At 31.1% G+C, this 115,343-nt stretch carries 99 protein-coding genes and 2 pseudogenes (1 of these 101 only partly in view); 71 read left to right on the forward strand and 30 right to left on the reverse strand.

Going from position 1 to position 115,343, the window contains the following annotated elements:
- Both OCU55_RS04590 and OCU55_RS04595 read right to left on the reverse strand, forming a co-directional pair.
- Positions 1–258, reverse strand: partial view of a class I SAM-dependent methyltransferase gene (locus OCU55_RS04590; RefSeq protein WP_261851124.1) — the beginning only. The gene continues 420 nt to the left of window position 1, outside the view; the window shows 258 of its 678 coding nt (coding positions 1–258); its start codon is at positions 256–258; its stop codon lies off the left edge, out of view.
- Between the two features lie 249 nt (positions 259–507).
- A complete protein-coding gene (locus OCU55_RS04595) occupies positions 508–951 on the reverse strand; it encodes a MarR family winged helix-turn-helix transcriptional regulator (RefSeq protein WP_261851125.1) in 444 nt (147 codons plus the stop codon).
- Positions 952–1,440: 489 nt separating this feature from the next.
- On the opposite strand from OCU55_RS04595, the gene OCU55_RS04600 reads away from it, so the two are divergent.
- The 9 genes from OCU55_RS04600 (at position 1,441) to OCU55_RS04640 (ending at position 6,669) form a co-directional block, all read left to right on the forward strand.
- Positions 1,441–1,761, forward strand: coding sequence for a rhodanese-like domain-containing protein (locus OCU55_RS04600; RefSeq protein ID WP_261851126.1), 321 nt, complete (start codon positions 1,441–1,443; stop codon positions 1,759–1,761).
- Positions 1,762–1,893: 132 nt separating this feature from the next.
- Entirely contained in the window at positions 1,894–2,256 is a 363-nt protein-coding gene (locus OCU55_RS04605; RefSeq protein ID WP_261851127.1) for a C-GCAxxG-C-C family (seleno)protein, read from the forward strand.
- Between the two features lie 138 nt (positions 2,257–2,394).
- Positions 2,395–3,570, forward strand: coding sequence for an ROK family protein (locus OCU55_RS04610; protein ID WP_261851128.1), 1,176 nt, complete (start codon positions 2,395–2,397; stop codon positions 3,568–3,570).
- A gap of 4 nt (positions 3,571–3,574) precedes the next feature.
- On the forward strand, positions 3,575–3,718 hold the full coding sequence (locus OCU55_RS04615; RefSeq protein ID WP_261851129.1) for a hypothetical protein: 144 nt from the start codon (positions 3,575–3,577) through the stop codon (positions 3,716–3,718).
- On the forward strand, positions 3,709–4,542 hold the full coding sequence (locus tag OCU55_RS04620) for a sulfite exporter TauE/SafE family protein (RefSeq protein WP_261851130.1): 834 nt from the start codon (positions 3,709–3,711) through the stop codon (positions 4,540–4,542). Before OCU55_RS04615 ends, OCU55_RS04620 begins: the two co-directional genes overlap by 10 nt.
- A 26-nt stretch (positions 4,543–4,568) precedes the next feature.
- Positions 4,569–4,931: a DUF1634 domain-containing protein gene (locus OCU55_RS04625; RefSeq protein WP_261851131.1), complete on the forward strand. Its 363-nt coding sequence runs from the start codon at positions 4,569–4,571 to the stop codon at positions 4,929–4,931.
- A gap of 269 nt (positions 4,932–5,200) precedes the next feature.
- Positions 5,201–5,665, forward strand: a complete 465-nt coding sequence (locus OCU55_RS04630; protein WP_261851132.1) for a DUF3189 family protein — start codon at positions 5,201–5,203, stop codon at positions 5,663–5,665.
- A 94-nt stretch (positions 5,666–5,759) separates the two neighbouring features.
- Positions 5,760–6,356, forward strand: coding sequence for a sulfurtransferase-like selenium metabolism protein YedF (gene yedF, locus OCU55_RS04635; protein ID WP_261851133.1), 597 nt, complete (start codon positions 5,760–5,762; stop codon positions 6,354–6,356).
- A 100-nt stretch (positions 6,357–6,456) separates the two neighbouring features.
- Positions 6,457–6,669 (forward strand): PF20097 family protein, encoded by a 213-nt coding sequence (locus tag OCU55_RS04640; protein ID WP_261851134.1) that lies wholly within the window; start codon positions 6,457–6,459, stop codon positions 6,667–6,669.
- A 121-nt stretch (positions 6,670–6,790) separates the two neighbouring features.
- On the opposite strand, the gene selD is transcribed toward OCU55_RS04640, so the two are convergent.
- A complete protein-coding gene (gene selD / locus OCU55_RS04645; RefSeq protein WP_261851135.1) occupies positions 6,791–7,828 on the reverse strand; it encodes a selenide, water dikinase SelD in 1,038 nt (345 codons plus the stop codon).
- Positions 7,829–8,465: 637 nt separating this feature from the next.
- Between selD and mnmH the strand changes: the two genes are divergently transcribed.
- Positions 8,466–9,572, forward strand: a complete 1,107-nt coding sequence (gene mnmH, locus OCU55_RS04650; RefSeq protein WP_261851136.1) for a tRNA 2-selenouridine(34) synthase MnmH — start codon at positions 8,466–8,468, stop codon at positions 9,570–9,572.
- A gap of 13 nt (positions 9,573–9,585) precedes the next feature.
- Here mnmH and OCU55_RS04655 read toward each other — a convergent pair whose 3' ends face one another.
- Together OCU55_RS04655 and OCU55_RS04660 are read right to left on the reverse strand one after the other, a co-directional pair.
- A complete protein-coding gene (locus tag OCU55_RS04655) occupies positions 9,586–10,155 on the reverse strand; it encodes a hypothetical protein (protein WP_261851137.1) in 570 nt (189 codons plus the stop codon).
- Between the two features lie 160 nt (positions 10,156–10,315).
- Positions 10,316–10,633, reverse strand: coding sequence for a hypothetical protein (locus OCU55_RS04660; RefSeq protein WP_261851138.1), 318 nt, complete (start codon positions 10,631–10,633; stop codon positions 10,316–10,318).
- A 241-nt stretch (positions 10,634–10,874) separates the two neighbouring features.
- On the opposite strand from OCU55_RS04660, the gene OCU55_RS04665 reads away from it, so the two are divergent.
- Positions 10,875–11,087, forward strand: coding sequence for a hypothetical protein (locus OCU55_RS04665; RefSeq protein ID WP_261851139.1), 213 nt, complete (start codon positions 10,875–10,877; stop codon positions 11,085–11,087).
- A gap of 272 nt (positions 11,088–11,359) precedes the next feature.
- The gene (locus OCU55_RS04670; protein WP_261851140.1) at positions 11,360–12,310 is read left to right on the forward strand and encodes a metallophosphoesterase family protein; all 951 of its coding nucleotides are present in this window, start codon (positions 11,360–11,362) and stop codon (positions 12,308–12,310) included.
- Between the two features lie 91 nt (positions 12,311–12,401).
- Here the strand turns inward: OCU55_RS04670 and OCU55_RS04675 are convergent, their stop codons facing one another.
- Complete coding sequence (locus OCU55_RS04675; protein ID WP_261851141.1) at positions 12,402–13,118, reverse strand: GNAT family N-acetyltransferase; 717 nt, start codon at positions 13,116–13,118, stop codon at positions 12,402–12,404.
- 258 nt (positions 13,119–13,376) lie between these two features.
- Here OCU55_RS04675 and OCU55_RS04680 point away from each other — a divergent pair, with 258 nt between their 5' ends.
- The 4 genes from OCU55_RS04680 (at position 13,377) to OCU55_RS04695 (ending at position 16,849) form a co-directional block, all read left to right on the forward strand.
- Positions 13,377–13,598: a YdbC family protein gene (locus OCU55_RS04680; protein ID WP_261851142.1), complete on the forward strand. Its 222-nt coding sequence runs from the start codon at positions 13,377–13,379 to the stop codon at positions 13,596–13,598.
- A gap of 94 nt (positions 13,599–13,692) precedes the next feature.
- Entirely contained in the window at positions 13,693–14,691 is a 999-nt protein-coding gene (locus OCU55_RS04685; RefSeq protein ID WP_261851143.1) for a tetratricopeptide repeat protein, read from the forward strand.
- A gap of 492 nt (positions 14,692–15,183) precedes the next feature.
- Positions 15,184–15,891 (forward strand): TMEM165/GDT1 family protein, encoded by a 708-nt coding sequence (locus tag OCU55_RS04690; RefSeq protein ID WP_261851144.1) that lies wholly within the window; start codon positions 15,184–15,186, stop codon positions 15,889–15,891.
- A gap of 88 nt (positions 15,892–15,979) precedes the next feature.
- Positions 15,980–16,849 (forward strand): cation diffusion facilitator family transporter, encoded by an 870-nt coding sequence (locus tag OCU55_RS04695; RefSeq protein WP_261851145.1) that lies wholly within the window; start codon positions 15,980–15,982, stop codon positions 16,847–16,849.
- A 518-nt stretch (positions 16,850–17,367) separates the two neighbouring features.
- Here OCU55_RS04695 and OCU55_RS04700 read toward each other — a convergent pair.
- Positions 17,368–18,621, reverse strand: a complete 1,254-nt coding sequence (locus tag OCU55_RS04700) for a PucR family transcriptional regulator (protein WP_261851146.1) — start codon at positions 18,619–18,621, stop codon at positions 17,368–17,370.
- A 472-nt stretch (positions 18,622–19,093) separates the two neighbouring features.
- Between OCU55_RS04700 and OCU55_RS04705 the strand changes: the two genes are divergently transcribed.
- Positions 19,094–20,047, forward strand: coding sequence for a flavodoxin family protein (locus tag OCU55_RS04705; RefSeq protein WP_261851147.1), 954 nt, complete (start codon positions 19,094–19,096; stop codon positions 20,045–20,047).
- Between the two features lie 192 nt (positions 20,048–20,239).
- Here OCU55_RS04705 and OCU55_RS04710 read toward each other — a convergent pair whose 3' ends face one another.
- Both OCU55_RS04710 and OCU55_RS04715 read right to left on the reverse strand, forming a co-directional pair.
- Positions 20,240–21,064: an Ntn hydrolase family protein gene (locus OCU55_RS04710; RefSeq protein WP_261851148.1), complete on the reverse strand. Its 825-nt coding sequence runs from the start codon at positions 21,062–21,064 to the stop codon at positions 20,240–20,242.
- Positions 21,065–21,576: 512 nt separating this feature from the next.
- Complete coding sequence (locus OCU55_RS04715; RefSeq protein WP_261851149.1) at positions 21,577–22,122, reverse strand: ribonuclease FAU-1 family protein; 546 nt, start codon at positions 22,120–22,122, stop codon at positions 21,577–21,579.
- Positions 22,123–23,242: 1,120 nt separating this feature from the next.
- Between OCU55_RS04715 and OCU55_RS04720 the strand changes: the two genes are divergently transcribed.
- From OCU55_RS04720 to OCU55_RS04740, 5 genes and pseudogenes are all read left to right on the forward strand, one after another.
- Entirely contained in the window at positions 23,243–24,922 is a 1,680-nt protein-coding gene (locus tag OCU55_RS04720) for a ribonuclease J (protein ID WP_261851150.1), read from the forward strand.
- Positions 24,923–25,194: 272 nt separating this feature from the next.
- Positions 25,195–25,728, forward strand: coding sequence for a Chromate resistance protein ChrB (locus tag OCU55_RS04725; RefSeq protein WP_261851151.1), 534 nt, complete (start codon positions 25,195–25,197; stop codon positions 25,726–25,728).
- A gap of 240 nt (positions 25,729–25,968) precedes the next feature.
- Positions 25,969–26,131, forward strand: a pseudogene (locus OCU55_RS24030) (YkvA family protein); the annotation flags it as partial.
- A gap of 205 nt (positions 26,132–26,336) precedes the next feature.
- Positions 26,337–27,068, forward strand: a complete 732-nt coding sequence (locus tag OCU55_RS04735; protein ID WP_261851153.1) for a sulfite exporter TauE/SafE family protein — start codon at positions 26,337–26,339, stop codon at positions 27,066–27,068.
- Between the two features lie 152 nt (positions 27,069–27,220).
- Positions 27,221–28,426 carry an MFS transporter gene (locus tag OCU55_RS04740; RefSeq protein WP_261851154.1) on the forward strand — a complete coding sequence of 402 codons (1,206 nt, stop codon included), beginning with the start codon at positions 27,221–27,223 and terminating at the stop codon, positions 28,424–28,426.
- A 208-nt stretch (positions 28,427–28,634) separates the two neighbouring features.
- On the opposite strand, the gene OCU55_RS04745 is transcribed toward OCU55_RS04740, so the two are convergent.
- Positions 28,635–29,687, reverse strand: a complete 1,053-nt coding sequence (locus tag OCU55_RS04745) for an AraC family transcriptional regulator (RefSeq protein ID WP_261851155.1) — start codon at positions 29,685–29,687, stop codon at positions 28,635–28,637.
- A gap of 1,003 nt (positions 29,688–30,690) precedes the next feature.
- Here OCU55_RS04745 and OCU55_RS04750 point away from each other — a divergent pair.
- From OCU55_RS04750 to OCU55_RS04790, 9 genes are all read left to right on the forward strand, one after another.
- On the forward strand, positions 30,691–32,079 hold the full coding sequence (locus OCU55_RS04750) for an MFS transporter (protein WP_261851156.1): 1,389 nt from the start codon (positions 30,691–30,693) through the stop codon (positions 32,077–32,079).
- An 833-nt stretch (positions 32,080–32,912) separates the two neighbouring features.
- Positions 32,913–35,804 (forward strand): glycoside hydrolase family 78 protein, encoded by a 2,892-nt coding sequence (locus OCU55_RS04755; RefSeq protein WP_261851157.1) that lies wholly within the window; start codon positions 32,913–32,915, stop codon positions 35,802–35,804.
- Positions 35,805–35,983: 179 nt separating this feature from the next.
- Positions 35,984–37,672 (forward strand): glycoside hydrolase family 3 protein, encoded by a 1,689-nt coding sequence (locus OCU55_RS04760; protein WP_261851158.1) that lies wholly within the window; start codon positions 35,984–35,986, stop codon positions 37,670–37,672.
- 293 nt (positions 37,673–37,965) lie between these two features.
- Positions 37,966–38,604, forward strand: coding sequence for a beta-phosphoglucomutase (pgmB, locus tag OCU55_RS04765; protein ID WP_261851159.1), 639 nt, complete (start codon positions 37,966–37,968; stop codon positions 38,602–38,604).
- Between the two features lie 250 nt (positions 38,605–38,854).
- Positions 38,855–39,082: a single-stranded DNA-binding protein gene (locus OCU55_RS04770; RefSeq protein WP_261851160.1), complete on the forward strand. Its 228-nt coding sequence runs from the start codon at positions 38,855–38,857 to the stop codon at positions 39,080–39,082.
- 532 nt (positions 39,083–39,614) lie between these two features.
- Positions 39,615–41,228: a beta-N-acetylhexosaminidase gene (locus OCU55_RS04775; protein WP_261851161.1), complete on the forward strand. Its 1,614-nt coding sequence runs from the start codon at positions 39,615–39,617 to the stop codon at positions 41,226–41,228.
- A gap of 407 nt (positions 41,229–41,635) precedes the next feature.
- The gene (locus OCU55_RS04780) at positions 41,636–44,215 is read left to right on the forward strand and encodes a UvrD-helicase domain-containing protein (protein WP_261851162.1); all 2,580 of its coding nucleotides are present in this window, start codon (positions 41,636–41,638) and stop codon (positions 44,213–44,215) included.
- A 193-nt stretch (positions 44,216–44,408) separates the two neighbouring features.
- The gene (locus OCU55_RS04785) at positions 44,409–44,837 is read left to right on the forward strand and encodes an SRPBCC family protein (RefSeq protein WP_261851163.1); all 429 of its coding nucleotides are present in this window, start codon (positions 44,409–44,411) and stop codon (positions 44,835–44,837) included.
- Positions 44,838–45,094: 257 nt separating this feature from the next.
- A complete protein-coding gene (locus OCU55_RS04790; RefSeq protein ID WP_261851164.1) occupies positions 45,095–45,874 on the forward strand; it encodes a PD-(D/E)XK nuclease family protein in 780 nt (259 codons plus the stop codon).
- A 655-nt stretch (positions 45,875–46,529) separates the two neighbouring features.
- On the opposite strand, the gene OCU55_RS04795 is transcribed toward OCU55_RS04790, so the two are convergent.
- Positions 46,530–47,129 (reverse strand): methyltransferase family protein, encoded by a 600-nt coding sequence (locus OCU55_RS04795; protein ID WP_261851165.1) that lies wholly within the window; start codon positions 47,127–47,129, stop codon positions 46,530–46,532.
- Positions 47,130–47,658: 529 nt separating this feature from the next.
- On the opposite strand from OCU55_RS04795, the gene OCU55_RS04800 reads away from it, so the two are divergent.
- From OCU55_RS04800 to OCU55_RS04820, 5 genes are all read left to right on the forward strand, one after another.
- Positions 47,659–48,276 carry a DeoR/GlpR family DNA-binding transcription regulator gene (locus OCU55_RS04800; RefSeq protein WP_261851166.1) on the forward strand — a complete coding sequence of 206 codons (618 nt, stop codon included), beginning with the start codon at positions 47,659–47,661 and terminating at the stop codon, positions 48,274–48,276.
- A 70-nt stretch (positions 48,277–48,346) separates the two neighbouring features.
- Positions 48,347–49,099, forward strand: a complete 753-nt coding sequence (locus OCU55_RS04805; protein ID WP_261851167.1) for a DeoR/GlpR family DNA-binding transcription regulator — start codon at positions 48,347–48,349, stop codon at positions 49,097–49,099.
- Positions 49,100–49,316: 217 nt separating this feature from the next.
- Complete coding sequence (locus OCU55_RS04810; protein ID WP_261851168.1) at positions 49,317–50,138, forward strand: Cof-type HAD-IIB family hydrolase; 822 nt, start codon at positions 49,317–49,319, stop codon at positions 50,136–50,138.
- Positions 50,139–50,479: 341 nt separating this feature from the next.
- Positions 50,480–51,013 carry a sigma-70 family RNA polymerase sigma factor gene (locus OCU55_RS04815; RefSeq protein WP_261851169.1) on the forward strand — a complete coding sequence of 178 codons (534 nt, stop codon included), beginning with the start codon at positions 50,480–50,482 and terminating at the stop codon, positions 51,011–51,013.
- A gap of 9 nt (positions 51,014–51,022) precedes the next feature.
- A complete protein-coding gene (locus OCU55_RS04820; protein WP_261851170.1) occupies positions 51,023–52,411 on the forward strand; it encodes a DUF4179 domain-containing protein in 1,389 nt (462 codons plus the stop codon).
- Between the two features lie 220 nt (positions 52,412–52,631).
- Here OCU55_RS04820 and OCU55_RS04825 read toward each other — a convergent pair whose 3' ends face one another.
- Positions 52,632–52,946 (reverse strand): demethoxyubiquinone hydroxylase family protein, encoded by a 315-nt coding sequence (locus tag OCU55_RS04825; RefSeq protein ID WP_261851171.1) that lies wholly within the window; start codon positions 52,944–52,946, stop codon positions 52,632–52,634.
- Positions 52,947–53,303: 357 nt separating this feature from the next.
- The gene (locus tag OCU55_RS04830; RefSeq protein ID WP_261851172.1) at positions 53,304–53,684 is read right to left on the reverse strand and encodes a nuclear transport factor 2 family protein; all 381 of its coding nucleotides are present in this window, start codon (positions 53,682–53,684) and stop codon (positions 53,304–53,306) included.
- A 564-nt stretch (positions 53,685–54,248) separates the two neighbouring features.
- Between OCU55_RS04830 and OCU55_RS04835 the strand changes: the two genes are divergently transcribed.
- The 6 genes and pseudogenes from OCU55_RS04835 to OCU55_RS04860 all read left to right on the forward strand — a co-directional run bounded on the left by OCU55_RS04835 (position 54,249) and on the right by OCU55_RS04860 (position 58,121).
- Positions 54,249–54,752: a DUF6323 family protein gene (locus OCU55_RS04835; RefSeq protein ID WP_261851173.1), complete on the forward strand. Its 504-nt coding sequence runs from the start codon at positions 54,249–54,251 to the stop codon at positions 54,750–54,752.
- Entirely contained in the window at positions 54,752–56,110 is a 1,359-nt protein-coding gene (locus OCU55_RS04840; RefSeq protein ID WP_261851174.1) for a DUF6179 domain-containing protein, read from the forward strand. Before OCU55_RS04835 ends, OCU55_RS04840 begins: the two co-directional genes overlap by 1 nt.
- A 51-nt stretch (positions 56,111–56,161) precedes the next feature.
- Positions 56,162–56,272, forward strand: a pseudogene (locus tag OCU55_RS04845) (Rpn family recombination-promoting nuclease/putative transposase); the annotation flags it as partial.
- A 214-nt stretch (positions 56,273–56,486) separates the two neighbouring features.
- Positions 56,487–56,804 (forward strand): PadR family transcriptional regulator, encoded by a 318-nt coding sequence (locus tag OCU55_RS04850; RefSeq protein WP_261851176.1) that lies wholly within the window; start codon positions 56,487–56,489, stop codon positions 56,802–56,804.
- Complete coding sequence (locus tag OCU55_RS04855; protein WP_261851177.1) at positions 56,801–57,523, forward strand: DUF1700 domain-containing protein; 723 nt, start codon at positions 56,801–56,803, stop codon at positions 57,521–57,523. Before OCU55_RS04850 ends, OCU55_RS04855 begins: the two co-directional genes overlap by 4 nt.
- Positions 57,524–57,809: 286 nt before the next feature.
- Positions 57,810–58,121 (forward strand): nucleoside triphosphate pyrophosphohydrolase, encoded by a 312-nt coding sequence (locus tag OCU55_RS04860; protein ID WP_261851178.1) that lies wholly within the window; start codon positions 57,810–57,812, stop codon positions 58,119–58,121.
- 165 nt (positions 58,122–58,286) lie between these two features.
- Here OCU55_RS04860 and OCU55_RS04865 read toward each other — a convergent pair whose 3' ends face one another.
- From OCU55_RS04865 to OCU55_RS04880, 4 genes are all read right to left on the reverse strand, one after another.
- Complete coding sequence (locus OCU55_RS04865; protein ID WP_261851179.1) at positions 58,287–59,081, reverse strand: ABC transporter permease; 795 nt, start codon at positions 59,079–59,081, stop codon at positions 58,287–58,289.
- A 39-nt stretch (positions 59,082–59,120) separates the two neighbouring features.
- On the reverse strand, positions 59,121–59,921 hold the full coding sequence (locus OCU55_RS04870) for an ABC transporter permease (protein WP_261851180.1): 801 nt from the start codon (positions 59,919–59,921) through the stop codon (positions 59,121–59,123).
- Between the two features lie 4 nt (positions 59,922–59,925).
- Positions 59,926–60,807 carry an ABC transporter ATP-binding protein gene (locus tag OCU55_RS04875; RefSeq protein WP_261851181.1) on the reverse strand — a complete coding sequence of 294 codons (882 nt, stop codon included), beginning with the start codon at positions 60,805–60,807 and terminating at the stop codon, positions 59,926–59,928.
- 118 nt (positions 60,808–60,925) lie between these two features.
- Complete coding sequence (locus tag OCU55_RS04880) at positions 60,926–61,540, reverse strand: TetR/AcrR family transcriptional regulator (protein ID WP_261851182.1); 615 nt, start codon at positions 61,538–61,540, stop codon at positions 60,926–60,928.
- A gap of 620 nt (positions 61,541–62,160) precedes the next feature.
- On the opposite strand from OCU55_RS04880, the gene OCU55_RS04885 reads away from it, so the two are divergent.
- A complete protein-coding gene (locus OCU55_RS04885) occupies positions 62,161–63,927 on the forward strand; it encodes a M3 family metallopeptidase (RefSeq protein ID WP_261851183.1) in 1,767 nt (588 codons plus the stop codon).
- Positions 63,928–64,309: 382 nt separating this feature from the next.
- On the opposite strand, the gene OCU55_RS04890 is transcribed toward OCU55_RS04885, so the two are convergent.
- On the reverse strand, positions 64,310–64,876 hold the full coding sequence (locus OCU55_RS04890; RefSeq protein ID WP_261851184.1) for a TetR/AcrR family transcriptional regulator: 567 nt from the start codon (positions 64,874–64,876) through the stop codon (positions 64,310–64,312).
- Positions 64,877–65,533: 657 nt separating this feature from the next.
- Here OCU55_RS04890 and OCU55_RS04895 point away from each other — a divergent pair.
- The 3 genes from OCU55_RS04895 to OCU55_RS04905 all read left to right on the forward strand — a co-directional run bounded on the left by OCU55_RS04895 (position 65,534) and on the right by OCU55_RS04905 (position 68,714).
- Positions 65,534–66,811, forward strand: coding sequence for a helix-turn-helix transcriptional regulator (locus OCU55_RS04895; RefSeq protein WP_261851185.1), 1,278 nt, complete (start codon positions 65,534–65,536; stop codon positions 66,809–66,811).
- Positions 66,812–66,902: 91 nt separating this feature from the next.
- Positions 66,903–67,043: a hypothetical protein gene (locus tag OCU55_RS04900; RefSeq protein WP_261851186.1), complete on the forward strand. Its 141-nt coding sequence runs from the start codon at positions 66,903–66,905 to the stop codon at positions 67,041–67,043.
- Positions 67,044–67,328: 285 nt separating this feature from the next.
- Positions 67,329–68,714, forward strand: coding sequence for a tetratricopeptide repeat protein (locus OCU55_RS04905; RefSeq protein WP_261851187.1), 1,386 nt, complete (start codon positions 67,329–67,331; stop codon positions 68,712–68,714).
- Positions 68,715–68,991: 277 nt separating this feature from the next.
- On the opposite strand, the gene OCU55_RS04910 is transcribed toward OCU55_RS04905, so the two are convergent.
- Positions 68,992–69,303, reverse strand: a complete 312-nt coding sequence (locus OCU55_RS04910; RefSeq protein WP_261851188.1) for a DUF3784 domain-containing protein — start codon at positions 69,301–69,303, stop codon at positions 68,992–68,994.
- 317 nt (positions 69,304–69,620) lie between these two features.
- On the opposite strand from OCU55_RS04910, the gene OCU55_RS04915 reads away from it, so the two are divergent.
- The 5 genes from OCU55_RS04915 (at position 69,621) to OCU55_RS04935 (ending at position 74,720) form a co-directional block, all read left to right on the forward strand.
- Positions 69,621–70,109 (forward strand): hypothetical protein, encoded by a 489-nt coding sequence (locus tag OCU55_RS04915; RefSeq protein ID WP_261851189.1) that lies wholly within the window; start codon positions 69,621–69,623, stop codon positions 70,107–70,109.
- 750 nt (positions 70,110–70,859) lie between these two features.
- Positions 70,860–72,338: an Lsa family ABC-F type ribosomal protection protein gene (locus OCU55_RS04920; protein ID WP_261851190.1), complete on the forward strand. Its 1,479-nt coding sequence runs from the start codon at positions 70,860–70,862 to the stop codon at positions 72,336–72,338.
- Positions 72,339–72,454: 116 nt separating this feature from the next.
- On the forward strand, positions 72,455–72,844 hold the full coding sequence (locus tag OCU55_RS04925) for a DUF1398 domain-containing protein (RefSeq protein WP_261851191.1): 390 nt from the start codon (positions 72,455–72,457) through the stop codon (positions 72,842–72,844).
- A gap of 825 nt (positions 72,845–73,669) precedes the next feature.
- Positions 73,670–74,164, forward strand: coding sequence for a DUF5643 domain-containing protein (locus OCU55_RS04930; protein ID WP_261851192.1), 495 nt, complete (start codon positions 73,670–73,672; stop codon positions 74,162–74,164).
- Positions 74,151–74,720, forward strand: a complete 570-nt coding sequence (locus OCU55_RS04935) for a hypothetical protein (RefSeq protein WP_261851193.1) — start codon at positions 74,151–74,153, stop codon at positions 74,718–74,720. The genes OCU55_RS04930 and OCU55_RS04935 overlap by 14 nt, the downstream gene beginning before the upstream one ends.
- 165 nt (positions 74,721–74,885) lie before the next feature.
- Here OCU55_RS04935 and OCU55_RS04940 read toward each other — a convergent pair whose 3' ends face one another.
- From OCU55_RS04940 to OCU55_RS04960, 5 genes are all read right to left on the reverse strand, one after another.
- A complete protein-coding gene (locus tag OCU55_RS04940; RefSeq protein WP_261851194.1) occupies positions 74,886–75,329 on the reverse strand; it encodes a hypothetical protein in 444 nt (147 codons plus the stop codon).
- A gap of 382 nt (positions 75,330–75,711) precedes the next feature.
- The gene (nrdJ, locus tag OCU55_RS04945; protein WP_261851195.1) at positions 75,712–77,763 is read right to left on the reverse strand and encodes a ribonucleoside-triphosphate reductase, adenosylcobalamin-dependent; all 2,052 of its coding nucleotides are present in this window, start codon (positions 77,761–77,763) and stop codon (positions 75,712–75,714) included.
- A gap of 1,008 nt (positions 77,764–78,771) precedes the next feature.
- The gene (gene gdhA, locus OCU55_RS04950) at positions 78,772–80,103 is read right to left on the reverse strand and encodes an NADP-specific glutamate dehydrogenase (protein ID WP_261851196.1); all 1,332 of its coding nucleotides are present in this window, start codon (positions 80,101–80,103) and stop codon (positions 78,772–78,774) included.
- A gap of 571 nt (positions 80,104–80,674) precedes the next feature.
- Positions 80,675–82,408, reverse strand: a complete 1,734-nt coding sequence (locus tag OCU55_RS04955; RefSeq protein ID WP_261851197.1) for an ABC transporter ATP-binding protein — start codon at positions 82,406–82,408, stop codon at positions 80,675–80,677.
- Positions 82,409–82,481: 73 nt separating this feature from the next.
- On the reverse strand, positions 82,482–83,213 hold the full coding sequence (locus tag OCU55_RS04960) for a MerR family transcriptional regulator (protein WP_261851198.1): 732 nt from the start codon (positions 83,211–83,213) through the stop codon (positions 82,482–82,484).
- 184 nt (positions 83,214–83,397) lie between these two features.
- On the opposite strand from OCU55_RS04960, the gene OCU55_RS04965 reads away from it, so the two are divergent.
- The 5 genes from OCU55_RS04965 (at position 83,398) to OCU55_RS04985 (ending at position 92,273) form a co-directional block, all read left to right on the forward strand.
- Positions 83,398–85,707 (forward strand): VWA domain-containing protein, encoded by a 2,310-nt coding sequence (locus tag OCU55_RS04965; RefSeq protein ID WP_261851199.1) that lies wholly within the window; start codon positions 83,398–83,400, stop codon positions 85,705–85,707.
- Positions 85,708–85,750: 43 nt separating this feature from the next.
- Positions 85,751–88,531: a tubulin-like doman-containing protein gene (locus OCU55_RS04970; protein ID WP_261851200.1), complete on the forward strand. Its 2,781-nt coding sequence runs from the start codon at positions 85,751–85,753 to the stop codon at positions 88,529–88,531.
- Between the two features lie 14 nt (positions 88,532–88,545).
- Positions 88,546–90,684, forward strand: a complete 2,139-nt coding sequence (locus tag OCU55_RS04975) for a zinc metalloprotease (RefSeq protein WP_261851201.1) — start codon at positions 88,546–88,548, stop codon at positions 90,682–90,684.
- Positions 90,681–91,748 carry a hypothetical protein gene (locus OCU55_RS04980; protein WP_261851202.1) on the forward strand — a complete coding sequence of 356 codons (1,068 nt, stop codon included), beginning with the start codon at positions 90,681–90,683 and terminating at the stop codon, positions 91,746–91,748. The genes OCU55_RS04975 and OCU55_RS04980 overlap by 4 nt, the downstream gene beginning before the upstream one ends.
- A gap of 372 nt (positions 91,749–92,120) precedes the next feature.
- A complete protein-coding gene (locus OCU55_RS04985) occupies positions 92,121–92,273 on the forward strand; it encodes a hypothetical protein (protein ID WP_261851203.1) in 153 nt (50 codons plus the stop codon).
- A 103-nt stretch (positions 92,274–92,376) separates the two neighbouring features.
- On the opposite strand, the gene OCU55_RS04990 is transcribed toward OCU55_RS04985, so the two are convergent.
- Together OCU55_RS04990 and OCU55_RS04995 are read right to left on the reverse strand one after the other, a co-directional pair.
- A complete protein-coding gene (locus tag OCU55_RS04990) occupies positions 92,377–92,808 on the reverse strand; it encodes a hypothetical protein (RefSeq protein WP_261851204.1) in 432 nt (143 codons plus the stop codon).
- Between the two features lie 5 nt (positions 92,809–92,813).
- A complete protein-coding gene (locus OCU55_RS04995; protein ID WP_200271406.1) occupies positions 92,814–93,011 on the reverse strand; it encodes a helix-turn-helix transcriptional regulator in 198 nt (65 codons plus the stop codon).
- A 214-nt stretch (positions 93,012–93,225) separates the two neighbouring features.
- Here OCU55_RS04995 and OCU55_RS05000 point away from each other — a divergent pair, with 214 nt between their 5' ends.
- The 3 genes from OCU55_RS05000 to OCU55_RS05010 all read left to right on the forward strand — a co-directional run bounded on the left by OCU55_RS05000 (position 93,226) and on the right by OCU55_RS05010 (position 95,109).
- Positions 93,226–93,504, forward strand: coding sequence for a DUF3892 domain-containing protein (locus tag OCU55_RS05000; RefSeq protein WP_261851205.1), 279 nt, complete (start codon positions 93,226–93,228; stop codon positions 93,502–93,504).
- A gap of 261 nt (positions 93,505–93,765) precedes the next feature.
- On the forward strand, positions 93,766–94,182 hold the full coding sequence (locus OCU55_RS05005) for an RrF2 family transcriptional regulator (RefSeq protein WP_261851206.1): 417 nt from the start codon (positions 93,766–93,768) through the stop codon (positions 94,180–94,182).
- 303 nt (positions 94,183–94,485) lie between these two features.
- Entirely contained in the window at positions 94,486–95,109 is a 624-nt protein-coding gene (locus tag OCU55_RS05010) for a class I SAM-dependent methyltransferase (RefSeq protein ID WP_261851207.1), read from the forward strand.
- Between the two features lie 431 nt (positions 95,110–95,540).
- Here the strand turns inward: OCU55_RS05010 and OCU55_RS05015 are convergent, their stop codons facing one another.
- Complete coding sequence (locus OCU55_RS05015; protein ID WP_261851208.1) at positions 95,541–96,947, reverse strand: MATE family efflux transporter; 1,407 nt, start codon at positions 96,945–96,947, stop codon at positions 95,541–95,543.
- 411 nt (positions 96,948–97,358) lie between these two features.
- Between OCU55_RS05015 and OCU55_RS05020 the strand changes: the two genes are divergently transcribed.
- From OCU55_RS05020 to OCU55_RS05035, 4 genes are all read left to right on the forward strand, one after another.
- Positions 97,359–98,717, forward strand: a complete 1,359-nt coding sequence (locus OCU55_RS05020; protein ID WP_261851209.1) for a hypothetical protein — start codon at positions 97,359–97,361, stop codon at positions 98,715–98,717.
- A gap of 238 nt (positions 98,718–98,955) precedes the next feature.
- Entirely contained in the window at positions 98,956–100,308 is a 1,353-nt protein-coding gene (locus OCU55_RS05025; protein ID WP_261851210.1) for a hypothetical protein, read from the forward strand.
- A 195-nt stretch (positions 100,309–100,503) separates the two neighbouring features.
- Positions 100,504–100,869 carry an ArsR/SmtB family transcription factor gene (locus OCU55_RS05030; protein ID WP_261851211.1) on the forward strand — a complete coding sequence of 122 codons (366 nt, stop codon included), beginning with the start codon at positions 100,504–100,506 and terminating at the stop codon, positions 100,867–100,869.
- A 63-nt stretch (positions 100,870–100,932) separates the two neighbouring features.
- Positions 100,933–101,802 carry an aldo/keto reductase gene (locus tag OCU55_RS05035; RefSeq protein WP_261851212.1) on the forward strand — a complete coding sequence of 290 codons (870 nt, stop codon included), beginning with the start codon at positions 100,933–100,935 and terminating at the stop codon, positions 101,800–101,802.
- A gap of 296 nt (positions 101,803–102,098) precedes the next feature.
- On the opposite strand, the gene OCU55_RS05040 is transcribed toward OCU55_RS05035, so the two are convergent.
- Together OCU55_RS05040 and OCU55_RS05045 are read right to left on the reverse strand one after the other, a co-directional pair.
- Positions 102,099–102,953, reverse strand: a complete 855-nt coding sequence (locus tag OCU55_RS05040; protein WP_261851213.1) for a patatin-like phospholipase family protein — start codon at positions 102,951–102,953, stop codon at positions 102,099–102,101.
- Positions 102,954–102,969: 16 nt separating this feature from the next.
- Complete coding sequence (locus OCU55_RS05045; protein WP_261851214.1) at positions 102,970–103,431, reverse strand: MarR family winged helix-turn-helix transcriptional regulator; 462 nt, start codon at positions 103,429–103,431, stop codon at positions 102,970–102,972.
- 182 nt (positions 103,432–103,613) lie between these two features.
- On the opposite strand from OCU55_RS05045, the gene OCU55_RS05050 reads away from it, so the two are divergent.
- The 3 genes from OCU55_RS05050 to OCU55_RS05060 all read left to right on the forward strand — a co-directional run bounded on the left by OCU55_RS05050 (position 103,614) and on the right by OCU55_RS05060 (position 106,160).
- Entirely contained in the window at positions 103,614–104,072 is a 459-nt protein-coding gene (locus OCU55_RS05050; protein WP_261851215.1) for an MFS transporter, read from the forward strand.
- Positions 104,073–104,406: 334 nt separating this feature from the next.
- Positions 104,407–104,811 carry a hypothetical protein gene (locus tag OCU55_RS05055; RefSeq protein WP_261851216.1) on the forward strand — a complete coding sequence of 135 codons (405 nt, stop codon included), beginning with the start codon at positions 104,407–104,409 and terminating at the stop codon, positions 104,809–104,811.
- Positions 104,812–105,125: 314 nt separating this feature from the next.
- Positions 105,126–106,160 (forward strand): helix-turn-helix domain-containing protein, encoded by a 1,035-nt coding sequence (locus OCU55_RS05060; RefSeq protein WP_261851217.1) that lies wholly within the window; start codon positions 105,126–105,128, stop codon positions 106,158–106,160.
- 347 nt (positions 106,161–106,507) lie between these two features.
- Here OCU55_RS05060 and OCU55_RS05065 read toward each other — a convergent pair whose 3' ends face one another.
- Positions 106,508–106,753 (reverse strand): hypothetical protein, encoded by a 246-nt coding sequence (locus OCU55_RS05065; protein ID WP_261851218.1) that lies wholly within the window; start codon positions 106,751–106,753, stop codon positions 106,508–106,510.
- A 438-nt stretch (positions 106,754–107,191) separates the two neighbouring features.
- On the opposite strand from OCU55_RS05065, the gene OCU55_RS05070 reads away from it, so the two are divergent.
- The 5 genes from OCU55_RS05070 to OCU55_RS05090 all read left to right on the forward strand — a co-directional run bounded on the left by OCU55_RS05070 (position 107,192) and on the right by OCU55_RS05090 (position 115,083).
- Positions 107,192–107,734, forward strand: a complete 543-nt coding sequence (locus tag OCU55_RS05070; protein WP_261851219.1) for a hypothetical protein — start codon at positions 107,192–107,194, stop codon at positions 107,732–107,734.
- Positions 107,735–107,795: 61 nt separating this feature from the next.
- Positions 107,796–110,741: a beta-glucosidase gene (locus OCU55_RS05075; protein WP_261851220.1), complete on the forward strand. Its 2,946-nt coding sequence runs from the start codon at positions 107,796–107,798 to the stop codon at positions 110,739–110,741.
- 134 nt (positions 110,742–110,875) lie between these two features.
- Entirely contained in the window at positions 110,876–111,688 is an 813-nt protein-coding gene (locus OCU55_RS05080) for a hypothetical protein (protein ID WP_261851221.1), read from the forward strand.
- A gap of 297 nt (positions 111,689–111,985) precedes the next feature.
- Positions 111,986–114,451 carry a beta-glucosidase gene (locus OCU55_RS05085; RefSeq protein WP_261851222.1) on the forward strand — a complete coding sequence of 822 codons (2,466 nt, stop codon included), beginning with the start codon at positions 111,986–111,988 and terminating at the stop codon, positions 114,449–114,451.
- Between the two features lie 2 nt (positions 114,452–114,453).
- Positions 114,454–115,083, forward strand: coding sequence for a hypothetical protein (locus OCU55_RS05090; protein WP_261851223.1), 630 nt, complete (start codon positions 114,454–114,456; stop codon positions 115,081–115,083).
- Positions 115,084–115,343 lie beyond the last annotated feature (260 nt).

Raw genomic sequence — 115,343 nt, forward strand, 5'->3', positions numbered from 1 at the left:
ATCTATAATCTTTGCATTTTCAAATGGTGCAAGCGTAATGGCAAGCTGTCCACGCATATCCGCGTTTGGTTCAACGGCAAACACAGAGTAGCCGCGCTCCGCCAGTTTCGCAGTGAATTTTCCAGTCCCGGCGCCGATGTCTGCGAAGACTGTTCTTGATGGCGCAAGCCCGACTATTGTTTCTATTGCCGCATCGGGGTATCCTGGGCGTCCTTTGGCATAGGCTTCTGCCTTACCGGTAAAATTTTCAGTGTTCATTTTATTTCCTCCAATGCAAATTTTCTACTTTACAATTATTAACTATCTCGACTTAATTACTTGTAATTATACAATATATAGCCAAATTATTCCATGAGTTATATAGTTACTTGGATCTTCTAATATTCTTCTCTAAACTGCATTATTTAATTTTCAAAGAACATTGTTCGTACTCTAAATTTCACAAGTTATGTCGCATTTTTTTCACATTACGTCTTATTTGAAAACGAATATACTACTGTTATTCAATTATAAAAGCTTGGAAAGCTCCTTGTGAATTCGAATTAGTGTGTCTATATCTTCCTTTGGTATTTTTTCTAGTGCAGAAACCATTGCAATATATGAAGAAGGATTTTGAATTGATTTTTTTGATATGTCCTTACCTTTATCAGTTAGGATTAAGTTAATTTGACGTCTATCTTCTTCGGATGATTTGCGTTCAACCAAACCCAAATTAACAAGTTCTTCAACGCTAACACTTGCTGTACTTTTAGGAATGAATAATTTCTCTGTTATTTCTTTAAGAGTTATTAACGGAGAAGAATAAATGGTATTTAAAACCCCTAATTGTTGCAAAGTCAAACCTAAACTATCCGCATTCCTTTGTGTGTATTTTGCTAGAGTTTTGCTAATTAACATAAATGATTGAACTACCTCTACAGCCTGTTTTGTTTTGGAATCATTGTAATCCATAAAAATACCTCCTTGAAATATAGTTCTCTATTGAACAGTTCATACATGAACTATATTAAATTATTCAATTCTAAATGTCAATACGGTTACTTAATTAATTATATTTCACCACTCTAGTTTAACTATTCGTAATCATATAATGAGAAACAAATAATCCAATCATACAAAATAGTTAGCTAAAATTTGTACTATTATTTTTATCACTGCATTATTCAATTTTCAAAGAACATTATTCGTACTTTTAATTTCATAAGTTATGTCGTCTTTTTTTCATAATACAACTTAGTTTTTAGAATATACACTATTTTGTTAAGGCTGTTTAAAAATAGCTTTCTTAAATTATGTGTAGGTATCCACAGCTTTTTAAAACAGAGCCTTGTTTTATTATATTAAATAAATATTGACATGTTATAAAAATAGAGATAATATAAGTATATAAGAATATTCTAATATATAAATATAGTTATTAAATTTCTTGGAGGTATGAAAATGTTTGGGTTTTTGTTTAAAAACAGTATTAAGTCTGTAAAGGCAAATGAAATAGGTGAACTTTTAGGAAAGATAAATCTTATTGATGTTAGGGAACCGTATGAATATAAAAATGGGCATCTGCCTTCAGCTAAAAATATACCGGTAAATAAAATTATTGCAGATGCAGATAAACTTCTCGATAAGTCGAAAGAATATCATATCATCTGCCAGTCTGGAGCTAGAAGCTCAAGAGTTTGCAGTGCTTTAAATAAAAATGGCTTTAAAGTTATAAATGTATCAGGTGGTACAAGTGGATATACAGGTAGTTTAAAAAGATAAGTTGATGAACTGTGCCAAAGGTGATAATCTATAAAAAGTGTAAGAAAGTTTACAGAGCAGTAGGGCTTACAATTAAAAATTATTATATAAAATATTAAGTATGAAGTAGTACATCTATAGGAGGAATTTAAAATGAATAAAGCATCAGAATATCATAAACAAGGATTTACATGTGGAGAAGCTGTTATTAAGGCATACAATGAGAAAAATAATACTAATATTCCTGTAGGACTTGGAAGTGGCATGGGAACAGGGTTTACAATAGGAAGCGTTTGCGGTGCTGTTGGAGCTGCAGCTGTTATTATAGGATCTTTAAAAGGTAGAGAAAGTAATACAGAGCAAAATGAAGCAAGAGCTCTTACTAATCAGTTAATGAAAAATGTGCGTGAAAAATACGGAGCAGAGACTTGTAAGGAATTAAAGAAGAATGGTGTTAGCTGTGCTGAAATAATTGAGCATACATTTGAAAGCTTAAATGAAATAGTGAATAAATAGGCTCTTAAGTTCCCTGATTTATGGCATAATATTAGTGCTATAAATCAGGGAATTTGTTTTATTCTTTAAGAATTTTTTTAAAGAAACTTATTTCCAAAGTGAAAAAAAGTATTATAATATAGTAAAGGGGGCAAGAAGATGATGAATGATTATAATGCCTTGCATAATCTGGATATTAGAAGTGTTGAATTACTGAAAATTATACAAAAAAATGGTCCGATAACTAAAAGTAAGTTGGAGAATATGACCAAGTTGAAAAAAAGTACTTTGAATCGTGAATTAGAATTCTTATGTGAGAGTATGATTGTAAGTGAGATTTTGTCTGAAGAATCAACTGGTGGTAGAAAGCCTTCATTGTTTGAGGTTAATGATACTAAGTATTATCTTATAGGAGTAGATATTTCAAGAACTTACATACAAATAATGATTACCAATTTGAAAATGGTTATATTAGAGGAAACAACAATCTTTGGAGATTTTTCTGCTAAGGAACAAGAGAATATAATAATAGAAAATATTAAAGAATTACTTTTAAAAGCCAGTATTTCTGTTTCTAAAGTTATTGGGATAGGAATGGGAGTAGTAGTTCAAATCCACGAAAAAGAAGAATTTAATAAAAATAATCAGTTAAAAAAAGCAATAGAGAAGAGTCTAGGATTACCTGTTTTCGTAGATAATGGAGCAAACACTGCTTTAATTGGGGAATATAACTTTGGTATAGGCAAGGGAAAACACAGTTTATTATATGTTCACTGTGGTGTGGGTTTAAGATCTGCAGTAATCTCAAATGGTAATATTGTAAGAACCATAAACAATAGTGAGGATGCCTTTGGTCATATGACAGTGGAAATTGGTGGCGAACTCTGTGCTTGTGGAAATTATGGTTGTGTTGAGAGTTATACTTCTATATCAAAAATTACATCGAAATTTATAAATGAAGTTAAAAAAGGTAAGATGACAAAGCAAGAAAAGGCTCTTGAAGAAGTTGATTATGTTGATATCTGCAATCTCGCAGACAGTGGAGATGACACAGCAAAGAGTATTATAGCTGATGCAGCTATGTATTTTGGTACAGGACTTGCGAATTTTATTAAGATATTGGCTCCTCAGATGATAATACTTAGTGGTCCTCTAATAGAGCATTCAAAACTTTTTTATGATAGTAGTAAAAGTGTGGCATCGAAAAAATGTTATTCAACTAATAGTGACTCTATTGAATTTTGCAGAGGCGGATTTTTTGAAAACAAATCTATAGCTTTAGGAGCTGCTTATATAGCATTTAATGAAACATTAAAAAATAGTTTGAGGAAGTGATAGTATGGATTCTGAAGCATTTCAGCTTTTTCATATTAGTGGCAGTGGAGTATTATTAATAATAGCTGTATTGAGTGGATTTATTTATTATAGTAGAAGTAAAACTTTATTAAAGGATTTTAATATGGAGGTGCTGGTATGTTGTTAATGGTAATTAAGATACTTCTAATCTCTATATTGGCAGGAATATTTGGGTCAATCTTAGGTCTTGGTGGAGGAATTATTATAACGCCAGTACTAACATTGATGTTTGGGATAGACATAAAATATGCAATTGGAGCAAGTATCGTTTCTGTGATAGCAACTTCAAGTGGGGCAGCTGTTGCATATGTAAGAGATAAAATTACAAATATAAGGATAGGAATGTTTTTAGAGATAGCTACAACAATAGGAGCAATAACTGGTGCGTTTATTAGCGGATTTGTTAACCCTAAGTATCTATATGTAGTTTTTGGAGTACTGTTGCTTTATTCTACTTTAGCTATGCTGAAAAAGAAAGGGCAAGAGTTGCCGAGTGATATAATTCCTCATCCAATGGCAGTAAAATTAAGGCTTAACGGTGATTATCATGATAAGGCCCTAAATAAGGACATAAGCTATAATGTAGCAGGGGTGTATGGTGGTTTTGGTATGATGTATGTAGCTGGTGTGATTTCAGGACTGCTTGGAATTGGTAGCGGCATATTTAAAGTAATGGCTATGGATTTGTTCATGAAATTACCCTTGAAGGTGTCAAGTGCAACAAGTAATTTTATGATTGGAGTAACTGCAGCTGCAAGTGCTGGTGTATATTTAATTAGAGGTGATATTGATCCTAAAATAGCTGCTCCAGTGGCTTTAGGGGTGTTGATTGGCGCTACAATTGGTACAAAAATAATGCAGAATCTAAAAAGTAAGACAATAAGGATGATATTTATACCTGTCCTTGCGTATGTTTCTATACAAATGATAGTTAAAGGTTTTGGAATGTAGTAGACAAGGAGGGAAATGCTTATATTATGGAAAAGAATTCGAAAATAGATGAGATGGAAATTATAATCAGTGGATTTTTAAGATTTGGGGTATCACTAAGTGCAATTGTAATATTTGCGGGATTAATGATGTTTTTAATTACGGGTGTAAGCGGATATGTAGATGGATATTTTCCTACTACTTTATCTGAAATATTTAGTGGATTAATTACACTGAAACCATATGCAGTTATTATGGCAGGGATGATAATACTGATTTTAACCCCAGTATTTCGTGTTGCTGTGTCTATTATTGTCTTTATAAAAGAAAAGGACTATCTATACGCAAAGATTACTCTTGTAGTATTCATTATACTTATAGTGAGTTTCATCTTGGGTAAAGTTGAATAAGGGATAGACGTAAAAAGGTGAATGATTATTATGGAATTATTGAAATAAAGGTTTATAAAAATTAAAGATTAATTTTAATATAGAACACGTCAAACCCGCATTCTAGGCATAAATTTTTAAAAAGTTAAAAAGTTAAAAAGCTAAAAATTTATATAGGCAAGATTCTACATACAAACCTCATCTTTAGGAATAATAAAAATGTACCAATTATGAAAGACATTATTATTTTTGTGATTTCTATAAGTTTTGGATGTATGGAGGTGAAATTCTTGATTGTAATATATCATGATGTTGGTGGATGCCATTCCTCTGCTGTGGCAGCAAATATACATATTAACAAACTTCCTATGGATAGATTACCACTAAGGGAAGAGCTGATGTCTCTTACTACTTTTGATAAAATAACAAAAAATGATTTAGGAAAGCTAATATATATTGGCAGAGATGAATTTGATTCAAAGGTTTATACTTTATGTCGCAGACATTGGGGGAAATTAGTCATACCTGCTATTTCAGACTTATATAAAGAGCTTAATGGAGGTATGGATGGACTAGTTTTGGCAAACACTTCTCCTTCTGTGAATAATATTATGAGAATTGGTGGTTTTAGTTCCAGAGTGCTTGGGTTGGTATCATTTGGACGTCCCATTGTGGCTGATGGTACTTTGAAGGCTTATTATGATATTGCTGATATAGTAAAAAAAACTAAAGAGTATATGCGTAATAATATATAGTAATTTTGCTTAAAGGACACCCTTATGAGTTTAATTTATCTGAGATTATAGTGTATAATTAATGTAAAATTAATTTTCTTGAAAGGTGATTAACATGAGTAAAAACATAGATGCAAGAGGTAAGAATTGTCCTATGCCTGTAATGATGGCAAAGAAGGAAATTGAACAAGGTGGAAAGTTCTTTACAGTTCAAGTTGACAACAAGATAGCAGTAGAAAATCTAAGAAAATTTGCTAATAGCCAAGGGTTTGAGGTTAGTGTTGAAGAGGCTAATGGTGACTTTAATGTAAAGTTTTCTAATGGCTGTGAAGAATGTGAAGAGATAATTGCAAAAGTGGAAAATAGAAAACCTCTTGGAGACTGGTGTGTTTTTGTAAATAAAAGCACAATTGGGATTGGAAATGAAGAACTTGGACAATCCTTGATGAAGATGTTCTTCTACACAGTATCAGAGTCAGAGGATTATCCAAAGGCAGTTTTATTTATGAATGATGGGGTAAAGGTTCCAACATTAAATGACCAGGCAGCAGAGCATTTAAAGAAACTAGAAGAAGCAGGAGTTGAACTTTTAATCTGCGGGGCTTGTCTTGATTTCTATGAACTTAAAGAAAAGGTTTCTGTAGGACAGGTGAGCAATATGTATGCGATTCTTGAAGCTATGAAGTCAGCTGGAAAGGTAATTACATTATAATTTTTCAAATTGAATAAGGCTTTCTTAGTGAGTAGTGGTACAGCAATATAAGTTTTCACTGCTCATATTTTTAACCTAAAATAGGGAATGGGGTAATGAGATGGAATGTCCGTATTGTCATAAAGAGGCTGAAAAGGGGTTCATATATACAAGAGAAGGTTCTTTAAAATGGATTGAGGAATCGAAGGATAAAGGGGTGTTTTTTAATGCCTTTGCTAGCGGTGTAGTAATGAGAAATTATGAAGATTTAAATAAGATAGAAGCTTATTATTGTAAGGATTGCAAAAAGATGATTATAGATGTAGTAGAGTAAAAAACGAAGGTATGCAAAGATTAGCATACCTTTTATTTATCTTATGAAATGTGTAATTATTCAATCCAGTTCTCTAAAATTGAGACTCTCTTTACCTTTAAAGTTGAGTTTGAACACAGCCTTATTTCACAACGATAGAATAGTCTTTTTTATCAGTTACCTGACCTATAATTCTTGCCCATGGAGTGTAGCATTCCATTCTAGACAAGTATTCCTTAGCATCTTTCTCTGGCATAGACAGTAGAAGGCCTCCAGAAGTTTGAGGGTCAAGCAATACATCGTTCATTTCTTGAGAAACGTTTGTTGCAGTTCTAAATATATCTTTTAAATAATCTTGGTTATTGTACATTCCTTCAGGAATAATTCCCATACTTGCATATTCTAAAGCCTTTGGAAGTATAGCAACTTTATCACTAAAGATCTCAATAGTTTTATCGCTTCCACTAGCCATCTCATAGCCATGACCAATTAGGCTAAAGCCTGTAATGTCAGTGCATGAATTCACTTTTAAATTTGCAAAGGCTTCCTTAGCGTACTTATTTAATTCAATCATTATTTTAGTGACTTCTTTTATCTCGGCAGAAGTTAGAAGCTCAGCTTTTGCTGCAGTATTTAAAATACCAATACCAAGTGGCTTAGTTAAAACCAGTACATCACCAGTTTTGGCGTTGCTATTTGTAAGTATTTCACTCGGATGAGCAAAGCCAGTAACACATAGCCCGTACTTAGGAGTAGGGTCTGCAATGGTATGTCCTCCTGCAATAATTGCACCAGCTTCTTGAACCTTACTATATCCTCCAGCTAAGATATCATGCATTATTGATGGATCTAGGCATGATGGGAAGCATAATAAATTCATTGCTATAGCTGGACTTCCTCCCATAGCGTATACATCACTTAAAGCATTTGTAGCTGCTATTTGTCCAAAAGTATAAGGATCATCTACCATAGGTGGGAAGAAATCAACAGTTTGTATTACAACTTTATCATCAGATACCTTATATACAAGAGCATCATCTTTTTTATCAAAGCCTACCAATAGGTTTGAATCCTCAAATTTAGGTAAGTTTTTAAGAACAGAATCTAAAACACTAGGTCCTATTTTAGCAGCACAACCTGAAGTTTTAGTAAGTGAAGTCAGTTTTATGTTATTGTCCATTATATTAACCTCCAGTAATTTATATCAATTCAATAGCCTTTAATTATTATAAAATTTCAAGGAATTGTCTATAATCAAAATAGATATCTACATATTAATCATTATAAATGAAAATTAATAATTTCAGTAGTTTAAATGTGAAAATTTGAATTATAAACATTCCTAACTTGAATTAGTGGGAGGGTTTAAAATTCTTATGGCTTTATCTATAACTTGAAGATGCGAGTTTTGCCATAAAATATGTGAATTTGTATAATTTTCTGCAGTAATATATAATTTATAATTGTTATATAGATAAACCAGTTCTAAATAGAATTTATAAATCAAGTTATATACCATTAATAGTTAAATTGGCATCTAATATATTTTTAATTTATAGAACTGGGATATCTATTCCGCTCAAACAGATAAACTACTTCAATCCTTAAACTCCAAATAAAGATTTCGGTGATTCTACGAATCTTTATTTGGATAAGTTCTAATATGAAGTAGTTTATCTATAGATGTACCACTTCGTAATAGAACTTATTATTTTTTAATTCTCTCACCTGAACCCGTGAGAGTTTTAAAAATAGATTTCGGATCGAAGTGTACATCTTTAGAAAAACATTAGAAAGATGAAATAGAAGGAACGAGAATGAAGAAATTAAGTGTAACAAATGATTTTGAAAGTATAGTATTGAATGATACAAAGTTAATAGATGTAAGAGCTCCAATTGAATATGAAAAAGGAGCAATGTTAAATTCGATAAATTTACCTATATTGTCTAATGAAGAAAGGCATATCATAGGTATTTGCTATAAGGAAAAAGGTAATGATGAAGCAACTAAATTAGGTTATAAGCTTGTATCTGGAAGCATAAAGGAAGATAGAGTAACCTCATGGGTAAAAGAATTTAAGGAAAATCCAAATACCATGATTTATTGCTTTAGAGGGGGATCTCGTTCAAGCATAGCTCAGAATTGGGTATATGAAGCAACAGGTCAAGATATAGTAAAGCTTGACGGTGGATATAAGGCGTTTCGTAATTATCTAATAGACTCCTTAGAATCTGAAAACATTGAAGCAAAACCTCTAGTTTTGACTGGTTATACAGGTTCAGGTAAAACAATATTATTAAATAAGATTAAGAATTCTATTGATTTAGAGGGAATCGCACATCACAGAGGTTCTACCTTTGGCCATTTTGTGACACCACAACCAACACAAATAAACTTTGAAAATAACTTAGCTTATAGCGTCATAAAGCATGAAGCTAAGAATTTTAAATATATGATTTTTGAAGATGAAAGTAAAAATATCGGAAAGAGTTTCATACCAAAAGATTTTTATAATTATTTTCAAAGTGGAGCTGTAATATTCTTAGATGCAACTGTAGAAGAAAGAGTTTATAACATATTAGAAGAGTATGTTATAAACGGTCAAAGAGATCATATTGAAGCAATGAAAGATAGAGATTTAGGCTTAGAAGCATGGTTAGATGATATGGTAGTTAGTATGGAGAGAGTTAAGAGTAGACTTGGTGGAGACAGGATGAAGTCAATAATCGAAGAGCTTAAACTTGCCTTTAAAATTCAAATCGATACCAATGATATAGATAAGCACAGAAATTGGATAGAATTATTTTTAACTAACTATTATGACCCAATGTATAAGCATTCTTTAGATAAAGCTAATAGAAATATAATATTTAGAGGTAATAGTAGAGAAGTAAAAGAGTTTGTTGAAGGATTGGAACATTGATTATGAAGATAAATTAAGTCAATTTTCTTACCTTGTATATAAATCTTAGTTTTTCAGTATAACAAACTTCAATGTTATCACCAATTGATAATAAAGCAATACTTGATTTTAAAAGAGTTGTTTTGTTATTCTCTAATTCCACAGCTACGGATCTTTGGAATATTGGTATAGTTCTTCTGTTATATGGGGATTTTAGATCAAAAGACTCCGTATCTATTTGTGTAACAATTCCTTTAGAAGAAACTAAATTTTGAGTATCCTTATAAATTAAGAAACAATAAGTACAAAGATAAATGATTAATGGAATTAAGATAATATATATAAATAAGGATTGTGAATCTGAATCTGATTTTATTTTAAATATGAATGCAGATATTAGAATTAGAATTAAAACTATCCTTGAGAATATATAAAATTGGATATGTTTTTGGAAAGTGATTTCCTTATCCATGGAATAATTTTTTTTAATTTGTAAAATTGAATCGCTAAGTTTTCCTATAAATAAGGCATAGATTAGCACTGTAATTAAAAAAAGAATAGGTATTAGTAAAACCAGTAAATATCGAGAATTATAAGGCGCCATTATATTTTCCTCCTAAAGTTTATATTAAAGATGTACCACTTCTAACCGAAATTTATTTTAGGCTCTGTTTTAAAGCAATGTTGATAAATTAACAAAATTAAAGTGGATACTTAATTTGTCCACTTTTAGTTCGTCTAAAATAAATATTCCGTATTATAGTTTAGCCTCCACCAGTGCCTACCCAATTAATATACCAATACTTTACCTTACCAAAGTAACTATACTTATAGTCTATGTCATAATGGTCTGGACCGATAGCAGGATTATTACAAATATATAGTGTACCATATTGTATGTCAGTAATTGGTCGTTCAGAAATATCTGTCTTAAATGCTTCTATAAAATAGCCTTTTAAAAGTAGGTCTGTTCTTATAAGTCTTTCAATAGTTGAATGAGTATAAATATCAAATCCAATATAAAATGATAATAAAATAGTACACGATAAGATGATTTTAACTACTTTACTTCTCAATTTCATTCCCCCAATAGATTAATTCAATATATCTTACTACTGTTTAATAGTTTATATTTACATTATACATAGTTTATGAATTACAATTCCAGTTAAAAACATAAAATGAATCGAATTTAATCAAACATTTTCTATACTAAACTAAAAATCAATTTATTAAATTTTATCACAACAATATCATAAACGGAATAAATAGTGCTAATTTTGAATATAAAAGGAAAATATAAACTAGAAATAAGTGGAACATGTGCAAAAGGTTGAAAATTTGTATATTTATCAAACTAAAACATTATATTTATATCACTACGATAGAAATAATGAGAAGAGGCAGTACATTGTTTGTGATAAACTTCATTCAAATGACTTTTCAAACATAAAAGTGGCAGTTAGTAAAATAAATGCTGATGGTTCTTTAGTTTTTGATGTAATATTAAATTATGATCCTCTTAAAACACATTAAGAAAAACACTATAAAGGCTAAGCCAATATAAATGAGTTCAGTTAATTTTTGTAGCTGGACTCTTTATTTATATTTAGGAAATTGCATGAATTTTATATTGCCTAAAGCTAATAATTTTAATCACTTCCATAGAATTTTTATATATAATATATTTAACTTAATAAAGAAATCAATTATAATTTATTACAATAATGTGAAAGATAATAAGTAACACTACATTTATGTTAATTATTGTTTCATAAAATACTATGCATTTAAGAGAGGTGATTAAAATGAAAAAGAGTCAAATAATTATTGTTTCAATTATATTAATTATCACTGGTGTAATCGTTTATATATTCATAAACGAAAATAAAAATACTGATAAAGCTGCCGTAGCACCAACTTCAAATTCAGATCTTGCTTTTGCAGTGCTTGGAGATGTCCATGATGATATTGAACATTTTCAAGGGGCAATTGATGATTTGAATACAGTAAATTCTAACATGGATGCATTAGTATTGAACGGAGACACGGTGGGTCAAGGAATAGAGACTCAGTATGCTTCAATGAAAAAAACATTAATCGAAGATAAGAATTTGATACCAAAAACAATAATTATCAATATAGGTAATCATGAGTTTTTTGATTACAATATAAAAGTTAATTCACCGGAGCAAGTTCAAACCTTTATAAATAGATATCTTGAGTTTTCAGGAGAAAAAAAGGTATATCATGATACCTGGGTGAAAAACTATCATTTTATATCTCTAGGCTCTGAGGATGGGAATTCTAAAACTATAGACTCAGTTTCAGCTTATATATCCGATGAACAATTAAACTGGTTTAAAGAAAAAATAGGTGAAAGTTATCAAAAGGGAAAACCTATATTTGTATTCTTACATCAGCCTTTAGATAGTGGAAATAAAAACTGGACTTCTGTTAATAAAAGCAAACAAATCAGAGAAATACTTTCGAAATATCCTGAAGCAATATTGTTCACTTCACACACCCATAGAGATTTAATTGAAAGCAGTGTTGTGGTGGATCAACCCTTTACTATGATACATACTGGAGCTGTTTATTATACTGTTATTCCGGATGCCAATAGTAAAGGAGGTAGAAAAAACTTACCTTATATTAAGGGATTATATATTGAAGTTAACGGAAATAAGGTTGTTGTTAAAGGAAGAGATATGAAAGAAAAGAAGTGGATATTTACAAAAGAAATTAATAAATACTAGATTAATAAAACCTACTGTTAGAGAAGAAATCTATAACAGTAGGTTTTATTAGTTGGTCTTAATTAGTACTATTTTTCAGTTCATTCATTTTCTAAGTTTCTGAAATATCTTGTGCAACATAGCTAACCCAAATAGGGAAAAAGCCTGTGTTAAGTGCAACTGTTGTTGAAGCAATATTAGGACTCCAAGTAGTATAAAAGGGCATCATACCACACTTTTCGATTTCATCAGCTAGTGTTTTAACAAGGTATGCAGCAAGACCTTTATTACGATGTTCGGGGATGGTGTCTATACCGATTTGCCATAGCTTACCCATAGTATCATCAGCACCAGCTAAAGCAACAAGCTTATTTTCTTTATATGCGCCAAATGCTATAACATCATTCCTGAAGTTTAATGCGTTGCTAAAATCTTTGTTTGCATACAAGTCTTTTATATTATCTTTATCAAATAGTTTGTATTCATAATCACAAGGTTTGTGTATAGATTTATTATTATCTAAATATAAGTATCTAACTTGTTCTCCGCCAAGCATTTTTCCAAACTCTCGTAATTTAGCTTCAATGGCAAATAAATTCTCTCTGTCTATAATAAAACGTGCAGGTGTTTTTGAAAAGTTTTTAATGCACCATTCATAAATAAGTGGATCTGCTTTTATAACAGCATTTTTGCCAAAGGTAATTATATTGAAAAATGTGTCATCAGACTCAATGAATACATTTTCGTTTTGATTAAATAAATGTGAAGAGCAGTTCCATAAGATCCCTAGTTGATCTTGTGCAAAATTTACTTTGCTTACTTTGTTCATTTAGGACACCACCTTGTTTTTTTATAGGGTAAAGCATTTCTTTATCAAACATCAATAGCTTTTTCTGGTTATTAATATGAATATATTTTCATATTATACCATTAATATCCTCAATATTCACTGTTGTATAGCAGAAGAATAAAGATGAAATAAGTTGACGTATTGGGGCAATAATCTTAATATTAAAGTTAAATATAGAAAAAAGTATTAAGTGTTTACTACAAAAACTATTAAGATAAGTTATAGGAGGATAGCATTATGGCAGATATTAAATTTGAGATAAAAGAAAGTTTAGGAACTCTTTCAGAATCATCTAAGGGGTGGAAGAAAGAAGTAAACCTTATTAGCTGGAACGATAAAGAAGCTAAGTATGACATTAGAGAGTGGGACGGGGAACATAAGAAAATGGGCAAAGGGGTCACCTTCTCTAAAGAGGAGATGAAGGAACTAAAAGATATTTTAAATAACATGGATTTATAATGAAAGCAATAAGGATTATGGAAAATTCTAATTATAAATAAACATAAGATTACCCTTGTTTGAGAGGTATAAAACAAGAAGATGGGAGTAAAGGATGTATATCTTAATTATATTATTACTGTTAGGTGTTTTTGTTATAGTGGCAGTAAGCTTCAAAAACACTTCCTATTCTAAAGAAGATCAGTATAATGCATTTATTAAGCAGGGAAATGAATTTTTGAGTAGTGGAGAATATGATAAGGCTCTAGCTGAATTTGATAAAGCAGTTGAAGTAGAACCTACTGATATTGGTACTTATTACTTAAAGAGTAGTATACATCTTAAATTAAATGATTTTAATAAGGTTATTTTGAATACAACTAAGATAATAGAAATAGATAATTTTAGCCCTTTAGCATATTATCTAAGAGCTTACTCGTATTTGCAAAATAAAGACTTTGACAAAGCAATTAATGATTTTTCTGAATGCATAAATATGAATCTTTCAGCAGAGTACTTACCCTCGGCATATGGTGGCAGAGGAGAAGCGTACCTTGGAATTAAGAATTTCATGAAAGCTTTAGATGATTACAAAAAAGCAATTAGTATGAATGATAAAGAGTATTTGTATTTTAAAAATACTGGATTTATATATCTAAAAGTCAGGGGATATGGTGAAGCTATAGAATATTTTTCGAAGGCAATTTCTTTGAGACCTGATTCTAGTGAATGCTTCAATGATAGAGCCTTTGCTTATATTTTAATGAAAGATTACGAAAATGCGTTGGCTGATGTATTGAAAGCTATAGAGCTAAATGAAAGTTTTGCTGCTGCATACAAAAATTATGCCTATATACAGATAAAGCTAGGAGACATTAAGGTTGCTGAAGAAAGTATTAAGAAAGCAATTGCACTTGATTCAAATAACGGCGATTTTTATATTATACTAGCAGCAATTAATCTGATAAATGATGACAATGAAGCTTTCTATAATAATTTAGAATTGGCTGAAAATATAGGAATAAACTTCATAGATTATTTTCAAGACGCTTTGTTTGACAAAGTGAGAGAAAGTGATAGGTTTTTAAATTTTTATAGAAAATTGTTCTTTTAAACAACTAAAATTTAGGTAGCAGTTCCATCAATAACTGTAGTTTGATCATATAAAAAAAAGCACATCAGCAGATGGTTTGTAATAATATTAATTTGTTATCAGTTGATAAATAAAATTAAGTAAAAGTCTATTAATAAGTTTTATAATGAGTGCATTCATATAGGAACTACTTCTAAATAAAATTAAACTAATTAATTTATCAATAATAAATTAATTATATATCCTAAATTGGAATATCAATTGACAAATGAGAATACAATATAATATAATTTTTTTATAAAGTAAAGATGTATAGTTAAAAGGGAGTAACTGCCTTGAAAAAGGTGATACAGTCAACATACTGACCATTGGTCTGGTTGTATCGTAACTAATTTTAGTTAAGTGAGACTTTTAACACAATGAATTCATTGTGTTAGAGGTCTTTTTTTATTGTTCAGGAAAGTATAAAATTTTTTTGTAAATAAACCTATAAATATCAAGGGGAGATAAAATATGGCATCATTTATCAAAGCTTTACTTCTAGTAGTAGTTGCTGAAATGGGAGATAAGACTCAGCTTTTGGCAATGGCTATGGCAAGCAAGTATAAAGCAAAACAAGTACTTTTGGGAGTTTTAATAGCTACTGTTCTTAATCATGCTTTAGCCGTTGCGGTTGGAAGCTATTTGAGTACCATGATACCAATGAATGTGGTTAAAATGGTTGCTGCAGTTTCTTTTTTAGTTTTTGGTCTTTGGACTATACGTGGAGATAAATTAGATGATGAAGAAAATAAGAAAGTAAAATTTGGACCAATTGCTACAGTTGCAATAGCATTTTTTTTAGCTGAAATGGGGGACAAAACACAACTTATGACTATAACTATCGCTGCTGAAAATACGCAACCTTTGTTCATCTTAATGGGAACAACAGTAGGAATGCTTATAGCTGATGGAATAGGTATTTTAGGTGGTGCATGGATGTGCAGACATATACCTGAAGTATATATAAAGTGGGTGGCAGGAATTGTATTCATGTTTTTTGGAACATTAACTTTGTATAATTCTGTATCAAGTTCATTATTAACACCTTTATATATTTCTTTATTTTTAGGAATACTAGGAGTACTTATATATTTATTTGGAGTAAAATTTGCATATTTTGGACAGGTGTGTGAGAGAAAAGTTGTAAAGATAGAGGAGTCTGAAGTTGTGAATGAATAAAAGTTAGTAAAGATGTACCACTTCAATCCGAAAACATAAAGTCAATAATAAAGTGGTACATCTATACATTAATCAAGGAGTGAAGTTAATGGATGAAAGGTTTAACAATCTAAAACTGGCTGAGCGAGGAGCTAGAGTAAGTATTCTTGCATATATAGCACTATCTCTAATTAAAGTTGGAATTGGTTATATTTCAGGTTCCGAAGCACTATCTGCAGATGGAATTAATAATACAACTGATATAATAGCTTCAGTTGCTGTATTAATCGGCCTTAAAATATCAAGAAAACCAGCAGATGAAGATCACCCTTATGGACATTTCAGGGCTGAGACAATAGCTTCGCTTGTTGCTTCCTTTATTATGATAGCAGTTGGGCTAAATGTATTGTATAATGCAGTTCAGTCGATTATTCATTTTAAAGCTAAGGCACCGGATTTGGTAGCAGCAGTCGTGGGTGTTTTATGTGCAGGAATTATATATGTTGTGTATAGATATAATAAAAAAATTGCAGTTAAAATAAATAGTGCTGGTCTTATGGCGGCAGCTAAGGATAATCTTTCCGATGCTTGGGTTAGTATTGGAACAGCAATTGGAATCATAGCATCTCAGTTTGGATTGCCATGGATTGACCCACTTGCTGCAGTTATTGTTGGTATGCTAATTATTAAAACAGGTTGGGATATATTTAGAGAATCTTCTCATAATCTTACTGATGGCTTTAGTAAAGAAGAACTAGATAACATAACTGAGAATATAAAATTAGTATCAGGAGTTGAAACCGTTAAAGTAATACGAGCACGTGCTCTTGGTAATAACATTCTTATAGATGCTACTGTAGGTGTTAGTTCTGATTTAAATGTAGTTCAAGCGCATATCATTACTGAAGAGATAGAAAGAAATTTAAAAAATGATTTTAATATTGCAGAGGCAATGATTCATGTAGAGCCAAACGAATAATTTAATAGATAGGTGCAGTTAAAGCACCGTGTTGAAATTAAGTGGTTATCCATCCCATGCTTTAATGAGCTTACGCAAAGAATTAATATGATTTCTTCATATTCCATGGCTAAAACTGTAAACTCACTACGTTCGAACAGTACAGTTTTTTAACCCCATTCCATCTGAAAAAATCATTTAATTCTAATAGCTCGCTCATATAGCATCTCCTTTATAACCACTTAATTTCAACAATACTCTTAAACAAGCAAATAGATAATATTAGGAACTCCCTTATAAGTTGCAGATTAATTTGCATTTTATAAGGGAGTTTTTTAGAAAATTATAATTTAAATAAATTTATGGACAACTAAGTATTAATATGAATCCTTTAGAGAGTATCTGTTATAATACACTTGAACTATGTATTAAATAAATGTTGGTGATACTATATGGACAAACTACTTCGTATCCCAATTTATCCAAATAAAGCTTTATAGTTTATTAGATGTATTTTAAATCTAAGGAGTGGTACATACTTAAAGCATAAATCTAATATAATTTGCAATTTTAAAAGATAATTCTAATTTAAATAAGTTGTTATTGGTATCTAGTGAAATATCAAGTAAGTTTTGTATCTTATTGAAGCGATAGAAGAAGGTACTTCTATGGATGTTTAATCTGTTTGAAGCTTCATTAGCATTTCTATTACTTTCTAAATAAATCTTTAGAGTCTTAAGTAACTCAGTGTTATTTTGAACATCAAATTTAGTAAGTTTTTTAATCCAAGGATGAATTAAAGTTTGTAAATTTATGTTTTGTAAATCATTAGCTTTTTTTGAAGAAATAAAAAACAAGTAATATTCAACGTATTCTTCAAAATAATTAATATGGTTGTCTACTTTCATATCTAACGATAGCTCTAGGGCATATGTAGATTGAATGTAAAAGTCTTTTATAAACAATAAGTCATCAAAAACAATGCTTATGCCACAGCTTAAACCATTTAATTTTAAAAATTCTAAGAGAGTTGCTTTTGTATTATCAGAAATAACTTCTTCTAAATCACTACTTATAAGGAAAATGATCTTATCTTTATAGTATGTAGAAATACAATTTCCAAGTATGTTTTTAAAACCATTAATTAACTGCCTTAATCCGAAGTTATGTCTATAATCTTCATACTTTTGTTTAAAGGGAACTGTAATTATTAGTAGATTTTTATTTAAATTAAAACTACTATGTTGTAGACGTTCTTCAACATGTTCAATATTATCTATTTTATTTGTCAATAAATCAATTAGGTAATATTCTTCATCCAATCCTGAATCACTTATGAATAGATGTTCTTTTTGAATTTGTATAGAAAGTACATTGGATAAAATATTTGTAAGATCTAAATCTTCCTCTTGAAAATTCCGGTTGCTTTGCAAAATGCTTATATATGCAATTGATATGTCATTAACTCTAATGGAGCAAAATATTAAGTTTTCATCATCACTATGAAAAAAAGAAGTGTTTGTTTTATAGATTGTATCTATGCATTTGTTCTTTTTCATTAAATCAATAGTACCTGACAAAAGATAATTTTCCCCATTTCTAGTTTCGATACTTGAGTTTTCATCTTTTGCAAGATTTGAGCGTGTAATAATGCGATAACTAGTATCTAAGATGAAAATAGGGTTGCCTAAAAAGTTTTCAGCTTTACTAAGTATTGCATCTACACTGCTTTCAGCAAAAAGGCTATGATAGAGTTCGTATTTTTTCTTATATGAATTAAGTTCTTTTTTCATAAGTTTCTCCTTGTTTTAAGCACACTAATCTAATATTGAACTATTTTCAAAACTCTTACCAGTTAAGTGGGGAATTTAAGATATAAATTCTTTGCGTAAGATCATTAAAGCGTCGGATGATTAACCAATCAATTTCAATACGGTGCTTAAATAATTTCATAAATTAAAAAAGTGTCTAAATATTATAGCGTTAATAGGCTTAATTTAGGACGTATTTTCGATGAATCACAACTTTCAACATGTTAATATTATAACAAATCATTTAAATGTGTAAGACAAAATTATTTGTTTTGTCTTAATTATTAATCTTTTACCTAAATCATAAACATATTTTTAAAGCTCCTCTGTTTATTTAGAGGAGGCTTTGAAAATATGAATTTTTTAATGAAGAGTTACATTAAGATAGTGAAAAACTGATGATTAAAAATCAGTTCTAAATCAATATAAGGTTAATTTAAGAGGAGAGTATACTATGGCTTTTACAGTGTTAGGGATTACAGCAGGAAGAAAGGATTCAAACTCAGAAATCCTATTAAAGGAAGCACTACTTGCATGTCAAGAGCAAGGTGCAGATGTTAAAATGATTAATTTGAGAAATTATAATATTATTGAATGTTCAGGATGTACAGCTTGTACACATGGCATGAGCAGTGGTAAAAATGTTGGTTGTACCTTAAGCAAAAAGGATGATAAAGAAGAAATCATGAAGGTTATGCTAAATGTAGATGCAATTATTGTGTCAGCACCAACCTATGATTTAATGCCAACGGCTACATTTTCAAAGTTTATGCATAGGAATTTGGCATATGAATCAGCATTTTTAGAATCAATTGGAGCTATTGAACATAGGGATAGGGTTGCTGGACTTATTGCAGTTGGTGGATCTACACGTTCGTGGCAGTCAATGGCACTAGAAAGTATGCAAGCAACATGTTTTACAAATGATTTTAAAGTAATAGACATGTACTTAGCTACAAGAGTACCGGCACCAAAGCAATGTTTATTACATGATGATATGATTGAAAGAGCTCATGAGATGGGACAAAATATCATGAAGTCATTAAATACACCAGTAGAAGAAAGAGGATGGCTTGGTGAAGAAGATATGGGATGGTGTCCACATTGTCATTCTAATGCATTAGTCTTAGGAGAATTACAGTGGGACGGACTACATTTTCCTGTTGAATGTCAGGTTTGCGGAGCTGGAGGAAATTTAGAAAAAACAGAAGAAGGAAAATGGAAATTTGTTATTCAAGAAGATGGGTTAAGCCGTGATCGTACATCTGTAGAAGGAAGAGAACATCATTTAAAGGAAATCATGCACACACAAGGCGGCTTCTATACAGAAGAGAACTTAGCCACTGTAAAAGAAAAGTTTGTTAAGTATAAAGAATTGAAGTTTCCAACTATAGAGATTGACAAATAAAATAAGTATAGACGAGAATATTAGGCAACCATAGCGGTTGCTTTTTTATTATTATTTATAATATTCTTGAATTACGATGTAAAAACACTGCAAAATTCAATTAAGAATAATGCAGTGTTTTAATTAATTATTCGTTTTTATTTATGTGACGTTAAATAAGAAGAATATGAATTAATAATTTGGTATGATTCTTTATTCGTAAAATTTATAAAGCTGTTTAGCACTTACTCCTTCAGTGGTAAAAATAATTGAATTGTTATTATTAAATCCGTTCAAAGAGTGAATTGTTTTTTCTTTTATGGACACTTTCCACTTTTTATCAAAATCAATTTTAAAACAAATATATGCTTCCAATTTTAATGGTTCAAATACTATCGAACAAATAGTTGTATCCTGGCATGTTCTTCTTAAGACGTCAAAAGCATCATTTATTCCAAAGTTATTAATTTTATCATTTATATTCTTATATGCTTTTATATATCTATCAGCACCACATCCGTAAACTTCGTCAAATTTTTGATTTTTAAAATTGCCATTTGGGAAATTTGTCATAACAATAAACTTGCCATCTATTTTACTTATAACATTAGTATTTATTCCCTCTTCGAGGATTACAGCATCACCGTATTTATCTGCAATTATAGTATGTAAGCCCATATTGGGAAAAAAAGGGTTTGAGGAAAAGAAAGCATTTCTATTATTTAGAATATCTAAAAAATCTGATACTTTGTCCCCTACCCTTAATGATTCTTCAATAACATCAAAAGCAAATACATTATTTCCATTACTACATGGTTGAAAATTTGGGCTATATTCTAGCGCTTGGGTACATATAAATAAGCCATTACTATTAATACCAGCAATATCTCTATAAATATTATCCATTAATCCTGAAAAGTAAAAAACATCACTATCAGCATAATTATAAATATTTAGCTTTAAATCAATGTCATCTGAATCAAAATTCATGCCGTAAATTGGATTGTTTTGACTATATACTGCAAAGCTTGTGCACATTTTAGAAAACTCCTTCTAAACTAATTAATCAAATAAATTTACATAATTAAAAGATTACGCTATGTTCAAGAATAATGTTGAAAATATAAGATTTTTAAAAGGACCGATTACTAGGTTCTTTTAGTTCGTTATTTAAGAAAATTATGAATCAAGAGAAAAGTTTTCAATTATTCTACCTATCTGATTATTAAATTCAAAGTAGAAATTTTCATTCGTTTTAGACCTTTTCACGCACCACCCTATCCTGGTAAAGGCAGTCAAAAACTTATAAAAAGGAAGAGTATTATCTAAATCAGGCAGCTTTCTTATGGATTTATAACCCTCTGAGAAACTTTCCCTAGTCCCAGCGTAAACATTGAATACTTCACATTCTAATGTCAAGATATAAACATCGGAACTATTTGACTCTGTAACAGTATCTAATTTTTTTACATTTAACTCGAAAATAGCGTAATATTTTTTAAGTTTATCTTACATTTGCATATTTCATTGCATCGCTTTCTCGAAAAGTTTTACCGTTTAACTAACTCAAGAAGATGATTAAGGTCGGTTTCGTATCTCTTAAAAAGAGGAATTCTATCATTTGAAATATCATTCATTAATTTATTAGCAACATTACAGGCTAAATTATACTGCTCATCATTAATTTCTTTAGTATCCCTCGCTTCATCCAATTCATCTTTATCCAACAAATGAATATCTGAAGGTGGTAAGATAACAATATCCAGATACAAATCATCATAAAAAGGTATTCCATCATCACCGATACCATTTCTATAGGTAATATCAAAATACCATTGCACTAACTTATTGTTTTTATCACAAAATGCTGTTAGGGTATAATTCTCATTTAAAGGCACGTATTGCATCATCTTATAACCGTTATCAATAACACAAATATTTTTCTCCCCATATTTAATAATACAATCTTGCGTTACCTTATTCATCTTAAAAAGTGTGATATATCCTTTAAAATCATAATCGTCAACACATATTGAAATAAAATCTCTATCAATAACTCTCTTTAAATATGTTCTATCTGTAGACTTTCTCTTCATTATTAATCTCCCAAACAAAATAGAAATAATTTTTATAATACTTCCATTAACAACTTTTGCATATTCGCTATATCCTACCATGCTGTCTTAATTATCATTAATTATACCATATTACACCAATTAACTCTAAGAAAACTGTAGACATTAGAGTATTTTCAAATTACAAATTAGTTTTCAGATTATAAGGTATTTTTCTGAAAATCACACAAAAATCGCTTCTCTAGTCTTGAAAGCTTTAATAAGGACTTTTGTTTTAGCAGTACTAGCTTGAACCATAAGGGTTTTACCTTTAACTATACCTTGAAATTAGAATTTTCTATAAATTTATAGGAATATAATTAATAAAATTTGACTGAATGATGATACTCGTGATAATATCACATTGAGAACGATTTTAGGAAAACCAGATATTTTTAATAAAAAAAGGGAAATATAATAAATAGATGCTTGTAAAAGAAGATGAATGAATATAAGTTAATTAAAATTTATTCTAGATTTATATTTATTCAAGTTTTTTTATAAATGCAAAAAATATTTATACAAGAAACTTTAACGTGCGGATAATTTGAGTTTATTTTCAATCTTTGCGAAATTATTAAAGTTGCACCACTTCCATAGGAAAAATATTTTTTAAATTCTACTTTTTTTAAGCAGAAATTTTAAATTTATTAAGCAATATGAAGTGATACATAGATATAAATTCCTTAGACAAAATAACTTTAGAGATGAAAAACTTTAATAGGTAATATTGATGATCGGAATCAAAAAATTATAGCGATAATAAAAAATTAGTAGTAACTAGGTTCTATTTTTTATTCTTTTGAAAATTACAATTTATAGAGGTTCTAATTAGTTTTACTCATAAAAGTATTGAAATAGAAATGCTTTAATACATTATTTTATGAAGAAAACTAAATAGAATTTGTATGGATAAATATTAGAAAGATTATATTTTATTATAAGAAAAAGATAATCTTTGCTAGGCAAAAGGATAAAAAAGAGGATTTGTTTTTTCAAAACTTCCTTAGATTAGTTTGGAAAGGATAGATGCGCAAAAGGATTATTAATTAAAAGCGCACTAGCAATTCTCGATACCTTTAGTTACAAGTTAGGAGAAAATATGACAAATAAAATTAAAAACAGAAGTAGAATAAAGGTTATACCTTTAGGCGGTTTAGGAGAGATAGGTAAAAATCTAACTGTTTTCGAATATGAAGACGAGATAGTAATAATAGACTGTGGATTAGCGTTCCCTGATGAAGAACTTCTTGGAATTGATCTTATAATCCCAGACATAGCTTATTTGCAGAAAAATAAGGATAAAGTAAAAGGATTTTTTATAACTCATGGACATGAAGATCATATAGGAGCTTTACCTTATGTTTTAAAACAATTAAATGTTCCTGTATATGGAACAAAATTAACTTTAGGTTTAATCGAAAGCAAGTTAGAAGAACATAAGATTCTCAATGACTGTACCTTAAATATGATGAAACCAGGTGATATAGTAGAGATTGGTAACAATTTCAAGGTTGAATTCATAAGAACAAATCACAGTATAGCAGACAGTGTATCTATTGCTTTACACACACCTGTAGGTATTATTGTTCATACTGGTGATTTTAAAATTGACTTTACACCAATTGATGGAGAAACTATAGATTTAAATAGATATGCGCAGTTAGGTAAAAAGGGTGTACTGCTTCTAATGGCTGATAGCACTAATGCTACTCGTAAGGGATATACAATGTCAGAAAGAACTGTTGGTGAGGCTTTAGAGAATCTCTTTCTTAAGGCTGATGGCAGAATAATAGTAGCAACCTTTGCATCAAATATCCATAGAGTGCAGCAAATTGCTAATGCTTCTGTAAAGCATAATAGGAAGATTGCCTTAAGTGGAAGAAGTATGGAGAAAATATGTAAAGTTGCTATGGAACTAGGATATTTATCTATACCTGAAGGCGTATTTATAGAATTAAATGATATTAAAAAATATGCAAATGATAGAATTACAATAATCACCACTGGTAGCCAAGGTGAACCAATGTCCGCATTAACAAGAATAGCACTTGGAACTCATAAGAGCATTCAAATAGAAAAGGGAGATATGGTTATTATCTCAGCAACACCTATACCAGGAAACCAAAAGGCTGTTTCTAATGTTATAAATGATTTAACAAAGAAGGGTGCTAATGTAGTCTATAAGTCAATAGAAGATATACATGTATCAGGGCATGCCTGTGAAGAGGAAATTAAGCTTGTTCATACATTGTTAAAGCCAAAGTTCTTTATGCCTGTACATGGCGAATATAGACATTTAAAAAGACATGGTGAAATCGCAGAAAGCATTGGAATGGATAAATCAAACATATTCTTATTAGAGATAGGAGATGTTTTAGAAGTATCTAGAAAGAAGGCTCAAAAAGCTGGTAAAGTAATTGCGGGAAGAATCCTTATAGATGGATCTGGAGTCGGAGATGTTGGTAATGTTGTACTTCGTGACAGAAAAAATCTAGGTGAAGATGGTATTATAACCGTAGTTGTTGTTATAGATAAAGAAAGTAAAACAATAATTTCTGGACCAGATATAGTTACAAGAGGCTTTGTATATGTTAGAGATTCAGAGAAATTAATTAAAGAAATAAGGCAAATAGCAACTGACAGTATAGAAAAATGCCTTGGTAACAATGTAATGCAATGGTCAGAAATAAAGAACTCTATTAGACGAGAAATAGATGGTTTTATATATAGAAAAATGAAGAGAAAACCTACAATTTTACCTGTTATAACTGAGATATAGAGTCTTGTAATAATTTAGGCTAAACATTGAAAAGATGATTTTAAAAGACATGAATTATATATGAAGAGTGTGAATAGTATAAAGAGTTCAGCTAAGATTAAATGGCTGAACTCTTTGTTTTTGTGTGAGAAAAAAAATTACATTAAGTTTTGCAGTCTTTTGTTTTGTATTTTAATAATTGTAAATTATAGGATGAATATATTGTAATACATATTACATTTTGCTACAATAAAATTGTAATAGGTATTACAACTTAAGGAGTTGGTTTTGTGATGGAAGAATGGTTAGCTATTAATTTTACACTGCCTAGAGAGCCATCAAGGATCAGGGTTAGTATATGGAGAAAGTTAAAACGTACAGGTTCAATTAATATTGGACAGTCAATATGGGTACTCCCTTTAAACGATGAGCATATCAAAATATTTAATGAGATTGCAGCGGAGGTTAAAGAAAATTATGGACAGTCATTTGTTATGAAGACTGATTTCTTATTGGACCAATCAGATCAACCAATTGTAGATTACTTTAATAATGCAAGAGATGAGGAGTACAAGGAATTTTTAGAGAAATGTAAAGATTTTAAGCAAGAGATTCAAAAAGAAACTGAAAAAAATAATTTTTCTTTTGCTGAAATTGAGGAAAACGAACATGAATTAAGAAAGTTGAATATTTGGCTTGAAGCAATAATTAAAAGGGACTTTTTTAATTCATCTATGAAAGAAGAATCAGAAACTACACTTATAAACTGTAAAGATATATTGGAAAATTACTGCAATGAAGTATATGTAAGAAATGGTGCGTTGTAATTAAAGATGTTCAACTTCGATCCTTAAACCATTTTTAAAACTCTCACTGATTCTGGTGAGAGAATTTAAAATATGAATTTTATTACGAATTGGTACATCTATATTAAGGTACGGAGAGAAATTATGAAAAATATTTTATCACAAATAATTATGAAGTTAAAAACGAATTTTGAGAAGTTGAAGTTAAAGGCGAAAAAAATAAAAAAGGAATTGCGAGTATTATATATAGCCTGTCAAAGACCTGATATTCCATGGTACACAAAACTTATAGCTATTCTTGTAGTAGGGTATGCATTAAGCCCTGTTGATTTAATACCAGACTTTGTACCTGTTTTAGGATATTTAGACGATATTATAATAGTTCCAGCAGGAATATCTCTTGTTATAAAGTTAATACCCCAAAACATTTTAGCAGAGTGTAGAGAAAAGGAAAATGAAGCTTTTAAAGATGGAAAGCCTAAAAACTGGATAGCGGGTACTTTAATAATAGGTCTATGGATAATATTGATAGCATTAGTTATAGAAAAAATACTTAAAATATTGCACTTTAAGTGGTACATCAATAGATAGATTAGTTCCAATTATTTTCATATTTGGAGAGGATTATTATGAATTTACATTTTTCTTATGCTTATATATTACTTTTTATTGGAAGTTTTATAGCGGCAGCAATATCAGGTGCAGCAGGCTTTGGAGGCGCCTTACTACTACTTCCTCTACTTACTAAGACTATCGGAACAACTTATGCTGTACCTATTTTAACTATAGCGCAACTTATAGGAAATGCTTCAAGAGCATTCATGAGTTTTAAACAAATAAAGTGGAAGCCAGTTGGGTACTTCACGGTTGGAGCAATTCCTATGGCGTTTCTAGGAGCATTTTCATTTGTCAAAGTCTCAGAAAATATTATTAATAGAGGAATCGGAATTACAGTAATTTTATTTGTAATTCTAAAATATTTTAAAATACTAAAGTTTAAGCCAAGCAACATAACTCTATTAATCGGAGGAGGAGTAACAGGGCTATTATCAGGTTTGGTTGGTAGCGCAGGTCCTATAGGTGCAGCACTATTTTTGTCTTTAAATCTTCCTGCTACGTCCTATGTTTCTAGTGAAGCTGTTACCGCTGTTGCAATGCATATAACTAAAACAATAGTATATCAAAAATATTTAGGGATAGGATTGCAAGCTTTAGGAACAGGATTATTTATGGGTTTGGCAATGATCTTTGGAACATGGACTGGGAAAAAAACTATAGAAAAAATGCCAAAAGAACTATTTATAAAGCTAGTAGGTATTTTATTAATTATTATGGGATTGCAGATGGTGATATCACCATAATTCATTGATAAGAGGATAAGTAGAAATAGAGAAACTCAAGGTTGACATCAATATCAATAAGCCTATTAAAGGTTTAAATGAAAATGTCACTATACCATAAAAAACAAAGTTTGGAATAAGTTCTTAATATCAAGCAAGGGCAGGTGTAATGCATGAGTTCGGAAGTGCTTAATAAAGAAGCTTCTACTAAAGTAAATTCAAATATTAAGTGGCTTAGCATAGCAACATTTCTAGCTGATATAGGTGGAGGCTTAGTAAATGTTGTCTTACCACTATTTTTATCTTCATTAGGATTAGATAAGGTTTTTATTGGAACAGTAGAAGGTATTGCAGATTTTACAGCAGGCATTGTGCGTATTTTTTCAGGTTGGTTTTCAGACAAGCTTAGAAAGCGAAAGATATTCGTAATCATTGGATATTTATTAGCAGGGATAGCAAGGCCACTTTTAGCCTTTGTTAATAGCGGTTTTATGATTATGTTCTTGAGGTTCACGGACAGGCTTGGTGCAGGGGTCCGATTGGCACCTGCTGATGCACTTATCGCTGACGAGTCTCATAAAAAATCCAGGGGAAAGGCATTTGGTATTAATAGAGCCATGGATGCCTTTGGTGCAGTAGTTGGGCCTGTTTTGGCTTATGAGATTTTAAAGTCTCATCCAGGAAACTATAAGCTTGTATTTACAGCCACAGCTATTCCGATGTTATTAACTTTAATTGTTGTAACATTTCTTATTAAAGAGAAGAAGAATAAAGTTGAGACTCGCATAGCAGTACCTTCATTCAAGGGCTTGACTAAGGAGTTTAAAAGGTTTCTTTTAATTGTAGTATTGTTTTCTCTTGGTAATTCCAGTGATGCCTTCTTAATTTTAAGGGCGCAAAACCTTGGAATTTCATCTGCGATTATTCCAATTTGGTGGGCTGTCTTTAGTATTGTTGCTACAATTTTATCTATACCATCAGGAATTATTTCAGATAAAATCGGCAGGAAACCATTAATAATAATTGGATATGTGATTTTTGCTGTTGTTTATTTAGGATTTGGATTATCACATAAGGCTGGTATACTATGGATATTGATTGCTTTATATGGGATATATAAAGGTCTTGCTGATGGAGCTCAGAGAGCTCTGGTTTCAGAACTTGTTCCTTCTAATCAAAGAGGTTCAGCTTTCGGTGTATTCCATACCTCAGTTAGTATGGCGACATTGCCTTCTAGCATAATTGCTGGTTTACTATGGGATAGACTTGGAGCATCAGCACCATTTTTATTTGGTGGATCTCTTGCTTTAATCTCTAGTTTCCTTATGATGATAATAATGTTCACACATAAAAATATTGATAACTCTCAGTTTAGTTAGTTCGTAATCTTCTTATATTATTTATTAATAATTATAAATTAGATTAAAAAAAGCGTGTTAAATTTAATTAACATGCTTTTTCTGTTGCAAAAATCATTGTGAAAATCCATGCGATTTTATTTTATGCACCCCTAAGGTAAACCCGTTAGAATAAAAGTGGGTTCTTTGAATTTTAATATCTTATCCTTAGAAGCTAAATCAACATATATTATTTCATTATATTTTTTCTATATTGATTAGGTGAAACCCCGTAAACCTTCTTAAAGGTTCTTATAAAGTGGTTGTCATCTTCATAGCCGATAAGATCGCTTATATCACGAATCTTTAAGTCGGAAGAAGCAAGAAGTTCAATTGCTTTATTGAGTTTTATAGTCTGAATCATTTCTTTAAAGGTATGTCCAGTATTAGCTTTTATTAATTTACTCAAATAAGGCACAGAAAAATGGAATTCCTTTGATAAATCTTCTAGGGTCACAGATTTATAGTTTCCTTGAATATAAGTAAGTATTGAAGTTAGCTGTTTATTGCTTTTCTGTAGCTCTTTAGGTAATTCTACCGTATGCTTTTTATCTCTTAGTAAATGGGCAAATAAAATCATTAGAAAATTATCAAGTATCTTATTGCTATACTGCTCATTTTCTATACTCTCCATGATTATGTGTGACATAAAGCTTCTGATTGAATCACTGTTATTTGTTCTGAAGATAATATAGTTATTATAATTCTTTGTATATAAGATTTTTGTGAAGAAGGAAGAGAGAATGTTTTCTTCACTTAATACTTCTAAAAAGGTATCGTTGAAGGTTGTGCTTCTTATTATTACATTTATTACAACAGAGTCATCGAATACTGATATTGAATGCTCTACATCAGGAGGAACAATGCATATGTCACCCTCCTTTAATAGAATATTATCGCCCATTATATTTTGCTCACACTTTCCAGAGTACACGTATATCATCTCAAAGAATGAATGTTTATGTGTAAATTCAGGTGTGTATCTGAAATGTTTTGAAGCTAGAATGTGATAATCCTTTTTGTGTTCAAATACATATTCCTCAATAAGTAAATAGGGTTCCATTATATCTACATCGTCTATATCTGGAACAATAAGGCTTTTTTCCTTAATTAGTTTCATATCTGCCTTATCAATAAATTCTTTAAGTTTTGCAGGGTCTTGCTTGGCTAAATAGTATTCTTTGTAGAAAAGCTCATCTACTGTGTAAGTCTTTAGGTATTTATCTAATTCGTTTATAGTCATTTTATCACCTTATTAAAATATTGGTTTTGTTTAAGAATATTGCTGAAATTAATTGGTTATACAGGAGACGCTATATGAGCGAGCTATTAGAATTAAATGATTTTTTCAGATGGAATGGCTCTAAAAAATCGCTAATCGTTCTTTATTGGTGATTTTTTTACGCATCTGCCTTTTCTGAACGTATGTGAAGAAATTCTGGCAGGCGATATATTTTTACTTTTTACTTTTTAATCAAATAACCTTTTTATTTTCTTAAATTTAAGATATGAAAGATTTATAAAAAGTATGGATTATTAAAAAGTAAAACTGTACTGTTCGAACGTAGTGAGTTTGCATTTTTAGCCATGGAATATGAAGAAATCATATTAATTCTTTGCGTAAGCTCATTAAAGCGTCGGATGATTAACCAATTAATTTCAACACGGTGCTTTAACAGCGCCAAAATATTAAATTATGCATATACAAAATATTTCAAATTATAGTTTTTCAAATGTATAAATTAATATCTAAGTTAAACACTCTATAATAATTCGATTTTGTAACTTTAATAAAAAATGCTGGTTTTTATATGCAAAATTTAATGTAATTTATTATATTTTTAATATTAACGGTTTTGAAATCCGCTGTAAATAAGAATTTATATAACTATTAAGAAAAATTGAATTGTACCAATAAAAAAACGGTTATATTAAAAAATGCATATTCATTGCAATAAATTATGCAGTTTGTTTAGTTGCGTATATGAATTATAATAGCAATATAAACGATATCATCGATGATTGTTCATATGAAAATAAAAAGGTTCTTTTATTTAAGTGTTAAAAAATGCATATAAATTCAAAGCATTATACTAAGTGTTATTAAGGATACTTTAAATCTAAAACTATTTTTAGAACTATGCTAGAATCTGAATAAAAGTTTTAAAAATGTAAATTCAAGTATAAAGTTATCCATTATGAAAGAAGAAACTGAAATTTGAACTATTTCTTAGAGGGGGATAAAAATGAGTACAAACGTTAATACATCAGTAAGTGCTTCTACAGGCAAAATCGGATTTTTTGAAAAGATATCTTATGCATGTGGTGATTTTGCAAATAATATAATATTTTCTTCAATGGGTGCATTCCTAGTATTTTATTATACAGACGTTGCAAAAGTAGGTGCAGCTGCTATTGGTTCTATAATGCTTATTTCACGTTTACTTGACGGAATAATTGATATTATAATGGGGTTTGTTGTTGATAGGACTAAATCAAAGTATGGAAAAGCTCGTCCTTGGATTTTAAGAATGAGTATACCTTTCGCAGTAGCAACAGTACTGTTATTCTCAGTACCTAACTTAGGTGAAACAGGTAAACTTATTTATATATTCTTGACTTATAATATTGTTAATATCATATATACTTCTATAAATGTACCTTATGGAACTTTAAGTTCCTTAATGACACAGGATCAATATGATCGTTCAGTATTGAACATTGTTAGAATGATATTTTCTCTAGTTTCAAGTCTTGGAATCACAATGCTTACTTTACCTGTAGTTAATGCTTTAGGTGGAGGACAAAAAGGCTGGACAATGGCATATCTAATATTTGGTATTATAGCTTGTGTATTATTCTTTATAACTTTCTTCTTTACAAAAGAAAGAGTTGGAAATACTGCAGAAGTTGAAAACGTTAAGAAGGAAAATGTTCCAGTACTAGAAGGACTAAAAGGATTGTTTAATAATAAATATTGGGTTATTCTAACTGCCAACGGTCTTGCAAACGGTGTTAATATGGCTATTTCCATGGGAGTTAATATTTATTATGCAACATATATACTAGGTAATCCTAATCTTGTTGGTACTCTTTCACTAGCTATGTTATTACCGATGATTGGTGGACTATTTATACTAGCACCTTTCGTTAAAAAGTTTGGAAAAAGAAATATGAATATAGCGGGAAATATAATTACAATAGTAGGATATGTAATAACTTTAATTAATCCAACTAATGCAGGCATGGTAATAATTGGTGCAGTAATAAGAGGTATAGGAACAGCACCAGGAACAGGTGTAGGTTTTGCTATGATTGCTGACTCAGTTGAGTATGGAGAATGGAAGACTGGTAACAGAACTGAAGGCTTAGTATTCAGTGCACAAAGTTATGGTGGAAAAGCTGGATCAGGACTTGGTGGAGCGCTAATAGGTTGGGTTTTAGCAGCTGGCGGATATGTAGGAGGAGCAGCAGTTCAATCAGCAGCCGCAATTTCTTCAATAAAAGCGTTGTTTATATTTATACCTATAGTAGTGCTAGTTGTTCAAATATTACTTTTAGTTCCTTATAAATTAGATAAGGAGTATCCAACTATACTAAAAGAACTTCAAGAAAGAAATGCGAGCAAAGCATAATAGTTGAGCTAGGAACTCTATGTTTTGAGGCATATTGAGTAAATAAAGAATATAGAGTTTTAATAAGAACATGCATATGAGGGAGAGAAGCTCCAGCTATGCATGTTCTTCAATTTTTCTGGAGAATTAAAATGCTTTTTTCATATTGAGGAGTTTAATCATCCGGAGTTTTAATAGTTTTCACAAATCCTTATTTTATATAAGAACCTGCACTTTGAGTATTGCTTGATGATTTCAATTCTATGGCGGGAGTAATGAAGAGAAGCTTGGATGGTTATGAATATTTCAAAACCTAAGCGGAGATTAAAAAATGCATATTATTTTAGGCAAATAACTTCATTTGTTTTTGAAGTTAGATATTTTACAATTAAGGTGTAATGGAGATTATAGGGTTTATCCATTGATGCATTATTAAAATGTCTCGTATATTTAATTAAAAAATGTATATAAAAACATGGCGCTGTTAAAGCACCGTGCTGAAATTGATTGGCTAATCATCCGACGCTTTAATGAGCTTACGCAAAGAATTAATATGATTTTTTCATATTCCATGGCTAAAACTGTAAACTCACTACGTTCGAACAGTACAGTTTATTAACGCCATTCCATCTGAAAAAATCATTTAATTCAAGTTGCTCACTCATATAGCGTCTCCTGTATAACCAATCAATTTCAACAATATTCTTAAACATAGCCAAAAATATATGACTTTGATTTATAAACTATTTTTGAAGTTCTTTTTGGTTTTGAAAGTAGATGGGGAAAATATAAACTTTATAAATAAAAGCCATAACAATATGTATTTAGAAAAATAAGAATAGAGGTTGTTAAAAATGAGAGTTATGAATTTGAGAACCAATCACATTACTAATCCATTGGGCTTTGAGATTGGGAAGATTAGTATGTCCTGGATTACGGAGGATACAGTTTCTAAGTATCAATCTTCGGCTAGAGTAGAAATCTCTTTGGATGAGGCCTTTGAAAACATAGTTTTTGATAGTGGTAAAAGAGAGGATATAGATAGTTTAGCTTTTTACCCAGATAATAAGCTAAGCTCTAGGACTCGTTATTTTTGGAGAGTTACTGTGTGGGGAGATAGTGGCGATTTTGCAACTAGTGAAATAGCATGGTTTGAAACAGCAAAGATGGAAGAACCATGGACAGCTAAATGGATTACGCCAAAACTCGATAAAGAGCTTCATCCAATTATAAGAAAAGAATTTAAACTTCCATCAGAAGTTATTTCAGCAAGGGTATATATGTGTGGACTTGGACTATACGAGTTTGAAGTCAATGGAAAGAAAGCTAGTGAAGAGTATTTTGCCCCTGGCTTTAATGCTTATGATTTTTGGCTTCAATATCAAACTTATGACATCACAGAACTTCTTCAAGCAGGAGATAATTGTTTAAGCGTAATGCTAGGCAATGGAACTTATAAAGGCAGATATGGTTTTGATGGTGGATACAATGAGCTTTATGGAGATAAGTTCGCTTTAATTTGTGAGATAGTAGTTACCTTAAAGAATGGTATGACAGCAGTTATTGGAACTGATGAAAGCTGGAAAGCTATAGAGTCACCAGTAAAATTCAGTGGAGTATATGATGGAGAAATTTATGATGCTAATGCTGAAATAGAGGGATGGTCAAAGCCAGGTCTTGATGAAAGTAGTTGGAGTGGTGTAGAGCTAATAGATATTGGGTATGAGAAGTTAACACCAAGACTAAGCCTTCCAGTTAAGATAAAAGAAGAGATTAAGCCTATTGAAATAATACACACTAAAAAAGGTGAAACAGTCTTGGATATGGGCCAAAATATGACAGGCTGGATAAGATTTAAGGCTTCTGCTGAAAAGGGACAAGAACTTCTTTTAGAATTTGGAGAGATACTTCAAGATGAATGCTTCTATAGAGATAATCTTCGTACGGCAAAAGCAGAGTTTAGATATATAAGTGATGGAACTAGTAAAATGGTTCAGCCTCATTTCACATATTACGGATTTAGATATGTAAGACTTACTGGATTTAAAGAAGTAAGGTTAGAAGACTTTACAGGCTGTGTAATATACTCAGACTTAGAGTTAACAGGAGCCATTGAAACTTCTAACCCACTAGTAAATAAGTTATTTAAGAACGCTCAGTGGGGACAAAAAGGAAACTTCTTAGATGTACCAACTGACTGTCCACAACGTGATGAAAAAATGGGATGGACAGGAGATGCTCAGGTATTTGCATCCACAGCTTGCTTTAATATGTATTCACCAGCTTTCTATGCTAAGTATATGTTTGATTTACGTGAGGAACAAAAGAGATTAGGTGGTTCAGTACCATTTGTTGTGCCTTCAATAAAGCCTAAAAATCCAGTGGGAATAGTTAATGGAAATGGCTCAACTGCTTGGGGAGATGCAGCAACAATTATTCCTTGGACCTTGTACCTTCATTATGGAGACAAGGAGCTTTTAGCAGATCAGTTCGATACCATGAAAGATTGGGTAGATTATATCAAAGGTATAGACGAAAATACGGGAGGAAGAAGACTTTGGACTGTAGGTTTCCACTTTGCTGATTGGTTAGCTTTAGATGCGAAGAATCCTGCAGAATTAACTGGTGGAACAGACAAGTACTATATAGCTTCAGCTTATTACTGCTATTCAGCAAAATTAGTTGCTAAGGCTGCCAAAGTATTAGGCAAGATAGAGATATCAGAAGAATACTCAAACCTAGCTGAAGAAATAAAACAAGCCATATTAAAAGAATATTTTACACCTAATGGAAGAAGCGCAATAAATACTCAAACTGCAATGATTGTGGCTCTTTATATGAATTTAATACCAGAAGATCATAGAGAAAGAACTATAAAGGACTTAAGAGAAAAATTAGATGGAGACAATATGCATCTAACTACTGGTTTTGTAGGTACTCCTTATTTCTGTAGAGTATTATCAGAAAATGGTGCAAATGAAGACGCTTATAGACTTTTATTAAATGATGATTATCCAAGCTGGTTATATGCTGTAAAGCTTGGAGCAACAACTATTTGGGAACGTTGGAACTCTGTACTTCCAGATGGCTCTATTGGCGATACAGGAATGAACTCTCTAAACCACTATGCTTATGGTTCTATTGCAGAATGGATGTATAGAAATATGTGTGGAATAAATCCAGTTGAAGATGTGCCTGGATTTAGAAAGATAAGACTTACACCAACACCACATGGAAGCTTAAAGTATGCGAAGGCAAGCTTCAATTCTCCAAATGGACGTATTGAGAGTGGCTGGAAAATAAGTGATACAGGAGAATTGTCCTTCGAATTTGAGATTCCATTCAACACTACAGCAGAGCTAATACTTCCAGATGCATTGCTTAGAAATGTTAAGTTGTGTGGTAAACCATTGATGGAAAGTGGCATAGATGCGGTTCAAGAAGGTAGTAATGTAGTTTGCAACCTTACAGCTGGAAGATATAGATTTGAATATATGCCTTTAAAGGAATACAGATATATATATAATCTTGATAATAAACTTTGCGAATTAATGAATAATGTTGAGGTTAGAGAAATATTAGATGAGGTTATTCCAAGCTTAGTAAACAATCAAGTATTAGGTTTCTTATTCCAAAATACATTAAAGCAAATAAGCTCTGGAGGAATGGACTTAGGAATTGATTGGAATTATGCACTTAATAAAATTGATAGTGAGCTAAAGAGTAAAGCAATTAGTATTTTGTAATACGTTAATAGTTAAGGAATCATACAAAGTAAATAAAGTAACTGATGTAATGGGAGCATTTCACCAGTTACTTTTAAGATAAGTTTTATTAGAGAATTTAAAAATAATAAGTTTTATTACGAAGTGGTACATCCATAAACAAAATTTTAATTTAGCATTATACAGATAGGAGTAATAAGATGATTGATTTAAAGAAGAAGCCATTTTACTTATCAGATGAAGACATAAAATGGGTAGAAGATACAATAAATGCTATGACTATAGAAGAAAAGATAGGGCAGTTATTTTGTCCTATAGGAATGTCTCCAGATGAAAATTACTTAAAGTATGAAATTTTAAGTAAGCATATTGGAGGAATATTATTTAGACCTGGTGATAGTAAAGAGATGCAGAAAACTCATAACTTCCTTCAAAGAAGTTCTAAGGTTCCTCTGCTTATAGCTGCAAACTTAGAAGCAGGTGGAGATGGTATAGCATCAGATGGGACAGCCTTTGCTAAGCAGATGCAGGTTGCAGCAGCTAATGATCCTGAATATGCATACAAGCTAGGAAGAATAGCTTGCGGAGAAGGTGCGGCAGTTGGATGTAACTGGGCATTTGCTCCTGTAGTAGATATAGATATGAACTTTAGAAACCCAATAACTAATGTAAGGACTTATGGAGATGATCCAGAGAAGGTTTTAGCTAATGGTTTAGAGTATTTAAGAGCCGCTAAAGAGTGTAATGTAGCAGTTTCTATAAAGCATTTCCCGGGAGATGGAGTTGATGAAAGAGATCAACATCTTCTAACTTCTGTGAACTCATTATCTTGCGAAGAGTGGGACGAGACATTTGGTAAAGTGTATAAGGGACTTATAGAAGCAGGTGCTTTGACTGCAATGATCGGACATATTGCCATGCCTGCATATCAAAAGAAACTTAATTCTGATTTTTCTGGAAAAGTAGTTCCTGCAACTCTTTCTCCAGAACTACTTAATGGACTTTTAAGAGAAAAGTTAGGCTTCAATGGAATGATAGTTACTGATGCTACCCCAATGGCTGGTTTTACTGCTGCAATGAGTAGGGAATTATCAGTACCAACAGCAATTGCTAGTGGCTGTGATATGTTCTTATTCAACAAGGACTTAGCTGAAGACTATGATTTCATGATGAAGGGATACAAAAATGGAATTATAACAGAAAAAAGACTAGAGGAAGCCTTAACAAGAATATTAGCTACTAAAGTAGCTTTAAAACTTCATGAAAAGCAAAAAGACGGAAGTCTATATCCAGGAGAAGAAGAGTTAAATGTTATAGGTTGTGAAGAACATAAAACATGGGCATATAACTGTGCTGATAAAGCAATAACACTAGTTAAAGATACTCAAACTTTGCTTCCTATAAGTGTTGAAAAGCATAAAAGGGTATTACTTCAGATACTAGGAGACTTCCCATCCATTAAACGTGTAAATGAGAAGATTAAAGCTTTATTAACCTCTGAGGGCTTTGAAATCACAGAATATGTTAAAGAAGATTTCGGCATGCCTCTTGATAATGTGACTGATATTAAGAGTAAATATGATCTTGTTTTATATATTGGAAATATAGAAAACGCAAGTAATAAGACCGTATCACGTATAAACTGGCATACTTTCTTTGGGCTTGGAAACAATCTTCCTTGGTTTGTAGAAGAGGTTCCAACAATGTTTGTAAGTGTAGGAAATCCATATCACTTATTAGATGCGCCAATGGTAAAAACCTTTATTAATTGCTACTCAAATAATGATTTTGTATTAGAAAAGGTAGTTGAAAAGATACTTGGAAGAAGTGAGTTTAAAGGGGTTAGCCCTATAGATCCATTCTGCGGAAGAGAAGATACAAGATACTAATTTCATATGCTAAATAATACGAAGTTTAAGTGTTACTACTTCCTATACTTTAATGAGCTTCGCAAAGAATTAATATGATTTGCTGCTATAAAAAAGCTAAAACTGTATAACTCACTACGTTCGGACAATACAGTTTCTTAACGCTATTTTATATCCTCAAATCATTTAATTCTAATTGCTTGCTCATATAGTATCTACCGTAGTAATACTTAAATTTTAGATATGCCTTTAACATGTACTGTTGGACTTGTGAGAGATTACCATAAACAAAGAAGATATACTTGGAGGAGAAAATGAAATACGAAGCAATAATTTTTGATTTAGACGGAGTAATTTGCCATACTGATAAATACCATTATGAAGCTTGGAAGGCTATAGCTGATAAACTTAATATAGAATTTAATGAAACCATAAACAATAGACTACGTGGAGTAAGCAGGATGGAAAGTTTCAACATTATCCTTGAAAAATATGATGGAGTAATGTCTGAAAAGAAAAAACTTAAGTATGCTGAAGAGAAGAATGATATATACAAAGAATTGCTTAAGAATATGTCAGAAAAAGATCTAAGTAAAGAGGTAAGAGAAACTCTAACTGAACTTAGAAATAAAGGAGCAAAGCTTGCAATTGGTTCATCTAGTAAAAATGCAAAGTTTATATTGAATCAAATAGGACTTGGAGATTTCTTTGATGCTATTTCTGATGGAAATAACATAACAAAGTCAAAGCCAGATCCAGAGGTGTTTTTAAAAGCTGCAGAATATTTAAACCTCCCAGCAGAAAAATGCTTGGTTGTAGAGGATGCTGTAGCAGGACTTGAAGCTGCTATTGATGGGAAAATGGATAGTTCAGCAATTGGAGATGCGGTGTCTAGTGGTAAAGCTACTTATAATTTAGATTCTTTTAAGGATTTGCTAAGTATATTGAATTAAATTTTAGTAGCCTGTAAGAAAGGATAATAAGAAAAGTCAGATTTAATGAAAATTGAATCGGGCTTTTTTTCTTAAATAGAAAGAAAAGAATAAAGTTCTATAAAGCTTCATATAGTTACATATATTAACAAAGTAAAAAAATGCAGCAAACTAAAAATTTTTAACAGTAATAATATTTCTGTATATGTATATATTGTAATAAGCAGAAATGTTTACATTTACACTTAAAATCGTATTAGGGAGTGACTTTATGAATCCATTATTAAACACAGCTATTACAGAAGTATCTAATCTCAAATCAGGAGAAGAATTCTTAGTGAAAGACTTATTTAAAGGATATGTGTGGAAAAGACTAGATAAATCTACCCGTCTTAATGTTGGTATTTTATTTCTTAATGAGGTACGAAATAACTCTTCTTTAAAGGTAACCATTCTAGATAAAACCTCTTCAAATCAGCAAGTGTATTTAAAAGAATAGCTATTACTCAGTGTTATATCTAATAAGAATATTAGTAAGCAAAGGATAATTTCTTTAATGATAAAGATATTTAAATTAGGTTATGTTTAAGGGCTTATTGGAAGTATTAAACATAACCTAATAGTAAAAAGTTTAATATGATATGAAGGCATTGGAGTAAGAAAATACTAATGTAAATAAAGAGTTATCATAACTTAATAAATATTTTGTTATCAGATTTAATCAATTAAAATCTGATTTTTTTATTCTTTAGAAATTTATAATTCAACTAGATCTGTGAATAAAGCTATGTCGCCTGCCAGATTTCCCAAATAATGTACAGTATTTATTTTTCAATTATGTTATAAGCTAATAATGAAGTTTTTAGAGAAATTACCATTAAATAAAGTTATCTTTAGAATTATGGTTAATTTCAATAAGTATTTTTTAAAATTAGGTTCTGTTAAAGCACTGTGTTGAAATTAAATGGTTATCCATCCAATGCTTTAATGAGCTTACGCAAAGAATTAAAATAAATAAGGATGGTGAACAAATGAAAAATACATATGATAAACAAGGTAAGTCTAAGGCTATTAGACTACTATTGTTAATTATAGTAATGATTTTTTCAACGATGACTTATGTGAGAAAAGATGTGGTAAAAGCTAAGGATTTACCACAGAGCAGTAACAATATTATTCCAAAACCTTTAAGCTATCAAAAAGGTAGCGGTAAATTTGTTCTTACAAACAATACTTCAATCTATGTAAAAGGAAATAATGAAAATGAGACAGCTGAAATCAGTAGAGTAGCAGAATTTTTAAGAGAAAAGTTAAGAGCTTCAACAGGCTTTGAATTAAAGATTATTAAAGCAGATAATGTTCCAGCACAAGGCATTTATTTGACTACAGTTGGAGCAGAAGCGGATAAGGGAAATGAAGGTTATAGGATAGCAACTACCGCTGAAGAAGTGAAGATAACAGCATACAAGCCAGAAGGAATCTCGAGAGCAGTTCAAACCCTAAGGCAATTATTGCCTCCAGCTATTGAGAAAAATGCCTTGGTTTCAGGAGTTGAATGGAGCATTCCGGTTTCAACTATAGATGATAAACCAGAATACAGCTATAGAGGGTTAATGATTGATGTTGCTAGGCATTTTTTTACTGTAGATGAAATAAAACGTCAAATAGGTCATGCAGCTCAATATAAAATAAATAAAGTTCATTTGCATCTAAGTGATGACCAAGGCTGGCGTTTAGAAATAAAGAAATGGCCAGACTTAACTACCATAGGTGGAAGTACAAAAGTTGGTGGCGGACCAGGTGGATATTATACACAAGAGCAATTTAAAGATATAGTTAAATATGCAGCTGACAGATATGTAGAGATAGTCCCAGAATTCGATATGCCAGGGCACAGTAATGCTGCTTTAGCTTCCTATGGGTTCTTAAATCCAGACGGTAAGAAGAAACCGTTGTATACAGGAACGAAGGTTGGCTTTAGTTCATTTATGACTCGTGATGAGAAAACCTATGGATTTATTGAAGATGTAATTAGAGAAGTTTCTGAAATATCTCCTTCAAAATATATTCATATAGGTGGAGATGAAGCCTTAAGTACCAAGAAGGCAGACTATGATTATTTTGTAGGAAGAGTAGCTAGTATTGTTAAGAAATACGGCAAGACTCCAATAGGCTGGGATCCAATTGATACCTCTCCTTCAATAGATTCAAGTGTTGTGCTTCAAAACTGGAAAGATTCAAATACTGCAGCTAGACAAAAGAATATGAACATTATTACATCCGTTGCAAAAAAGGCTTATCTTGATATGAAATATGATGAAACTACACCATATGGTTTGAACTGGGCAGGATATATTCCAGTAGAAACCGCATATACATGGGATCCTACTGATTTTGCTCCAAAGAACTTAGTTTTAGGTATAGAAGCTCCACTATGGACAGAAACAATTCCTAATGAAAAAGCAATGGATTATATGATATATCCAAGACTTCCAGGATATGCAGAAATAGGATGGACGCCTAAAGTAGATAGAAATTGGGCAGAGTACAAAAATAGGTTAAAGGCTCAGGAAGAAAGAATGAGAAATGAAGGAATAAACTTCTACAAAGATAATAGCGTCTGGACATTTAATCTTGCGAAATAATTTTTTTAATATATAAGTTGTAAAAAGTATTATTCAGAAAAACATTGAAGCAGCAATATAATTAATTTTCATTTATATGGTTCCTATCTTAAATGTTAAGTTATAGGGTTCATTAATTATAAGAAACTATGATTATTGAACCACTGGACTTACAGTTAGTATAGGAGCCTTTTATTATAGGGTTCCAACTTCAACTATTAAGTTATGCATGCCTAAAATTTATAGGTGCATGATTTTCGAACATGCATAACTTAAGTTTTCGTAATGGAATCTATAAACTTAAATATGAAGTGGTTCATCTATAGCTAAAAATATTCGTAAAGAGACTTCAGAAATCGCTATGTAGAAATCTGATGTCAGATAAGATATTATATGGTAAAATAAGACACAAACATAGGGATGAGAGGGTGAGTGTTATTAGTATAGAAGATTTATTTATAAAAAGTGGATTTAACCCTAATAAAGCTCAAGAAGAGGCTATAAAGAATATTGATGGTCCATTATATCTAGTGGCCGGTCCTGGTTCGGGTAAGACTAGAGTACTGCTATGGAGATGTGTAAATCTAATTGTTTTTCATGATGTTAATCCAGAGGAAATATTTTTAAGCACTTTTACAGAGAAAGCGGCGGAGCAACTTAAAGCAGGACTAACTTCACTATTTGCTCTTGCCACAGCAGAAACAAAGAAGCACTATGATATATCTAATATGTATGTAGGGACGGTACATTCCTTATGTCAAAGATTTATTTTAGATAAGAGGTTTAAAAATGACTTGAAGAAGAAACTTCCTATTATCATGCAGGAAATAGATCAATATTTTTATGTCAGCAGCAACAAATTTTTAGGTATGGCTGAAAGAGTTTTGGGACTTTCTGATACATATAAGGAAGAAATAAAAGAATACTTGGGAGCTAGATCTATTTCTAAGAATTCCATAGTAAATTCTTTAATATCTCTATTTAATAGATTTTCAGAGGAGTGTATAGAGATAGATAGAGTGATAAACAATCCAGAAGGTGATGAAACACTTTCAATGCTGGGAAAATTATATGAATTCTATCTTGAAAGCCTTAAGAATGAGCCAAGGCAAACCATTGATCTATCACTGCTTCAGCAATATGGATATAAGGTTTTGTGTGAAAGCTATAATAGTGAAAAGATTTTTAAATACGTCATTATAGACGAGTATCAAGATACTAATAACATTCAAGAAAAGATATTTTTTAAGCTAGCAAATGGATTTAAAAATATTTGTGTGGTTGGCGATGACGATCAGTCGCTTTATAGATTTAGAGGTGCAACAGTTGAAAACTTTGTTCAGTTTGGTACTAGATGCAAAAAATATTTAGATATTGAACCACAAAAGATTAAACTTAATATTAATTATAGATCTAGAAAAAATATAGTTGATTACTACACTAATTTTATAGAAAAAGAAAACTGGGCAAATGAAACTTTAAACGGTAGCTTCTACAGAAATGTAGATAAAGACATAAAAGCTCATAGCAAAGATTCTGGAATATCAGTGGTAACCACTGTAGGTGAATCTCCTGATAAAGTGTACAGAGAAATTGCTTTAAAAGTAAGAGAAATGCTAGATAAAAAGGTGATTTCAGATCCATCAGAGGTTGCAGTACTGTTCACTTATTTAAAAGGTAACAAAAATGCACCAAAATTAAAAGATGCTTTTAAAAAGGTAGGAATAGAGGTATATGCACCTCGTGCAGGCAGATTTTTTGATAATCCTGAACCCGTGGACATTTTTGGGATAATCTTTTATTTATTTGGAACACCAGAAATAGACGAGAGATTTAATGTAGGAAAGCATAAGGAGTTTAATGATTGGATACAGCAATGCTTATTTTCTGCAGAGAATATAATAGCTGAGGATTATGAACTTCAATGCTTTATTGACAAAACAATATTTGAATTAGACAACTTAAAAAATGATTATTTTGAAATACTTAGATATATGGAAATTTATAATATTTCCTTAGAGGATCAAATCAATAGGAAAGGTTATGAAAAGTTAAAAGATGCTTTAAAAGACAAGTTGTCGGAAACAGGTCAAAAGGAGATTAGTAAAAAGTCTTTAGGAAGAATAATAGAAAAGAAAATCAATGAAGGTGTAAACTTAAATTATCGATGGCTCATTACTAGGATTAATTCTTTAGACTGGAATCTATTAGATTTATTTTATCAGCTATGCGGCTTTGAAAGATTTAAAAAGATTTTTGACGATGCTGAAAATGGCATAGATGAAGGACCTATTTATAATTTATCTAATATAACTAATTATCTTCACTTTTTTATCGAACATAACTTTGGATTAATTACTGGACAAGTACTCTATGAAGAGACTTTCGTGAGAGTATTTGTAACTTCCTATTTAGGAGCTTTATATAAAAGAGAAGAAGGGGATTATGAGATTAAAGATGAACCAATACCAAAAGGAAGAGTTTCATTTTTAACTATACATCAAGCTAAAGGTTTAGAGTTTCCTGTGGTTATCTTAGGAGCAGTACCACCAGTTATGAATAATGAGAATAAATTAGAGGCTTTAGTAAGACCTTATCTAAATGGAGAATATGAGCCGTTAAATAAAATAGCTCATTTTGATAGAATGAGATCTTATTATGTAGCTTTGTCCAGAGCAGAAATCCTACTTATAATACCTAACTTTAGAGGTTTAGGTCAGAGAATGCATCCGTATTTTAAGGATGATATTGCAAATGCTAGACTACCTTTAATTCAAAGTCTGGATGTGGATTCAATGCCTAAAGCTAATAAGAAAGATGAAACTATAGCAAAGGTTTATTCCTACACTGCTGATTATTTAGCTTACAATGATTGCCCTAGAAAATATATGATATATAAAAAATATAATTTTGTTCCTGCCAGAACTACAATAACCTTCTTTGGTAACTTGGTACATAACACCTTAGAAGATATCCATAATTATTATATAGAAATGCGAAGCATATGATAAGGAAACTAGAAGATACTAAGATTATTAAGTTAAGGTAAGGAAAATTTGAAGTACAAGTATCAATACATTGAATAAACAGAACAATATAGTAAGTCAGCATTACTTAAACATAAGATGTTTAAGATTAAAGTACTTGAAACATAAGAAATAAGATCAAAATATAAACTTATATTTAAGGAGGAAATTAAATATGAAAAATAATAAAACAATAAATATAATGACAACGGTAAATGCACCTGTAGAAAAGGTATGGAAATGCTGGACAGAGCCTGAGCATATAAAGAAGTGGAACAGTGCTTCGGAAGATTGGCATACTACTGTTGCAGAAAATGATTTAAGAGTTGGAGGTAAATTTCTTTCAAGAATGGAAGCGAAAGATGGAAGTTTTGGCTTTGATTTTGGGGGGATTTATGATGAAGTTAAACTACAGGAAGTTCTAGCTTACACTTTAGGAGATGAAAGAAAAGTTCAAATAACCTTTATAGATCAAGGTGATAAAACAGAGATAAATGAAACCTTTGAAGCAGAGGATACTAATTCCATAGAGATGCAGAAAAGTGGCTGGCAATCAATTCTAGATAATTTTAAAAGATATACTGAGTCTCAAGTTCAAGAGTAATAAGTGCAACTATAAGGCTAAGATAAATAAAGACGTTTTATAAAAAGTATAATCTTAGATTATTTATTAAATTCTAGTATTGAATCTTTTTATGAAAAATTAAACTTAGCATTGCTGAAGTTCATTGATTTTAAAAATTTTCATATATATATAAATTAATAGTTGAAGCTGAAGCACTATAATTACTTTACTTGGAGTTATTTAAAAAAGAATTTATCATATCTTGGGCATATGTAAAATGGGATGAGGGGTATAGTATGGATATAAAGAAATTGAGAGAGATATTTGAGGATAATTACGAAGAGTTAAAATACGAAACTGGACGTTCCATAACTTTAAACATGAAAGAGTTTGCATGGCAGCAGGTAAAATTATATTATGAAAAACTAGGAAATGTAGCAAAGAATATGACAGAAGCTGAAGTTAAGCTAATACTGCCAGAGCAATTAACTCCAAAGGGTAAAAAATATACAATAGAAGGTATTGTAGATATAGTAGAAAATGAAGACAAGATAACGATGTATGATATAAAAACTCATAATTCAGAAGAAGTTCAAAATGATAAGGATTTATATAAAGGACAGTTGAATGTGTACGCTCATATGTGGAAAAACCTCAAGGGTACTGAAATAGATAATATGGCAGTAATAGCAACTTCTCCTCCTTCAGGGCTTAGACAAGCAACCAGCATTGGCGATGAAATAGCAATAGACATAATCGACGATTGGAATCCTATTGTTGAACTTGATATTGATAATAATGAGGTTGAAAAACAGATACGATACTTTGGAGAGACTGTAGATAAAATTGAAGCTGGAGAATTTAAAGCACCACCACTATCAAAGTTAAAGGCAGTTAAGAAAGGGCAGAAAGCTCCATTTGGAACTGCAGTTTGTAGACACTGTGATGCTAGATATTCCTGCAACTCTTATAATCAGTACATAAACAAGGTGAAATTAGATGAAGAAATCTTAGAAGAAGTTGATTCTGAAGATATGGTAGAACAAGATGAATGGAAAGATGCTTTTATGAAGTAGTATGATATTGGATTGGAGTAGTTAGTTATAATACTAGAAAGCACTGGAGGTATGTATCAAATAAATGTTGTTGGAACATCAAGAATTAAATGGACATGCGGTGCGAAAAAAAGAATCTCAAGGCACATTTAAATCTAGTTTAAATAATTATGTTAAATATAGTTCCGCAGAGATTAACTTAAAGTGGAATAAAACACTGTGATTATGTATTAAATAAATGTTGGTGGGGTATCAATGATTAAGTGGACATGCATTCTGGCATAAAGAGATCAAAAGACTACTGAAATTAAGGTGAAATAACTATGTAAAATGCATGTCTTTGGAGTGATACTTAAAGTGAAATAAAACACTGTGATTATGTATCAAATAAATGTTGGTAAAGCATCAATATGTATGTGGACATGCATCATGAAAGATCTTAGCAAGAACAGAGGCTTTATTAAAATATCGGGGTTCTAATAAGCTGGTTATTTAGCATTAAAAGAAGTGAAAATAAAATTTGTGCAAAACTATGTATTTAGAAATTGTTGGTAGTTTACTTATAATTGAGGAAAATTATATGAAAAATATCATTATAATATTTTCCTTATATACATTGGGAAAGGCAGATGCTTTAAAAAGGCTTGCTGAAGAAGGTCGCTTCAGCGAACCTTTTTTATTTATTTTTAGTTCCAATGTAACGACTTGCGGTGTTTTTATAATCCAGATACTCTTGTCCAAAAAGAATAGAAAGAAACTTTTCTTCTTCTAGTATCTGAAGATGAAAGATTAAGATCGTGAAACAAGTAAATAGTATGTTAATTATATTTGAGAATGATATTGCTATTCCGATATATAACAAGTCAAATCCAAGAAATGCGGGATTTCTGCTATATTTATAAATTCCTCTCTTAACTATAGTAGTTTTTTGAGTATTATCAACTCCAGCTCTCCAGCTATCACGCATTGTTGTCATTGCAGTGATAAATATTACAACTCCTAATAAAGAAATAAAAAAGCCAATGTAGATTACTGTGATATTCTCTGATAATATGGGAAATTTTTCCTTGAGTACAATACTAATTAGCTGAACTAGAGCTATAAGAATTGTAGTGATCTTTAAGCATACTTCAATTATAAAAGTTCTTTTAGGTTTACTACCTTTACCCATTCTATCAGTCTTAATACCTTTTTTGCTCTGAATAAATGCTTTGGAAAAATAACTTCCATAAAAAGCAGCTAAGATTATTAAACCGATGATATTTTCTGTATTCAAAATACCAACCCCTTTGTAAGAGTAATGATCTTTATAAATAGTATATTATGTATAAAGTCTATTTTATACTAGATACATATACATAGCTTGTCTATGAAAAATTCAATACATTACCAACATTTATTTAATACATAGCATAAGTATCTTTTTAAACATGTTAGGGAGGAGCATAAATTAAAGAATAAAAAAATTAACTTGAATATGGTTTTGATTAAAGGTCTGACTACCTACCAACATTTATTTGATACATAAAATAAGTGTTTTTTTATTTATAGTGGAAAACATCATAAGTTAAAGAGCGAATAAAATTTAACTTGAATATGGTTTTCTCTAAAAATGTGATATCCCACCAACATTTATTTGATACATAACATAAGTGTTTTTTATTTATAGTCGGAAGCATCATAAATTAAAAATCTAATAACTTAATTTGGATAGTATTTATAATGAGTGAAAAATTTACTTATAAATACTTAAAAATATTGACTTATTACTTATAATTACTTATTATTTAGATAGAGGTGATCATATGGTTAAAGAAGATAGCTGTAAAAATTCAAGTAAAAATAATATGTATTCATATAGAGAAAGATTAAATCTAAATATTGATGAGAAAGAAAGAATAGTTGAAAAGGCTATGATTTTTATCCATAACAATGGAACATACTTTTTTGATGTTTCAACTAATGTTCAACTTCTTGCAAAAAAGCTAAATAAGAAGGCTACTATTTTTACTCATTCTTTAGATAACTTTAATATACTTTCTGAAAAACAAGAAGTATTAGTAAAATTAATTGCTGGGGAGTTTAATAATAAGAATCGTTTCTTTTATAGAAAAAATTATAAAGAATATTTTGAAGGAATAGAATTTGATGCAGCAATTATAGGTGCTGGTGCTATAAGAGAAGATGGAATTTATTATGAAGATGAAGAAGATATTTTTATAAAACAAGAAGTTATAAAAAGGTCTAAAAAGGTAATTTTACTTGCTGAGCACCAGAAATATGAAAAGGATACGTACTATAAAGGGGTAGATTTAGATAGAATAAATGTCATTATTGTTGATCCAATGTCAGTATCTTCCTTTGTAGATATTATAAGAACAAAAAATATTGCGATTAATCCTAATAGCTTAATTATTATGTAGAGAAAGGATATAAGTTAATAGTTTAATTAGGAGCTGTATATTTATATAAACTTAAAAAGGTGGGTTAATAATGTATCAAGAAGAAAGACTTTTAAAAATATTGGAATATTTAAATGAGCATAATACAATGTCTATTCATGATATTTGTGAAATGTTTAATGTATCAAGAGATACTGCACGTCGTGATATATTGAAGCTTATAGATAATAGAACAGCAATTCGAACACATGGGGGAATTAGCTTACCAATTTTAAAAAACACCATTAAAGAGTATAGAGAAAGAATTGAAGCTTATTCAGAAGAGAAAAGAAATATTGCAAAAAGGGCTTTAGATTTTATTGAGGAAGATAAACATTATTTTTTTGATGTTTCTACAATAATAAACTTCTTGTCAAAAGAAATAAACAAACCTATTTGGGTGCTTACTCATTCACTAGACAATATTGAAGTACTTTCTGAAAAGAAAGATATCTCAGTTAATTCTATTGGAGGACGTCTTAACAGTAAAAATAGATTTTTTTATAAAGCTGATTGGATAAATTACATTGATGGGTTGAGGTTTGATATAGCATTTTTAGGAGCTGCATCGATAACACAGGATGGGATTTATTATGTGGATGAAGAAGATGCTGTTATTAAGCAAGCAGCAGTGAAAAAAGCTGATACTGTAATTGTTCTTGCTGAGTACGAGAAATTTAAGCACTTAAGTTATTATAAAGGGGTAAATTGGGATCAGATAGATATTATAATCACTGACAAAATGCCACCTTCTGCCTTCGTAAAGATTATTGAAGAATATGGTACTCAACTGATTATTGTTTAGAAATCGCACATGTAGATAAGATATCCACAAAGTATATGGAAAAAGAGTTTGAAATTTTCATATAAGAATATAAAGAATTAAAATATAAACAGACTTACTTATAGGAATATTATAAGTTGAATCTAACATCTCATTATTCATTAGGGTAATTCACATATTAATTTTAACTATATTTAGTACTACATTATATCATAAGATATTTTAGGGGGATGGATTTATGAATAATTTTAAAATGGTATGTTTAGACATTGATGGAACCTTATTAAATTCTAATCACAGAATCACTGAAAAAGTAAAAGCTGTAATCAATATAGTTGCAAACGAAAAGAATATACCTGTGATATTAGTTTCTGCTAGAATGCCTAAGGGGATAAAGTTTTTACAAAAAGAACTTGAAATAGAGGAGCCAATTATTTGCTATAGTGGTGCTTTGATTTTAGACAAAGATGGCAAAGTACTTTCACAAGAATTTATAAATGCTTTAGAACTTGAGAAAATATATAAATTGGTTAGTGATCATAATATTCACATCAGCTTATATAAAGATGATGAATGGTATATAGAAGAGATGGATTATTGGGCTAAACAAGAAAGTGAAATAACAAATATTACTCCTAAAATTATAGATTTCAAAGATCTAATCAAGTTGTGGAAAAAAGAAGGGACAGGTCCTAATAAAATTTTATGTATGGCCAGTCCTGATGAAATAAATATATTAAAGGAAAATATTAAAGCTGTGGAGCTTAATATATATCCATCGAAACCAACATACTTAGAAATTATGCCGATTAAGGCATCTAAAACATCAGCAATTAATTGTCTGCAAAAAGAATTTGGTATAAACAAAGCTGAGATAATAGCTATGGGTGATAATTATAATGATGTAGACATGCTAGAGTATGCAGGGGTAGGAGTAGCTATGGGAAATGCTCCTGAGTATGTAAAAAAACATGCAAATGATGTCACGTTAACAAATGATGAGGATGGAGTGGGAGAAGCGTTAGAAAAGTATATCATTAATTTGAATGCAGTGCTTTAAAAACGCTTTAATTTAAAATATTCTTGATTAAATACAGTAAAAATTATTAATTTGAGTAAGTAATCAGTCTTTATATGCTTGATCAAGTATGGTGTCTAGTTGGAGGAAATCCGCTAGGCACTTTTTTACTATATACAAACTATACAATTTTCGATTTAGCTAAACCTATATAGTTCATTATTTTAGCAACTTTTCCATTTCAAAGGAATTAAGCTTGTTTTATAGAATTTAGATAAAGAGTTAATTTGAAAAAAAATATGAACCTTTCGTGTAAGTAGTTTATCTAATGTATGTAAGAGTTCTTAGCTAAGACTTTTAGAACGCAGTAAGGAGGAGATGATTTGGAATTTATCTCGACAATAAATAATACAAATAGTTCAGAACTAGATGTAAAGCTTGCTAAAAAAGGTGATAAAGAAGCCTTTAGCAGAATAATTGAAAATAATAAAGTTACTTTATATAGAATAGCACTGAGCATGCTTAAGGAAAAACAGGATATAGAAGATGCAATTCAAAATACAATAATTAAAGCCTATGAAGGAATAATTTACTTAAAGAAAGATAAGTTTTTCAAAACTTGGCTTATAAAAATCTTGATAAATGAGTGCAATACAATACTAAGAAAAAGGAAAAAGGTAGTTCCTATTGAGGAAGTAAGTGCAGATATAGCTATTGCAGATGACTACAGTAATATGGAGCTTACTAATGCAGTTAATCTACTTGAAGAGGATCTAAAAGTAGTAACGGTTTTATTTTATTTTGAAGATATTGCGCAAAAAGATATAGCCAAGCTTTTAGGTATTCCTGAGGGAACGGTCAAATCTAGGCTTTCTAGGGCAAGAACTAAACTTTATGAAATGCTTAGGGAAAGGTAGGGGATTGATATGAATAATGATTTATTAATTGATGATATATTAAAGGAAAAGGCAAATGGCGAAGCTTTAAAATTACCAGAAGATTTAAATCTTAAGATAAAACAGACAATTGAGGATTTACCAAAGCGAAAGAAAAGTAGGAAACTAGCTAAAAGAACTGCAGTAGCAGCAGCAGTTACACTAGTTGCTTTTACAGGATTAAGTGCTGCATTTCCTGCATATGCACGTAATATTCCAGTGGTAAACTCAGTATTTCAGTTTTTAAGTGATAAAAATATGATTGATAAAGAATATGTTAAATACAGCTCAGATTTAAACTTATCAAAAACTTCAAATGGTACAACCGTAACGATAAATAGTATAGCTTATGATGGAATAGACCTAAGTATTGCTTACACTGTTGAAAGTGAAAAAGAACTTAAGTTTTCTCCTTATATGCTAGAGAAAGATTTTAAGATTAATGGAAAGGTCACAAGCTTTGGCTCAGGTGGTACTGGGAAGCTAATAAATAAAAATACTTATGTTGGAGTAGACAGTTTTCATGTATCCAATGATTATTTGCCAGAAGAACAAAGAAAGTTTATCTTAGGCGGAGATGTTGTTATCCCAGATAATTTTACGATGGATTTAAGTATAAAGGAATTTTCTGATGGTACAAAAGGACAATGGGATTTTAAATTCAAGGTATCCTTAGATCAGATAAAAGGCAAAGTAAAATCCGTGAAAACTTCTATAGATCTATCTAAGCTAGTGCCTAATCTTAAAATAAATGAAGTGATTTTTACACCTATGAATACTGTTTTAAGAACTGAATCAGATAATGGGACGATAGGGGAGTCTGCTAGATATATTATATTTGACGATAAAGGAAGAAGTTTATTAGAGAAGGGGTCAGAAGGATCTGGGTCCGCTGATACTAATAAAATGTACTGGCAATATAATTTTAAAAATATATATGATGACACTAAGTCAATTACATTCATTCCAATGACAGAAATTAAGGGCTATAAGGATAAAGCAACAAAAAATGCAGATGGAGTTTATGAGCTTGACAGTAAGTCAACTCAGTTAAATTTAAATGAAACTACTGTTTTATCTGAAGGGAAGTATGGAGAATATAATATAAATAAGGTTGAATTACTTCAAGATAAGACTTTAATTTATTATGAATGTACAAATCTGCTGCCTTCATTAGATCCTTATGGACTTGTTATAAAAGATGAGAATGGTAATAGGTATGGATTACAAAAAGATGTTGTAAAAGATCAAGGCCACAACAAATTTGTAGCTGAAATAGAACCATTGCATAAAGATAAGAAGTATACAATATCAGCAACAGATTTAGAAAAGCTATATGATGTAAGAGAGGATCTAAAATTTACTGTTAATGTGAAGTAAAACACTTATTTCAGGGAGTATTGAAAATAGATTTCGGACTCAAGTGTTTCATGTTTAATATTAAAAATAAATATATTTAAATAAAGATTGTGTAAGATAAACCCAAGACAATGTGATGTCCTTGCGAAATAGAAAGATAACGTAATTAAGCTATCTGCTATAGAGGAAGCATATCAGCGTCTTGGGTTATTTTATGAAGATCATAAATATGTATTATAAATTATTCTAGCGGAGATTGAAAATTACTTGCTTGTTGGTCTTGAATTTTTTGTCTACCTTTTTCAGTATTTTCAGCTTCTTTTGGACTTAGTATGTATAAGAGTTGCTGCAATTCTCCAACATGTCTTCTTTCCTCATCTGCAATATGATATAAAACCTTTTTTGCTCTCTCATCATCTGTAGCCATTGCGTGTGCCTCGTAACCAATAATGGCTTCAAGTTCTCCTGCGATATCAACTCTAAGGGCTTGAACTAATTCTTCAGCATTCATTTTTCTTGGGACATTTGCTACAAAAGGGTTTCCGAGTAATGCCATAAAAACACATCCTTTTCAATATTATATTTGAAGTATAGGCTCTCGATTTCAGTTGCCAATCTTTAAACGTCTAAATTTAGAAGGCTAAATAGTTATTGATGTATTTATAATCTCAATGTAATTTATTCGAAAGCACATAATTAGCTTTTAACAAAGTTGGGATTTGTATTCATTGTTTAGAGAAATACAATTATAAAGTTAAGGATATGTTTTTGGATTCATTTGTTTCGGTTATTTTATAGCATCAGATGGCTAGACACTTAATTTCAACACTCTGATTTAAAAGCACTTTTATTTCAAATGTCTAATTAAAAAGTACATATAAAAATGGCTTCCCTTAATTCATAATAAAAAGTACTATATAAAATCTTTAGTAGTTAAGGTTCCTTGATGAAAAAACATTTTCCACTTTCCGTTATAGCATTTCCATATGGAGCTACGAAGTGAGTATTTTTTATGTTCACTTACTTCGCTATGCTTTATCACCTTATATGTTTCTAATATGCAATCATCACTTAATTCCGTTGTTGAAAAGTCTCTTATTTCCCAGTTTATATTTTGTATAGTAGTACTAGCATCTATTTTGTCGCCTTTCTTATAATGATACACATATCCAGAACTACTGAATTCAGTGAAATCATCTGCTAACAATTCACTGATCTTTTCTGAGGACTGTCTTACCTCAGGTTTTAATAAATCATTTTCAAGTTGGAGTATGTATTTTTTAAGTGATTCCATTTCTTTACCTCCTATAATATATAAAATTTTATAGTTTTTAAAGATGTATCAGTTCGAGCCAAATTCTATTTTAAATAATAGTATAGTCACAAAAATATGGATTTAATATATAGGGAAATTTAATTTATACTTGCTAGAAAATCACGCACCTATGACTTTAGTGTGTAAAAATTAACGGTTGAAGTCTGAACCATATAGATAAAGGAGTTGGCACGTTATTTTATGTGGGGGATTTATGGAAATATACTCTAGGAAAGGTATATTGGAGCTAGATCAGTTTCAAATAAGTATTTTAATCTCCATTAATAGTTAATAGAAGCAGCAATTAAATTTTTCGGAGCAGAACGTGAGAACTATAGCGAATAACTGAAAAGATATTTTTAACAAAAAAATTTATGACATACAAAGAAGTTTAAAAAAGTGCATAAAAAATATCATTGACTTACAACAAGCTCAATGATAGAATTATACATTGTAATATTAAAATTACTTATATATATTTATCATAACATATTCAAAAATAAAAGTCAATAGAAAAATCAAAAAAGTTTAGGGGGTTAATTTGTGGAAAAAAGTCTAATGTTTATGAAAAATTCTATTTTAACTAAGCAAACCTTATCTGAAATTCAGCAGATTAACGAGGAGACTTTAGAATATGGCCTAAAGCTTTCAGAAAATGATATAAAAGCTATCTTGGAAACAAGAAACAACGCTTTAAGTAGCAATGGAAGAGTGGAATTTGGAGGAGGACTAGTAAAAAAGATTATCACTGCTTTTTGTGATTCGCCTTTTATTCACCAGCAAAATTATGTTGAATCCATTACTGATCTGGTAGATGCTTTTTATTATTTCAAAAACGAAACCTTGGAAGAGATAAGTGATGACGATCTCATCGAGTTCATGAAGGAATGTTTTAATGACAAATGTCAAGGGGATCTAGATTTACTTAGGTATAGATACTTATACCAATTGGTTCACAACGTAAGATACGGAGCAAATGATTACTTAAAAGAAGATATGGAAGAGTATATGGATGATTATATGAATGAGGAAGGATATGAAGAATAGTGGATAACTTTATCATTAATCAAGAAGAATCACTAAAAGGCTTAATAAGCAAAGAACATTATTTTCAATCTCTGCTTCAGATAGCGCATTCAAATAATTTGCTAAGTATAAGGGAACTTGAAATTATACAGCTTCAAATTTTTGAACTACTTACTGAGATTATTGGTTATTATACAAGAGATGAAAGTTCTTCCGTTAGAGAAGAAGTGGCTGAACAGATTATACTTTCGCTTTGTTATACTCTTGGTATGTGTTTAAAAGAGCATAAGACAATAAAGGGAAATCTAGAACTAATTAAAAATACAAAGCTTAAACAATTATTTACAGAAGGAGAAAAGGTACTGAAAACTAAGTTTGAGCTATGCAAAAGCTTATTAAACACTGTATATGAAACTAGACTTAATGTAGAAACCTTTGCTTATACTGATACTATTGAGTATGGAATTCCTTTGTTTTTTAAAGACTATGATATTAGATTTGCAAGCCATGAAACACCAGGTTCTATAGATTATCAGCTTTCCATTGATGTATGCAATTTGGTGGGAGTTGAATATATAGAAGAATATTTAAATAAAATAATTCTTGAAAATAAATTCTGCTCATTATTTGACGCAGAAGAGATTGAAGCATTATTAAAAGGCTTCAATAATGAGTATGCTCATATGCTGGTCAATATTTTTCAGCTTGTTTTAACCAATTGCATAGGATGCATCCTTATGGGAAAGGGCGGAACATACTTAGATATAACTGAAGGGGATAGGGTATACATCAATAGCATGATTAAAGATTTGCCTGAAGAAATGTTTGAAAAGCTAATCCTTATGGCTGCAGAAAAATTGTGCAATAACCTTTGTATTGGTGATGAAGTTCTTATTGATTATATAAATAAAAGTGTGCTTGAGATCATACCTCAAATAGAAAATGCTATTAAGATTGATAAGCTAGAAAGTGTATTTATTACCTTAAAGAAATCAGAAGAAAATCTTCTTAAGTATGAAGACGGTGAGAGCTTAAGTAATAGCTCATTTAGACAGATAACTGAAGAAATAAGAGCCTGCCATAAGGTGGAAGAGAAGATAGCAATTATAATAGATGAAATTCACAGTTTAAAAGATCTAGTAGATGTACTGGGAGCTGACTGCATATTTGAAGAGGAATTTATAGAAGTATTCAAAGCTTTAGAGGATTTTGAAATAGCTCTATTAATTAAAGCAACGGCAACTAGCAAAGCTTTTGATAATGAGTACGGAACAGAAAGCGAGAAAGAGTGGCAAAGAAAACTGAAGGAATATTTAGATAGCCTTAATGCTTTAAGGAAAGAAGAGTTGTTAAGAATGGCTGAGGGGATTGAAGTATAGATGGAAGTTAATTATAAGGTTATATAAGGAAGGATATTGCTGAAGCATTGGATTGAAATAGCAAAGAATTTACTAGACGTTCTAGATGACGAAACTATTGCTGCTAAAACAGGTCTTTCTATAGAATTAGTAAAAGAACTTAGAAAAGAAAAAGATAGTTAAAAAATAAGAGTAAGTGATATTAGGGATTGAATTCATGGGTATGTCTTGAATTTGATCCTTTTTTTACTGCCTAGGAAGTTATAAAATTTTAATCTTAGTTAAGTTTATCAAATTCAGCCTAGTAGGATAACTTTTTTATATAGTACCTTGCAATGAATAGTACTGAGTGATATACTATTCTTAAATCATACATATAAAGGAAGAAAGACATTAAATGAATACTCAATTGAAAAAAGGCATATTAGAATTATGTGTTTTATGTATACTTTCAGAAGGGGATTGCTATGGCTATGAATTAGTAAATGAGATATCAAAGAATATAGCTATTTCCGATGGGACCATATATCCCATATTGAGAAGGCTTAATAACGAAGGTTATTTTGAGACCTATTTAAAAGAATCTCAAGAAGGACCGCCAAGAAAGTATTATAGATTAACGGACTTAGGAAAGACAACTAAAGATGAGCTACTAGAGGAATGGGTCGGCTTTGTAAATGGAGTAAATAATATAGTAAAGGGGCATAAAGAATGAAAAAAGATGAATTTATGAGAGAAATGGAAAGAAATCTAGATAAAGTATCAGAAGCTGAGCGGAAAGAGATATTGTACGACTATGAAGAGCATTTTAGGATAGCAATGGAAAATGGAAAGACAGATGAAGTCATATGCATGGAATTAGGAAATCCAAAAGAAATTGCACATAGCTATATACCTAACTATAAAAATGAAAATAAATTCATTTTGAATAAGAAAGAGGTTATGAAATCAGCGCCTGTATATAATAGTAACAGTAGATTGCTAAAGCCATCAGGTGTATTTATGGTAGCAGCTGGAATAATCATAATGCTTTTCACAATTCATTTCATATTCTTAGGTAATAGAAGCAGTGTTAAGAATGCTTCAGTGAATCCGATAAAGATTAGTGAGAAAAATATTGATAAGTCAGGTATTCATGGAGATGGAATAAACATTGATAAAGATGGAATCAGCATGCCTGGATTAAATATTAACGATGATGGAATCTCTGCAGAAGATGTTAACATTGATTCAAATGGAATAAGCGGACCAGACTTTAAGATCGATGATAAAGGCATAAGTACACCTGATATGAAGATTAATGATGATGGAATACAGGCGCCAGGAATAAAAATCGATGACAATGGTATAAGTATGCCGGGCATTAAAATAGACGACAATGGAATAAGCATGCCAGGGATTAAGATAGATAAGGACGGAGTAAAAATTAATTAAATATTAGGAAGAGAACCTACAAGCACAAATCTATAGTGAACCGCACATTTATGGATGTACCACTTCGTAATAAAACTTTTTATTTTTTATAAGTATGTTAAAACCGCTTAAACCCGCATGATTCCTATATATTTATATAATTATATAATTAAATAAACATAAAATTATATGATTTTATAATTAAAAAATCAGATGATTATATATTTAAATGAATAGATAAATATAAGATTATATGATTCCATAGGAACTGGTTAGCGATAGAGATTATTTGAAGAGGTGCATGAAAATGAAGTTATATAATAAATTAGTAAGAGATAAAATTCCTGAAATCATAAAAAAGCAGGGAAGAGAATGTGAAATAGAAATAGCGCCAAAAGATAAAAAATATGAACTTCTAGAAGAAAAACTTAAGGAAGAGGTTAATGAGTTTCTAGAAGATAAAAACTTAGAGGAATTAGCTGATATTATGGAAGTGTTGTTTGGACTTGCGGATTCATTGGGGTATGACGAAGAGGCACTTTTAGAAGCAAGGAATAAGAAGAGAGATGAACGTGGTGGGTTTAAGGAAGGAATTGTACTAAAATGTACAGGCGATTAAGATATAATAGTGAAATATAAAATGAGTCCAACATTTAAAGTGTAGGGCTCATTTTAATTTTGTCTTTATATAATATTACTGCTTAAATTAGATTTCAAACAAACTAATTAACATATTTAAGTAGTTATACTTTAATTGCAACACCATGATTATTGTATATATAACTTAAACAGATAAATCTCTCTTATTATAAAAGAAATAAGTAAGTACAGAGAATAGTGCTATCATTATGATTGTTATAATAACTATCACGAAATTTAAACCATTTCCATTTACAATATCAACATAACTAAAATATTTGAAAGGAGAAAGTACATTTAAAAAGTTCATACGATCTGTTATGTCAGTAATCTTTGATATTACAAAGGAAAATAATAGTATGGAAGTAGAAACTGAGCCTGATACTTTAGCTTTCTTCATAAAAGCTGATAATAAGGCACCAAGTGAAAGGAAAAGCAGCTGAATGATAAACATACTAACGAAGAATGTAAATATTTCATCATTAATAGAGTTTCCTTTATTGTATACGCCCACCATAGCTATGGAAGAAACCAAGGTTATTAAATTAAGAATAACTATATTTACTAAAGCCGCAAGAAGCTTTGAAGTTATTATTGTAGATCTAGAAACTGGTTTAACGATCAAAAACTCTGTGGTTTTATCTCTTTCTTCCTTTGCTATAATACCGTTTCCTAAGAGTACTGCATGAATAGCCACTGTTATTTCGATATAAAGAAATAAGAATGCGAAGAAGCCACCCATACTTGCAACATCAAAGGCACCTATTCCAAGTAATGCTTTTAAAGTAAATGGCATTTTATTAATAACCTCACCAGCGGAACCACCGCTTGAATAGGCTGTATATTTTGCCATACCGCTTACAACCAATAGAACCATACATACGCTCCATATTATAAGAGCTTTTCTGTTGGCTTTTAATTCTCTTATAAAAATATTCATAATTAGACCTCCTTATAATTAAATCCAAGTGCATTAAGCTTACACTGCATGGATATCCTTTTTGTTATAAACGATATAGCTTACAATAATGGAAATAACTACGATTACTATCCCTGTGATCATATATGAAGCTTCATAGCTTGTGTTCTTTATGATATAAGGAATATCAAAATACCTAAAAGGAGAGATATAACGTGTAGCATCAACGTCTTTTCCAGTAGCAATAAGTGCTCCTATCATATAAAGTCCAAAAACTACTCCTAGGGATAAAGGAAGAATGTTTTTAAGTTTCTTAAAAAATACTGAACAAATCATTCCGATTGCAAGGAAAATAACTTGGATAAAAAATAGTGTAAGGTTAATTAAGAAAAATGCTTTTAAGTCAAAATCTGAGGTCTTAACTGCATTTGCCATGATAAAAGAAACAGCTAAGAAAATCACATTTGTAATAACTATATCAGTGAAAGCTGCTAAAAGTTTTGCAGTTACAATAGTTGTACGTGAAACTGGTTTTACGAGTAGGAAATCAGCAGTTCTTTCTCTGGATTCTCTTGATAATATTGAAACTCCAAGATTCATGGCTTGAACAGCTCCGAAAACCACAATAAAGGAAAATATCATGGAATAAAAGCCTAAGATAGAGGTAATATTGTCAAGATCAATACCTAAGATGGCTCTAACTGGTGCTGGATAGTTTCCCAGTAAGGTTTTAAAATCTTCTGCATCTTTTGCCATTCCAGGATATATTGAAAGATATAGTGTAAGTAAAGCAACTAGAGACACCGCCCATATAATTGTTGTTTTTCGGAGAGATTTTAGTTCATGTAGAAATATATTCATAGTACTAATCCTCCTTATTATAATAGTGCATAAAGATTTCCTCTAAATCAGGTTCTTCAATAGATATATTACTTAGATCTATTTCAGAAAGCTTTTTAGTAATGGAGTTAACATTACCCCTAAAGATGAAACTAGCTATATTACCTTCTACGCTAAAGTTACTTACGCCACTAATATTGAATTCATCTTTTTTAATTCCAGATTTAGCTTCTATACTTATCTTTTTATAGTTATTTTCTTGTAGAGTACTCATTTTTTCAAGCTTAATTATTTTACCGTCTTTTATAAAAGCTACACGGTCACACATTTTTTGAACTTCACCTAAAATATGAGAGGAGAAGAATACAGTTGCACCTTTTTTATTTTCTTCCTTGATAAGCTCAAAAAATCTTTGCTGCATTAATGGGTCAAGACCACTGGTTGGCTCATCTAATATGATTAACTTTGGTTCATGCAAAAGTCCTTGTACGATACCGACCTTCTTCTTGTTACCAAAGGAAAGATCATCTATCTTCTTTTTCAAATCTAAATCCATAATTTCTGCAAGTTCATGAATTCTTTTTGTACAATCTTTTTTATAAAAGCTTGCGGAGTATTTTAATAAATCTATAACCTTCATATTATCGTAATAGAAAACTTCTGATGGAAGATAACCGAGGGACTGTCTTACTTCAGGATTTTCAATGCAGTTTTTTCCGAATATAGTTGCGGTTCCGCTAGTTGGATATATAAGTCCTAAAAGTGTTCTAATAGTAGTGGATTTTCCAGCACCATTTGGTCCGATAAAGCCAAATATTTCTCCTTCCTCTATCTTTAAGTTGACATCAATGATTCCCCTAGACTTACCATATTGTTTTGTAAGATTGTTAATTTCAATCACATTCATAATTGAAGCCTCCCAAATTTTAATATTATAAATTCGTTTTTAATATTTATAGATCTTCTAGCATAAACAGCTCCCATAATTAACAGAAGCCGTGATATATGTATTTAGTATTTATGAATTATAAATATTCTTCTTTATAAAAGTTTTTTCTTAGCATGTTCATGCAATCATAAAATTCGTTGCAGATATCTTCGAAATCTACATCTGTTTTACCTGAAAACTGATTCATAAATCCATCAGTCATCCAAGTAAGCATTTTCATAACAACTTTAAGATCAACTGATTCTTTAAATTTTGACATATCTATACCTTCAAAGGCTATTTTTTCTCGAAAGCCATCCCCTTGAGCAATGATAGCTTTAATATCATCCTTAACTTCTTCATCTGCTTCAAAATACATACTAGTTAAAAAGGTAGGGATAGCAGGGTACTGCTTCATAACAGAAAGTTCAATCTCAGTAGACATTTTAATCCTGTCAAAAAAGTCAGTAACTGTGTTATCAAATCTATTAATAACCTCACTCACAACAATATTTCCACAAAGCTCTATTAAATAAAGATAAAAAGCTTTTTTTGTACCAAAGTAATGGAATACCATAGCTTTAGAGATTCCAGCAGCAGAAGCAATGTCGCTTACAGAAGCTTTTTTATAACCGTTTGATCCGAAAATTTTTAGGGCTGCATTGATAATCGTATCTTGCTTTTCCTTTGGTAAATTTTTAAACTTTTCCAAAAACACCACCTCACAATTACTATAAACCGAATCGGTTTATTTAATTGTAGCTCCATAAACCGATTCGGTCAATAGGAATGGAAAAATATTTTTGTATCGTCTTTGCTATAAAGTGAATGCTTAAAATATTGTAAGAATTACTTATTAAAACATATTTGAAAATAGAATTCTGTAACTGTTTGTTTAATGGTATTAGCTCTATAAAAGTGATACTATTTTAAGTCCCTTGAGGTATGTATTAAATAAATGTTGGTGATTATACGGATGGCTTGTCCTAAAAAATAACAACATTTATTTAATACATTTATTCAGTGGATTTTTTCTGCTTATATGTATATTAGATGAGCAGCTAATTATATAGGGCTAATTTATAAAACTATTTAACTAGATAAATATATAAAAAGTTAAATATATAAATAGTTAAATAGTTAAATAGTTAAATAGTTAAATAGTTAAATATATAACTTTTTATATAGGATTTTTTAATTCAAAATTTAATTAGATCAATCCCCCCTTGTTTTTACAAAATGTCTAAGAAATGGTAGTATTAATTGAAGATTTATCAAGTGAATTTTTTATTATAAATAAAGTGGGTAGTATGAATTGAGGGGGCTATAAATATGAGAAGAGAATATAATTTAGAGGATTTATACAGTGGTTTTGATTGTAAAGAGTTTGAGGAGGATTTAACAGCATTACAAGAAAATATAGATTTATTGTATGAATATGCAAAAGATGATTTTGGGAGTAGCGAAGATATTAACGGAAAATTAAATATATATATTCAGATGTCTGAAGAGATAGTTAATGCGTACACAAAACTTACATCCTACTGCTATTTAAGATATTATGCTAACTCAGATGACAGAGAGGCTATAGGGTTTGTTGGACAAATTGAACAGATATATGCTAAATATATTGAAGCTGAGGCTCTTTTTAAGAAATGGTTAAAGGGAGCAAATCCTAATAGTGAAGAGTTGGAGTGGACAGAAGGACTAAAAGCTTATTCTTATTATATAAAATCTAAGACTGATGAAGCTAAGCACACATTAGGTGATAAGGAAGAGTATCTAATATCTTCAATGAAAAGTGTTGGCTCAGATGCATGGAGAAATCTTTATTATGAATTGTTTTCTTCACTTCAGGTTGAGGTTAAAGTAAAGGATAAAGTTGAAAGAGTTCCTTTTTCTGTAGCAGAAAGCATGCTTGCAAATGGCTCAAAAGAAGAAAAGCAGAGAATATTTAAGGCTGAGCTGGAAGCTTTAAAATCAATAGAAAATATTTCTGCAACTTGTCTAAATAACATAAAGCAGGAGGCTTTAATTCTATCAAAAATTAGAGGGTATGACTCTATACTTGAAGAAACTGCCGCAAAGTCAAAAATGGATTTACAAACCTTAGAGCTAGCGATGTCAAAGCTTCAAGAAAATTTGCCTATACTTCAAAAATATTATAAGGTTAAGGCAAAAGCCATGGGGTACCCACAAGGACTACCATTTTACGAAATTATAAGTGTTAAGCTAGAGAATAATAAAAAGTTTACTCTAGATGAAGCAAAAGATCTAATTGTAGAAAGTGTTAATGATTTTAGTATACCAATGGCTAAATTTATGGAAAGGGCTTTTAATAGTGGATGGATAGACTCAGAGGTTAGATCAAAGAAATTTCAAGGAAACTTTTGTATGCCAATACTTCCAATAAAGCAGATAAGAGTATCAACAAACTTTACAGAAGATATTAGTTCTATACTGTCATTAGCTCATGAACTTGGACACGGATATCACTTTTACTGCATGAGGGAGGAGAGCATACTAAACTCCGAAGTTCCTATGGCAATAATTGAAACTCCTTCAATCTTCAGTACAACCGTTGTAAATAATGCTCTTATGAAAAATGCAAATGCTAAATTGCAAATAGAATTATTAGGATTCGATTTAGACTGTATAATTGGAGATATACTTGTTATGTATAGTCGTTATATATTCGAAAAGCAATTATTTGAGGCAAGAAGAAACAAGATTCTCACTGCAGCAGAGCTTAATAATCTTATGATAAGCGCTCAGAATCAAGCCTTTGGGGATAGCTTAGATGAAAACTATTTGAACCAGTATGCATGGATCACAAAATCTCAATATTATAATGCTGATAATAACTTTTATAATTTTCCATATATCTTTGGAGATTTATTATCAAAAGTATTCTATGCAATGTATTTGGAAAAAGGACAAGAGTTTGTAAATAAATATGAAAGGTTTTTAGCGGGTTCGGGAAAAGGAGATTTGCGTGATATACTGAGAATAGTTGATATAGATATAAATAATCCAGGCTTTTGGGATAATACCTATAAGATAATTGGAGATATGATAGATAGGTATATAGGAATGTGAAATTCGCAGGAGAGTAGAAGATATCAATAAGGATGAGAACGTCATAAATATAGTAGTATTAATAAAGCAAGCTATTGGTACAAAATTAGTATTTAAAGGTTTTAGATTATTTAAAGATAGAGGCTCAGAAGAAGAAGTGTAAATTTTAACTTTAGTTATGTATTAAATAAATGTTGTTAATTTGGCGTAATGGCTTGTCCTGCAAAATAACAACATTTTTTTAATGCAGTCGTTGAGTGAATTTTCAAGTTTCTATTTACTCACATGTTCGGTCGATTATATAAGTTTTAGTTCATATAAATTATATTATAATGGTTTAATAAGTCTTCAATAACTTTTCTAGAGATTACTTGTACAAATCAATGAACTTTCTCTGTAAATTCTAAATATAATTACTAGTTCTAAAGTTTTCAAGTGCTTTGGCTATGCTTCCATATATTAAAATATTTACTCTGGCTATAATAGCAGATGGATCATCTTTCATACCTTTACCAATCCACTCAAGCATAAGTCCTACAAAGGCATATTTATAAAAATGGGCTATAAACGCCTTATCATCATTTCTTACGGTGATACCACTAGCTTTTTCTTCTACAACCCCAAGAAGGAGATTATAAGTTTCGCTATAGAGATAATTTTCTAAGTGTTCTCTATTGAGGGAATGATATGTGTTTAAAACGAACTCCTTATTTTTAGATACGTATTCAAAAATTTGCATAAATCCCTGCTGCCAGGTATCATATGTCTTTTTGCCTCCAAGAGCCTGAGAGGCTTCATTTGTATAAATCCATTCAACAAGATCGTATATATCCTTAAAGTGGTAGTAGAAGGTTTGTCTATTAACTTCACAATCCTCTACAATATCAACAATGGTGATTTTATCCATAGGTTTTTGTGCTAATAATTTTTTTAATGACGCAGCAAGTGCTTTTTTAGTTGTTGGTTCCATGTTTATCCCTCCAATTCTGAGTTGCCATAATATAGTGGAAGAGCAGTAGTACCTTCTTTTTAGTAATATATAAATTCTATTTAATTTAATTAATCAGATTATAGATTAAAGTATTTTCATTTAAATACTTAATGAATAAAACTTATTAGAGTATATATAATATTGAAATGTTTAGATTAATAAAAATTCTAGATAATGACAAAAAATCAAGAGCCCAAAAGACCATTTGATTATTGATTTTGATGATTAAAATATTTGGCTATTCTCTCACAATATATTATATAGCATGTTAGCTATAGATGAACCACTTCATAATTAAATTTATATTTTCAAATTCTCCTCTCAGAAACCAGAGGAGTTTTGAAAATAGATTTCAGATTGAAGTGGTTCATCTTTAGATAAACTACTTCATATTAGAATTTATCCAAATAAAGATTCGTAGAACCATAGAAATCTTTATTTGGATATAATTCCTATGAATCTACATAACAGAAACAATAAAAAAAAGAGACAACTAATTAACTATAATTAAAAATATATTTAAAAAATTAACAGGTTTTATTAAATTAGTGGTGCGGATTGTAAAGAGTTGGTTTATAATTGGTAGTAAGTGTAAAAAAATGACAGCAATAAGCTAATGAAATGGGGTGGAGAACATTGGAATTTAATAGTCCAAGTGAAAAAATCAAACTTATGAGAAAGAGGTTTAGAGTTAACCAAGCTGAATTAGAAGGTATAAACATGACGAGAGCTTTTATCAGCATGATGGAAAGTGGGAGAAGAAATGTAAGTAAGTCTAGCTCTAAACTTCTTGCAGAAAAATTTAATAAAATTGCAAATAGGATTTCAGTTAACTTAAATTTAGATGATGAATATTTTTCAAGAACTCCAAAGGAAGATGCAATTTATTATTGCAAGGAGGAATTAAACAAAGATCCTAATCACGATAAGTTAGAAGAACTTATTGAAATATCTGAAGACTTTGAACTAGATGATTTACAGGCTGAAGTGTACAAGCTCCAAGGTGAAAAATATTATAAAGAAAAAGATTATAAGGAAGCATTCTTTCATTTTCGCAAGGCCTTAGGTAAATACAAAGAACTTAGAGATAAAAAGTCACAAGTAAGAATATATCAATTGCTAGGGATATGTAAAAGTAGAAGAGAAGAGCATGATGATGCTATTCATTACTATAAAGAGGCTATAGCTTATGCGAGAGAAGAAAACGATAAGAGAGTATTCTATAAAGGTAATTATAATCTAGCACTTAGCTATATGTTAACTCAGCAATATGATAAGAGCTTAGAGAGACTTGATCAAATAATCAATAGTAAGGAGGATGAAGTTGATTTTGATATACTAGTTGATGCAAAGATTCTGAAGGGCTATGAGTTAGATAATATAGGTAGAGGGAAAGAAGCAATTGACGAAGATTTAAGTTTAATTGATATTCTAAAGGGTAAAGATGATGAAAGTCTATCTATGGCATATAATAATATAGCTGAAGCTTATTATAAGATAGGTGATTATACTAAAAGTTTAAAATATGTTGATGAGGCTCAAAGGTTGAAAGTTAAAGTTAACAAGCCAATGCTTTCACAAACACTAAATACCAAAGGAAAGGTACTTTTTAAGACAGGCTTCTACCAAGAAAGTATACTTATATTAGGTTTAGCAATTGACTTAGCAGAAGAGTACAAAAGATTTGATTATCTTTTGGAAAGCTGTAAGGATTTGATAACAGTATATGAATCCACAAACGATTATCAAAGCATACAGGATTTAATGAATAGATTATTAGAGATTTTAGACACTAATGATGTTAAATCTGGCAAAGCATATGCGGTTCTGAAGCTAGCAGAAGTATCAGCTAAACTGGATAATAGTAGCGAAACTATAAGCTATCTAAACAAATTAGAAATATTATTGCAATAAATTAACTAATATTAACAATTTATATTTCGTATTTAATGGTAACTTGTGTATAATATATTATGATTGCTTTATAAGATAAGGAGGATGGGATATGAGAAATAGATTTTTAAAAACCATTGGAGGTATGCTCCTAGTTTGCATGTTAGTGATTCCAGTGATAGGAAACAAAAGCTTTCCAACACATGGTGGGGTAACTACTATGGGTGGAGACTATCATCAGGGCGGAGAATAAAACTTAACATAAAGGACTAGATAAAATTATTTAATAAGATTTATCTAGTCCTTTCTATTTAAGGTGCTTGTAAAAATTAATACAATTTCCACATTATTTCTTTGCTTTTTCAAAAAATTATGTATAATAGAAAGGGCGATTTTTTTTAAAAAGCACAAATGGATTTTGATGTGGCTTTTACGGAAACTTAATTTATAATTTTTAGAAATCAAGGTATTCAGAGATTTTTAGATTATATAAATTAAAAGTTTGAGTTGAGCATCTATGTTAGAAAGGTTGAAGTAAGTGAAAGATTTTTATGAAGTTTTAGGATTAGAAAAACAAGCTACAAAGGAAGAAATAAAGGGAGCGTATTTTGCAGCTGCAAGAAAATTCCCTTTCGATAGATATGAAGAAGAATTTATGGATATAAGATATGCTTATGAAGTTCTAAGTAACCATAAGGCAAAGAAAGAATATGATTCGATTATTTGCTTGTCTAAAGAAATAAAAGAAAATTACGACAAAGCAAGAAGTTTAATTGAAGAAGGAGATTTAAACGCTGCAATTAAGGTGCTTGAGGAAATATTAAAAGATAATCCAACACTGCTGCTTATAAGGGGACTTTTAGCAGAAAGCTATTTAAAGAATAATAATAGTGGAAAAGCCATTAAGATTTTTGAAGAGCTTACAAAGGAAGAATCAGAAAATGCAGCATTCTTAGGTTATATTGCCAATTCATATCATGTAAGAGGCTGGCAGAAGAAGGCAATAAAAGCCTATGAGGAAGCTTTAGCTCTTGATTCTGATAATATATCTTTATGGATTGGACTTTGTGATGCTCATACAAAGGATGAAAATTACGATGAGGCTAAAAAGGTTATTGAGAAAGCTATAGAGATCCAAAAGGAGATTAGTTTTATTGCTACATTGTATTTTAGGCTTATAATGCTAGAAATAAGCTTTGGAATGAACTCTCTAATAAGCGATATTACAGATAAGATTGTAGTTGTAGCTCAAAACAATTCAGAGATTAAAGAAGATATAGCATGGATACTTTGTGATATATCAAGATACTTTATGCAGTTAGGTGGAGCAGAAGAAGCTGAAAGACTTAATAATGCTGCAATTGAAATTTTGCCACAAGATGAAAATGTGTTAGATACTAAAAAGGAAATTGAGAATTTCAATAAGTATGCTGACTTGTTTGGCAAGTTAAGTGATGATGAAGAAATAAGACAGGAAATTGGTGTTCTTGTTGGACTAGAGGTACTTCCAGACAGCGTTCTAGACTTAGACGAAGATGGAAAAGATGCAATGGCTTATTATAACGAATACCAAATATTATCACAATACGATGACTTTAAAGCTTCAATTCAAAGCCTTAAAAAGGGTTACCCTGAATTTTATGAGCTAATAAGAGATTTTTTTGATAAAGCAGCAAATGATGGGGAAAGAAGAAAGATGCTTAAAGGTTATGAAAAGCATAGTGACAGATTCTTTGAGCTCATAAATGGTTCTCCAAATTTCTTTGAAGGTGAAGAAGGGGAGTCAGCTAGTGATGAAGTATCTACTGTTGACCTAAATAATGATAATGTAGTTCCGTTTATAAGGGAAGAACCTAAGATCGGAAGAAATGACCCTTGTACTTGCGGAAGTGGGAAAAAGTATAAGAAGTGTTGTGGAAAATAGCTCTTGAGTTTCTAACTCAACTATTAGTTTATACATACCAAAAGTCATAGATGTGTAATTTTTGGACATGTATAGATTAAGTTTCCATACAGGAATTCTTTAATTGTAGTTTGTGGGAAGATAAGTTTAAAGAGTAGAATAATAAGCACAGTAGGGACAGCTGTATCTTTGTAGCTGTCCTTTTAATGTGTAAAAGATAAAGTTTTCATTTTGGTTAAGTATACATGGAGATCATTGGACTGGAAAGTTTATATATATATAAGTTTTCCAAAAAGATCTACTTTCTAAATCTATTATTGGTATTTGTATAAATAATAAGAAATATTACTGTTCCTATGAAAAGAATAAAACCAATAACAAATACAAAATGTTGATTGAGTAAGGTGCTTAGTCCCCACAAGAAAACTGAAAAAGCAAGCATAAACATTGACTTCCCCATAAACTTACATAGAGCTTCTGTATCATATTTAGCTTTTTCTTCTTTACTTAAGGTATTATACCCTGATATGAGAAAAGCACCTTTTCCTAAAGAAAAAACTATTCCTAATACAATGAATAATACAATTATCCCGATTAGTCCAGCTGGCATTATTATTCCCCCTTTATTAGAATCTCTATATACCTTGAATTTTTATGTATATATTCATTCTAGAAATATATGGATTGTTGGTTACGGTGATTACCAATATATAAATATATTGTAAGATGGAAAAGGTGAATAACGCAATTTTAATAGATGGTTACAAAATAGGTGTTATTTTAAGAGAAGCAAAGCTAGGCTATGATAATTTTGGGATAATAAGAAATATATGCTAAGAAGAGGCAATAAAAACCACAAATTAGTAGTAGAATGATTATTATAAAATGTTTTTTGCTAAAGATGTACCAGTTATAGGAGAAGATTACATGAATAAAAAGAAACCCCTTGTATTAGTAATAGCAGGCCTTTTGGTGATAATTGCTATTACATTAATTATAAAGCAGAATATTCCGGCTAAGCTAAGTGAACATAGAAACATAGCAGCTCCTGACAGCATTATTTATTATAAGAAAGATGGTAAGGTAACTTTAACTAAGTCAGACTATAGATTTTACTCTATTGTTAATATAACTAATGAAAGAGTTAAAGGCATTAAAGATGCGTATAAAAGTATATTCATGCTGGATGACTTAAAGAAGAAAGGAATGCTTCTTGAGTTTGATTATTCTGAGAAACAGACCTTTCAGTATGCTGTTAAACCTAATGAACTAAGAACCGTTACCTATACTAAGCTTTACTTTGATTTGGACAAAAATGATAGTATAAGTAACCAAATGGACTTTGAAGGTGAAGGATATGGTCCAATTGGTCCATTACTTCCTGATGATAAACTTTTAGAAATATTACATAAGTAGTTTTGGAATTTCAGTAGTTAAGATATAGATAAACTAGTTTATCTATAAGAAATTTGCAATACGGAATTTCCGGACTACAAAATTATCAGATTTATAAGGCTGTGTTTTAACATAATGTTTGAACATATATTGATGTTGACATTTTTGAAATGTAAGCGTAGAATAATAAGAAAAATCGGAATTTGAGGTGAAAAAATGTATAATTTTTCTTGCTAATTTTTAAAGTACAACAGACACAAATATAAACGGAACAATTCTGTTTTTTTGTCGTACTTTTTTATGCAAGAAAGTTATTCTTTTTTTCTCTTAACATATACTTTGGTGCTATGCTTAATTGCCTAGCTTAACTTTGTATATCTATGAGCTGTAAGAATGATAATTTCTTGCGGCTCTTATTTTTTTTGTTTTTTTAGCATAGATAGCGTAAAGTGACATATGAAAAAAACTAAAATTAGTTTGATATCCTATAAACCTTATTTATGGGAAAAGCATAGGAGGAGGATGAAAAATGAAAATTGAAGATACTTTGCTAACGCATGATATTCTCCATATAGAGCCGGATACTATAGGCGACTCTCATATGGAGTAATAACAAGGTCGCCTTTTGTTCCGACTTTGTTATTTATAAGATTATAAAAGGATTACCTTAAAGTTGTTTTGTATTTTATCTTTTGCTTATACTAGGGCAGACTTTAAAAATAGCTTTAGATTTGAGGTTTTCCTGATTTAATTGCAGAGGAGGACGATACTATGTCTATGATAAATGTAACTAATCTTACCTTCGCTTATGAAGGTAGTTATGATAATATATTTGAAAATGTAAGCTTTCAAATCGATACTGATTGGAAGTTAGGATTTACCGGAAGAAATGGAAGAGGGAAGACCACTTTTTTAAATCTTTTGCTTGGAAAACACGAATATATAGGGAATATTTCAGCTAATGTAAACTTTGAATACTTTCCTTATGAAGTTAAGGCTCAAGAGGATTTTACCATTGATGTCATAAGAGAAATCAGTCCAAATTCAATGGACTGGGAGATTGTAAAAGAATTATCTATGCTTGATATGGACTATGATGCTTTATATAGGCAGTTTTACACACTATCTAAAGGAGAGCAGACTAAGGCCCTGCTTGCTGCAATGTTTTTAAAGGAGAACTCCTTCTTGCTTATTGATGAGCCTACAAATCATTTGGATATTGAAGGTAGAAAGAAATTAAGTGATTACCTTAAAAAGAAGAAGGGATTTATCTTAATCTCACATGATAGAGCTTTCTTGGATAATTGCATTGATCATATTTTGGCTATCAATAAAACCAATATTGAAATACAGAAAGGGAACTTTTCTTCTTGGTGGAGAAACAAAGAATTGCAGGATGGTTTTGAGCTTGCGGAAAATGAAAAACTTAAGAAAGATATTAATAGACTTTCAGCAGCAGCAAAACGTACCTCAACCTGGTCTGATAAAGTTGAAAGTAGCAAGTTTGGAGGTACTAATTCTGGAAGTAAAATAGATAGAGGTTATGTTGGACACAAAGCTGCAAAGATGATGCAGCGTGCTAAAAATATAGAATCTAGACAGCAAAATGCTATTGAAGAAAAATCGAAGCTGCTTAAAAATATTGAATCTAATGAAAGCTTAAAAATAGTACCACTGACTTTCCATGATAGAAAACTTGTGGAACTTTCAGAGGTTTCCGTTCGATATGACGATAAAATTGTCTGTGAAAATATAAGTTTTACCATAGAGCAAGGTGAAAGAATTGCAATACAAGGAAAAAACGGCAGTGGGAAATCGAGTATCTTAAAACTGATTAATGGGGAAGACATCTCTCATGAGGGAACTGTGAGAAAAAATAATAAACTTATAATTTCCTATGTTTCTCAAGATACCTCGGCTCTACATGGTAACCTTACTGAGTATGCAGAGAAAAATTCTATTGATGAAAGCCTATTTAAAGCAATGCTTAGAAAGCTTGATTTCTCAAGAGAACAGTTTGAAAAGAACATTGAAGATTTTAGTGGAGGTCAGAAGAAAAAGGTGTTGATAGCAAAAAGCCTATGTGATAGAGCACATCTTTATATCTGGGATGAACCACTAAACTTTATTGATGTAATCTCACGTATGCAGATAGAAGAACTCTTGATGGAATATGAACCAACAATCTTGTTTGTTGAACATGATATTACATTTTGTGAGAATGTAGCAACAAAACTGATAAAATTGTAGTGGTAAAAATAGCACTCTTGCTAGTAGGTCATAGTTAAAATAACTTTTAGGATACTCATTTAATTAATAAGTTATGATAAAGATATAAATAATAAATAAACAAAGGAGAGGTTTGTATGGAATTTACCTTAGAAGCAATACAAGAAGCGCAAAAGAAATATACAGGACCAGATTTTCCGAGGCTAATAAGGGAGTTTAAAAAGCTTGGAATGGTAACCAATATCTATGATCTAAAAACAGGATTGATAACATATGAAAACAAGCTCGGTGAGAAAATAGAAGTTAAAGGCAATATAGAGAGTAAGGTAAATGATATATCTTCCAAAGAGTCGGCATTGGTTGCATTAAAGCGTAATCAAGTGGGAGAAAGTGATTTTTTAACATTTTGCAGGGAGATTGCAGAGGCTGGTATATATAGGTGGGTTTCAGATTTAGATAAAATGACTTGTAGTTATTATGACTTGAAGGAGCAAATTTTAATTGTAGAAAAAATACCAACTGTATAGCCACTAGCTATAAGAGTTCAAATTAGACAATAGAATTTAAGAAACTAAAAGGTATAGCAGAGTTTTAGCTATACCTTTATTTGCGTCTTAAAGCAAATTTTATATCAGTAAACAGTTGCTCGTGGATAAGAAGAGGGTGTTGTGAATACTATTGTAAATGGCTGTAGTTATGTATTAAATAAATGTTGGTGGATAACTATAGCTTGTACATCTAATATAAAACATAGACAAGCATACTTAGTAACCATAACAACATTTTTTTAATATATCACCTTATATTGTTGTAAATGACATATGAACCTCTTGGAGATTACTAAAAATTTTTATTATGAAAATTGTTATTCACAGAATAGAAGTTATCCCACTTGGTACAGTAATAGCAAATGCCATTATATCAACCTCTAAATAGAAAATAACTTGCTCAAAGCTAAGAGAATTTATATAAAGATACATAGTATTAATCTATGTATATTTTGACTGTGATGATATACTAATATATGGATATATTGTAATTTAATAATAGCGAGTGATGCATTTTTGACTAAATGAGTTTCTCGATTTTAATTGTTAAAAGAAAGCAATGAAAGTGTAATATAATAGAGAATTTGATAATATAAGTTTTGCTATGAAATGGCAGCTGAAATAGAGTGATAAGCTTGGAAGTTTAATATATGAACGTATCGCTTGGTGATGAACCCTATATTTTAAAACTATCTTATAATAACATGTGAGAGCTTTATTTAAGAGCAATAAGTTTTTATTTACTATGATTTGAGGGTTAGAAAAGGGTAAAGATAATATTAATATAATTATTTTAATAGAGGTTTGGGGGAGAGAAAAATTAAGAAGCAGAGAAGAGCAATAATAGTAATTTGTTTGATCATAATTATCATAGGAATATTTACAAATCTGCCTGAGAGCAAATATTATGATAAAGAGTTAAAAGAGCTGATAAATCAGAAAAAAGCTCAGGTAATTGAAGTTAACAAAGATATGAAGATAGACAAGGCTACTATATCTATTAAAAGAATTATTAACACTAAAGATAAAACTTATATTAGATCTACATATAAAGCTTCTGAACTAGGTTGGTCTTTTTCTACTACTAATGTAATTAAGGTGTTTGATGATAAAGGAAAACAGTATCAGTATAGGGGTGGAGAAAACATAGGTAAGATATGGGGACAGGATGAACTAATGGAAGTTGAAAGAATAAATGAAGATGCAAAATATTTAACTCTTAAACTTGAATGGTATGATAGAAAGGCTGAAATGAGGATTTCACTTGATAAGGAGAGTAATGTTAATGAAAATAAGTAAGAAGCACATAAGTGGAATTATTGAATGGAGTATAGCAATAGTACTTCTACTCATTTGCTATAAATATTCATTTCTATCATATGGTAGCTTTTCTCCATTAAAAGCTCATGAACTGTCCGAGAGAACTTATCATTATGGCCCATCAAAGATAATAAAGACAATAGATATTGATAAAGGAAAAGTATATTTATGTAGGTACAAAGATTGGTTTTCAGCGGATACAGTTAATAAGGAGATAATTAAATGGTATCCAGGAGATGGAGTAAGCGGAACTCCTATAGATTCTTCAAAACAAGTATCTTATAGTTGGAGTGGATCAGGTACTAAGAATAATGAGATGTTTATGAAAGTCTATGGCTATGTAAGCGATTCTAAAATAACTACTATACAAATTGAAGGGGACGATAAAATAAGTGTACCTAAATATCAATTAGATGAAAGTAGAATGTTCATTTTTTATTGGAACGAAGATAATAAGCAAAATAAAACAAAGTATCTAGTAGGCTTGGACAAGGATGGAAAGGTTATTTATAAAGAGGAGCTTATGGGATTATAAATTTCAACACGGTACTTTAACAGTGCCTAAATTTTTAAAAGGCGACTGTTGATCTAGAGCAACAGCCGCCTTTATATATATTGACTATATTATTAAATTAAGGTGTACATCAACATATAGTCTCAGTCATAGAGTGCCAAACAATATGATAAACTCCTATTAATTTTATGCTACTGGATCTTTATCCTTTAAAGAAAATACTATAAATGGCACAGTGAAGCCTAGTATACTTAAAACTGTATAAAGAGTAGCACTTTCTGGTTTATAGAGTTTGTATAGTTTATTTAATGCAAATAGCATAAGAATAAAATTAACCAGTGACACTAAAGTACCTAAGACATGTACATTACGAAATACTACAAATATGATGGAGGCTACTGGTAGAACAACCTCAATATTTGGAACTTCAAAATCAAAGATTTTTAGACCTTTAATTAACTTACCTAGAATGTACAACTGGGCTATAGGAATCCATGCTACCCAAGGGTTTTCCAGTCCTTGACGCACTGCCATTCTGTATAAAGCATATGCCATGAAAACATATAAAACTAAAGATATTGCGAAGAAGAAAAATATAAAAAATCCTAATAGAGCAAGAAATTGATACATTAAATCACCTATCCTTTATTATTTAATAATTTATATTAGCTAATGAGATTAAATATTACAGTGGACAAATATAATATTAAGAAACCTTTGAAAAATATCTGGAAGGTCAAACATCTTATGAATGTTTAATAATTAAAGAATCCACTTTAGAAGATGTTTATGGCTAAGTTTTTTAAAGTTGATAGGATATTTTATTCTTTTGGGGATAGGGTATACAAAATTCAATTCATGAATTTTGAACCTATAACATAGACTCAACCAATTTCTAAAGATACTATTGCTATTAAGCTTGGTTTTGTGATAATAGAGTAAGTTCTTACTATTACAAGAAAGCCGCTGAAGAAGGTCTCCTCAGCGACTTAGTTAGTATTAATATGGTGGATTACTTTATAGGACACACACCTGTTGTGCATTCACTATCATCTATATCATGTTCATCACCATGCTCATATTTCATTAATAGTTTAGCATCAAAAGGTTTCATGTTTGATAATCTATTTTCGTATTCTTCTTTCGTAATTGCTTCGTAAGGTAAAAGTGGATAATAGTTATCGTCTAAGGATAGGAAGGAGATACCAACTATTGAATTCCAGTTTTCATAAACCCAATCTTCAACTAAATCCCACTCATTTTCTCTTACACTTACAGTAATACTTGCATTGTGGTCTACGTAATTGTCCATAAACATCTTATATATTTCAAGTTGTTCTATTGCTGAAACATCATATTTGGTTTTACCTTTAGGTGCTTCAACAGGGAACTCAATAACTAAAGTTCTGGCATTTTCCATTGTAGAACCATTTTCAGGATGTACAGGATAGCCTAATTCTTGACATACTTTAACTAGTGCATCTTCAGCATTTATCCTTATTCTTCTCACATAGTATGGAGAATGAGAAAAATGAAGCCCACTTGAAACAGTTGGAAGTAGTGACAAAGTGCCTTCAGGTTTTAAGGTTGTAACAAGCAGGGATCTATTTAAACCTAAAGAATCTGCTAGTTCATCTGCAGCTTTTCTGGCAGTAAATCTTAGCTGTTTTAGTAGATCAACTTGGTCAGCTATATTCATGCCTACAGCATTAATAGCATCTTGATACCCAGTAACACTTACCCCTAGCAGTCTATCTCTCTTTAATTTATAATCCCATTCTGGAAGTTCAAGTTCTACAAGTGTAAGTCTATAGGATGCCCTGGTTAATAATGAATGAGTTTTTAATAATCCATCTATATCAAGTTTTCCATCTTTTACATGAGCCAAAATATTGGTAGTAACTAAATTACAAGTTTGACGGTCATCTAGTAGTACCTCTCCGCATGGATTGGTTCCTTTAAAATTAGGATTACGTCTTAAAGCTTCAGCTCCATTGTAACTTGCTGGTTCACCACTAAACCTCATTTGCTGAAACTGCCAGTTCCAAAAATCTTTAGAAGGTTTTTCAAAGTGGATTATGGTATTATTGGATAATGCCCTATGTATAATATCTTCATTTACAACCCAATTACCGTTTGAATCCTGAGTATATAAGCCATTCTTTGCTTGAATTGTTTCAGAATCATTGGCATCTATTAAGCCGATTTCAGCAGATCTTCTAACTCCGCCCACAACTACATTTTCAGCAATTATATTGGCAAAATCAAGCATATCGATAGCGTGTACCTTGCCTTCAACAGCATCACTTCCAATTCTTTTACTTACAACCTTATGGAATTTAGTAAACATATTTTTTAAGCTATCATGACCAGAGGCAGTTCCTCCGAAACGTATCAATCTTTCTCCTCTAGGTCTTACGCTATCATAATCTATCTCAATTGTTACGATATGCTTATATTCTTTTCTGGTAATTATGTCAAAGTACATTCTTAGAGCCTGAGCCCAGCCTTCTTTAGAGTCACCTACATGTATATTTGCTTTAGTATTTTCGTTAGAAAAATCTAGAGCTGTGGATTCTAATCTATTATTTTTACTTTTAGGTTCATATTCCTTATTTATAACTTCAACAAGTCTTGCTTTAGGAAGATATTTAACATCCTCTTCAAGAACTCTAAATCCTACGCCTGTTCCAACCATTAATGCATAAAATAGTTCGCCAAGTTTATCAAAACCATCCAATATAATAAGGCTACAATTAAAATTTGCAAGAGCATGATCATTTACAGCTGAGGTTCCACCTATCCAAAAGGTACGTCCGCTAAGAAATCCTTTTAGATTGAATACTAAATCGAATAACTTTTCCGCTTCTTCCTTGGAAGTGTTGGGATCTAAACTGCAATTGTATTCAACAGCTCTTTCAACAGTTTCAAGCCATGTTTCACGTCTGCCTTCTTTTGCTAGCCATCTTGAATAAGTTCTATAATAAACAAAACTTCCTAATGGAGCTAATGGATTAATCTCCGCATATTGATTTAAAAATTCTTTAGTTAATAATTTCTTCATAAAAAATCCTCCTTGAAAAGCATATCTTCCTTTTTAAATGGTTCCATTACGAAAACTTAAGTTATGCTTGATCGAAAATAGTGGGTCATGAGGATTTTCGAGGTATGCATAACTTAATAGATGAAGTTGGAACTCTATAAAGATGTACAACTTCGTAATAAAACTAATATTTTTAAATTCTCTCACCAAAAGCCATGAGAGTTTTAAAAATATATTTTAGATCGAACTAGTACATCTATAGATGAACCACTTCATAATTAAACTTCTATTTTCAAATTCTCCTCTCAGAACCTAGAGGAGAATTTGAAAATAGATTTCGGATTGAAGTGGTTCATCTGAAAAAAACAACACTATATATAGTGGGATGTTTTTCTAAATAATACTACATATAGTACAACAGTGTCAAATGTTTTAATTCGATAATTAATCGTTAACAGTGGAATAAATTGAAAAAAATGAGTGGCTGTTAGTGTAACTAATGCTTGCATATTCAGAGGTGTGAAGGGGGACACCCATATAATTATTAATTAAATATATATTAAAAAAATTTACGAGAATAATTTTTCTGTATTTAAAATTATGAACTTAAATACAATTATTGAGAATTTAAACTGTTTATAGGATAGTTCTACGAATCTTAATTTTAATAGATTCAAATATGAAGTATATGGATGTACCACTTCGTAATGAAATTTATTATTTTTAAATTTTATCACCAGAAGTCGTGGGAGTTTTAAAAATAAGTTTCTGTTCGAACTGGTACATCTTTATATGTGTATAATTTTATGTTTTGGTATATTAATAGCTGAGATTGGCCAATAGCATTAACCCAGGACTATAATTATAAATATTATTGTCCTGGGTTAATTTACAGATTTATAACTTCAACTATATTTTTTCGCATAGCTAAAGTGTATAGATATATGATTTTCAAACATAAATAACGACGTAGGTTTCAATAAAAGAGCCCTATAGTGAAATAGCGCATTAATCTACTGTCAATTTAAACTAAATTCCTTGTGCATACATAGCTTCAGCAACCTTAATAAATCCAGCAATATTTGCTCCTATAACTAGGTTATCTTCAAAGCCATACTCACTAGCAGTGCTGCTACATTTTTCGTAGATGCCCTTCATTATTTCCTGAAGTTTAGAGTCTACTTCTTCAAAAGTCCAAGAATATCTCATGCTGTTTTGGGCCATTTCCAGAGCCGAAGTAGCTACACCACCTGCATTAGCAGCTTTTGCTGGTCCAAAGATTATTTTGTTATTGATGAATAGATTAACAGCTTCCATGGTTGAAGGCATATTTGCACCTTCTCCAACAGCATAACATCCATTAGAAATTAAAGTCTTAGCAGAATCTTCATCAATTTCATTTTGAGTTGCACATGGAAGAGCTACATCACATTTAACATTCCATATTCCTCTAAAACCTTCGGTATAAGTTGCATTAGGATGGTATTTTACATATTCACTTATTCTCTTTCTTTCCACTTCTTTTATTTTTTGAATAGTGGAGAGATTTATTCCATTAGCATCATAGATATATCCGTTTGAATCACTCATAGCTACAACTTTAGCACCGAGCTCTGTTGCCTTTTGATTAGCATAAATAGCAACATTACCAGAACCTGAAATAACTACAGTTGCATCCTTAAAGGATTTGCCTTTTGCTTTTAAAGCTTCATTCATGAAGTAGCATAGACCGTAACCTGTAGCTTCTTTTCTAGCAAGACTTCCGCCCCAGCCGAGGCCCTTTCCTGTTAATACTCCTGTAAACTCATTGTTTATTTTTTTATACATACCATATAAATATCCAATTTCACGACCGCCAACTCCAATATCACCAGCAGGTACATCTGTATTTTCTCCAATGTGTCTATTAAGTTCTAGCATAAAGCTCTGACAAAATCTCTTTATTTCTCCATCTGATTTACCCTTAGGATCAAAGTCACTGCCGCCTTTACCGCCACCGATTGGAAGACCAGTTAGTGAGTTTTTGAAGATTTGTTCAAAGCCTAAGAATTTTATTATTCCAATATTAACTGATGGATGGAAACGAAGTCCACCTTTATAAGGTCCAATGGCACTATTAAACTGAACTCTAAAGCCTCTATTGATATGTTCTTCGCCCTTATCATCTACCCAAGGTACTCTGAAGATAATCTGCCTTTCAGGTTCTACTATCTTATCAAAGATTTTATCCTTTACCCATTCAGGATGTTTCTCTGCCACTGGTTCAAGGGATAAAAGTACTTCCTCTACTGCTTGGTGAAATTCAGGTTCATTTGGATTCCTTTTTATAACATCATCCATTACATGTTTTAAAATTTGCATTAAATTGACCTCCCATTTAATTAGGTTATATTGAGTATTATTGACAAATTTATCAGAAACAAGAGATTTATAATATTAATTATAAACCTTTACAAGTTATAGCTAAATAGGTTATGCTGCGTAAAATAGAGTTAAGAATGTTTAAAAATCGCTGTTTATTAAGACTTTTGAATATACATAAATTATTAGTTAAAGTTGAAATCTATAAAAATTGTAAAGCTTTCATTTTAATTTATGCTAGTTTGGGAGATATATTCTTTTAAATAGCATTATTCTAGCTTTTGATGTTGACGGATCAGGTGAAAATCCTGTTTTAAATCCTAACTCTACTTATTCAGATTATCAGTGGATTTTAATAAGAGATAAGAAAAATAGTGATTGGGTGATAGATGACAAGGGATATTAAGACTTGAGATACTAGAATATTAGATGATTAAGCAAACTTTGAAAGCTATAATCTGGTATCCTTATGTAAAGGAACTCAAGTTAAGGAATCTGAGCTATCCCTTGTTAAGTAAACAAGGGATAGCTCAGAGTGATGAATCTTTAACAATTTTAAATTTAAATTAAATCAAATAACATTTTCATTAACAGGTTCACTAGAATTAGTTATAGAGTACAATGAATAAAAGAATCCTTTCTTTTCGAGAAGCTCATTAAAAGTACCACGCTCCACGATTTCTCCTTTATTCATTACTATAATTTGATCATATTGGGTTAATATATCCGCGTATAATTTGTGAGTGACAATAATTTTAGTTAAATTCTTTATTTTTAAAATAGCGTCTTCTATTAAACGGGAAGTTTCGTTATCCAAGGAAGCTGTAGCTTCATCCATCATGAGGATTGGAGTTCCTCTTATAAGAGAACGGGCAATAGAAATACGTTGCTTTTCACCACCAGAGAGATTTACTCCGTTTTCACCACATCTGTAATCTATCCCTTTTTCACCAATCAATTTTGATAAGCCTGAACAGGCAATCGCATAATCAACCTGTTCTTTTTCAAAGGCTCTAAAAAGAGTAATATTTTCAGCAATACTATTATTAAATACAAATACATTTTGTTGAATCATTGAAACCAGATCATATAGACTGTCAATAGAAGTATCCCGCAACTCATTTTCATCAATTTCTATGGTTCCTTTGTAGTTATTTTGATACCCTAGCATTAGATTTAGTAAAGTTGATTTACCACTTCCGCTGCTTCCTACAATAGCATAACTTTTATTTTTTATAAATTTTAGATTAATGTTGGTTAGAGTAGAACTCTCTTCTGTATATCCAAAAGAAACATTCTTAAAAACAATTGTATTATTAAAAGAGGACAGAGCTGTGCTTCCATCTGTGCTGTTTGAAATTTCAGCAATACTTTGAAATTTTTCTATTAAACCTTCTGCAGCTTTTCTATTTGCAATAATAGGACCAATAGAATTAATAGGACCTAAAACATAATTTAGTAGCTGAATAAAAGCAACAACAACTCCAACGGTGATAACACCTTTTATGGACAAGTGTACACCTAAGCCAAATATGGTTATTTCAACAATTAGGCTAGCAAAGGAGTTAAATATTTCAATGTTATTAGCTATATCTCTACGATTCTTTTTAGTCTGTTCTAATTCATCATTTTTACTGACGAAGATATGGAAAATTTCTCTATCGGCCTTGAAACTTTTGATTACAGGAAAACCTGTCAACAGATCTTTGACAAGAGCTACAAAAGAGGCATTTTCATCAGATACTTTTACTTCTGCATTTGTGAGCTTGTTCCCGAAAATGGCAGATACTAAGATAGGAATAATACAAGTAGCTAAAGTTCCTAAGAGCATTCTAAAGTTAAGGTAAGCCATTGCCATAATGCCACCTATAAATAAAGAACATTGTAAGATTAGATTTAGACTGCCGATTAAGTAATTTTGTTCAATTGAGGCTAAATCATTACTAAAGGCCGATATATAGGTGCTGGATGTTTCTTTATTGAAAGCGCTGATATTTTTATCTAAAATTTTCTGGAAAACTTTATTCTTATATTGACTAAGGGCTTTTTTTATAAAGCGATTAAAGAATATTTTCTTTATAAAGTACGCAAATATTGTGGATACCATAACAATTGCAGCAATTGCTAGTGAGTGCCATAGCTTTGTCATATCTCTACTAGATGCTATGTCCAGAAGTATTTGAAGTACAAATGCAATGCCGATTTGTAGAACTGCAATAGAAACCATAACAAATATAGAAACAAAATAGTTGATATGATTATTTTTATAAAACTCCTTTTTGTAGTTAATACCGCTTTTAACCATATATAACTCCTCTCTAAACTTAAGGATGTGTTTAAACACGGTGCTTCAACAGCGCATAAAAATCAATTTAGTTTTAGACTGGTTCATCCTTAGAAACGTTTCTATTTCTAGTGAAAAAATCATTTATTATATCAATATCTATTTCATCTATAGTGAATCCTACTATATAAGAACCTGAGAATACTATCTTCATAACTGCACCACAATTTTCAAATTCAAGGTATAAAGATATATCATAGTCAAACTGTAGGATGTGAACAATTGCTTTAAAATTTCCTATCTCATCAGAAATGGTTTCCCTAAATTTCTTTATAATATCTACCGATAAAAAGTCTCTTGAAGTAGGTGCAAAGAATTGGCTCATAGAATCCCAATCTTTTTCTATGAAGCTTTTAGCAAACTCTAAAGCTCTTTCTTTCTGAAGTTTTTTTTCATCATCTATATCGCAGTGAAATGAGAAAATATCTTTCCCATCATTTATTAACTTCATTGTATTTTGCAGACGTCTAAGCTGGATGTTTTTCAATTCAATCTGTGTCTGAATCAGTGATTGCCTAGATTGAATAGCCGATTTTAAATCATGTTTATCATTTAAAAGCTCACATATTTCACTGATATTAAAACCCAGTTCTTTTAAAAATAATATGTGTCCAATTTTCTCTGCTTCATATTTGGAATATTTTCTTGGCATACGATCTTTTTCCTGAACACTTTTCAAAATTCCCTTTTCTTCATAGAATCTAAGGGTCCTAGTTGTAACACCATAGCGATCACAAACTTCTCTTATTGTATATATTTCTTCCATAATATACCTCCCTTAAGCTAACCCCATTATATCAATTGACCTTACGTCAATGTCAACATGATTGTTAGAAAATTTATGTAATTCGCCTAAGTCTTAAATTATTCTTAACAAATTCAATCCTTGTTCTAATTAAAATCCATTTTAAATAGTATATTAAAGTAAATTTATTTGGGAGGAGAGAAGCTTGAGAAGAAAATCAGATAGAAAAACAAAACTGCATTTTATTGCAATAGCTGTAGCTTTGATATTAAGTGTTTTTAATTTTGGTGTAATAAGCCAAGTGAAAAAAGTTAAAGCCGCAGAAAAAAATCAAGAAAAAAATCTAATTATTTTAATAGATAAATCCTTAAGTATGAAAAAAACAGATCCTTTTGGATTATCCTTAGTAGCTGGTGTCATGCTTATGGATACCCTAAGTGACAAGGTAAATGTGAATGTTTTGGGTTTTGGAGAAACGGTGACTTATGATAAAAAGCTCAGTGAAAAGCCTTCACGAGAAAGTTTAAAGACTTTTTTTCAGTCTATAAAGTTTGAAGATAAAGGTACTGATTTAAAGGAAGGCTTGAAGGAAGCAATTGCTCAGCTTGATACAGTGACCGGGGATAAATCAATTATTGTTTTGTCTGATGGTAAGGAAGATCCTGTTAATGGGATCACTGCAAGTCATGAAAGTGAACTTAATTCCTTAGTTAAAAAAGCCTATTCCTCAAAGATAAAGATTAATACAATAGGACTTTCAAAGGATGTGGATCAAAATAGACTGAATTCCATAGCATTTAACACAGATGGAGATTTTCTATATTGTGAAAACTCAGCAGAGCTTTTCAATGCTTTTAGTAAGATGCTTGGTGATATGGAGGGCTTCTATACCATAGCTAACTATAATACAGAAAGTCAAAAAGGTCAGGAAATTAAGTTAAGTTCCATGGTTGATGAAGTTATTATAAAGGCAGCTTCCTGTGAAAATAAATCCCCTTTAGTTAGTGTTACTTCAAATGGTGAGGAAGTGCCAGCAGATAAAACTGGGGATACCTATAAGATTTATAGATTAAAAAATGACAGTGATAAAACCTTAAAGATAGATAGCAAAGACAACTCGAAAAATTCTATTATTGTTCAAATAAAAAGTAAAGCAAGTATAAATATAAATTCAACTCAGACAACGCTAAACATACCAAAAGGAATACCTTTAAAGTTTGATATAACAGTGGAGAGCGATAAGAAGCTCGATGGAATTTACCTTCAAAAGAAGGAGCAAGATAAGATTGAAAACCTTAATAATAAGGTAGGTGATGTTTTTAAGTATGAATTTAATAAGGACAAGCCAGGCCAATATCCTATTACCTTAATAGCTCAAGATGGAAATGGCGGTATCATTGGTGTTAAGGAAGTAGTTATACATGTTAATGATTATCCACCTTTTTATTATGAATCTGAGCTACCTAACAATGTAAAACTGGGAGATAAAATGAAGCTTAAACTTGTGCCTAAGGATGGCAGTAAGGTTACGAGCTTAGGCGGAACTGTAGTTATAGATGATGGCACAGGAAAAAAAGAATATCCGTTAAAGGCTGAAAATGGAGCTCTTTTAAGTGAAATTGAGTTTGATAAAAAAGGAGTAGTAAAGGTTTCTACAAGCATAAATGGAGTAGTGAACAATGAAAGCTTTAGCTATTATCTGCCTTATGAAAGTCTAAATGTAATAGACAAGCCGTGCGTTGATATTGAAGGGGTTACTTCTTCTAAGAAAAATTATAAGCTTGGAGAAAATGTAAGTTTAAATATAAAACTAGGTAATGTCATACTATATGACAAAGAAAAAGTAGAGATTTTAGATGAAGATAAAAACAAAGTAGGAGAATTTGAAGTAGAGCCAAAAGGGCCAAAGGAAATATCAGTTTCAATAAAACCTATTAAAAATTCAAGAAACCTGAAGCTTTCCTTTAAGACTGCTGACGATGTGAAGTTAACTGGAAGTATAAGCACAAAATTAGTTATATTATCAGGTGCATTATACTATCTAAACTTATTCAAGATTCCCCTAATAATTGTAGTTACATTAGCTTTAATAGCTGCATTTTTATACCTCTTAGGGAAGAGTTCCTTTAAGAAAAACATTGAGAGCTATAGTGTGGCAAAAGAACTAGATTGCACCGTTGGTTCAAGAACTAGTTCAATAAATCTTTCTATGAATTTGCAGCAAAATACTATGTATCTAAACTTTAATAATAGACTTAAAACCTTAGCCATAGATGATATAGATGACAATGCCATAGGATATTTTTCTCTCACAATAGAGGACAAACCTCAATTCCTACTTGGTTTGATTTATCTAATTAAGAAGGATAATATCTTCAAATTTAATTACTGTGGCACAGAATCACAGGAAATTCTATTAAATGAAGAAGAAGTAGGAAGTGAAGTAGCCTACACACCAGGAGTGGAGGTGTCTTTAACTATTAAAAAAGAAAAAATAAGAGTTGTTTTTATGTAGTTCATTTGTTAAAAAGTAAAATTACTATATTAGGAGGTTAACTATGCGTAACATGGAAGTTCCAAAGGATATTATGCCTACCTTAGTTATTGGACTGGGAGGTACAGGATTTCAAGTTATTAAAAGACTTAAAAAGCTATTTAGTAAAAGATATGGTGGTAAAAAGCTGCCTATAAGATATTTGATAATAGATACAGACTTAAAATCTTTCTTAGATGATGACATAGATAACAACGAAAAGTGCCAGTTGAGATTTGGGGAGGGAGTTAAGACAACCTTAGATTGGGCTTATAAGAATCCATACTTTGATTGGCTTCCTAAAAATCCACCTATTACTCCTGATTTCTTTACATCAACAGATCAAGGTGCAGGACTGATGAGGCCTATAGGTAGAATGTACTTAGCTAAAAATGCACAGTTAGTATATGATACTTTAAATACTGCAAAGAATGATCTTGTGGATCTACACAAGGTTTTAACAGATGTTGGAGAAGCTTATTTAGAAAACATAGATAGGCATAAGGTTTATGTAGTTGGTTCTTTGGCTGGGGGCACTGGTTGCGGTACTTTTTTAGATGTGGCTGTAATGCTTTCTAAGGTATTCAACAGAGATAATACAAATATAATTGGCTTATTCACCCTAGAAAGCTGTTATGATGACAAGCTTTCTTCAGATTTAGATGCTCAAAACAGAAGTAAGGCAAACTGCTATGCTGCACTTAAAGAATTGGAGTTTTTCATGTCTTCTATCACAAATCCAGATGATGAAAAGTACTCATTTAAGTACAACAATATAGGAGAAATCAAGCTTGAAAAGAAGCTTTTTGATATCTGTTATCTACTTGAAAATAAAAATGAGATGGGTGGAGTATTAACAAATATTGAGGACATTTACGATTTGTGCTCCCTTCAATTATTCCAAGAGGTAGGCACAAAGCTTGGATCTCAGTTAAGAGCAGACTATGCTAATTTTATATGTAAAGATAAAGACCCAGTATTAAAAAGGGATAGGCACTTTAGTACTTTTTCATCTTCTTCAATGGAAGTACCAGTAGAAAATTTGAGGAGATACTGTGCTTATAGACTTACTTCTGAAATATTATCAAAGATATCCAATTCAAATGAAGAGGAGAACCTTTATGAAATAGCTCAAAATTTAGCACAAGATATCAACGAAGCCTTAGAAATCACAGATAGGCTTAAGGATTTTAGAAGTAGTAATAGATATAGTGGAAAGAAATATACTGAGTTTATAGGTAAAAAAGGAAATCTCAAGAGAGTTGAAAATATCTCAGATGAAAGATATCAGGAATGGAAAAGTGACCAGGAGAATAGTAAAGAATTAGTAAATAGAATCCTTAGTAGCTTTGTAAATGAAAAAGCTGTAGAGTATGGACTGATTAATTTAAATGCAATTCTAACTGAACTTAAGTCAGCTTTTGCAAGTGATTATGAAAATTATGCGGATTTTAATAATAAGAGCACTGTTGATAGAGCCAATATTGAAAACAGTATGGACAATATTAAAGATAAAAAGGTCAAAAACGGTAAGAAGGATGTAGAGGGAAAACTGATTTCTGACTTTAATAAGTTTGTAGATCAAAAATTTGGAGAGTTAGCATACAAAATCCTAAAGAAAAAGTATGACCTGGCAGCAGAAATTATTGATGACTGTAAAGCTAGCATTAGCGCTGTAATTGGAGATATAAATGCTTACATTAATCAAGTTAACAATAGATTGAACAAGATCAACTATCAGGCAAACAAAAAGTATGGCGGCAATATTATTTCCAGAGAAATGATAACAAAGGAATTTTACGAACACTATTATTATGAAAATTTTGCTAAGAATCTTACAGAAAAAGTTGCAGCCATGTTTAAGGATATGAGTATTATTTCTGTTATTAAAGAAGGAAAAGACAGACTCTTAGAAATTTGTGAAAGAGAATTTGATAAAGTTGATTCTAAGATTAACATAATGGAGATCTTAGAGCAAAACGCTAAGGATAAAAATATGAGTATAAATGATTATGTTAAAGAGCAGCTTGAGATAACCTCTAAGCTATCTAAGCCTTTTTGGTCCGCAGTAAAAAATCCAGAGGTATCTTGGACCGAATGCTATTATATTGGAGTAGTAAAGGATGAAAATATAACCAATGGCTTCACAATAAAACCACAAGAACCAATAGACAATTGGATCAGAAGTCAAACAGGAGAAAGATCAAGACAAGCAAGATATGTGGAAACAACAAATCCATATGCTATTGATGTAATTCATATAACCATGGGAGCTTGCGCAGGATATCTCCCAGACATAAAAAACTATAAGCAGTTTTATCTAAGACTTCTTTCCACAAAGGCTTATCCACTACATCTAAACGAGTCATATATTGGACTTAGTGATTTGGATTTGGATACAGAAAAACTGATGGAGGATTACTATCTATCCTTAGCTTACGGACTAATAATAAATGTTGATGGAGACTTTGTTAAAAATCTTAGATATGAGGAAGGTTTCAAATATATCTACTCTTCTCCTTACTGCATTGAGCTTGAAGATAATACGGAAGAATGTATGGAGTTTCCTAAAAACAAAGCAACCATAGATAAAAAGTTGGTTTTAGGAACCTCTCAGGAGGAAGTTATTAATAAATTAGCACAAGACAAGCAGCTTATTAAATTAATACATGATTTTGTGATGTCCATAGAAAAGAGCTTTAAGAAGGAAGAACTAAAAGAGCATATGATAAAATTCATCTCCGATGAAGTGAATGAGAAGGATTTTATTGCTTATGAGAAGCTTAAATATAAAACATCATTATAGTAGAGGTGTTTTAAATGAATGAAGTATTTAATCCTTCATTAGTAATTTCTGCAGGGCCTTCAGGTAAAAAGGCCCTGGACTTTTTAAATAATATGCTCTTAGAAACACCTGAGCACTTTTTAAATCTAATAGAATGCTGTGATGTAGAAAGTATTGATGAAATAAAGAGTGAGCTTCAGGAAATAGTGGATAATAAGCTTTTATCAGCTAAAAATCTTAACAAGCTTGTAGATCTAGGGTACAAGGTTAGAAATGAGAATATTGAAGGTGTAAAGATAAATATTTATGTGCTTTGGGACATGTATAGTGCAGAAATATCTGCAAGCGAACTAATTGAGCTTATTTATGGATTGAACTATGGAAATGTAGATAAGTCACAGTATTCAGGGGTGTCCTTGTACATCATGCCAATAGCACATAAAGAATGGGCTTATAATGAGGAAGAAAAATTAAGAGGAGTTAATAATTTAAACACAATTGTTAAGTTCATTACTAAACAAGAAAATATGATAAATATTGATTCTAAAATATATCTTCTTCATAGCATCTCAAAGGATGGTACAAGAATTTCAAAGGAAGAGTTAGAATATATAAGCTCTCATTTAATATACTTGAATATTGTTCCATCAAAGCATCCGTCTTTATCCTACTTTAACCAAAGGATATTAATGCATGAAGGTGACTTTAAGGTTGGCACCATTGGAATATCAGCTTTATCGGTTCGAAAGGATAAGCTTTTAAAAGAGTTTTCAGGCTATCTTTGCTTTGATCTTATGGAACGAGCTATAAGCTTTGAAAAATATATTGATTATAGTCCTTATGACAGCTTTAGAAATATTAAAAGCAGTGTTCATATAAATGAACTTAAAAATGGAGTGCCGTTTATAGATGGTAATGAACCTAAACTAAAGTCCAATGAAGCAATAGAAGTTAATCTAACGGATAATATTTGGGATTACCCTAGAATAATGAAAAATTGGGAAGGGGTATTTGAGCAAAAATATCTAGGAGAAATAAAGAAAAAGATAGACAAAAGTTCCAGTGATATTGCGTCCCGAGCTAAAGAGGCAATAAATAGGGATTTGAATGAGATATCCTTAAGTTATAGTCTAAAACAAGGAGAGAACTTCTTACTAGAACTATTAAAAAATGCAGAAGGACAGTCTACAGGTCACGGAACTAAAGCGCCTAAGGATATAAGCTACTTAAATGAAACTTTGAAAAAGAAAGCTTACAATTACCCTAATTATATGGGTTTTATAGTTAAGATAATTATCCTTACATCTTTTTTATTATATTCCTCAAATAACTTGTTTTTCCCTTATCTCAGTATGGTGATGAGAATTATATATGTGGTCTTATTGATAGGATTAATCTCATCACTTACTTGGTTAGACTATAAATATAAGGTGAAAAAGTTCAATAATTTCATAAAGACTTATATAGATGAAGTTTATAAAAATTCTGGTATTTTAGTTAAGCAATATATGGAGAATAAATTAGCCGAAGTACAAAAATCCATAATAGATTATATAAATGAAAGAATTGTGGAAGTAGCTGAAGGTATAGAAAATTGTAAAAAGGTAAGATCAGATATTTTAGCCACAGCAGAATATAATGATTTGGATGATGAGAATCTTATAACCAGCTTGCTTGATTTTAAAGATAGAAGAAGGTTCTATGAAGCTCAAAGTAAAGATCTCGGAAGGATTTACTCAGGTCTTGCAGCAAAGCTTTCAGATCTTAAACAGTTTAGGGAAGAAGCAATAAAGGAAACTATAGAAGAGTACTCCTTGGAGGCTTCAAAAAGCTATATAGCTTTAGACTTTTATGAGTTCTTAAAATTCAAATATGGTGAAGACTTAAATGAAGGAATCTCAAGCTGGATTGATAAAGGATTGATCAAATCTAAAGAATTGCTTCAATACAATAATAGCCGAGAGCTAGAAAGGCATGGTATGTTTGTAGCAACCAAGGGTTTTGTAGAAGCTACAAAGGATGTATTAAACTCAAAGCTTTGCGGATATGAGATTTCAACCATTGATGGGGAAGATATTTTTATAGACAGCATATCCATAATCAAGCTTACCTTAGGAGTAGAGCTTAGCAGCATAACTCCATTTATGAATATAAGGGAGGGGAACAATATATGATAGAAATAATTGCATTATTTTTAATTGTAGTATTCTATGTGATTCCTCTAAACCTGCCGGTATATTGGCTTTGCATAAAATTTGCAGATTTTCTTTTAGAAACCTTCCCAAATCCACCTTTTAAGTTTTTGCTATATATTTCTTCAGATTATTTACCTCCTACAATATATTTTGTAGGCTTTGTAATCCTATTTTTACTGCTTTATTATTTATTAAGTAACGTAATAAGGAAAAGTCTATTCGTATTTAAAAATATAGATATAAGTAAGTGGAGCTTAATTAAATATTCTAAAGGGCAAAGATCTATAAATCTAGCTGCAAGAGTGCTTATTGTTTTATCATTAGTTCTTCAAATATTTTTTAAAGTAATAGATATTAAGATTATAGTACTGAGCGTATTATGTTTATTATTTATATTTAAAGAATTGAAACCAAAGAAGATTAAGAAAGACTTAAAGAGTGAGATAAAAACTGAAGAAAAGAATGAAAAGAAAGAACTTGCTGAAGAGGTTGGGGAGGATTATATTGACTTTAATTGGAGCTACACTATGGATGCTTTAAATATAAAGAAGCCTATAGATTTTAAGGCAAGCTTTAAAAAAGGAGATAAACACATAGTGCAAGATGAGGAAACACAGCTTGAGATTGAGAAGAATATTAAAGATTTTGGGGAGCAAATTAAAGATTTATGTAATCTAAATGGCTTGGATAATTATCATAAAATCTCAGCAGTTTATTCTCTAATAAGTAAATTTAAATATAAGACAGAAGTGTATAATAAAACAATTAATTTGCAAAAGCCTTCTGAAACATTAGAAAGACAGGAAGGTGACAACTATTCCTTAGGAGTCTGCACTGCAGCTATTTTAAGAACTATGGATATGGAAGTTATAGAACTGAAGATTCCATTAAAAGATGGACAAACTAACCTTGCTCTTGCTGTAGAAGGGGCAGATGAACTAGTGGGAAACTATTACATTAATGATAGCAAACAATACTTTTATTGCGAGTTAAAGGAAGATAATAGCTTTAGAGTTGGAGAAGTTCCAAGCATCTATCAATAATTGTTTGTAGCTTATATGGATGTACCACTTCGTAATGAAACTTATTATTTTTAAATTCTCTCACCAGAAACCGTGAGAGTTTTAAAAATAGATTTCGGTTCGAAGTGGTACATCTATAGATAAACCAGTTCGAAATAGAATCTATAACTTAAGTAAAGTACCATTAATAGTTAAAATGTATTCTAGTATATCTTAATTTTATAGAAATGGGTTATCTATTCCGATTAATCAGATAGACTACTTCAGTCCTTAAACTCCAAATAAAGATTTCGGTGGATCTACGAATCTTTATTTGGATAAATTCAATTATGAAGTGGTTCATCTATATGCATATCATCATAATATATAACAAAAACAAAATATGGTGATAGCATGGATAAGGTAATAAATATAGAAGACATGATATTATTCAAAAAAGCCTGTGAAGTTCTTAGAGAAAATAAAATTTCTTTCAATGATGAAAAGCTTAGAAATAATCCTGACCTTTGCAAAGCGGTAATAAGGATGCTTGGTAGGTACGAATGAGTTCTTTCAGAGATAGATGACAGCTATGCAAAGTAGGGGGAAAGATATTCTAATAAAAGCAGCTTGGACTCAGAGGTCTAAGCTGCTTTTATTATGGAACTCTTTACATTGTTTTATCAAATTTGAAACGATAATAGACACCATAGACAACAATAAATAGATATGAAAACACTAAAAGAAGAAGAGCTATCATATCAATTCCCATTAAAGCAAAGGCAAGGATTAAGGCACCAAATAGGAATATCATCATATCGTAAGCTTTAGCCTTTGCTAGATTTGAAATAGAAACATTACGTTCATCTAACTTGTCAATCTTAAGCTGTTTATCAATCTCAGGATAGTTTTTTAATGATCTACGACTGATAATCTCTCCTAGACCATGACCCAAAATTCCGCATCCGAGGCCAATACATACATAGGGGAAGGCTCTCATAATACCTTGAGGTTCAAGGATTGTTTTACTGAGATATAGTCCTATACATAATAGCAACAATCCAAATGCCACTGCAAAGTAATTTGTAATATTTTTTTTCATTTTATTTAATCCTCCTCATAAATAAAAATTTCTTCGATGCTCATATTGAAATATTTTGCGATTTTAAATGCTAATAGAATTGATGGATTGTATCTTCCGTTTTCTAGGGAACCAATTGTTTGTCTCGACACTTCAAGAGCAGTTGCTAGATCTTCTTGTTTAATGCCATGTTTTTTTCGTATCTCTTCTAAACGATTTTTCACAGTGCCACTCCTTTTCATGTAAAGCTTACTTTCCATAATTTAATTGTATTACCACTTAGTATAAATGTCAAGTTTACTTTCCATAAAATAATGTAGAGCTTAATATTTAATTTTTTATTGATGTACTATTTTGATAAATTAATTAAAATCATGTATATACCTTCAATAACTGCTTAAACTTAATATGTATTAAGTTTAAGAAAGGAATGATTATATGCCTATAGATAAAAACTTTGCACACACAATAGCTAAAATTATAAAAGATGAGGACGATCAGGTAATATTATATGAATTAGACAATGGAGAAAGAATTTCAACAGGCGAAGCTGTTATGTTTGCAAAACAAGGAGTTCTTAAAGATGTTGAAATAGCCAAAGCAAAAAATGGAACAGAATATCTTAAATGCGTATCAGAAGATGGCAGCGAGCCAAACAATATATCTGAGACACATATGAAAAGAGATGCACAAGATTCAAGGCAATTCTTCCAATAAAAAGCTAGTAAGTGATTATTTAATATTCTTATACAGAAAGCAGCTTGGACCTAGAAATCCAGGCTACTTTTATTTTGGCAGGATTAAACTCATCGAAACATCAGAGGAATAAACAATTAAATCCAGTAGGATCAATTGATACAGTAATGATTTATTCCCTTTAAATTTAATCTAAAACCTTTATTATTGACAACAGGAAGCATTACATATATTATTATAGACAAATAGACTCTGTAATATCTTTTGAAGGGGAGAGAGAATTTGAGATACACAAAAGCTACAAACTATGCATTACATACAGTTGCGTATATGATTGCCCATGATAAGACTGACAATTTAGTATTACAAACCTTAGCACAACATCTGAATATATCTTCTACTTATCTTTCGAAAATTTTAACCCAGTTAGTGAAAGCAGGTTTAGTTCAATCAACTCCGGGAGTGAATGGTGGTTATGTTTTACGTAAGAAGAAAGAAGCTATTTCATTTCTAGACGTAATCAAGGCAATAGAAGGAGCGGGGGCATTATTTGACTGCGGACTTCATGAAGAAGACAGTGAATGTCGTATCCTTAAAGTAATGAATGAAGCTGAAGATGTAATGGAGAACTATCTTCAAAATAAGAAGATATATGAGATCCTCCAACATAAGCAAGAGATTGAAGTGAATGAAGAATAATTAACTATTTATTTGGTGACTCTAGTCTATAAGTTTTTTATGCTTTAATTATAGATATAAAATGTCTGTAATAGTGATAATAAGATGAATAAGATATTATTGAAATTTTCAATGCCTTAAATGAGAAGATTTTAAAATGAGAATAGAAGACTTAAAGAACAATTAGAAGTTCTTAGATGGAAATTATATTCAATGAATTAGATGTATTATAGACTACATTGTTTATATGTAGTCTATGTATAAAATAAATAAAATCAATCAGTGTACAAGCGAGTACACTAAATATTTAAAGGAGAGATCTAAATGGGCGAATTTTGGGAAGATAGTTTTATAGAAAAACAAATGATGTGGGGAGTTGAACCTGCAGATTCTGCAATTAAGGCAAAGGACTTTTTTATTGAGAACAAGGTAAAAGAAATACTAATTCCTGGTGTTGGGTACGGAAGAAATGCAAAGATTTTTTCAGATAATGGAATTGATGTAACAGGTATTGAGATATCACAAACTGCTATTGATTTAGCAAGAAAAAATGGAATTGATTTTCCCATATATCATGGGTCAGTGACAGATATGCCTTTTGATGACAAACTATATGACGGTATATTTTGTTATGCGCTTATTCATTTACTAGATAAGGAGCAAAGGGCAAAATTGATTCAAGCTTGTTATAATCAGCTAAAGCCTAACGGATATATGATTTTCACTGCTGTGTCAAAAAAGGCTCCGATGTATGGAAAAGGTAAAAAGCTTAGTGAAGACTGGTACGAGACAATGCAAGGGGTAAGGCTATTTTTCTATGATTTTGACTCTGTAAAAGAGGAGTTTGGAAAATATAATCTGGTAGAAGCATCAGAAATAGATGAACCGAATAAGGAGAGGCCAGGTAATCATTCAATAAATTTCATGGTTATTAAGTGTAAGAAGTAGGATAAGAGCAGTTTATCATTCTATGAATTTCTATATTTAAGAGTATTATTTAAATTAATTGGTTATACAGGAGACGCTATATGAGCGAGCTATTAGAATTAAATGATTTTTCTCAGATGGAATGGCTCTAAAAAATTGCTAATTGTTCTTTATTAGTGATTTTTTTACGCATCTGCCTTTTCTGAACGAATGTGAAGAAATTCTGGCAGGCGATATATTTTTACTTTTTACTTTTTAATAATATAGCATTTTTATTTTATTAAATTTAAGATATAAAATATTTATAGAATGCATGGATTTTTAAAAAGTAAAACTGTACTGTTCGAACGTAGTGAGTTTACAGTTTTAGCCATGGAATATGAAAAAATCATATTAATTCTTTGCGTAAGCTCATTAAAGCGTCGGATGGTTAACCAATTAATTTAAAGAAATTATACAGATGCAAGTTTTTTAGTCTCACGCTTACTTTCTTTTTTAGAGAGGGCAGATACCCATTTTATTCTCATTATTAAAACAGTGGTGATTATTGCTGCCATGTAGTTTGAGAATAAATTACCCCAGAATACTGAGTAAAAGCTGAGAACATGCTCTGTTGCTAGGATAAATACATATCTTAAAAGCCATATTCTAAGAAATCCCATAATAAGAGGTATGCCTGTACGACCTAGTCCTATGAAGGCACCTTGCTCTACCATACATATACCAAAACCTATTACAGAATATGTGTATATATGAAGAGATTTATTAGCAATTTCCAGTACATCATGTTTATTAGTAAATAAAACCGTTAGGTAAGGGGACAGCGGAACTACTGTAATGATTAATAATGCTGCAGTAATAGCACTTACTATACAACCTTCAATACAAGATTTACGGGCCTTATCACCTTGTCCTGCTCCAACATTCATACTTACCATGGTAGTTACCGCAGAACCAAAGGCAGATGGCAGTATGAAGCAAACTGAGGTTATGTTACCTGCTATTCCTTGACCAGTCAATACTATAGGACCATATTTTTCAATCTCATTATTTATAAGAAAGAAGCCAAGGCTAAGCATTAAGCTTGATATCATAGAAGGTATTCCTATTTTTATAAGCTTGAACAAAATCTTAAAATCGAATTTAAAGCCTCTAAGTATAAGCTTGTCATCTCCTGCTTTAACAAACAATTCGTAAAACATCCAAATGCAAATAATTAAGTTTGCAGCAAAAGAGGATATAACTGAACCCACTAGCCCTAAAGGAAAAACAACAATGAACAATACATTAAAGATAAACTTTAAAACTAGCATTAGCATCATTCTTATGAAGGTAGCTTCAGGTTTTCCGTTGGCATTTTTTATTGAGTTATATATAGCTTCGAGAAATAAAAAAGGTAGAACCATTGAGTTTAAAGAAAGATACAAAAAAACGTCATGAGATATTTGTGGATCAACTCTGCTTGATATAGGAAATGCTAATACGTAAAGTATAGGAGCTGTTATTATTCCTATAAGAAATGCAAAGACCACAACTTGAGTTGATACATATTTTGCTCTCTTATAATGACCTCTTCCGTTCATCTGGCCAATCATAGCAATTGCTGCAACACTAAGTCCCTGAGAAAGAGCTATTGCCATATTTATAATAGGACCTGAATAGGTAATGGCACTTGCACCTATAGTTCCAACAATATTGTTTATAAAAATTCCATCCATTACAGGTATTATGGATTGTACTAGTCCCATCATAAGGGTTGGGATTGAAAGTAGGAAAAGTGTTGAAAGTATAGGACCATTTAATATTAAATCACGTCTTTCTTCAGTATTTTGACGTAAAAAACTCAAATTCATATTCATATTTACATCCACCAGCCTTTAATAAAATCTCTAGATATATTACTTATATTTAATATATAAAAATAAAAATTATTGCTTTAAGTATCATTTAAGATATATTATCGATAAATTTTTTTTATAGTTAATGAACCATCATCTATTATAAACTCAATAAATTATAGCTTCAAATATTGAGGATATAAGAAATATAGACTTATTTAAATGAAATATCAATATATGAGCTCTGAAGGCTTTAGGGGGCAGGAGAGAAGGATTTTTGATGAAAAATATACGATAATTTAGAAAATAATCTATACAATGTTTAGTTATAGGACAATGGAATTCCTACATTTAGAACAAAGTAAAAAAAGTAACATAACGAAGAAATGTGTCATATATTGTGTTATAAGAAGGAATTTTGGAGGAGTTTATATGAGAAATTTTGAACCTTTCTTAGAAAATACTATGAAAAACTCTTTAATAAAAAGATTGGAAGGTACACTTTACCATCCGTTCATATACAGCGGCTATCAAAGAGATATTGATTTAAGTAATTACTCTGTTCTAGTAATAAATTTTGCCAATTTAGATGAATGCAGTGACCAACTAGAACTCAATAAGGTAATTTCTATGGCATTAGCTCTTAAAAAGCCATTAGTTTTATTAAATGTTGAGGATGGAAGAGTATTATCGAAAATACTAGGAATTGGATTTATGGGTAAATGCATTATCGTAAGACCTTATAGCACTTACAATGTATTTAATGTATTAGGTTTAGGTGGAGACGTTATGCAAGAATGTGGTCAAGCTGATGTTACCCAAGACGACACTGGTAACAGATGTTTTAGTGTGGAAGACACTAATATGTGCGAATGCGAATGTCAACCTACCCAATGTCAGAGCTTTTTTGAAAACCTATGTGTTGCAGACCAAGTAAGAATGATAGAGGCAATATTAGAATCAGATTTCAAGGTACCTCAAGGATTATGCCCACCTGCACCTGGTAGTACACCAGCTGATTTACCAGAAAGTCAATTTAGACTAAATTATCTGGCTATTGAGGGAATGTGGAATTTATCAGATCAACAGGTAACAAATAATTCAGTAATTATGGAAATATCACTTATTGCTTCTTTTAATCCAAAATATAAATATTTAAGAATAAGAAGTGTTGGTGCTGGGTTTAACCCTGCAAATGGTGCTCCAATGGAAAATGATAGCACCTATGATAGAGGATATTTCCAATCACATGTACAAATTCACATGCAGCCAAATACCACTTTACTAAAAACTTTATCTACAGAGCCTAAGAATGTTAATAAGCAGGCACAATATACTACAAGTAGTGAATTTAACGTTGGAGTAGATATAGGAAAAAATCCAACTTTTAGCTCATCATATACAATTTCAGAATCAATGACTACAGTAGTATCAGATTTCAATATCTATAACAATGGTGCTGGAATTACAGCTGATTGGGACTTTGATCTTTCTTTGACAGAGAATAGTATCTGGGATATATTTGATGAGGAGTTTTTGAAGAAAGCAAAGGTAAAACCACTTCCTGCATTAGCAACTAAGAATTTGCAAACAATAACTGAAGCTGTATGGTATTCAGATAATACCGTTAATGATGTAATAGGAGTTCAGCTTTACTGGAAAGTTGACCACTTCCATTGCTATGTTACAGGGGATTGGGCTTCATATACTGAGCATTATACTCACAAATGGAGAACAGTAGGATTCCAAGGCACACCAGTAAATATTAATTTTGGTTCTGTTAATGCTTAAATATAAATTTTATCTATATAAACACATTTTTTTAGAAAACTTATAGGTGAAGTGATTTCAATACCTCTAAGTGAAAACTGTACCGGACTTTTATATGAAAATTTATGAAAGTTCGGTATTTTTTATTTGCTCTTAAAGCCTGCCTAATTTTTTAGTAGAAAAGTTTGATAATTAAGTTCAGAACAATATAAAGCTGCATATTCTTAAGTATATATGGTGAATTTATGGAGGAAATCATATGGTACATAATAGGTTATTAACGGAAAATACTTCTTTAGGACCTCTAGTGGATGAGTTGAAGAATATACTTCATCGTTTGTTTATATATACTGGCAGTGAAAATAATATTGATCTAAGTTATTATTCTACCATATTGGTAGACTTCAAGGATGTAGTGGAAAACAGTAATGAATTCGCACTTAATAAACTAATTAATGATGCACTAGTTTTGGGTAAGTCTTTGATTTTATTAAATGTCCATAATGGAAAATGCTTATCGAAAATGATTAAAGTAGGATTTGAAAGTAAATGCATGATCATAAGGTCTTATGATAAATACAATGTTTTTAATGTATTAGATTTATATGAAAGCGATATATATGACTATGGTGAGAGTCATGTCACCCAAAGTATCGATGGCAGCAAAAATTTTAATGTTCAAAAAGTAAACGATAATGAGTATTCAAATAGTGAGATTAAAGACTCTTTTGGAGAGTTAAATGTAGCAAAGCAAGCTAGAGTCATAGAGAGTATACTATATTCAGACTTTGATATACCTCCGGAGTTTAGAAACCAATCAATGAACAATACACTAGCAGTTTTACCCGAAAATCAGTTTAAACTTAATTATTTAATTATTGAGAATAAGTGGAACCTATCAGAACAACAGGTGGCAAATAACTCTATAGTTATGGAGATTGCCCTTATTGCTTCTTCCAATCCAAACTATAAATATTTAAGAATAAGAAGTGCTGGTTCAGGTTTTAATCCTTCTAATGGCGGTGAAATAGAAAATGACAGTACCTATGACAAGGGTTACTTCCAAGCAAATATAAAAATACACATGCAGCCCAATACTGATAAACTGAAGACCTTATCTACAGAACCAAAAAATGTTCAAAGACAAGTACAATATACTATAAGCAACGAATTTAATGTAGGTGTTGATTTATCCCAAAATCCAACTTTTAGCAAATCATACACTATTTCAGAACCAATAACTGCTGCAGTTTCAGATTTCAATGTATATAACAAAGGTACTGGTATTATAGCTGATTGGGATTTTAATTTGCAAATCACAGAAAATAGTATTTGGGATATTTTTGATCAGGAGTTTTTAAATAAATCAAAGGTAAAACCACTGCCAACGTCAGCAACTAGGAAACTAAAGGCTATAACAGAAGCTATATGGTGTGCAGAAAATATGCTCAATGAAACAATTGGAGTTCAGCTTTACTGGAAAGTAGATCATTATCATTGCTATGTTACAGGTAATTGGGAAGACTATACACAGCACTATGGACATAGATGTAGAACCGTAGGGTATAAAGATGTACCAGTATATATAGATTTTTCATCTGTTTATGCTTAGAGATATATTAAATGTAAATTTACTTATATAATAATATATTCGTCTCGATTTACTTTACCAATGTTGATAAGCTAATTATAAATTGCTATCATGAATTAAAAGATTAAGCCATCAACATATAAATGAGTTAATTTTATGTAGAGAAAAGAGCTAACTATATATTATTTGATATCTTTATTTAAAGGAGTCATATCAATGAATGAATTAGAAAATCTAAAGCAGCTGGAAAATGAATTTAAAGAATGCAGGCCTGTGTTAACAGCAGTTGGGGATGAGACAAGACAACTAATTATTTTAAGTTTGTCTAAAGGAAGTTATCCGGGAATGAGAGTTGGAGAAATAAGTAGAAGAACAAATCTATCACGGCCGGCAGTTTCGCATCATTTGAAGATATTAAAAGAAGCAAAAATTGTGAATGTGGTAAAACAAGGTACGATGAATTTTTATCATATAAACAATCCAAAGAAAAGCGGATTGGTTTTGATGAAAGTATTATTTTCTCATCTTGAAGAATTTATGTCTGAGTGCTGGAAAGAGAGTTTGGATGAAACAGAAATATAGATAATAGCTTTTAATAGGCATTGAAATATTATATCTATAATTTATTTTGAAAGGAGTAAATAAATGAATTTAGCTAATAAGGAAATTGAAGCAGTTAATGGTGTGAAGATTCCTCAAGTAGGCTTTGGGGTATATAAAATAACTAAGATAGAAGATTTTGAAACTGCAGTTGGGGAAGCCATTAGAATTGGTTATCGTCATTTTGATACAGCTAAAATTTATGGAAATGAAAAAGATTTAGGGATAGAAATTCAAAAAAGTAATATACCTAGAGAGGAGTTTTTTATTACTTCTAAAGTCTGGAATACGGAGCTTGGTTATGAAGCTACTAAGAAGGCATTTGAAAAAACTTGTAAAAATTTAAACATAGAATACATTGATATGTATTTAATTCATTTTGCAGCACCTGGTTATATTGAAGCATGGAGGGCTATGGAGGAGTTGTACCTTGAGGGAAAAATCAAAGTCATTGGAGTTGCGAATTTTGAAATCCAGCACCTTGAGAGATTAATGAAACATTCGAAGATTACACCCATGATTAATCAAATTGAAACCCATCCGGAGTTTCCACAAGATGAATTACATAATTATTTAGTTAAACATAAAATCCTACATGAAGCCTGGGCTCCATTAGGACAAGGGAATAAAGATTTATTTAAAAATACAGTATTAAAAGAAATTGCAAGTAATCATGAGAAGACAGTGGCTCAAGTCATTCTGCGCTGGCATATACAAAGGGGAATTATCATTATTCCAAAATCATCAAACCCAAAAAGAATTAAAGAAAATATCCAGTTGTTTGATTTTGAACTATCCAGTGAAGAAATGAAAAAGATAAGTAAGCTTAATACAGGGAAAAGGTATTCCCATAGCCCTACAGGTTATATGGTTAATCCTCTTTATAATAAACTTATGAAAATGTTTATTAAGTAAATTACAAATACACCTTTTCGTGTTTATAAAGAGTTTGATATAATATATAAAATGCTTAGTGCTGGTAACACTAAGCATACTTAAAACATATATTATGTTTTGGGGTTGTTGTATAAATTAATTTAGTATTAATTTATCGGAAAAGTGCTTATCTTTCCAGGATGGGGCACTTTTTTTCATTTTTGTATTAAACATTTTATTAACCCCTTATTAGTCTTTTTAACTAAATAATTATTAATTCTTCAACTTTTTATATTATTTTTTGCATGAACGATTATGAAGATTGTTAAGCAAGTTTACGCTTGATTCCAAAAACTTGCAAGGCGTTCTGCATCCTTGCGGCCTTGTTCTCGAGCACAAGCAGCAATTACAGGACGTATTTTAGGATCAACTGGGTTTCCACCAAGCTTCTGCAAAGCTGAATAAGTATTCTTGTCAGGTTTGATTAATTCTACTTCGGAACCAGATTCCTGCAAGTTTCGAATTTGGCCTTCAAGCGTATAAGGAGTTTTTACAGGAAGTCCCACAGATAAAATCAGAACCTTGTTTGCTCCTTCAGCAACATCAGCATTTTCCATGGAATGAGCTCCGCCATCGAAATATTTACGAGAACCGATGGTAGTTGGTGGCCATACACCTGGGAGAGAAGAACTTGCAGCTACAGCACGAAGTAATTCTACACCAGAGTTAGGACCCCAAACGACTCTTTCTGAGGTAGCAAGGTCTATTGCAGCAATGCGCAAACTCTCAGCCCAATGAAGGCCAGTTATTTTGTTTTCTATTCTTGATAGCTGGTTACTTTCAGGTATAATCTTTGTCTCAATAGCTAACTCTCCAATCCTCTCAATCCATTCATGAGGTGTCTTAGAAGAAGCAGCAATTTCATCATATCTTTCGAAAACTGGACCAAGGTTTGATGACGGACTTTCTTCAATCTGTTGATGCTTCGGATCAATCAGTCTTTCCCAAATATCATTCCAAGATAGGTTTGAGGCTACCAAAGTCCCAACTTGGGAACCAGCTGATGTTCCTACAATTAAATCGGCAATACGAGTGTCAACACCACCATCAGCAAGACCTTCTAAGTAGCCGGTTTCCCAACCAATTCCCATGCTTCCTCCTCCACCAAGCACAAGAGCCCTTGTGAGCATATTACTTTTCATTAATTCACTCATTGTTATTCTCCTTTGAACATATTATTTCTTTCATCCTATTTTCACACTTGCTTAGTAAATAAAATAGTTGGTCACTCTCCTCAGAGGTTAGCACATCAAATGGGCTTATTGTAAGCTGTGGAACTGAGGAATTAACTTTTTGCAAAACCTCTTTGCCAGTATCTGTGATTAGGATCTTATGATATTTTGCATTCTTTTCATCCTTTTTTCGATAAATCCAATCTTTCTTTTCAAGATTTTTGATAATAACCGAAGCAGTTGGACGGTCGCAATGCAGATAGTCAGCAATTTCATTTGGTGACAGGAATTGATTTTTTTCTAGCTCATTTAATAGTGCCATTTGCTGAATAGTAATATCGTAAGTAACCAGCCTTTTTTGGTTATACCTTCTCCACTCTAGAAAAAGCCAAGCAATTTTTTGAGTTAGAATACCAGAGCTTTTAATTTTACTCACCTTCTTTTTAATAGTTAGAACTCTAATTATAGACTAATATTTGTGTAGAACTTTGTCAAGATTATTATTTTGGTAAAGAATGGAGCGACAAAATATTATAAGCTAATGTATGTGTTAAGCGGATTTTACAAACATGAGCTTCCATTCTAACCTTAGAAGGGTTATAACAAAGTTTTATTGGGATGACAGTTGGTGGACGGCTGTTTGATAAATATGGAACAAAGTCTGCAGCTGTTCCAGGATTTTTAATGACAGGATTTAGTCTGATTTTATTAGCTCAAATTACAAGCACTACTTCAATAAGTTATTTGCTATGTTGCATTGTTCTTTTAGGATTAGGACAAGGACTAGTAAATATGCAGGTTAACAATCATGCACTGCAAGCAGCACCATTAAATTTGATTACACGAGTTACACCTATGACAAACGAATTACTTCAAGTTATTAATTCGTTTTCCATCGCATTTATCACTGCATTTTTATCAAACCAAATAAGAAATGTTTTAAAGAGTAGTTCTTTGACCATTGCAGGAAATATTGCTTTTCGTAATACTTTTATGCTGCTAACAGTATTTATTTGCATAGGTTTTGTTTTAACCTTTTTCTTAAAAAACAAAAAAACAAACAGTAATTATAGATAAACCAGTTCCAAATAAAATCTATATTTGATACTCCTATTACCATTAATTATTAATACGGGTATCTCTTAGTTTTGTTAAATAGGAGTGGATTATATATCTGTAGCATTGAAAATAAATTTTATATACTTTTAATCCGTTAAACTTTAATATCCATATTTGTATACTAATGTAATATAATTAAAAGTATAAGCTATGAGTGAATCAAGAAAAGATTGGATTGATGGAGAAGAAGTGGATAGAAATGTGAAGGTAGTTCATTTTACTTTTGAAAGAAGAACGTCAATGTTTAATTACAAATCAGGTTAAGGAAAAAGGTTTATAAGGGGCTGATATTATGAAAAGGTTATTTCTTATAGTGGGGGTTGTTTTGATATTACTTGTTGGATGCAATAACACCAGTGACAAAGTTACGATAACTACTGATCCAAATTCATATACTCCATCAATGTCATCAGTACAAGGAATTAAAATGACACCTAATTTTGAAACAAAAAAGAGTTACGAAAATTTAAATTATCACTGGGAAACTACCGAAGGTGAATTTATTGACAAAGGAAAAGAAGTGGAAAATCAAGGTGAATCTGTAGTATGGAGTGCTGTGGAGAATGATAAAGTTATAGATATAAAGAACTCCTTTGATATAAAATTAGAAGTTATAGGTAGTGAAAGTAAGAAGGTATTAGCAACTACAAAAGTAACAATAAAATCTAACAATGGTTTGTATGAAGTAATCAAGTGATGATCTAATTGTTAAAATCAATCAATGAAGGAAGTCTGTCAGACTTCCTTTAATAATAAGCGAAAATCATGAGTAAGGCTCAAATTACTTTTGTCATATAAGTTTCCTCATATTCATTTGGATAGGTAGATGTTCAAGAAAGGTTACCGAATAAGGTAGAGTCAGTATTTTTCTACAAGGAAGTTAACCAATAGTTAAGTTTTATGAATGAAAGATGAAAATGCTTCAATTGTTTAAAATGGTTAGCTTTGATATGATTTAAGAAACAGAAGCTTAAGATATTAATTGCACAAATAAATGGGGGAATTTAATTTATGAGAATAGGTGAGGTTATTAGGATTCATAGAAAAAAAGAAAATCTTACGCAAGAACAAATTGCTAATTATTTAAATATAAGCGCACCGGCGGTGAATAAGTGGGAAAATGGGATATCTTATCCAGATATAACACTGCTGCCACCTCTTGCACGAATTTTAAAAATTGACGTTAATACTTTATTAGCATTTAATGAGGAATTAACAGTTGCAGAAGTAAATAAATTCGGAAGAGAAGTTGGTGATATGGTATCAAAAGAAGGATACCAAAAGGCCTTTGAAAAGGGCAATGATTTAATTAAGCAATATCCAAGTTGTGACGATTTGATATTGAGAATAGCATCAATACTAAGATTATTTCTAGTTTCACGGCAAATTGATGATAAAGATAAGTATGAAGAAAAAATTATTGCTTGGATTGAACTGATAGTATCAAGCAGTAATGAAAAGATAGCAGCTATGGCGAAAATATCCCTATCCGCAATATACAGGGAAAAGAAACAGTTTGAAAAAGCTCAAGAAATGTTAGATAAGATTCCAGAGTTAGAGATAGATACTGATAAAAAAATTCAGCAGATACTACTACTTGAAAGCAGCGGGAAATTTGAAGATGCTTACGATGGTTGTGAACGCATATTGTTTAGCAATGCTCATGAAGCCATGGCGGCGCTATCTTTAATGATAAAGATGTCATTAAAAGAAAATAAATTCATTGAAGCAGAAGAATATGCAGAACGTGCTAAAAAGTTGATTGAAGCTTTTGATTTAGGTGCATATCGTAAATATGAATTAGATTTATATCTAGCAAAGGAAAAACAGGATAAAGAAAAAGCTGTAGAGATGATTATAAATATGGTAAATGAAGCAGAAAGTATGAGTGTTATGGACTCACAGCTTTATAAACATAGAAAATGGAAGGGTAACAATAGCTGGAATAAAGATAAATATGTAAGCTTGGTAAAAAGCTCAATTAGAAAAGACAAGACTCTTGATTTTGTAAAAGATGATCCTAGGATAAAGTGTTTGATAGAATAACACTAATGTTTATGAAAAGACATCGCTCTATATTTTTTGAAAGAAAATAAATTAATCTATATATAAAAGTAGCTTGGATAAAAAAGTCCAAGCTATTTTTGCTAATTAAATAGTAATTTAAACTGTTGAAGTTAAAATTTAGTACTTGGTCCTTCAGTTACATAAACTTTTATAATTGAAAAGTTTTTCTTATCATAGATAATTTTACCGTGTTTGGTAGTATATCTTTAAATAGTTAACTTAGATAGATGTTTTATAATATCAAAATCCCTTGAAATCCTGATTATATGCATAAATTTTTAAAAAGTTATAATTTTATAATTATAAAAAGTTATAATTTTTTATTTTTAACATTTTTTAAGTTTTTCTAATGAGAAAGGAGATAATGTTGATCTATCTCTAAAAGGAATAAAGGAAATCTTAACTTCAGCAGAAATATCAAAGTCAAAGGACACCATAGTTTCTAAAAACACATTCTTTAGTTCTGGTGGAAACCTTGTGCAGAAGGTTGGAGCGCAGATTGCAACAAAGAATATTGATGAATATAAGGTAGGATAGAAGTAAAAGGTAAACCCCTTGAATGTTAAGTACATATAACATTCAAGGGGTTTTTTAATTAAAACATTGATCCTGTAACTGTAACATTACAAGCACAACAAAATAATTGGATTTCATTTATTTAGATTATTTAAAAAAATCTTATAAGTAATTTTTTAACAAGATGGTAAATGCATTCCATACCTCATTTAGGCATCTGGTACCATATGCCTAGTAGCATGATAGTGCATGTGATAGATTTAATACATAAAGAAAAAATGAAAATATTACCAGGTGACAATCTATATGTAGACGTTTCCGAGGTGAGATGGATAGAATTATTGAAAACTGTAACTAAGATAATCTGATAACCTGAAATTAAAGAGGGATAGAGTTCTTTCACTAAAAAACTCTATAACCTTTAATTTATATAAAAGTTGAAAGAGTAGTGTAAAGAAATTTACACGAACAAAAAAGAAAGGGGGGGACTATTAATGGAATTACAAACAAACTCAAAAACAACTTTAACAAAAATCAGGGGGACACGAGTTGCTTTAATATCGATGGGTATAGCTTTAATTGAAGTAATTATGCTTGCTTTTATGCCTATTATCGCTGTTGATGGAACTAAATATTGTGGTTGGAAGATAGCATTCTACTATTGGGGAAAGCAATACATCTATAATTATCATGAATTTGGGTTCAATCTTATTCTCTCATCTAGTATTTTACTTCCAATCATTGCTGTTATTGCAACAGGAATCATCTGGAGGAAGTCAACAGGATTAAAACGTTCTGTTTTTCAATTTGTGGTTGCTGTACTTCTCATTTACTGCGGTATTGCATATTTAAATGCATTGCCTCTTGCAGAAAAAACAGCATCTGAAACCATGTTCAAAACCATATATTATGCAAAGAATTCTAACTCATATATTTTGACTTCATATCCGTTATTTAACTTTGCAGTTTGCACTTTTGCTGCTGTAGTTCAGATTGTAACTGGGATATTAAATATCAAGGCTAAAAAGGACAACTAAGTCTATAGCAGATTTGTAAGTTAAATCTTAAACCTATGGGGATTTTTAGGGAGGAATTATTATGACAAAAAAAAGGACAAAAAAAAGTATCAGTACTAAGAAGTTTATGGCAATTTGTATTCCGTCCATGGCTTCTTTAACTGCACTTGTTTTAGTCGCTACAATAGTAATGAATAATTATTCAACTGTAATGGGATCAATTTTTGGCTTTGGTCAAATGGTACAGACTAAAGTAAAAGGTTCGGAGGGACTAGATGCTAATTATATTAAATTAAATACCTCTAATTATAAGGATTCTACTGCGAATGCTAAAGAGGTCACTGAAACCATTGAAGGTGAAGGTGCTACTCTTTTAAAGAATGAAAACAATGCTTTGCCTTTATCAAAGGGAGCAGCTGTAACTTTGTTTGGTATTAAAACCATATCTATGAACATGAGTGGTGGTGAAAATATCAAGACTGCAGGAGGTTATTCAATTGACGATGCTTTGACAAAAAAAGGCTTTAAAATAAATCCTGCAACTGTAGATTATTATACAAGCCTAAGTAAAACAAAGCAATCAGATATAGAGCCAGAAGTAAGTGCTTATGCATCAATGGAAAGCACATATGCAAATTATAGTGATGCAGCAATTGTAACATTTGAGCGTAACTCAGGGGAAGGTAATGACCAGACCAAAAGTATTACAGGTGATAACGGTAGAACAGGACTTTCTCTTTCTAGTGCTGAATTAAACATGCTGCAATATGCGTGTAGTAAATTCAACAAGGTTATAGTTCTTGTTAACGCTTCAAATACTATGGAGCTTGGATTTATTAAAGATGGTTCAAAATATCATGACAAATATACCGGTAAGGATTATGATTTTAGCAATATTAAGGCAGCCCTATGGGTTGGTGGTGTAGGCAGTACCGGTTGTCTTGCTATAGCAGATATTCTTCAGGGCGTTATTAACCCTTCTGGACATTTGGTAGATACTTATGTTCGTGATTTGACACAAGATCCTTCATTTAAAAACGTTGGCGACTATCAATGGACAAACATTAATTATTCATCAGGCAATTACTATGCAAAGGACAATACTAATGCTTTTGTAGAATACGAAGAAGGTATTTATGTAGGATACCGTTACTATGAAACAGCCGCAAAAGAAGCTAAGGATGGTAACTATTCTGGATTCAATTATGATAATGCAGTAATTTATCCTTTCGGTTACGGCTTATCATATACCACTTTTAGCACGGCTTATGAAGGAACACCAACATATGATAGCAGTACTAATAAGTTTACATTTAAAGTTAAAGTTACAAACACTGGAAACGTTGCAGGTAAAAAGGTTGTTGAAATTTATTGCAATGAGCCTTATACAAAGGGTGGAGTTGAAAAAGCTCAAGTAATTTTAGCAGGTTATGCTAAAACCAGCAACTTGAAACCTGGAGCAAGTGAAGTGGTTAATGTAACTGTTGACAGAGATTATATTACTTCATATGACTACAAGAGTGATAAGTCCTACATTTTAGATGCTGGCAATTACAATTTCTATTTGTCCGATGATTCTCATAGCTGGGCAAGCATTGAAACTTCAGATACATCAAAATACTATACTTATACGTTAAATAGCAAAATTGTATTTAACAAGGATAATAAGCGTCCTTCAGATGGTATTGCTGCTGTTAACCAATTCGATGATATATCAAATTACTTGTTCAAAGATAAACAAGCAGCAGGCTATGCAACTAACTTCTCTAGAGCAGATTTTAAGGGAACTTTCCCAACATCTCCAACCACACAAGACAGCGTTGCAAACGAAAAAACTTTAGAACAGCTTAAGAAATATGATGTTACCAAAGCAAAAGAAACAGTCAAAGATACGCCGACTACAGACTATCTTGGAACAAAGATACAATTGATTGATTTACGTGGTAAAGACATTAACGATACACTTTGGAATTCTTATATTCAGCAGTTCTCAGTGCAATCATTGTACAATATGTACAGAGACGGCGCATGGGTTGAGCATGCAGACAGTGATCAGGGTGTACCTGAAAGTATAGATATGGATGGACCTTATGGTTTCTTTGGCCATACATTTACACTATACGTAAATAAGTGGTATCAATCAGAAACTATTACAGCTGCAACTTGGAATGTGGAAATGGCTAAACTTATGGGCGAATCCATCGGAGAAGAAGCTAATAACCAAACAACCAAATTAACAGGTTGGTATGGTCCTGGCGTAAATATTCACCGTTCTGCTTTCGGTGGAAGAAATTACGAGTATTTCAGCGAAGATCCACTTCTTTCTGGGTACAGTTGTGCTGCTGAAACTGGTGCTGCATCAAGTAAAGGCTTAATTACATTTACTAAACATTTTGCATTAAATGATCAGGAAACAAATCGTACAGGTGTTAGTACATTTGCCAATGAACAGGCAATGCGTGAAATCTATTTAAAGGCCTTTGAGATTTATGTAAAAAATTCATCAAAACAAGTAAACTATTATGAAAATGAAAATGGAAAATTAGTTATGAAAACAAAGACAATGTCTGGAGCTACTGGTGTTATGAGCAGTTACAACAGAGTTGGAGCAACTTGGTCTGGTGCCTGCGAACCATTGATGGTAAGTGTTCTCCGTAATGAATGGAAATTTACAGGTACTTCTTTGACTGATGCAGGTGGTGGATCTGATAATTATATGAATACTGACTATGCTCTGAGATCAGGGGGGACTGACTTGTTCCTTGGTACACATACTGTCAAAGACTACCAGAGTGCATCTGCTATTGCTTCTTTACAACAGGCTGTAAAACACATACTCTACAACAAGGCTAACAGCAATATAATGAATGGCTTGGTGCCTGGTTCTACAATCAGCTATTCATTGGCTCCTTGGCAGATTGGCTTGATTGTTGCTGGAGTAGTAGTAGGTATTATAGATGCGCTTGGAATAGTATTAATAGTCCGCAAAGTTCGTCAAGGTAAAAAGCAACAGGACAAAGTGGTTTAATATTATATTACCCCAAATACATGGATTACTCAAAGTTTTAGGTTAATTAGTTTGTTGGATACCATAAGTCATATATATAATGATTCATATATTATGGTATCCAACACAATTATATTTATAAAGGAGAATTAAAAATGAAAAAGAAAAGCTTTTCATGGTATTTGCTTATATTAGCTTTATGCATTGGTGTACTCACAACTTTTTCTGGTTGTGGTAGCGGTCCTCTGAATGCCCCAAAAGACTTCACCATTGATTCCAATGGCGCATTTTCCTTTAAAGGTGTTTCTGGTGCTAATATGTATCGTATAGACGTTTATCTTACTAAATATATATCCAATGGAACAATTTCTAAAGATGCACAAATTGCTTGTACAGCAAATGTTGCTCAATCTAAAGGGACAGTTAAAGGAACTGCCAGTAGTGTGAAAGCTCTACCTTATGGAAACTATACAGCTGTCATAAGTTCAGTACCAAAATCCGGTTCTAAGCGTACTAAATCAGAAGCCGTATTTTCAAGTGCATTTACACGTAGCGGGTCACTTTCTGTTCCAGCAATCTCAGTTACAAAAAATAATTGGGGTGCTACAATAAAGCTTACGGACGATGCTTGTAAAAATTACTTAGAAAAAGAAGGAGCATATTCTTTTAAATACCAAGTGTTCTCAGATGAAGCATGTACAAAAATGGTTACAGAAGGAACATTCGGAAAGGATATAACTCATAACCCTAATGCTGTTGCTGGTCCTAATGCAATCAATTATAATAATGCTTCAGTGGATTTCGCAGTTGCTGAAGGTCAAGCTGCCAGCTATTGGGTGAAATGCATGGCAGTGGGAAACACTGAATTAAAGGTTACTGATTCTGAATGGTCAAAGGCTGTGAAAGTTGATATCGACGGTAAAAAACCTGAAAACAATTCTCCATTTGGTCCTCCTGCAGGACAATAATAAATTTATTAAGATTAAAATTATATATTAACTTACATGCATTAATAATTATAGTTCTTTTACAGATGAAGCAAATACAATAAGAAACCAGAATATATATTAAAATGTCTTCTTGATGTTGAAGTGGAACTAGATTTCTTGATAATTAATGCATATCTGCGGTCAATTGGATTCCTCCTAGTTCAATTATAGGTGACTGTATTAATAAGATTCAAGGAAAAAGGTTCCACAAAATATCTATTAAAAAGCTATGGGACTCGTTATTGAAAATATAAAATTTAAAAAGGAATTACAGATATGAAATATAGAAGATTAATTGAAAAGATGACTTTAGAAGAGAAAGCATCTCTTATGTCTGGAAAGGATTTCTGGCAGTCAATGGATATTCAGCGTTTGGGCATAAATAGCATGTTTTTGTCTGATGGACCTCATGGTATAAGAAAACAGGCAGCTGCAGCAGACCACCTCGGATTAAATCCTAGTGTTCCTTCTACTTGTTTTCCTACAGCTGCAACTATTGCGAACAGCTGGAACGAGGAATTAGGAGAAAAGATAGGTGGATTTCTTGGAGAAGAGGCAGTATCTCTGAAGGTCAATGTGCTTCTTGGACCAGGCATAAATATGAAAAGAAATCCATTGTGCGGAAGAAATTTTGAATACTTTAGTGAGGATCCCTACCTGGCTGGAAAAATGGCAGTTAATTATATCAAAGGTATACAATCCAAGGGAATATCGGCATGCGTAAAACACTTTGCTGTGAATAACCAAGAAGAGAGAAGAATGGCTATTGATACTATTGTAGATGAAAGAACCTTGAGAGAAATTTACCTTACTGCCTTCGAGATGGCAGTAAAAGAAGGTGGTACAAAAACCATCATGTCTTCCTACAATATGTTGAATGGTATTTATACAAATGAAAACTTACACCTTATGCGTGAAATTCTCCGTGATGAATGGTGCTATCAAGGCGTTGTAGTGACCGATTGGGGCGGTAGCAATGATCGTGTAGCGGGACTGATTGCAGGAAATGAACTTGAGATGCCTACTACTGGTGAAGAGACAAATATAGATATTATAAACTCTATTAAAAACGGAAAAATAAAAGAAGAGTTACTAGATGAATCTGTAGACAGAATACTGGATTTAATTTTTACTACAGAAGAGGTATTCAAGCAATCATATCATGACTTTGATATAGATAAACATCACAGAATGGCCCAGTTTGCTTCTGAAGAATCTATTGTGTTGCTTAAGAATGAGAGCAATATACTGCCTCTAAAGACTGGAACAAAGGTGGCGATTATTGGCGATTTTGCAAAGAATCCAAGATATCAAGGAGCAGGTTCTTCAGTTGTTAATCCAACAAAATTGGATAATACTTTGGAATGTTTAGATGAATCAGGTATTGTAAGCTTGGGATATGCAGCTGGTTTTAAGAGATATGGAAAGAAAAGTTCTAAACTGATTAGGGAGGCCTGCGAACTTGCAAAAGGAGCAGATGTAGTACTTTTATATCTAGGGTTAGATGAAGCTACTGAGGCAGAAGGTTTAGAAAGACAAGACATGAAGTTGCCACAAAATCAAATCGACCTGATAGAAGAGATAAGTAAAGTGAATTCTAATATTGTTGCAATTCTTTCCTGTGGTTCAGTAGTTGAGATGCCGTGGATTTATAAGGTAAAAGGATTATTACATGGATATCTAGGTGGACAGGCTGGAGCAAGAGCTATGCTTAGGATTATATCAGGTGATGTGAACCCATCAGGGAAATTAGCTGAAACATATCCAATTTCTTATGAAGATACACCATCCTTTAACAACTTTCCAGGAAAGGAAGTTACTGTAGAATATAGAGAAGGCATTTATATTGGCTATCGTTATTATGATACCGCTGATATAGAAGTTCTTTTTCCTTTTGGATATGGATTAAGTTATACAAAATTTGAATACTCAGATATGAAGGTTAATCAATATGGAGTAACATTCAAGATAACAAACACTGGAAAAATTTCTGGTAAAGAGATTGCACAGCTCTATGTAGGATGTAAATCAAAGAATATTTTTAGACCACAAAAGGAATTAAAGGGATTTATTAAGATATTTATTAATGAAGGTGAAACAAAGAAGGTTACTATACCTTTTGACGATAAAACCTTCCGCTATTTTAATGTAAAGACTAATAAATGGGAAGTAGAAGAAGCAGATTATGAAATTATGGTTGGTACATCAAGTAGAGATATAAAACTTAATGATAATATTTTTATAGAGGGTACTGGGGCTCCACTTCCCTATGATAAACATAAAATTCCATCTTATTTTTCAGGAAAAGTAAAAAATGTTAGTACAGATGAGTTTGAAGCTCTTATTATAAGAAGAGTACCTGAAGCTAAATGGGATAGGAGCAAACCTCTTGGCTATAATGATACAGTTGCACAGTGTCAATATGCAAAGGGAGTTGTAGCTCGATTTGCATTCAAGCTGATTTCTTTCGCATATTGGTTCTTAAGAAAAATAGGAAAGAGAAAAACTGCCAATATTATAATGATGTCTATTTATCATATGCCATTCAGGGGGATTTCCAGAATGACAGGTGGGGTTATAAATATGCCTATGGTTGATGGCATTCTCATGATGGTAAATGGACGCTTCTTTAAAGGGTTAAATTACTTTCTTAAGCAAAGAAGCAAGATGCTGAAAGAAATTAAGATAAAGAGTGCTAGAACAGTAGAAAAAATATCAACAGAGGCGGCAAAGGAGAGGTAAAAATGAATAGTGGAAAAGTGGAAAATAATAAAATTGCTGCGAGAAATATAAGTATTTGGACAAAATTTAAGGAGAACCATCCAAATCTTGCTCAATTTCTAGTGTTTTTTATGCTTAGCAATGGGATAACTGTTTTACAGATGATTTTAATGCCAGTGTTTAAGGGCATATTCGCGCATACATCATTAGTAAGTACAAGCTTTCAGATTATACAGGTTGGACATAATTTTGATGGAAGTCCCTATTATGTATTTAATTACGCAGCTGGTTCCCTTGCCCAAGGCGGAGGAGGTGGACTTGCATACTTTCTTGCAGTTCAGATAACCATGGCAATTGCACAAATTATAAATTTCTTTTTACAGAGGAATATAACCTTTAAGTCAAACAGTAACGTCTGGAAGGCTGCGTTTTGGTATGTAGTAGCTTATATAGTAATATCAATAGGTGCCGCTGCGCTTCAAGGAATTTATAAAGCGCCAATCTATAATTTGTTCATTAATAAATTGGGAATAGGTTCAGTTGGAGAAACCATAGCAGATTTTATTACAATGATTATAAATTGTGCTATTTCTTTCTGGGTGTTTTTTCCTATATTTAAGATAATTTTTAAGAGCGAACCAGAGAAGCAGTAAATAAAGGAATACGTAATGTAACAAGATTTTATTTTAAGGTAGTGGGCAGGGATGACTAGGGATATACAAGATATCATAAAAGGTTGTTAGCTTTAACTACAATATTTATAAACAGAAAAAGATCCATGAGAATGAACTCTGACTATTGATTATTTTATAATGCCTATACTATGAATACCACGTTTAAGGCGTGGTATTTTTTATTTTCGCCCAGCTGTTTAGCAAGCCCAAAAATTAAAGTATCCGATTCAAAAAGCTAG

Source organism: Clostridium folliculivorans (assembly GCF_024341905.1).
Classification (GTDB): Bacteria; Bacillota; Clostridia; order Clostridiales; family Clostridiaceae; genus Clostridium_AR; species Clostridium_AR folliculivorans.

Bases quoted from the DNA above. Each gene is read 5' to 3' on its own strand.
- OCU55_RS04595 (WP_261851125.1), bottom strand. From the start codon at position 951: ATGGATTACAATGATTCCAAAACAAAACAGGCTGTAGAGGTAGTTCAA.
- OCU55_RS04600 (WP_261851126.1), top strand. From the start codon at position 1,441: ATGTTTGGGTTTTTGTTTAAAAACAGTATTAAGTCTGTAAAGGCAAAT.
- OCU55_RS04605 (WP_261851127.1), top strand. From the start codon at position 1,894: ATGAATAAAGCATCAGAATATCATAAACAAGGATTTACATGTGGAGAA.
- OCU55_RS04610 (WP_261851128.1), top strand. From the start codon at position 2,395: ATGATGAATGATTATAATGCCTTGCATAATCTGGATATTAGAAGTGTT.
- OCU55_RS04615 (WP_261851129.1), top strand. From the start codon at position 3,575: ATGGATTCTGAAGCATTTCAGCTTTTTCATATTAGTGGCAGTGGAGTA.
- OCU55_RS04620 (WP_261851130.1), top strand. From the start codon at position 3,709: ATGTTGTTAATGGTAATTAAGATACTTCTAATCTCTATATTGGCAGGA.
- OCU55_RS04625 (WP_261851131.1), top strand. From the start codon at position 4,569: ATGGAAAAGAATTCGAAAATAGATGAGATGGAAATTATAATCAGTGGA.
- yedF (WP_261851133.1), top strand. From the start codon at position 5,760: ATGAGTAAAAACATAGATGCAAGAGGTAAGAATTGTCCTATGCCTGTA.
- OCU55_RS04640 (WP_261851134.1), top strand. From the start codon at position 6,457: ATGGAATGTCCGTATTGTCATAAAGAGGCTGAAAAGGGGTTCATATAT.
- selD (WP_261851135.1), bottom strand. From the start codon at position 7,828: ATGGACAATAACATAAAACTGACTTCACTTACTAAAACTTCAGGTTGT.
- mnmH (WP_261851136.1), top strand. From the start codon at position 8,466: ATGAAGAAATTAAGTGTAACAAATGATTTTGAAAGTATAGTATTGAAT.
- OCU55_RS04655 (WP_261851137.1), bottom strand. From the start codon at position 10,155: ATGGCGCCTTATAATTCTCGATATTTACTGGTTTTACTAATACCTATT.
- OCU55_RS04660 (WP_261851138.1), bottom strand. From the start codon at position 10,633: ATGAAATTGAGAAGTAAAGTAGTTAAAATCATCTTATCGTGTACTATT.
- OCU55_RS04670 (WP_261851140.1), top strand. From the start codon at position 11,360: ATGAAAAAGAGTCAAATAATTATTGTTTCAATTATATTAATTATCACT.
- OCU55_RS04675 (WP_261851141.1), bottom strand. From the start codon at position 13,118: ATGAACAAAGTAAGCAAAGTAAATTTTGCACAAGATCAACTAGGGATC.
- OCU55_RS04680 (WP_261851142.1), top strand. From the start codon at position 13,377: ATGGCAGATATTAAATTTGAGATAAAAGAAAGTTTAGGAACTCTTTCA.
- OCU55_RS04685 (WP_261851143.1), top strand. From the start codon at position 13,693: ATGTATATCTTAATTATATTATTACTGTTAGGTGTTTTTGTTATAGTG.
- OCU55_RS04690 (WP_261851144.1), top strand. From the start codon at position 15,184: ATGGCATCATTTATCAAAGCTTTACTTCTAGTAGTAGTTGCTGAAATG.
- OCU55_RS04695 (WP_261851145.1), top strand. From the start codon at position 15,980: ATGGATGAAAGGTTTAACAATCTAAAACTGGCTGAGCGAGGAGCTAGA.
- OCU55_RS04700 (WP_261851146.1), bottom strand. From the start codon at position 18,621: ATGAAAAAAGAACTTAATTCATATAAGAAAAAATACGAACTCTATCAT.
- OCU55_RS04705 (WP_261851147.1), top strand. From the start codon at position 19,094: ATGGCTTTTACAGTGTTAGGGATTACAGCAGGAAGAAAGGATTCAAAC.
- OCU55_RS04710 (WP_261851148.1), bottom strand. From the start codon at position 21,064: ATGTGCACAAGCTTTGCAGTATATAGTCAAAACAATCCAATTTACGGC.
- OCU55_RS04715 (WP_261851149.1), bottom strand. From the start codon at position 22,122: ATGAAGAGAAAGTCTACAGATAGAACATATTTAAAGAGAGTTATTGAT.
- OCU55_RS04720 (WP_261851150.1), top strand. From the start codon at position 23,243: ATGACAAATAAAATTAAAAACAGAAGTAGAATAAAGGTTATACCTTTA.
- OCU55_RS04725 (WP_261851151.1), top strand. From the start codon at position 25,195: ATGGAAGAATGGTTAGCTATTAATTTTACACTGCCTAGAGAGCCATCA.
- OCU55_RS04735 (WP_261851153.1), top strand. From the start codon at position 26,337: ATGAATTTACATTTTTCTTATGCTTATATATTACTTTTTATTGGAAGT.
- OCU55_RS04740 (WP_261851154.1), top strand. From the start codon at position 27,221: ATGAGTTCGGAAGTGCTTAATAAAGAAGCTTCTACTAAAGTAAATTCA.
- OCU55_RS04745 (WP_261851155.1), bottom strand. From the start codon at position 29,687: ATGACTATAAACGAATTAGATAAATACCTAAAGACTTACACAGTAGAT.
- OCU55_RS04750 (WP_261851156.1), top strand. From the start codon at position 30,691: ATGAGTACAAACGTTAATACATCAGTAAGTGCTTCTACAGGCAAAATC.
- OCU55_RS04755 (WP_261851157.1), top strand. From the start codon at position 32,913: ATGAGAGTTATGAATTTGAGAACCAATCACATTACTAATCCATTGGGC.
- OCU55_RS04760 (WP_261851158.1), top strand. From the start codon at position 35,984: ATGATTGATTTAAAGAAGAAGCCATTTTACTTATCAGATGAAGACATA.
- pgmB (WP_261851159.1), top strand. From the start codon at position 37,966: ATGAAATACGAAGCAATAATTTTTGATTTAGACGGAGTAATTTGCCAT.
- OCU55_RS04770 (WP_261851160.1), top strand. From the start codon at position 38,855: ATGAATCCATTATTAAACACAGCTATTACAGAAGTATCTAATCTCAAA.
- OCU55_RS04775 (WP_261851161.1), top strand. From the start codon at position 39,615: ATGAAAAATACATATGATAAACAAGGTAAGTCTAAGGCTATTAGACTA.
- OCU55_RS04785 (WP_261851163.1), top strand. From the start codon at position 44,409: ATGAAAAATAATAAAACAATAAATATAATGACAACGGTAAATGCACCT.
- OCU55_RS04790 (WP_261851164.1), top strand. From the start codon at position 45,095: ATGGATATAAAGAAATTGAGAGAGATATTTGAGGATAATTACGAAGAG.
- OCU55_RS04800 (WP_261851166.1), top strand. From the start codon at position 47,659: ATGGTTAAAGAAGATAGCTGTAAAAATTCAAGTAAAAATAATATGTAT.
- OCU55_RS04805 (WP_261851167.1), top strand. From the start codon at position 48,347: ATGTATCAAGAAGAAAGACTTTTAAAAATATTGGAATATTTAAATGAG.
- OCU55_RS04810 (WP_261851168.1), top strand. From the start codon at position 49,317: ATGAATAATTTTAAAATGGTATGTTTAGACATTGATGGAACCTTATTA.
- OCU55_RS04820 (WP_261851170.1), top strand. From the start codon at position 51,023: ATGAATAATGATTTATTAATTGATGATATATTAAAGGAAAAGGCAAAT.
- OCU55_RS04825 (WP_261851171.1), bottom strand. From the start codon at position 52,946: ATGGCATTACTCGGAAACCCTTTTGTAGCAAATGTCCCAAGAAAAATG.
- OCU55_RS04830 (WP_261851172.1), bottom strand. From the start codon at position 53,684: ATGGAATCACTTAAAAAATACATACTCCAACTTGAAAATGATTTATTA.
- OCU55_RS04850 (WP_261851176.1), top strand. From the start codon at position 56,487: ATGAATACTCAATTGAAAAAAGGCATATTAGAATTATGTGTTTTATGT.
- OCU55_RS04855 (WP_261851177.1), top strand. From the start codon at position 56,801: ATGAAAAAAGATGAATTTATGAGAGAAATGGAAAGAAATCTAGATAAA.
- OCU55_RS04860 (WP_261851178.1), top strand. From the start codon at position 57,810: ATGAAGTTATATAATAAATTAGTAAGAGATAAAATTCCTGAAATCATA.
- OCU55_RS04865 (WP_261851179.1), bottom strand. From the start codon at position 59,081: ATGAATATTTTTATAAGAGAATTAAAAGCCAACAGAAAAGCTCTTATA.
- OCU55_RS04870 (WP_261851180.1), bottom strand. From the start codon at position 59,921: ATGAATATATTTCTACATGAACTAAAATCTCTCCGAAAAACAACAATT.
- OCU55_RS04875 (WP_261851181.1), bottom strand. From the start codon at position 60,807: ATGAATGTGATTGAAATTAACAATCTTACAAAACAATATGGTAAGTCT.
- OCU55_RS04885 (WP_261851183.1), top strand. From the start codon at position 62,161: ATGAGAAGAGAATATAATTTAGAGGATTTATACAGTGGTTTTGATTGT.
- OCU55_RS04890 (WP_261851184.1), bottom strand. From the start codon at position 64,876: ATGGAACCAACAACTAAAAAAGCACTTGCTGCGTCATTAAAAAAATTA.
- OCU55_RS04900 (WP_261851186.1), top strand. From the start codon at position 66,903: ATGAGAAATAGATTTTTAAAAACCATTGGAGGTATGCTCCTAGTTTGC.
- OCU55_RS04910 (WP_261851188.1), bottom strand. From the start codon at position 69,303: ATGCCAGCTGGACTAATCGGGATAATTGTATTATTCATTGTATTAGGA.
- OCU55_RS04915 (WP_261851189.1), top strand. From the start codon at position 69,621: ATGAATAAAAAGAAACCCCTTGTATTAGTAATAGCAGGCCTTTTGGTG.
- OCU55_RS04920 (WP_261851190.1), top strand. From the start codon at position 70,860: ATGTCTATGATAAATGTAACTAATCTTACCTTCGCTTATGAAGGTAGT.
- OCU55_RS04925 (WP_261851191.1), top strand. From the start codon at position 72,455: ATGGAATTTACCTTAGAAGCAATACAAGAAGCGCAAAAGAAATATACA.
- OCU55_RS04935 (WP_261851193.1), top strand. From the start codon at position 74,151: ATGAAAATAAGTAAGAAGCACATAAGTGGAATTATTGAATGGAGTATA.
- OCU55_RS04940 (WP_261851194.1), bottom strand. From the start codon at position 75,329: ATGTATCAATTTCTTGCTCTATTAGGATTTTTTATATTTTTCTTCTTC.
- nrdJ (WP_261851195.1), bottom strand. From the start codon at position 77,763: ATGAAGAAATTATTAACTAAAGAATTTTTAAATCAATATGCGGAGATT.
- gdhA (WP_261851196.1), bottom strand. From the start codon at position 80,103: ATGCAAATTTTAAAACATGTAATGGATGATGTTATAAAAAGGAATCCA.
- OCU55_RS04955 (WP_261851197.1), bottom strand. From the start codon at position 82,408: ATGGTTAAAAGCGGTATTAACTACAAAAAGGAGTTTTATAAAAATAAT.
- OCU55_RS04960 (WP_261851198.1), bottom strand. From the start codon at position 83,213: ATGGAAGAAATATATACAATAAGAGAAGTTTGTGATCGCTATGGTGTT.
- OCU55_RS04970 (WP_261851200.1), top strand. From the start codon at position 85,751: ATGCGTAACATGGAAGTTCCAAAGGATATTATGCCTACCTTAGTTATT.
- OCU55_RS04975 (WP_261851201.1), top strand. From the start codon at position 88,546: ATGAATGAAGTATTTAATCCTTCATTAGTAATTTCTGCAGGGCCTTCA.
- OCU55_RS04980 (WP_261851202.1), top strand. From the start codon at position 90,681: ATGATAGAAATAATTGCATTATTTTTAATTGTAGTATTCTATGTGATT.
- OCU55_RS04985 (WP_261851203.1), top strand. From the start codon at position 92,121: ATGGATAAGGTAATAAATATAGAAGACATGATATTATTCAAAAAAGCC.
- OCU55_RS04990 (WP_261851204.1), bottom strand. From the start codon at position 92,808: ATGAAAAAAAATATTACAAATTACTTTGCAGTGGCATTTGGATTGTTG.
- OCU55_RS05000 (WP_261851205.1), top strand. From the start codon at position 93,226: ATGCCTATAGATAAAAACTTTGCACACACAATAGCTAAAATTATAAAA.
- OCU55_RS05010 (WP_261851207.1), top strand. From the start codon at position 94,486: ATGGGCGAATTTTGGGAAGATAGTTTTATAGAAAAACAAATGATGTGG.
- OCU55_RS05015 (WP_261851208.1), bottom strand. From the start codon at position 96,947: ATGAATATGAATTTGAGTTTTTTACGTCAAAATACTGAAGAAAGACGT.
- OCU55_RS05020 (WP_261851209.1), top strand. From the start codon at position 97,359: ATGAGAAATTTTGAACCTTTCTTAGAAAATACTATGAAAAACTCTTTA.
- OCU55_RS05025 (WP_261851210.1), top strand. From the start codon at position 98,956: ATGGTACATAATAGGTTATTAACGGAAAATACTTCTTTAGGACCTCTA.
- OCU55_RS05030 (WP_261851211.1), top strand. From the start codon at position 100,504: ATGAATGAATTAGAAAATCTAAAGCAGCTGGAAAATGAATTTAAAGAA.
- OCU55_RS05035 (WP_261851212.1), top strand. From the start codon at position 100,933: ATGAATTTAGCTAATAAGGAAATTGAAGCAGTTAATGGTGTGAAGATT.
- OCU55_RS05040 (WP_261851213.1), bottom strand. From the start codon at position 102,953: ATGCTCACAAGGGCTCTTGTGCTTGGTGGAGGAGGAAGCATGGGAATT.
- OCU55_RS05050 (WP_261851215.1), top strand. From the start codon at position 103,614: ATGACAGTTGGTGGACGGCTGTTTGATAAATATGGAACAAAGTCTGCA.
- OCU55_RS05055 (WP_261851216.1), top strand. From the start codon at position 104,407: ATGAAAAGGTTATTTCTTATAGTGGGGGTTGTTTTGATATTACTTGTT.
- OCU55_RS05060 (WP_261851217.1), top strand. From the start codon at position 105,126: ATGAGAATAGGTGAGGTTATTAGGATTCATAGAAAAAAAGAAAATCTT.
- OCU55_RS05065 (WP_261851218.1), bottom strand. From the start codon at position 106,753: ATGTACTTAACATTCAAGGGGTTTACCTTTTACTTCTATCCTACCTTA.
- OCU55_RS05070 (WP_261851219.1), top strand. From the start codon at position 107,192: ATGGAATTACAAACAAACTCAAAAACAACTTTAACAAAAATCAGGGGG.
- OCU55_RS05075 (WP_261851220.1), top strand. From the start codon at position 107,796: ATGACAAAAAAAAGGACAAAAAAAAGTATCAGTACTAAGAAGTTTATG.
- OCU55_RS05080 (WP_261851221.1), top strand. From the start codon at position 110,876: ATGAAAAAGAAAAGCTTTTCATGGTATTTGCTTATATTAGCTTTATGC.
- OCU55_RS05085 (WP_261851222.1), top strand. From the start codon at position 111,986: ATGAAATATAGAAGATTAATTGAAAAGATGACTTTAGAAGAGAAAGCA.
- OCU55_RS05090 (WP_261851223.1), top strand. From the start codon at position 114,454: ATGAATAGTGGAAAAGTGGAAAATAATAAAATTGCTGCGAGAAATATA.